Source organism: Halobacillus litoralis (genome assembly GCF_020171725.1).
Lineage (GTDB): Bacteria > Bacillota > Bacilli > Bacillales > Halobacillaceae > Halobacillus > Halobacillus litoralis_F.
The window spans coordinates 114,801-223,783 of the sequence record NZ_JAIVAJ010000004.1; the positions used below are offsets into that span (position 1 = coordinate 114,801).

Consider the following 108,983-nt stretch of genomic DNA (forward strand, 5'->3'; position numbering starts at 1 on the left):
ATCAGCCGTCTCATCGACCTCGCCTTTCAAGTCCAGGAAATCAAGCAGCTGCCGCGTGACGGGGGATGGGTGAAGGTCCGGAACAAGCGGATCGTCTGTAACGGATCCGATACGCTCGAAGCAGGCGGCATCACGTCAGGCGACCGGATCGAAATACTTTAACTAAAGGAGTCGAGACCGATGATGGACACACAACCGACGTACTTCAGACAAATCACAGGAGCAGACATCAGCCGCGATGACGAGACGTATCGTGTCGTCTATCAGAAGGCTCGGCTGAGGATGCAGGATGAGCGCGAGATTCACGTTTTATATGATATCGATCCCACGATGAAAAAGAGCATCGACTCGACCGAAGACGAAGTCGAGTTGACCGTGGAAGCGCCCGATCACTATCTGCCTTACGCATCCGTGAAGCACAAATCGGAATACAGCCGCTGGATGTTCGCCGATCAGCTGATCAAGATGGTCGAGCATCATCGTTTTACACGACTGAACCTTCTCATCTGCCCGGAGAACATCCTTGTCGACCCCGGCATGACGCCGCACTTCATTCACTACGGAGTGAAGGAGAGTCTGCCGCCTTATGAACCTGACTCAGACCGGGTTTTTGAAGAGTTGAAAGCGGCGGTCGCAGAGATGATCGACCTTTCGGAGAGCTTCGTCTACTACTTGAAGTTCCGCGAGACGATGTCAGTGGCAGACGAGGTGAAGGCGATTCTGCTTTCGGAGGATTTGGACACGCTGAAGGCGATTGTCAGGAGAAATATTGCCGATCTTGAGAGACGGGAATCCGAGCTCGTCAAAGAGCCGGAGTCGAAGTGGAGGAAGCGCCGCAACCGACTTCGTGCGAGCATCGCCGTCACGGTTCCGCTGATTGCGGTCATCGTGTACGCCTTCTTTTTCGTACAGCCGAAGCAGGCGGCACTGCTCGACAGCCACGAAGCGTTCCTTCAACAGGACTACGAGCAGGTGATCGCCTCGCTGTCTGACTACAAGGCCGAAAACTTATCGGCAGCCTCGACGTATCAGCTCGCCCGCGCCTACATCCAGGACGAAATGTGGCTGCCGGAGCGGAGCATCACGCTTGAGACAGACGAACAGTATCTGCACTACTGGATCCACATGGGACGTGAAGAATACCAGGAGGCCGTGACGCTTGCGAAGTCGTTCGAGGATCTCGACCTCATCCTCTTCTCCCTGATCGAGCACTTGGATCAGATCAAAGGAGCGAACTTGCCTGCTGAAGAAAAGGAGCAGGAGCTTGAGCGCATCCAGGCGGAAATCGAAGAATATGAGCGTGAGAAGGAAGATCAGCTGGAAGAACAGCGCAAGCAGCAGGAAGAACAACAAGGAGCTTAAGGGGAGATGACCATGACGCGACTTTATGCGTTTTACAACGATACGTATGTATCAAGCGAAACAGATAAAGAGACGGTGACGGCCGGAAACCGTGCGGCGGATGACTTCGTATTCCCGTCGCTTGACGGATCGTTTGAATTCCAACTGGACGGGGCCGGAGAGTGGACGCACGGTCCTGTCACCGTGACCCGCCCGGCTGATCCGTTCGACACACAGCTCTACTATACAGCGGACCGCACCGCTTTGTCGGTCGGCGCAGGCGGTGAGCTTGAGATCGGAGACCATACCCTCGACCTCATCAAGCAGCGAAACCGCTGGATGGTCGACCCGCGGGATGAGACCCTTTACATCAACGGGCGCCGCATCACAGGAAAGACGACGCTCGAGACCGGAGACGTGGTCTTTTTTTCATATACGACCCTCACCTTCGTCGAGGAAGACATGGTGCAGGTGGGCAGTCACAAGCACGTCAAGAGTGCCCTGACCCCATCGAAGCTCCCGTTCTCCGAGATGAAGAAGCAATACCCCGATTACCGCCGCACACCGCGGATGATGTACGACCTCCCCGGGGAAAAAGTTCAGTTTTCCTTCCCAGGTCAGGAGGGCGAGGACCACGGCCGGTCGCTTTGGCTCATTATCCTGCCCCCGCTCGTCATGCTTGTGGTGATGGGAACGGTTGCCCTGCTGATTCCACGCGGGCTGTTCATCATCATCTCGGTCATGATGTTCACGACGACCTTGATCACGTCCACGATGCAGTACTTCCGTGAGAAGAAGAAGCGGAAAGAGCGCGAAGAAAAGCGCCAGCGTGTCTATACGAATTACATGAGACAGAAGCGGGAAGAGCTGCAGGGACTGAAGGAGAAGCAGCAGCACGTCCTCCGCTATCATTATCCGTCATTCGAACAGATGAAGCGCTATACCGAGGAAATCAGCAACCGGATTTGGGAGCGCACGCCTGAGCACGCCGACTTTCTCGATCTGCGCCTCGGAACCGCAACACTTCCGTCCTCTTACGAAGTGTCCGTCGGATCCGCCGACTTCGCGAACCGTGAAATCGATGACCTGATCGAGCAGTCGCAGGAAATCATGAACGTGTACCGTCACGTAGAGGACGTCCCGCTTACGACCGGACTCACCCGAAACCCGGTCGGGCTCGTCGGCAAGAAGCGGATTGTACACAAGCAGATCCACCAGCTGATCGGCCAGCTCGCCTTTTTCCACAGCTATCAGGACTTGCGCATCGTCTTGATCTTCGATGAGAAGGATTACGACGACTGGAAGTGGATGAGGTGGCTACCCCACATACAGCTGCCGAATTCGTTCGCGAAGGGCATGATTTACAATGAACAGACGCGCGATCAGCTGCTGCCGTCGTTGTATTCGATGATCCGTGAGCGGGATATGGAGGAGGATAAGGAGAATGTGTCGTTCCGTCCACATTTCGTCTTCGTCATCGCGAACCCGAATCTGATCTCGGATCACGTCTTTATGGAGTATGTCGAACAGGACACGAGCGAGCTTGACGTCTCGTTCTTATTCGCTGCGGAGACGCGCGAGATGCTGTCGAACCAGGTGCACACGCTTGTTCAGTACATCACCGAGCACGAAGGAGAAGTGTCGATTCAAGAAGGGCAGGCGGTGCATAAAGCCTTCCGCCTCGATTGTCATGAGACGAACACGCATGAGGCATTTGCAAGGACACTTCATTCACTCAACCACGCGACAGGAATCAGCAATTCGATTCCCGAGAAGGTCACCTTCCTCGACTTGATCGGGCACGATGCGGACGATCTGCAGATTGCCGAGTATTGGACGACGAACTCCTCTCAGAAATCACTCGCCGCGCCGATCGGGCTGAAGGGGAGAACCGACGTTGTCGAACTCAACCTGCATGAGAAGGCGCACGGGCCACACGGTCTCTTAGCCGGCACGACCGGGTCAGGGAAGAGTGAGCTGTTGCAGACGTATATCCTGTCGCTTGCCGTCCACTACCACCCGCACGAAGTCGCCTTTCTATTGATCGATTACAAGGGCGGCGGGATGGCCCAGCCGTTTGAAAATGTACCGCACTTGCTCGGAACGATTACGAATATCGAAGAAAGTGCGAACTTCTCATCCCGTGCGCTCGCTTCCATCAAGAGTGAGCTGAAGCGTAGGCAGACGCTGTTCGAGCGCTATAAAGTCAATCATATCAACGCCTACACGGCGCTGTACAAAGAAGGCGAAGCAGAGGAGCCGATGCCGCACTTGTTCATCATTTCCGATGAGTTCGCTGAGTTGAAGAACGAAGAGCCGGAGTTCATCGCTGAGCTCGTCAGTGCCGCTCGGATCGGGCGGAGTCTCGGCGTGCATCTCATTCTCGCGACCCAGAAGCCGGGCGGGGTGATCGATGATCAGATTTGGAGTAACTCCCGTTTCCGGATTGCCCTCCAAGTTCAGGATGCGAACGATAGTAAGGAAATCATCAAGAACAGTGACGCTGCCGACATCCAGACGACAGGCCGCGGCTATTTGCAGGTCGGCAACAACGAAGTGTATGAATTGTTCCAGTCCGCCTGGAGCGGTGCACCGCATCAACAGGATACGTACGACGGGGAAGACCAGGTCCAGCTCGTTACAGATCTCGGCCTGATTGGACTCACAGACGTCGAAACAGAGGACGAACCGACGTATCGCGAGAAGAAAACGGAAATCGATGCGACCGTCGAAGCGATCTACCGCACGCAGAGCGAGATGGGCATCGAGCGCCTGCCGAGTCCGTGGCTGCCGCCGCTTGCGGAACGGATCGAACGCACGCCTGTCGAGCATGGGGAAAAACAAGTCGCGATCGGCCAAAAGGACGAACCCGACCGTCAGCTTCAGGAGCCGTATCGCTATCATATCGGACGCGACGGCAACATCGGCATCTTCGGGTCCTCCGGCTACGGCAAGTCCCATACGTTGATGACGCTGCTGTTAGACATGGCTGAGGCGGAAAGCCCTGAAGCGCGCCATTACTATGTGTTCGACTTCGGTAACGGGGCCCTTCTGCCGCTGAAGAATCTGCCGCATACGGCTGATTACTTCCGCTATGACGATGACCGTAAGATGGAGAAGTTCACTACGATGATGAAGGAGGAGATCGACCGTCGGAAACAGCTGTTTCTTGAGGAGGAGGTCAGTACGATCTCCCTCTACAATGAGCTTGCGCAGGATCCTCTTGCGCACATTACGGTGGTCGTGGACAATTTCGACTTAGTCAAGGAAGAGCGGACCGAGCTTGAGAATCCGTTCATCCAATTGGCGCGTGACGGGCAGACGCTCGGCATCACCGTCATTCTTTCGGCGACCCGGGTCAATGCCGTCCGTCAGCCCCTTTTAAACAATTTGAAAACGAAGGTGATCCATTACTTGATCGACCCGACGGAGAAGTATTCGCTTGTCGGACGCACGCCTTATGAGCTGGAGGCGATTCCGGGCCGGGCGCTTGTGCACAATGAGGCGACGTATTTGACGCAGGTGTATCTGCCGGCGCGCGGGGATGATGACGCCGAGGTGCTGGATGGGGTGAAGCGTCAGGTGCAGGTGCTGAAGGAGCGGTATGAAGAAAGCGTGACGCCGGATCCGATCCCGATGCTGCCGTCGCGTCTCGGGTACGATTTGTTTGTCGAAGAATATGTGACGGGAGCGCTGAATTCGGGAAGCATTGCAATCGGGCTGGATGAGGATTCCGTCGAGCCGGTCCAGGTCGACCTGTCTGAGCATTGTCTTGTCACGGGGCAGGCGCGGAACGGGAAGACGAATGTCCTGAAGGTGATGCTCGAACAGATGCTGGATCAGCGGTACGAACAGATTGCGGTATTCGACGGCATCGACCGTGGGTTGTTTTCTTATAAGCAGAAAGAGGGCGTGGTCGGCCTAGATACGAAGGACCGGATCGCGGAGTGGACGGCCGATGTCGAAGCGAAATTGAAGGAGCGCGAGGGTGCTTTTCTTGAGGATATGGAGCGAGGCGGAGCGGGGAACGGATTCCGTCCGATCTACCTCGTCATCGACAGCCTCTCCCGCTTCAATGAAACGACAGACAGCGTCCTGCAAGGCAAGATCTCAGGACTGATCAAACAATACAGCCATCTCGGATTCCGCGTCATCGTCTCTGGCAATCTGCCGGAATTCACGAAAGGATTCGACACGCTGACGGGTGAGCTGAAGCAGATTCGTCAGGCGGTGCTTTTGATGAAGAAGTCGGACCAAAGCTTGTTCCAGCTTCCGTTCGAGCGGAAGGAGCCGCAGGTACAGCCGGGGTATGGCTACCATGTGTTGAACGGCCGGGAGCGGATGGTTCAGATTCCGCTGTGTGAAGAAAAACGTGACCAGATAGGAGTGTAGAGGATGTCCCGATTATTCGGTTTACGAATGGATCAAAATCAGAAAGAGAGGGAGCTGGCAGAGCTTCAAGCCTGCCAGCGTGAACTTGGACAGCTACAGGACGAGATGATCCAGCAGAGAACGAGCGTTAAACAACCGGAGCTATCGCCGATCACGTGGCACGGAGAGCGGGCGAACACGTTCAACGACGTCCGGGAAGACATGACGGACGCTTACCGCGATATTTCCCATACGCAGATGAACCGGGCGCTCGATCGAATCGAAAGTGAAATCTCGAGGATCCGTTATGAAATACACAGCCTGGACCAGCAGATTGCAGCTGAACGGAGACGGATGGCGAAAGAGGAGGGAGCGTAGATGAGTAAAGAGATTCGGGTCCGCTATCTGGACGTTGAGGAGTCGATCAACGAAATCGAGCAGTCTTCTCAATCGTTCGACACGGAGCTTTTGCAGCAGCTGAACGGTGAAAATGTCCTCGACGTAAGGGACCAGCTCGAACGCATCAATCAAGAGCTTACAGAAATTGGCGAGATGTACAAGGAAGTCCTCAACATGAACAATGAGGCGGTGAAAACGTCTGTACAAGGTCTGGAAGCCCAGGATGTGCAGTTGTCTGGGCAGATGAGAATCAAATAAAGAAGGAAAAGAATGGCCCGTTCCAGGAGCGGAGGACGACCCTGATAAGGGGAAGGAAGCCGTGGGGGCGGGACGGCAGTCTGGAGGTGGGAGTATCGATATCATCTATCTGGTCGAATGTACACGCTATGCGATACTTTTCTTTTTTCTCCCCCAATTGGCAAGTAGTCTATTGAACGCGTTGTTGGGCTGGGGCATCATCGACTATTTCAAGTGGGGCATCTACACTGAACCGGAAAACGTATTTGATAAGATCCAGAATTTCATCATGAAGGGTTTCCACGGGTTCGCCATATACACGTACGACAAGGCGGAGGAGACCTATGACAACTGGTTTGCGAAAAAGCTGTTTCACTTTGTTGGTCTGATCCAGCTTAGTGTCGTAACGCTGATTGTGTACTTTACGGTCTATGAGACGATGAAGTTCGTTTTCTATTGAATGATCATTCTAAAAGGTAAAGGAAGTCAAGTATGGAAAGTGCCGTCATCATCGAATACTTTATCATGGTTGTGATGTATATATTATCGATTCAAGTACTGTATGGGTTTTCTATTCTACTACTGGGTTCCGTCATGACCGATTATTTCGAGTGGGGGATATTCGAACCTCCGGAAACTCTTTTTCAAAGGGTGACGAATATCATCATGATCGGGCTGATTGGAAGTGGGTTTTATATAAATAGAAGGCTGATGAAATATGGGTGGTTCAAAAGGAAGCTACTTATGTTTGTCGCACTTCTGATGCAGACCGTTGCTTCTATTGTTCTTTATCAAATCATAGTATCTGCCTTGGAGTTCGTAGTCAGGTGATGATGTTCTGTTTCTTAAAAAGAAGGAATAGCACATGGCACGGATCCGGTTGTTTATGAGTGGGAGGGTTATCATGAATCGGTATTTAATAGTGGAGGCGATACGATATGTAGTCCTTGCAGCGATCGGCTTTCAGGCAGCCGTCAGTCTTGTGACTGTTATCGTTGGATGGGTCATCATCGAATATAACGAATGGGGCATTTACCCGGAACCTAGTAACTTCTTAGAGAAAGGGCAGAATTTGATCATGTATGGTTTTGCAGGCTTTGCCATCTACACCTACCGGAAGGCTGAGCAGGAGTTTTCGAATGGGTTTGTGAGAAAAGCAGTCCATCTGCTAGCTTTCATCGCCCTGATGATCGTCGGAGGGATCATCTACTATGCTATGTACGGTACATTGAAGTTCGTTTTCTATTGAACTATGAAAGGAGCAGGGGATCATGAAAGAATTTCTCGTTTACACAGGCGTATCCATCCTCGCAACCCAACTCGTCTTCGGCTCGATCATTCTCTTGATCGGCAGCCATATGATGAACTTCTATGAGAAGATCACCTTCCACAAGCCGGATGGCATCGGGAAGAAGCTGTATAACATCATCATCGCCATCCTCTTCGGAGCTGGCTACTTCCTGTACGACAAACTTTATAAGTTCCACTGGATACTGCGTAAATCTCTCTTCGCCGCGGTCATCCTCATCTTCGTCATGATCCACGCCATTCTCGTGCAGTTCTTTGAGGGGATGGGGTATTAGGTCTTGTAATCACAGACGAATAGAAAGGAGCCAAAGTTATGAAAAACGATCAGGAAATCTCAGAGAAGACGCATTTGTATTTACGTTTGCTCGGTCCCCGTTTTAACCGGCAGTTTGTATTCTTGATTGTCGTCTTGCTGCTTGGCCTGATGGGCATCCTTCCACTCCTTGGAGTGCCTTTCTCTAAAGGGTATTTCTATGCAGCGGCTGTGCCTTCTTTCATGGTGCTCGTATGGGGGATTCCTCAGTTCATCGCGCCATATCGATTGGAGAAGTTGCATCATTTGTATCTCGGGTTTTCCGGCTTTGCTTTGACGTACATTTATTTTCTCGTTACGCAGAAATTGATCTATATGCACATAGGTGCCACACATCCCGGCTACTTCATCACGGGGCTCTTATTGTTTTCTTTTTTGTTAATAGTGATGTGGAAAGTCAATAGGGAGTATCTATTTGAAGGCTCGTATTATGACCCAAACCGTAGTCAGATGTCTGAAGCAAGCGCGAAACGTATTGTAAGAGCGTCTGGAATCGGATATGTTATGGGGCAAGTCCTTCTTTCCTTGCTTGTGGGTGACTCGTTTAAAATGGTCCTTTACATTTTCATCATTTCTTTGATGGCCATCTTCACTGCTTTTATGAGTACGTTTGTTCAACGCTACTGGTTCATTCACCAAAACTTAGAAGCCATAAAACGGCTGAATCCGGAGTACGGTTTACCTAAAAAGGAGCGATTGCCCGGACCAAAGTATGGCTATGCAGTCTTTGTTTTAGTTGATGACCAGAACGACCAGGAAGAAGTGGATCAGCTTGCCAGCCAGGTGTTCGATAACATGGAGGAGGCTGATAGCGTCACCGTCTTGTCTCTGGATGACATGGATGAAAAAGAACGAGATCAGCTTGAGGGAGCTTTCCCGAACCAAGTGCTTCAAGCACCAGGCTATGTCTTGTTTGAGTATGACTACGAGGAATTGAAGCGAGAAATCAAAAAGATGGAGAAAAAGCATCATAACGGTTTCTTTAAAGAAATCCCGGAGGAGGAATACGCAAAGACTGGACAACAAGTTGCTTTTCAACCTTTCAATGCGATTCTATACACGAATGACTTGCAGAAGCTCATCTATAAAGAAGAGACGGCCGCATCATCCCGGTAGAACAAATACAGGATGGAAGAAAGGGGGATGATCTTCCCCCTACAAAACTTCCTTCAAGTCCTTTTCCATTTTGCTCGGGTTGGTCGTCGGGGCGTAGCGTTTGATGACGTTCCCTTCGCGGTCGATCAGGAATTTGGTGAAGTTCCATTTAATATCACTCGCAAGAAGACCTTTCTGTTCCGCCTTTAAGTGCGTGAAAAGAGGGTCTTCTTTTGCGCCGTTGACATCGATTTTGGCGAACATCGGGAAGGAGACGCCGTAGTTCAGTTGACAGAATTCGGTGGTTTGTTCAATATCCTCGAATTCCTGGTTGTTGAACTGGCTGCTCGGAAAACCGAGAATCTCTAGACCCTCGTCCTGATACTTTTCATACAAGTCCTGCAGCTCCTGGAATTGACCTTTCAGCCCGCATTTGCTAGCCGTATTGACGATGACGAGCGCTTTGCCCTTGTAGGCGTCTAAGGACAGGTTTTCTCCGTTTGGTTTCTTCACGGTGAAATCATAGATTGTATTCATTGCGACTCTCCTTTATACGGTTTTACACAATTTAATTTTACACAAATCATTCGAAAGATTCAATTTATTCACCGTCGATCTATGATAGGATGGGTTAGGAAAAAAACAGCGAAGGAGATACCAACATGAGAAAAATGATATACATAACGGGAGCGATTGTGATCGCCGGACTTCTACTTGCGTCGGGATTGCTCTATCAGAAATACAGTACGCTGTACGATCAGCAGTACGAAGAGGTGAAATTTTCGAGGCAGGCGTTAGTGGAAAGTGTGGACGGTCACATCGCGTCGCTTGAAGAGGCGCAGGCTGAAGGAGAGTTGAACTATGACATTCTCCACGTAACCTCCGGCGCGGTCCTCGATTCGATCCGCGGCCATTACTATACGACACTGCAGCAGCTCTCTTTTCTGCCCGTCGGAGATATGAATGCATGGAGAGGCGGCTTCAACGAATTGTGGAACGTCCTCACTGACATCCACGACGTCGAATCGTCTGCCGACCTGGAGCGCCACATCCAAGCCTTGCGCTCAGAGATCGAGCAGTTCGAGCAGCAGACCGTCCACCCGAACGTAAAGTAGAAAACGGCTCGCCATCAAGCTCGAATTATGTAAAAATAGGAGAGGATGACTACCTTCCGGGAGGAGATACTTCATGGATACAACACTAGTGCTGACGGCCATCCTCGCCATCATTACATTCCTGATCAGCGAGCTGTACATCAAAAAGCAACTAGGCATCAAACCGAAACGAGTGAGTAAAGAGCGGAAGAAAATCTACACCGTGATCGACAGTGGATTGACGCTGCTTGCCTTCGGGGCCATTCTGTTCGGTTTCCTATACTTCGAAACGAAAACGACACAGATTCTACCCGTCGCCTTCATTCTGCTTGCGAAAACGCTGCTGCGTGGAGTGGAAGAGTTCAATACCGATAAACCATCGAAAGCCTACTACCATCACTTTCTCTGGTCCGTGTTTACGGTGATGTTGATTGTGATTTTGTGGATAGGTTAGAGTTCGAGCTTGAAAACCGTTCTGAGTAAGCTCTCAGAGCGGTTTTTCTTTTTTTATTGCAAAAAGAAGCTTCTCTCGTACAACCCTTTCACGGAGACTCTCCATGCATGAACTTCTATTTTTTGGTATCGTAGAAAGACCAACACTTAAATGAGGAAGATGAAGATGACCTATGAGGAAATGCTTGAAGAAGAGACGATCGATCAAAAATCCATCTATCGCAAAGGGATCAAGAACGGCTTGTATGGGCTGATGGGCGTCAGTGCAGTGGCCATAGGATTCGAATGGATTACGGGGTCGGTTCCGCAATTCATGTATGCCCTGCTTCTCCTCTCTGCCATCTCAACGCTCTGGGATTACGTGAAGAGCAGAGAGAGCAACGAATCCTTGTGGCGGAAGTGGGAGGTACGGTGGAGTCAGCGGAAAACGTTGTATATGGCGAAACGAGTGGTCAATCTCACAGTCAGCATCCTGTTCTTTCAGTATTTGAGCGGGCTTGGCATGGAGTTTGCAATCGGGGGATTGGTCGGATCGGTTGTAGCGGGATGGGGAGATACGATCAAACGCTGGCAGGTGAAAAATGAGTATTTGGAGGAGTTTAAGAGAGAGTGCGCAGGCGATGGATTGCGTGATTATACTTAGTCTTGGGAGCCGTTCAGAGTATTGTGCTGGGCGGTTTTTGATGGATTTTAGTATGCTAAAAAACCGTTTTGACCCTGGTCGAAACGGTTTTTTGGTGTTTTTTCTTCTATTCTATTGAGCTCCTACCAGCCTCAAAATCCCCTGATGACAAGACGTGCGGTACCAACCATGCAAGTCTTCTTCCTGTCTGGTCAACCACTGCAGCAGTGTACCATCGATCATCGCACGAATCATCACCGCGGTCTGTTCCACATCATGGACGTGGAAATCACCATCTCTGACTCCTTGTTCGACAATCATGCGCCCGATGGAGAAACAGTGTTCATAGAACGCGGCGTTGATTTTTTGATAAGCAGGATCCTGCTTGATGCGCGCTAAGAAATCCAGGTACAGCTGGTAAAAGGTGCGGTTCTCTTCGGGACTGATGAACACCTGATCGAGATAGGCCTGTAACTTCTCCGGAGCCGTCTCGACCTGATCGACCGCTGCGCTCTCATTTTCAAAAATCCGCTCTGTCAGCCATTCGAATAGATGCGCAAACACGTCGCCTTTATTCTTGAAATAGTAGTTCGGCACCCCTTTGCTCACCTCGGCATAATCGGCGATGTCCTGCAGGGTCACGTGCTCGTATCCTTTATCGGTCGCTGCTTCAAACGCGGCTTTGATCAATTGTTGTTTCCGTTCTTCTGCTTTTCCTGCCATATCGAATCTCTCCTAACGTATCCATTATACAAAAAATAGGGCTGGATATAAATATTTTGACCGGTCAGTATAATTTTAGTACCATACAAGTAGAATGCATAAGAAAGGGTGTAACGAAATGAAATTACCAGAGCAATTCCAAGCACTTGTCGTAGATGAAAAAGGAGACGGTGTGGAAGCGAGCTTGCAGACACTTACCTTCGATGACCTTCCGGACGGGGATGTGACCATCAAAGTCCATTACTCCAGTGTGAACTATAAAGATGGTCTTGCGTCGATCAAAGGCGGCAACATCGTGAAGGAATACCCATTCGTACCCGGTATCGATCTCGCCGGAGAAGTCGTTCAGTCCGAAGACGACCGCTACAACGAAGGGGATCACGTCATTGTGACCAGCTACGAGTTGGGTGTCAGCCATTATGGGGGATACAGTGAATATGCACGCGTGCCGGGTGAATGGATTGTGCCTCTTCCAGAAGGGCTGACGATGAAAGAAGCGATGACCTTTGGAACCGCCGGATTTACGGCTGCCCTTTCCATCGACAAAATGGAACGGAATGGTCAGGAGCCGTCTCAAGGCAAAGTTCTTGTCTCTGGTGCGACAGGCGGCGTTGGAAGTATGGCCGTCGCCATGTTGGCGCAAAAAGGATATGAAGTGGCAGCCAGTACAGGGAAGCCAGAGGAAAACTACCTCACCCAATTGGGGGCATCGGAAGTGCTTTCTAGAGAAGATGTGACGCCTGAGAAAATTCGGTCCCTTGGTAAGCAGAAATGGGCAGGAGCTGTGGATCCAGTCGGAGGAGAGACACTCGCCGCCATCCTCAGTAACACCCAGTATGACGGAAACGTAGCGGTTAGTGGACTGACCGCAGGCGTAAAAGTCCCGACCACCGTTTTCCCATTCATTCTGCGCAGTGTAAACCTACTCGGTATCGACTCGGTTTACTACCCACAGGAAAAGAGGGTGAAGCTCTGGGAGCGGTTGGCAAGCGATCTTAAGCCTGAAACATTATTGGAAGAGATGACGGAAACGATTACGATGTCCGAACTTCCTGACAAACTCTCTGAAATTTTGAGAAGCCAGACAAGAGGAAGGACGGTCGTGCAGATCGGTTCATAGTAGAAAAAACGGAAAGCGTTGAGGCATCTGCCGTCAACGCTTTCTGTTTTCGCTATTTCCACTTATCCGGTATTTGATGAAGGGTTTCGATCATCGAGGAAAAGTACACTTTCGCATAACTGCTACGTTTCCAGAAGCCACTCGTCAATAACGGTGTCGACTTCTTTCAATCCCACAACCTCATCTACAGTAGGATAAAATTGAATGAACTTACCTGCTTCTGTGTTCAACTTCACTGCTTCCGTATGATCCCCAGGGTATAGACAAATTACCTCGCGAATCCGGCTGAAGTAATCTCGCCTGTACGGACAGTAGTATTTAATTCCGATATACTCATTCATCTGATCTGCTGCTTTCGTATTTCCGTTAGGTGCGTAAATATTACGGAGGGGGCTATATTTCACTTCCATCACGACAGACGAACGGTAATGAAGCTCATTACGAACCTTCTCGTAATGGTCGATCCGGATATCCGGACGTCTCTTCCCGAACTTTGAGAAAAAGTACGTCTCATTCGAGATCGCCTCCTTTGACCTGTATTCGACCTCCTCGTCATACACAAGGTGAATCTCCCTGCCGTCGTTCTCGAGCACGATTGTTGTCCCAGCGTGAAACTCCGCATGAAGATACCCATCCCTAAGCTGGCGTACGAGTGAATCATCCTTCACATGATAGCCCCGACTAACGAATGGCTCGACCATCTTCAACAGCACATAATACTCATACAACTTTGACGTCGGATGAAGTACCGGCCAAGACCTATCAAGACGCCCAGCACCTGATTCCAATTGTGCAGGCCCGTCTTTCCAAATCATCAGAAATGACCGGTAACCACGACCGATGAGCCGCACCGGAACGCGAGGATGACACGCATCCACCTGCCGCCAATACGGTCTCCCGAGCCTCGACTCCAGCCGCTCCTTGTAAGGCTGCACCTGCTCGATCTCATAGATCACACGAGACCGCTTCCCTTCAAGGGAACGCAAACTTTCCTTCTTCCCGAACAGATGATTCCGGAGCAGCGGATTCCCTTCACTACTCCCGATCTCCTCAATATCACGGGCATACCCATGACACAACGAATCCATCCTGTCCTTTTCTTGAAAAAGGTTCAGGATCAGTCGGTCGATGTGGGAGAGCAATTGCTTCAGCTGGTGCTTCACATACTGGTTCTCCGGAGTGTTGACATCGACCTGATGCTTCCTGTTGTAGAATTTGTTCGGGTGTTTCATCCCTTTAGGGGAGTGCTTCCACTCGAGACTGCGCCGGTCGATGCGCTTTGGTGTCTGTTCGATCCGGTAATGACGGCTGAGCGAAGCGTCCTGTTCCTTTTCCATTTCATCGAGTGCGAACGACAGCGGTGAGTAGGCGTTTTCGAGCCACTTGAGAAGGGCGCGGTCGCTCGTATCGAGGACGGGGGTGCCGATTCTCTCCATTTCTTGCTGATGATTTACGGTAAGCCCTGGAAGTTCTGATTCAATCAAATTGGCAATTTGGGCAAACTGTTCTTTACTCAAGCGGTGGGGAAGGACATTCGCGGCACCATAATAGATGCTGCCACTGATCTCTACTTCATAGATGAAATGACCGATCGACCACGGATAAGCTGGCAGATTATCGGATGGGTAGATCCGAGAGTACGGGTCTTTATAAGTAAAGGAATAACAAATGGCCTCACCTGCGGGACTCGGGAAGCGGATTTCTGCTTCCAGGCCCGTAACCTGGACTCTCAAAGGTTGGTACTCATAGATATCGACCATCGTCTCACGCAAGGCCGCTTCGGCTTTCGTCCGACTGAGTGTGGTCAAAGAGATGGACTCACTTCCTGAAGAAACCACGATATGAACTCCGAGATCACAGACCTTTACAATGGATCTATCAGTTTGTAAAGCCATACATCATCAGCTCTTTTGCTTTATTTTCAAGCGTTCTGAGTGATTCTTCGAACGATGAGGCGAACTGGGCTTCAGGCGATTTGAACAGACGGGAGAGGTCGCCGTCTTCGTATTCCAGCTCTATGCCCGTATTCATCATCTCGCCGACGAGCGGACGGACGAACGTATCCATCCCTTTGATTTTTGTTAGGATCCGCTGATTGATTTGCAAGTCGAATAGTCGCTTCCGGTCCATCACGACCTCGCCGTTACGGTCTTTCGGAACATTTTGCAGGTATTCGCTAATCGCAAGCGCCACACGGAAGGACACCCCTTTTTGCGGATCGTTTGCTGAGATGAGGTGGTGCAGTTCGTCCAAGGTGTGGAGTTCAAATTCTGTCAGGGAATCGAGCCCGGTCTCAGCATCCGGCACCTTCCACTCCGAGCGGAAGGATTCTGTTGAGACTTGAGTCTCCCCCGGGGATACGACGTGATGCGCTTTCGTTTCCTGATAGAAGAGAGCAGCTTCCTTGAAGCTCGGCTTCTTCGGGCTGATGATGTTCGTCCGATCGAGAAGCCGGTCTGAGAACGCTTGTGTCGTCTCATCGAAGTTGACGGTCCCGATGAAGATCAAGTTGTCCCCGAGTTTGATTCTCGGACGGTAAGCATCCGACGCCACTTCCTCCTCGCTGTTGAAAACTTTTAAATGGCGCTCATTCGAATTTTTAACCTCGAGAAGCGAAAGGAACGGACTGAACCAATGCTCGACTTGCGCCAAATTCATTTCGTCAAAAATGACCATATGTAACTGTTCAGGGTGGTCTTCGGCGTGCTGAAGTAGGCGGATGAGTCCGGTTTCACTCTCATGGAAGCGATTTGTCACCGGGTTGAAATAACCGAGCAGATCGTTCGGTTCCTGGTAAGCGGGTGAAATCGGAAGGAATAACAAGTTCTCGTCTTCCTTTAGGCCGAGTGTTTTTCCGTATATCCGTGCGAGTCTTGACTTCCCAGTTCCGGACATGCCGCCGAGGATCGTGAGTGGATTCGTCTTTACACTCATATGGAAGGCATATAAATCCTCATCTCTGTACATCATCTTCTCCTGCTGTTTAGCTGTCCATTTCAAACGTTCCAAAAAGCCAAACTCGTCTTCTGTTGAAACAGGGAGCGTAGGGGGTTCAGGTTGTTCGTCCGGTTCACGTTCAAGCATCAGACTAAGCACGGGCTCTTCCTTTTTCTCTGAAATATGTGTCCGTCCTCTTGCGAGCTTATCCTGCATCGTCCGGTAATTCTCCTTCGAGAAGAAGAATAGGTGATGGTCGTAGATGACGTCGACGAGGTCATGGAATTCAGGTTCGAGGTCGACGAAGTCCGGGTCGGTGTCCTCTGCTTGGAAATATGTCGTCGAGTTGCTTTTGCTGCTTAAATCGACTTGATAAAGCCGTTCTCCGAAGATCATCATCGTAGGAGCGTCGAACAGGTTCGGGTATTTCTTCAAGGTGATCGGTCTTCTTTCGGTTGTCAGCTTCGCCTCCAAATCCTCACGCGTCTCTTGAGCTTTAAGGTCTGGGGCAGGGATAATGAAATATTTGTCCGCTGCGTCGCCTGGTTCGACTTTCTGCAAATCAACATAGAGGCGGTCATTTTTGAGGGTGACGGTGAAAAGGATGAGCTTTCCTTCGAAGAACTCTTCCACTTTGTCTTTCACTTCCGGATAAGGGATGCGGTCGAGTCCGAGTTCATCGTTCAACATCCGTCGGTTCTGTGTACTGTTGGTCGTGCCTTCTAAGTAAGGGTGGATTCTGCCTAACGGGCTTGTGATTTCGTCCGGAAGGGGTGAGAGACACTTGATGTAGAAGGTGAGCTTGTCACTTCGCTCGCTCAACCAGACAGGTGCATGGAATGGCGTCTGGCTCCTGATTTCGGCATCAGTAGCGATTCTCCCTAGAAATACACTGTCCTTCAACTGCTTCTTCACTTGATGTGTCCACTTACTGTTCATCGCTTCCATCTCCCTCCAAGTAATAAATCATCGATCGGAACATTTTCTCAGGTGAGCCGCTGACGAACTTGTGGCTCAGTTTTTTTGTGTGCAAGAAGGACCGGATTTTGAGCATCTGTTTCGAGGTCAGCTGGTTCGAGTCAATGATGACGAGCTTCGACTGAGGTAGTGACTTGAACTGTTCAGCGAAGGGACGGTCAGGGTTGAATGACAGCACCTTTCGATCCGGGATGAAGGAGGTGAAAGAATCCGAATTAGACGTTATCAAATGGAATGGATCTTCCTCGTCGATGAAGGTGAGCTTGTCGCTTTTTGCTTGTTTCTCACGATGTTCGAATTGGTCACGTTCTTCTTGTAATGTGTCCCGTTCGCGCTCGAAACGGTTGCGTTCTTCTTCAATCACAGAGTATTTCTTTTCCAGCTCCCTATATGCCTTGTCATGTTCTTCTTTTAAGACCTTCGTTTCTTCGTCTTTTTCCTTCAGCTTCTCTATCAGGATCTCTTTCCGCTTCGCCACCTTTTTCTCCTTCGAAACAGCGGCCGCCTGCTCATCGAGAGCGAGCTTCAATTCAGCGGTTTGGGCGCTTTTCTGTTTTTTAGCGATTGTCAGACTTTCTGTCAAGGCGAGCTTATAAAGGAGGGCCGTTTCTTCTGCTGATAACGTCTCGTCTTCCCAATCGTACTGCTGAATTAGGCGGAGTGCGTGTCCGTTTGTTACGTCGTCATATTGTTCTTCAAAGTAGTCTGCGAAATCGATCGATTCCGGCAGCGTCGCATCCCCTTCTATGAATAGCTCGAGCGATTCCACGAAATCCTCTTCAAATTTTTTGTTGTATACATTTAAGAGATCCTCCAAGGAGAATTCCTGCATCCCGTGAAAAACGTCCTTTCCGTTTTCGATATTCTCTATCGCTTTCCCCCTCGTCTCTTCATATTGTTCTGGGAACCAGACGGCGAGCAGCATCAATTTCTTAACTGGGGAAAGTTCATCGTTCAGCGATGTCTTCAATAGGAACGTCGCATAATCTGCATCTTCCAGCTCATCTTTCATCTCGAGCGAAAATGTCTGGAAGAAGTGTTCCAAGTCTGTAATGGACTCCACCATCTCCGTCACGGCTTTTCTTAATAACGGTTCAGGAGCTTGGGAAACCCGCTTTTTGGAAAATCCGGGCACCTTCCCTGATATCTGTGCAAGTTCTGTAAGCTCTTCTTTTTCGATAAAAGTGAAAAAGTCCTGCTTTACCTGCTGTTGGATCTTCAACCATGCCTCATTCATAGTCCATCATTCTCCCTCCAAAAGTTGTGTTCCTATGTAAAATAATAGGTGAAAAAATAACGGAATACTAGAGTTGACATTATTCGACTGTTTGGAAGGGGAGGGGGAAGGAACTTAAAAGAATAGAAGATCCGGCATATCGATAGACTTTATATCATTTCTCATTCATCACGACATGGCTGAGGTGTGCTCCAAACAGCGTTATTTGCTATTTCTCATAAGAAACCGCAGAGATGAGGTTGATCTCTGCGGTTTTGGCTTCCTATATGGATTTAATGGTAAAGAACTATTCTGATGATCCTGTTAATCTGAACCAAGGGGGAATGCGGATAATGTGTGAGCAGTCTTGGCATTGATAGGTTCGACCGTCGCTCGATGTCTGTTGCATGTCATGCCCCGCACATTTCGGACAGCGAGTCCCTTGGCGGTAGGTCTTATGCTTTTGAGGACCACTTCCACACCCTTGGCAGATATAGTAGCCATCGATGCGCACAGGACTCTCACGGCTATCGATCACCTCATTACAGCCCCAACAGTGATTCAAATATACATTGGTATCATGGGGGCCTTTTTCAGAAGAGGAACAGTTTACGACCGTGCTTCTGTAGCGCGCCAGCTCTTTAGCATACGTAAAGTTGTTCGTCATATATGTCTTGCATCCACTACACTTCAAACGCTCCCGGATTTCACGGATGCGGTTCACCCAGCCGCTAAGCTTATTAACGTATTCGGATGGATCTTGTAAGTCAGGTAACTCAGGCGTGACACTGCTATAGGAGAGCAACTCATGAAGGGACCAGTCTCTGTAGTCCTTCGTCTGATCCGCGCGCAGGATGGCGCCTCTTCTCGTCACCTTCGACCAAGCAGGGCATTCTGACTTTGTTCGCGGGCAAAAGATCTTGGTCACTTTTTCATTCGTTTCATAGTCTGTTGCATCCCAATAAACCCCTTCACAATGCTTCACGACCCTTTCTGAGCAAGAAGGGAGAAGGGGGGAGACGTTCACATCACGTGACATGTCTTGAGCCATATCTAAAATATCCTCTTGGATGTACGCATGGGCGCGCTTGAATAGATTCCGTCCAACAGCCCGAGATTCAGATGCCGCATAAAGGAAAAGGAGCATCGCCTTCAAAATCTTGCTCGACTCCCGCCGGCCGATTTCGTTAATTGAGTCCATTTGCCGGTGTTCTTTTGCGTGACGATAAATCGCAAAAGCTTTTCCCTCGTAAGACAGTTCCTCCCACACATCAAGTGGGTTCAACAATAGACGTTCCCACATGAGCTCCACTTGATGTGGCCCAGGGACGTAAAGGAAAAAGGACGGGTTCTTCTGAAAGGATTGCGGCAGACGGGAGACGAGCATACTCTTGCCGACATCACCGTCTGCTTCCTCCACCCATCCTTCACACTGGCTTATGACTTCGTCTGTCAAATGCTCATCTCGAAGAAGCGGAATCATGAGTTCTTTCGGAGCATGTGGCCAAAAAGGTTCTTCTTTTAACAAATCGGTCGGGAGAAGCTTCCACATATTCAGAGGGTTGTCCGCTTCTCGTATCAGACCTCTGATTATCTTCTTGTACGTGACAGGCTTTCGGCGTTTACGAATCAGCGCAAGTAATCCTTGAATTTGAAGCATCGGGGAGAAATGTCGCCGGATATCTTCGACTTCATATAAAGAAATCGGAATCCGGTCGAAATCCTTCGTCGTGAAAAGCTTCTCCTGAGCGATCGTTGCGAGCTCCTCATGCCAGTCCGTGGATTCATCCCACACAGCGATGATTTCATCAAACACTTCTCCCGGATCTAAATAGCTCCATAACCTCTTATCGTGTACCACCCATTCACTCGGCAAGCGCTTCATCAATCTTTTAACGCCCACTTCATGATGCTTAAGTTGTGTCAATTTCTCATGGGCAAGCTCGGCGCCCTTCTCCTTTGTTAAAAGGGGGGCAAGCTTTGCCAAAGCAGATTCGAAAAAGGTGGGGGCAGGGTCAAAGAACACAGACGTCAACACGTCCTTGTCTTCTTCATCGTCAAGAATATTCAGCCTCTCCGCTTTTTCTTTTCCTCTGTTTTCTCCGATTTCGAATGTTACTATGATTCCTTCACGCAGTGTCTCGGGCGACGTGAGGAGATCGTTTTTATGTATGTAAAGGTCTTCTTGATCCGGTCTCTGAATAAAGCCGAAATGATTTTCAATCCGCTCTCCTCGGTCATTTCGACGAAACCCGCCGAACCATTTGATGCTTCCGTATTGCCTCAAGATAATCCCTCCTAAGATGGTAACAAATGTTCATATTCCTCTACCGATTATACATATCTTTCCTAGCGTTGTGGGTGTATGCAAGAAGAATCTTTGTGTAATTGTTACGTTTGCAGCGGAATAGAGACTTTCCATGGAGGAGAAAGGGGAGTGATAAATATATCCCATTTGACTCACAGAATGTTTAATTCTCTTGACGATAAAAAAGTCAAGGAATCTATCTCAAGGATAATGGGCTGAGCGCTTTTCAAACCTCAACAGTAAAGAGGATCTCGTAAGGGGATGAATTTTGACTCTCAGCACGAGAAACGGTCTAGACACCCTTCGTCTAGACCGTTTCTTCATGAGTTTTTCTCTGAAAATGTTGAGAGAACCACTCTCACGTCGATTTTCCTCCTCACCACAGACCAAAAGCGTCGTGAGACAATTTCTCACGACGCTTTCACACCTAACGCACGATTCATTTCCACTTATCCGGTATTTGATGAAGGGTTTCGATCATCAGATCCAGCTTGCCCTCGATACGGTGCAGCAGGTAGAAGGTGACCGCAATCGGGAAGCCGACATCGGTGACAAAAGCAAACCACATATCCATCGTACACACCTCTCTTTTTTTTATGGTAGAAAAAGCCGCTATGATAGCACCATAGCGGCTTTTCGTTTAGATTTCGATACCGAAGACGTTACGTTCGACGATGCGTGCTTCTTTCTTAGCGACGAGATTTCCGCCTGTCGAGTTGAAGCAGTTCTGAGTGATGATGGCGTCCATCGCCGCATTGATTAAGGCGGGATCGGCAGGTTCGACCGGCTGTTCAAGCGAGATCGTCACCGTCTTGCCATCTTCGTTGAGAAATTTCAATTCAAGCTTTTTCATTCGAGCTCCTCCTTTCTAAATTAAGATTCGTAGATCAAGAATTCGTCATCTCGTTCGATGGAGAACAAGACGCGCTGCTGAAGGGGTTCCAGCGCAGTTGCCACTCCGTGAAGCTGCTCTTCTGTTGCTGTCGTCTTCACGTTGTTGAACGACTTCGTGCGGTAGACTGGGTTTCCGACTTCATCGACTCCGTCCTCGAATGTAAGTACGAGGCGGCTGTCCATTAGTTCTGCGTTTACGGCCATTGCGATCACCTCCTTTCACTTCTATAATCGAAGCGAATCACGAAAAGGTGTCATATCTTCAAAAAAAAGGCTCATTTTTTTACTGAGACTCTGCTGTGGAACAAGAGAACCGTCCCCAGATTTCCTGATTTGAAACATTTCCCAGTCCCTTTTCGTATAAAAAAGGAGGAGGGGTTGCTGTGAAGAAATGGTTGGCTTCATTGGTCTTGTTGTTCATGGTCAGTGCTTGTTCGAATCAGGACATCATCACGTTCCAGGATAGAAGTGAGACGTGGTCGGTGCAGTACAACGTGGAGGTGACCGGGGAAAATGAAGAATCCACAGAGCTGCGCATCGCCTATGTCGGAGATGGAGAGCCGCCTGAGACCATTGATTATTCCTATGATGCAGGGTCCGGGAGTGGAAACGGCACGGCACCGTTGTCAGAAGACGGCGTCATCACTCCATCATCTGGCTGTTCGGGGTGTGACACGACGGAAAGAGAGGATGAGGTGACGGTAACGATTGAGTGGGACGATCAGGAGGAGAACTTCACGCTGGAACCGCGTTCGTAAGGCCTTACACATGTGACGGAAAAGGCAGCATATACTCCGAATATCGGAGGTGTCATCCATTGAAAACAATGATATTCGTTGGAGTGCTTATGCTGTCGTTCCTTTTCTTGTTCGTTCTAGATTCACCCCAATCCAATGTAGAGGCAATAGAAGATACGATACCAAGCCCGCAAGAAGCAGTCGGAATTATAGACTACATACAAAAACATTTCTCAAATGAAGAAAAAGTGAAGTCCGTCCAGTTTGACGAAGAGCGGAAATCCATTGTGGTTCAGACAACTTTTACGAAGCCTGACTCCAAGGAGGCGTTCGGGTTAGAGGAAGAACTAGTGGATGTGCTTCAAGAGTATAACCTGACAGGCGATCGAGTCTCTTATATGGTCGAACTGAACCTCCAGAACGGAACAATGTTTTCGAGCGTTGTCTTCCTTAATGAATGATTACGATCATCATAGGGGGATTTCAATTTCGTACTCCCAAAGTCATAGCTGCTCTCCGTTCCCTGGCCGATGGCGGCCGTTCAAACTCCCTGTATCTTTATAGTAGATCTAAAAAAGGGGAGTAACCAATGAAAAAATATGTATGTACGACGTGCGGGGTGCAATACCCGGCGAGCTCAGAAGAACCGAAAGCGTGTCCGATTTGTGAGGAAGAACGACAATATGTGAATCCGGATGGTCAATCCTGGACGACTCATGATGAATTGATAAGCAGTGGAAGATATCGAAATGTTATTAAGCAAGAAGAGGAAGGGCTATACAGCATCACGACGACACCGGAAATCGGCATCGGTCAAACGGCGTATCTTGTGGTCGAGGATGGCTTCATAACTCTTTGGGACTGCCTAACTTACCTCGATGACGAAACGGTTGAATTTATTCAGTCTTTGGGTGGCATTGATGCCATTGCGCTTTCGCATCCTCACTATTATTCCAGGCAATCTGACTGGGCGGAGGTGTTTGATGCACCGATCTATATTCATGCGGATGATCGGGAATGGGTGATGGAACCGAGTGAGCGCATCCATTTTTGGAAAGGGGAAGAAAAACAGTTGAAGGAAGGTGTGACGCTGCATCGTCTTGGAGGTCATTTCAAAGGTGGGGCTGTGCTCCATTGGAAAAACGGGAATGAGGGGCGCGGTACACTGCTTACGGGGGACATCATCCAAGTGGTTCAGGACCGGAATTGGGTGAGCTTCATGTATAGTTATCCGAACTTGATTCCGTTACCAGCGAGTAAGGTGGAAGAGATGGCGCAGAAGACTGCCGGCTTATCCTTCAATATCCTTTACAATGCTTTTCATAAAGTGGTGCGAAACGATGCTTCAAAAGTCGTTCAGCAGTCCGCGGAACGTTATGTGAAAGCGCTGGAGGGAAAGTGGTTCGCAACGTAAGGGTCAGCATTTTCTTAGTGTCTTCTTTTATGACTGATGAGAGATCAGAATCATAAAGTGGTGGGGTCTTCGAAAAGGAGGCCTCTTTTTTTATGAATTTTTTCATAGCGCTTCCAAACAGCCATCTATCAACTGAATATCCTGCATACAAATCGAAAAATGTCAAATACGCTATTGCATAATTATGATTCTATGCTAATATAAATACTAATCACAAAATTCAGAATATTGGTTCTATTATCGAACCACTTAGAAGGTGGTGGCAGCAAATGAGTTCGAAAACCGTCGACAAAGCCCTCCAAGTATTGGACATGTTCACCTTGAAGCATCCGAAATGGGGGCTTAGAGAGTTGTCGCGTGAACTGGATATGAGTCATACGATCGTTCACAGAATGCTGACGACGCTTGAGGAGAGAGGCTACGTGTACCGTAGTGTGGATACGCAGAAGTACGAGCTTGGAATCAAGTTGCTGGAGCTAAGTAACGTCGTAGAGCAGCACTTCCAAATATCAGAAATCATCCACCCGATTATGCATAAGATTGCATCCGAAACAGGAGAGAGTGTCGTCATGACTCTTTTAGATAACGAAGAAGGAGTATTTTCAAAGATTGTCGAGAGTAGTCAACAGGTGAGATTTGCAGGGTCTGTCGGTCGTAGATCGCCGCTATACATAGGAGCCTCTCATAAGGTCATCCTTTGTCATTTACCGAAAGACGTGCAGAGACGGATTGTTCGTCAGGGAGCGGAGACTCATCCAGATTTAGTTCCCTCCGCGGATGCGTTGCTGCAAAGGCTGGAGGAGATTGATCGGAACAGGTGGGCCTACTCAGCTGGAGAAACAATCAGTGATGTTGCGGCTGTTTCAATTCCGTTGTTTGATTACGGGCATAAGGTGCTTGGGTCATTGTCGATTGCCGGTCCGAGCTATCGTCTAACGGAGGAAGTGGCTCAAGAAATACTGCCAAACCTCGAACGCCATCGCCCGGAGCTCGATTCGATTTTGAGTAAGGTTTGTTTTCCTACCAGACGGAACTTTTTACTAGAGAGTCTTCATTAATAGGAGGTGGATCCATGTTAAAGGTTGATCGTCTCGTGACTGGATACAGGGGAAAGGAAGGGTTTGTACGTGCTGTGGATGGGGTGTCCTTTGATATCGAAAAAGGGGAGACCGTCTGCATCGTGGGAGAATCCGGGAGCGGGAAGAGTGTAACGTCGATGTCGGTAATGCGTCTTGTCGAGTTTGAAAATGGTGAAATCGTCAGTGGATCGATTGAATACATGGGAGAAGAGTTGACGACGAAGTCCAATGAAGAAATGAGGAAGCTCAGAGGGGCTGAGATTTCAATGATCTTCCAAGAACCTCTGACAGCTTTGAATCCCGTCTTCACGGTAGGCCAGCAGATTGTCGAAGCCATCCGCTATCACCAGCCCCTCTCTAAAAAGCAGGCGATGGACAGGGCAGAGGAACTTCTTACGATGGTCGGGTTGTCAGAGCCGAAGACAAGGTTGAAGCAATACCCTCACGAACTTTCCGGGGGCATGCGGCAGCGGGTGATGATTGCCATTGCATTGGCTTCAAAGCCGAAGCTTCTGATTGCTGATGAGCCGACGACGGCGCTTGATGTCACGATTGAAGCTCAGATTCTCGAGCTGCTCCGGAAGTTGAGAGACGAAGAAGAAATGTCGATTATGTTGATTACCCACGACATCGGCGTCGCCGCAGAGCTTTCACACCGGATCATCATCATGTATGCCGGTAAGGTGATGGAAATCGCGAAGACAGAGGACCTATTCGACCAGCCGCATCACCCGTATACGAAGGGGTTGCTGGAGTCGATTCCGAAGATGAGCGGGGCAAGAGGCGAACTGCTTCCTACTATAGAAGGGACGATTCCAGGCTTAAATCAAATGCCGGAAGGGTGTCGGTTCGCTCCACGCTGTCCGCTTGCGACTAAGAAGTGTCACGAGGAAGAGCCGCCTCTCGAAAGAAAATGCAGTCGTCAAGTGGCCTGTTGGCACGTAGAAGAATTTTTGGCATCGCAAAGAGAAGCTTCTGAAAGGAAGGAGGATCCCGTTGAATCCACATGAATCGAATCACGAGCCGTTGCTTGAGATCAAGAATTTGAAGAAATACTTTGAGATTAAAGGAGGTGGGGCCTTAGGGAGGAAGAAGCAGACGCTGAAGGCCGTTGATGATGTATCGTTCGAGATTTACAAAGGGGAAACCTTGGGGCTTGTCGGAGAATCCGGGTGTGGGAAGTCAACGCTCGGCCGGAATATTTTAAGGCTGCAGGATCCGACTTCAGGAGAAGTGGTGTACGACCAGAAGAATATTCTCGACTACACAAAAAAAGAGATGCGTGCCCTCAGAAAGGATATGCAGATCATTTACCAGGATCCATTTGGCTCGTTGAATCCGCGCTTTACAATCGGTCAAATCATAGGTGAAATGTATGAAATCCATGGCATTGCGAGAGGGAAAGAAAAGGAAAAGAAAGTGAAGGAATTGTTGGAGCTTGTAGGGCTCGATCCACAGCGGTATCACAGTTACCCACACGAGTTCTCTGGAGGACAGCGTCAGCGGGTCGGCATTGCGAGAGCTCTTGCTCTTCAGCCGGAATTCATTGTGGCTGATGAACCCGTCTCTGCTCTTGATGTATCCGTCCAGTCCCAAGTCATCAACCTATTGATTGAGTTGAAGAAAGAAATGGGATTGACACTGCTCTTTATCGCTCATGGATTGAATGTCGTCCGTCATATTTCAGATCGTGTCGGTGTGATGTACTTAGGAAAACTGGTTGAACTATCGGATACGGATTCTATTTTCAATGAACCCGCTCATCCATATACAGCGGCCTTGCTCTCTACGGTTCCGGAGGCAGATCCGGAAGCTAGAAAAGAACGCATCGTTTTGAAAGGTGAGGTGCCTTCACCAGCTTCCCCACCTTCTGGTTGCAATTTCAGGACGAGGTGCCCACTTGCCACCGAACGATGTAGTCAGGAAGCTCCTGCATGGCAGGAAACGCGAAACGGCCATTTCACGGCTTGCCATTACCCACTTGAGAAAGGGCAGACGTTGAAAGATGCAATTAAACAACGTAAGGAACAACCTGAAAAAAATACCAATAACCTTATTATGGCATAAGCCATTCGAATTAGAAAGGGGAATCACCTTTGTCTGAGGTAATCAAAAAAGGAAATAAAAAAGTCTATGATGGCTATAAATCATTTCAATATTTAGAAGCAGGTAAAGACTTCAAAGAGTATAAGTTGGCTGAGGAAATCGAACGTGTACCAAGTTTCTCTTACCCAGTTTCGAATGACCAGGAAGCCTATGTTCAATCCATCCTGGAAGAGGACCTGATGATTTCGATGCACGAGCATACCTTCATTGCCCCGGAGGATTTAAATCAGTTTTACGAGTTCCGGCGCCAGGGGCGTGATTTCACGGCATTTGAAGCGTTGAGCCATTCCGGGCTTGATGTCATCTTCGAGAACTTTATGGATGGCACGGCGATGATCACCTCGATGGCAGGTTGGAAGTGGTCAGATGTCATCCATGATTTGGGTATACGCTACAGCGATATCGCCCATCAGGATATGATCATTAAAGCAGAAAGAATCGAAGATCTGACACGTGCGAAGAAGGAAGGGAAGATCGCTTTTGTCGGCGCGCTGGAATCGGCTTCGATGATCGAAAATGAACTGGATCGTCTAGATGTGCTCTATGGATTCGGCATTCGTACGATGGGCGTTTGTTACTCGGAATCCAACATGCTGGGGTCAGGATTACGCGAACCGAATGACGCAGGTTTATCGGTATTTGGAAAGCAGGCGGTCGAGCGGATGAATAAACTCGGCATTACAGTCGATGTATCGCACGCCGGGGACCAAACAGCGCTGGATACGATTGAGACAAGCACGAAGCCTGTTACGATTAACCACGCTGGAGCAAGAGGCGTATGGGATACGAAGCGTATGAAGCCGGACAGCGTCATTCAGGCCTGTGCGGAAAAGGGCGGCGTCATTGGTATCGAAGCTGCACCTCATTCGACGGTATCGGACAACCATCCGCATCATAATATCGATTCCTTTATGGAGCATTTTGAATATACCGCAAACCTTGTAGGCATCGATCACGTCGCCTTTGGACCAGATACATTATTCGGGGATCACGTCGGACTGCACAACACGCTTGCCGGACAGCTGTCGATCAAGAGCGCTCAGAAGTCTTCAATGGAGAGAGTCGAGTACGTGAAAGGTCTTGAGAACCCGGCAGAATGCTTCCCGAATATCATTCGCTGGCTCGTTGCGAAAGGCTACAGCAGAGAAGATATCCAGAAGGTTGCAGGAGGGAACATTTTACGCGTCCTGAAAGAGACATGGGCAAAATAACGAGAGAGGAACGATAAAATATGAGACGAAAATGGTGGCTCTTTGTAACGATAGTTGTTATGACGATGTTCCTTGCAGCATGTGCCTATGGTGGGGATGAAGCTTCAGAGGAAGCGGAAGGGGCAGAACCTGAGTCTTCGGGTGAATCAACAGAAGGCGGCTCCATTTCCATTCCGATTGTAGCTGATCCGACCTTCAATCCTTGGCATCCTAATGCTTATGCAGAATCGAACGTCATCAACCGTGTTATTTTTGACGGATTGACGAAGCCTGGGAAAGACCTTGTACCGGCTCCTGACCTTGCAGAATCGTGGGAAACTTCAGAGGACGGTCTGACATGGACGTTCAATCTGCGTCAGGATGTGAAATGGCATGATGGAGAAGACTTCACGGCGGAAGATGTTGCCTTTACCTTCAATGAAATTACGTTGAATGAAGAACTCGGAGCCAACAGTGCTTCTTACTTCGGTCAAGTGGAGAGCGTTGAAGCGGTAGATGAGTACACCGTTCAGTTCAACTTGAGCAGTCCTGTGGCTGCACTCCCTGCCTATTTGAGCTTCAATACAGAGGTTATTCCGGAGCACATTTTCCAAGGGCAGGATCCATGGAACTTGACGAGCTTCAACAAGGAGAATCCGGTTGGAACAGGACCATTCAAGATCAAGTCTTACACATCTGGTCAAAGTGTTGTGCTTGAACGCAACGATGACTACTTCGGCGATACCGCCAAACTGGATGAAGTCGAGTACAAAATACTTCCGGATGCGAACACGCACGTTGCGCAGCTCTTGAGTGGAGAGCTTTCGATCTTTGCGTTGGATGATACGTCAGCGGTGGAACGGATTGAGAGTGCGGATGGAGTGGACGTCAACGGACGCGATACGAACCGATTCTTCTGGCTGATCGTCAACCAGCAGCAGGAGCGGTTCCAGGATGTGAAAGTGAGACAGGCGATGGAGTATGCGATGGATCGTGAGAACATCATCGATACGGTTCTTCAAGGGTACGGAACGATTGCCAATGCCGGAATCACACCTGCCTTGAGCGAGTATTACACGGATGATGTGAAGCAGTATCCATATGACCCAGAACAGGCGAAACAGCTTTTGGCTGAAGCCGGATGGGAAGACACAGACGGAGATGGATTTGTCGATAAAGACGGCGAGAATTTCGAAATCGTCTTCGATATCGGAATCCAGGGTGACTTGGAAGCCATCGCTCAGCTTGTCCAGCAATACTTGATCGATGTCGGTCTGGACGTCGAGCTGAACACGATGGATTGGAACACGATGATCGATAAAGTCGTCATTCAGCGTGACTATGCGATGACCTTGAACTGGTGGCGTTACCCGCCTGATCCGGATTTGAAGGCGTATATGCACTCTGACTTTGCCGATCAAGGTAACAACATTCCAGCTTACCGAAGCGATGAAATGGATCGTCTTCTAGAAGCAGGAGCGGAAACTAGCAGTGTCGAGGAACGGAAAGAGATTTATACGGAAGCTCAGAAGTTAATGGCAGAAGAACTTCCTTACATGTTCCTCTGGTACCCACAGGAAGTGCAGGTGAAACGCTCGAATATCAGCGGCGTACCTGAACTCGCCTTTGGTGATACACTTCATTACATTCAAGAGTGGTACATGGAGGAATAAAGGTCAGATCTGTGAAGTGCGCGGGGGTTTTCGCGCACTTCCTATCTATTAGAAAAGGAGGAGAATCTGCGTGGTTCGATTTTTACTTAACCGCTTTGGACAAAGCATCATTCTGCTGTTCATCGTGACCGTGATTACATTCTTCCTCATCAATCTCGCACCAGGCGGTCCGAACGGAGTCATGCGGATGGACGCTTCACCTGAAGAACGTCAGGCGATGATTGAACGGCTCGGATTGGATGAGCCGGTCATCATCCGCTATTTCGAATGGGTGGGGAGTGCGCTTCAAGGGGACCTCGGGACTTCGTTTAACTCGAGTGAAGCCGTTGTGCAGCGTATTGCCGATCGACTGCCGTATACGATTGAATTGACGGTTTTCACCATCATTTTCTCAGTTGCTGCCGGCATCATACTCGGCGTGATGTCCGCCTTGAAAAGAGGGAAGGCGACCGATCACGTCATCAACTTCTCTAGTGTCATCGGGCTTTCTGTCCCTTCTTTCTGGCTAGGCCTCATGCTGATTCTACTGTTCTCTGTGGAACTTGGATGGCTTCCTTCATCAGGTGTCGGGCCAAGAGGGGCGGATTTCGAGTTCGGAGGGTGGCTCTCTCACCTCGCAATGCCGGTCTTGATTTTATCTACGACCGTGCTTCCGAACATCGTCCGGTTCACAAGGTCCTCGATGCTTGAGGTCATCTCGCAGAACTATATCCGAACAGCACGTTCAAAAGGGGCGAAGGAATTCGTCGTGCTCTATGTACATTCGTTGAGGAACGCTCTGATTCCAATTATCAGCATCATCGGGGTGTTGATCCCTCGATTGTTGAGCGGGGCCGTCATTACAGAGGCGATCTTCGGCTGGACTGGAATAGGCACGTTGATCATCGAAGCGGCGAACGGACGGGATTATCCGTTGATTATGGGCATTACCGTCGTCATCACACTGGTTGTCATCGTCAGTAATCTGGTCGTGGATGTTGTTTATTCTCAAGTGGATCCACGCGTGAAAAATTTGGCATAGGAGGGGACAGAATGTTAGGAGCTTCTTTGAAAGAAGATGTGAATCAAGCAGAACCGCAAGAAGAGAAGCGCCGGTTTGTTTTACTTACGAGACTGAAGCAGAACAAAGTAGCTTTTTTCTCGCTTTGGTTTTTACTCATCGTTCATTTCGTCGTGTTCGTCGGTCCCGTCCTTTGGCCACTTTCACCGGATGAACTGACGGACGTGGGAGCTTTGGCGCCGTGGACGCTGCAGCACCCATTTGGAACCGATGATTTAGGACGCGATGTCTTCGCGCGCATGCTTCACGGTGGGCGTGTGACGCTGCTCGTCGGACTTTGTGCGATGTTGTTTTCACTGATCATCGGGACGATTATCGGGGCTTGTGCCGGGTTCTTCGGCAAAGTCGTTGAATCGATTCTGATGCGGATCACAGAAGCGATGATGGCGATTCCGAACTTCTTCTTCGTCCTTGTCGCTCTGACTGTTCTTGGAACGACACCGGTGATGGTCGTAGTCGTCATTGCTCTGACCGGCTGGGTGGAAATCGCACGTGTCGTTTACGGGGAGACGTTGAAGTGGAAGGAGTATGAATTTGTGGAAGCCGCGAATGCGGCAGGAGCATCGGCTAGACGGATTCTTCTGAAGTACGTCGTTCCTCAGATTCTCCCGTCCATCATCGTTTCCGGAACGCTTGCTATTGCTTGGGCGATCCTGACGGAGAGTGCGATCAGTTATCTCGGACTAGGCATCCAACCTCCGACACCGACGTGGGGGAACATGTTGCAAAATTCCCAACAGTATATTTGGACAGCGCCGATTTTAGGTGTACTTCCGGGTGTAGCGATTACCATCGTCGTACTCGCTTATAACTTCCTCGGTGATGGATTGAGAGATGCTTTGGATCCTCGATTTGCGAAAAAATAAATAGGAGGAATCATTTTGTACATTGAAATCAATGATAATGAGCTCTATTACGAAGTGCTTGGCAATCCTGACGGTGAGGTGATCTTCTTCATCCACGGGGCCCCGGGACTTGGAGACTGTCGCGGCGACATCAAAGCCTTCATGGAACTCGGTGACCAATATAAGCTGGTCTTCATGGATATGAGGGGATCGGGGAGGTCGGGTGGAAATCCGCCTTTCACCCATGAACAGTGGACGGCAGATATCGAGGCTTTGAGGCAAGAGCTCGTCGGAGCACCGATCAAAATTCTTGGAGGCTCTTATGGCGGATTCCTTACGCTCGAATATGCCATCCGCTATCCAGATAGTGTCACTCACGTCCTCCTCAGGGACACAGCCGCAAGCAGTGAGTTCGATCGTCTGTCGATCGACAAGGCGCTTGACAGTAGCATACCGGGCATTACGGAAGAGAATATGAATCGTCTGTTTGAAGGGAAAGTGCATTCAGATGAAGACTTGAAGGAACTCTTCACTTTGATTCAGCCTCTCTACACCGTCGAGTACGATGAGGAAGCTGTGAAGAAGCGCTTGGATCAAATCTATTACCGCCATGAGACGCATAATTACGCGTTCCGTTACAACAAGCCTGGATTCGACCTTATCGATCAGCTGTCCACAATCAAGGTGCCGACGCTGGTCACAGTCGGGCGGCATGACTGGGTGACGCCTGTCGTCTGCTCGGAGACGATTGCAGAAGAGGTGCCTCACGCTAAACTGGTCATCTTTGAAAATAGCGGACATTCTCCGCAACTGGAAGAGAATGCGGACTACCTTGAGCTTGTCCGGTCGTTTTTGAAGGAACATGCAGTTTCTTCAACTCATACATGAATCAGATTAAACCAGGCTGACTTCAGTCTGGTTTTCTTTTTATGTGAGCGGAGAGGCTTATAGTATACTAGAGAAAATAGAGGAGGAATCAACATGAAATACATAGGAACTTTACTCACCATGTGCGCAGCGCTTCTGCTGTTTGCGCCTGCTGTTTCAGCGGAGGAAGTGGCGGCCGATAAGGAATGGACCGTCACCTTCAATACCGACATGTACGAAAGCTCGTTCAATGAACAGACCGTTTTCGTCTTGAATGAGGACAATGAGCGAATCGATACGGTCGAGCTTGCACTGGTAGAAAGCGACGTGTTGAAAGTTGTAAACACAGAGGCATACGCTCCCGGGAGCTACCGATTGATCATCACCGAAAGTGTCCATGCTGTGAGTGGCAAGCATCTTGTAGACCAAGTGGAAAAAGCGTTCGAAATCCCGGCTGAGCAGGTGGACGAGCCTGAGGAAACGCCGGATGAGACCGGATCATCGGAGCAGATGATCACGGACATTTTTGAGCTGACGAATAAAGAGCGCAAAGCAGAGGGGCTTGAGCCTTTCGTCCGTGACGCGGAGCTTGAGGCGCTGGCGAACAAGAAAGCGAAGGACTTTTACGAGAACGATTATTTCGCCCACAACTCTCCTGTCTACGGATCGCCGTTTGACATGGTGAGAGAAGCGAACCCTGCCTATAGAAGTGTCGGGGAAAATATTGCGGCCGGCTATCAATCGGCTGAAGCGGTCGTCGAAGGCTGGATGAACAGCCCCGGTCACCGTGCGAATATTTTGAGCGACCAGGAGCGGATCGGAATCGGGCATTACCGTTCGAATGAGAATGGAATGGCGTATGATTATTATGTTCAGTTGTTCGGGACTAAATAAGATGTGAGGGAACCGCAAGTGTGCAGCTTTAACGGGCTGTGGGGCTTGTGGTTCTTTTTTTGTGAATTCATTGATTCCTTGAACATCGTCATGGAGGGAATCCTATGGTAAGCTTTGACTAACATAAGCTTGAATGTAATCTTAAGGAGGTGCACGATGCAGAAGGCGATCACCGTTCATTATCAGTCCGATAAAAAGAACAACGTAGATGAGTTGAATCAGCTGCTTCAAGAGGGATGGAAGGTTGTATCTCAAAGTCCAGTTGGGTTGGTGCCGATGGTATCTTCACTTGTTGTGCTTGAGAAGGAATAAGAAGAGGTTCCCTTTTTAAGTTGGAGAGCCAGTCATTTGGAATATGGTATTACAATTCCAAAGGAGGAGGAAGGGTTCATCATGAGTCCATCTCAACCAAACAAAGTCAGTTTCTCGGAATACAAGAAGATCCGGGATGAGAGCGATGAACGACTGGAGTACCTGGACGGTTTCGTTTTCTCCTTGCCTTCTCCTTCGACGAAACACCAGCGCATTTCAGCTAAAATGACAGTTGCTCTCTATCAACACCTTGAAGGGACGGACTGTGAAGTGTTCAATGCTCCGTATGACATCGAACTGAAAGATGGCCATGTAGAAGGGACGCATATCGTGATTCCTGATCTGAGTGTGATTTGTGAGAAAGACATAGGGGAGAACCGCTTCACGGGCGTTCCTTTGTTCATCGTCGAGATTTTGAGTCCATCCAATCAGTCCCATGATTTAGTTACGAAACTGAACCTCTATATGCAATATGGGGTGAAGGAGTATTGGATCATTAATCCGATGCTGAACGTTGTGCAAATCTATACGCTGGATGACGAACGACAGTACCAGCAGGCCAATATAGCGAAAGACGAAGGAATGATTGAGTCTACCGTACTTGAAGGGTTTCGAATATCGCTTGAACGTATTTTTTAATGTTTGCTTGTCCTTTTTAGGGCAGGCATTTTTTGTGAAAATGTTGAGCATGCAAAAGAGAACAGCTAGAATGATAGACGAGGAGATGATGACATGAATGAAGAACAAATTTTTCAACAAATACAATTAGTCCGTACATCGACATTGAAAGAAATCGAAGGTGTCACAGAAGAGCAGGCTGATCTTCAGCCGGAAGGATTCAACAATACGATCCGCTGGAACCTCGGTCATATTTACGTCGTGCAGAATTCGCTGATGACAAGGTTCGGTGGCAAGCCGGTTGAAACGCCGCAGCGCTATCTCGAGCTGTTTGCACCAAGAACGAATCCAGCCGATTGGGAAGGCGAGGTCCCTTCATTGGATGAGTTGAAAAAAGCGCTGGAAGAACAGCCAGGTGTGTTAAAGAATGTGCTTGCGGGGCAGCTGGACGATGAAGCGGCTCAAGCTTTCCTTGGACTTCCGACCGTTGGGGAGATTCTGAATTTCACGTTGTACCATGAAGGTTTACATACGGGAGGCATTAAGGCACTGAAGGCTCAAATAGCTGAATAATAGAGAGAAGCTGACTGTGTGATGTAGTCAGCTTTTTTTATAGTAAGACAGATTCATGAAACGATTTGCGTCTACAATCGTATGTAACCTAAAGCCCCTTTTCGAAAAAGGACAGACGGGAGAAGGAACGATGAACAAATCAAAATACCGTGGAATCGGAATTGCTCTGGGTGCAGCCATCGGCACGAGTCTAGGGATCACTTTAGATCAACTGGCGGTGTTTCTGCCCATCGGTATCATTCTAGGTGTCGTGTTTGGTTCAAAGTTAGGGAGTAGAAGTGAGCGTTAGATTCATAAATAGATGAGGAGGGATGAACGTGGAGAATATTCAGGAACTGACATCGCTGGAAGAATGGCGGGATGTTTGGAAGCGTTCGATGGATTCGCCGGTTTTAGTCTTTAAGCACAGCACCTCCTGTATGATCAGTGCGAGAGCATTCAAGCAGCTGAAGGCTTTTCAAAAGGAAGGGCGAGTGGACTGCTATATGGTGAAGGTGATTGAAAACAGAACGGTATCGGAGAAAATAGCGAAGGACACCGATGTCCAACATAAATCACCACAGATTTTCCTTATCGATCAGCAGCAAATCATTTGGAACACATCGCACTGGATGATTACGAAGAAGCGATTGGAGAAAGTCGTTCCTTCATAAACTTGGTTTTGGCATAACAATAGGAGGTCACAATGTATCTATTATCGAATCAATTCATGGTAGGCGATATGATTGCGCAAGTCATGATGTTCATTATTCTTGCGGTCATCGTAGGCGGAATCGTTGGAGGCATCGCATTAGCGGTCGTGCTGTCGAAGAGGAAATCGAATCGATTAAGCCGGCTGGAAGAAAAGGTCGATCAACTGATGGAGGAACGGAATAAGTAAGGGGCAGGAGGAAAAAGGATGGACTTATCAGCAACAATCGTGATGATCATAGGCATGCTGCTGACTTGGGGGGTTCCCATCGGTGTGGTCATTTCACTGGTCGTTTTGTTTAAAAAGGTGAACCGCTTGGAGAAGAAGATTGAAAAATAGGTTCCGCCGCTATACAGAATAGACAGGTAAGCACTAACACTCCGAACAAAATGCTGTTATAAAAGATTTTGTTCTCCAGTTTGTTCTGTGTTTCCACAGAAGGGTGCACCACAAGTATGATGATGCGGTACGTCTGGTACATGAAAATCATGGATAGAATCGGCACGGCGATGAGTAGAAAAGGCATCATCGTTTTCCTCCTTTAAACGAGGGCTTCGATTATCGTTACACACAAATACATATCATTGCAATAAATGTTTCATAAATCTTTTCTGGAAACTTCAGCTGATTTGAAAAATGTGGTAGTCTCTACATGGAGTAAAAGAAAGGGGCTATTATGAATAAAAAAGTCAGTCTCATGATCAGTGGGATGATTCTAGCGTTTTGTTCATGCATGTTTTATTTCCAGTTATCAACCTACTCCCTGTTACCTCCAGAAGAAGGCGGGGCTGATTTACATGCTTCTTTCAGACAGCTCTGGGCTTCCTCGGTATGGTTTTATGGTGTATTATTTTCACTTTTAGCCATCCTGTACATGGGGTTTAACCATATTAAATTTGCAAATGAAAAATAGCCAACCAATGAGTTGGCTATTCGTCTTGTCCAGTCAATCAATAGGATCCTCAGCCTTCCCGTAACGTAGGACATCATAAACGGCCATCCCATCACTTGGTTTTCCATCATCATTTCTGTAAGGAAACAAAGAAAAGAAGATGAAGTAGATGGAAAAGTAGGCATATTGGTAAAAGAACAATGTGGCAGGCAGGAATTCAGTTGTGATTAGAAAGTTCAACAAGAGGATGACGATCAGATTAAAGCCGCTGCCCGCTAAATAAATGGCAACGTGGGCCCACGTTTTGTTATAGGTTAACGAGTCGTACTGGCACCAGCCTTCCATGAAGTATTTCTTCTTTACTTCGAGTGAGCCGATATTGAAAAGGGTTTTACCCGTCCCTATACAAAACTTGATCTTTCCACCGAACAATCGTGCCGTCAGCACATGCCCGGCTTCATGGATGAGGGTGACCAAAGGTAATATCAAAAAGAAATTCACAAAAAACATCGGGATATCACTGAATGTGAACATGCATGCTTCCTCACTTATTCTATATTTGGAACCCTGCAGGATATAAGGTTCGATTCAGGAACCATTTGGACAACATAACACAATTTCATTTATTATCCTAATATAATGAATGATGTGTCGAATCGTATGAACAGGCGTTACTCTAAGAAAACATAACAAGAAACGAGGAATTCAATGACTGAAATCAAAGAAATAGGATCATTATGCACGCTCGACGACCACGGCTATATCATCAACGAATCCGACTCCGGCAAAATCAACGCAAGATTCCAGGAAGCGATTCAACTTTTGACGGATCGATGTCTGGCTGCTTTACCAAATGACATTCACAGCCTGTACCTCCGAGGTTCGGTGCCGAAAGGGTTGGATATGGAAGGGGTGTCGGACGTCGACTTCATAGCCGTGACCTATAAGGACCCGGAGGAACTTGATTTAGACTGGGTGGAGGAGACTGAACAGTTTATCGATCAAAAATTCTCCTTCATTAATGGAGTCGATTTAGGGTTCAGCCCCATAAGTGAGGTGGAGGAGACGGAGCACTGCTCGATGATTCCGTTCATTCTGAAGACTTACGGCCTGTGCGTGTATGGCGAGAACTTGATTCCGCAGCTCCCCGATTATAAACCAGACGTCTCGCTGGCGAACGAACACCTCATCCACTTTTCTTCATTAATGGATTACGCGAAGGGTGAGGTAACGGACAATGATGACGTGGAAGATATCAAGGATGTCTGTTCATGGATTATGCGGATCATCGTGAGGGCCGGGGGAGTGCTTGTGATTGATCAGGAAAAAGCATACACAAGAGATCTTTTTCCTGCCTACACGCTATTTGCCAAGCATTATCCTGAAAAAGAACAGGAGATGAAAACAGCGTTGTGGTATTCCATTAATCCGCTATCAGACTCAGGAGATATCCTCGAATTTCTGAACGGATTTGGTCAGTGGATGGAGGCGGAAACAGAGAAGTGGCTGGATGTTCACAATCCGAAAAGAGCCATGCATCTTCCGCTTTAATGTCATGGACATAGGGGACGGTTCTCTTGTTCCAGCTATGGAACAAGAGAACCGTCCCCTACATTTCACCCAAACATCCGACCGAAACTTGCCCCCAGCCCTGTCTGCCAGAAAAATAGCGACACGACCATCACGAAGAACCAGGACATTCTCCAAATCTCATTGGAACGGACAAATTGAACGAAGTACAAACCACCCCAGATCACAAACGAAAGTGTGATCGGAAGCCACGCTGAAATGCCCATGCCACCTTCTCCCATACCGAAGGCAAAGAGCACTAGAAGGTTAAAGGCTGACAGGATGAGAAGAGCCGTGATGTTGTAGATATGAAACGCCTTTTTGCTCAATTGGAATCCCCCTTGTAGATATTGGATTGCGCTATATCTATTTTATCAGCAAACCAATTATTTACAAACGGGTCTTTACACTCAACGAATAAAAACAGGCTGTCGTACGGAACGACAGCCTGTGTGAAAGTTTGCTCGTTAAAAAAACTCATTGTTCACTATTCTGATTTCTATTATCCACTTTTCTAATCATCATAATGGCTTCAAATAAAACAATACTTATAATGAGAGTTCGCGCCAGTGGACTAAGTGGTTGGTATTCAAACATGTTTGCAAATAGAACAATGGCCAACAAAATATATAATACAGCTTTTACTAAATAATAAATCATCTCTAATGGTCGCATCATCTAGCCCCTTGTTACAAAAATATAGTTCTCAAAAAAACACTACATCCTCTAAACGTATCATAGGCTTAGGGACTTGGAAATAGCTTCCCTTTTATCCCGGAAAAAATAAAGATGAACCTGAAAACAGGCTCACCTTTTCTGAACAAAAAAATAACCTGGACCTATTCCAGATTTTCATCTTGCAACCTATAAGGCGTCGTGCTATCATCAAGAGACGCCTGTTTAATTATGTATGATAAACGTGTGACCATCTTACACTACAATCATATCACTAAGGCGGGTCCATGTCAAACGGCACCTTCGCAAGTCTTGAAAAAAGGGTCGTTACCGGACCAGGAACCAAGATGAAAAACATAGAAAAAGATACAAATATAGAGGAGTGGTCGAGCTGGACGAACAAATTCGGAACGAGCAGCAGTATTTGAATGAGGTTATGGAGACAATCCAGAAGCAGATCCATGACGTTGAAGCCGATTCGGCCAAGCGAAAGGAAGAAGTCATTCAGATCCGGAAGCACTTCTGGGATGACCTGAAGGTGAATATGGATACGTTCGATGATTATTTGGAGACGATCATCGGGATGCGTCAGCAGGCACAGGATTTGTCTGTCATCCAAGGCACGCACTGGCATGCCTACGACCGGCTGAAGAAGCTGAAGCGGATCGAGGAATCCCCGTATTTCGGACGGATCGATTTCCGGGAAGAGGGGGCGGATGAGGCGGAGCGCATTCATATCGGGGTGGCGACGGTCACCGACGAAGCGAATGAGAACATCCTGATTTACGACTGGCGCGCGCCGATTTCGAGCGTCTACTACGACTATCCTCCCGGCCCGGCCGAATATGAGACCCCGGGTGGAACGATTGAAGGCCATTTAGATAAAAAGTGGCAGTACACGATCCGGAATGGTGTGATCGAGTCGATGTTCGATACGAGCCTGACCATTGGAGACGAAATCCTCCAATCCGTATTGGGGCAGGGGACGAACAAGCATATGCAGAGCATCGTCGCGACCATTCAGCGGGATCAGAACCATATTATAAGGAACGTCGGCGGTAAATTACTGGTCGTGCAGGGTGCTGCGGGAAGCGGCAAGACGTCGGCTGCCCTCCAGCGGATTGCGTATTTCCTCTATAAATACCGCGACACGCTGAAGGCGGACCAGATCATTCTGTTCACTCCGAACAACATGTTCAGCAACTACGTATCCCACGTGCTGCCGGAGCTCGGGGAGGAGAACATGGAGCAGGAAACCTTCCAGGATTATTTGAACTACCGGTTGCGGGACTCGTTCAAAGTGGAGGATCCGTATGACCAGCTGGAATTTTTGCTTGAAGCAGAGCCCGGACGTCGTTATGACACGAGAAAAGCGAGCATCCGATTCAAGTCATCCGCGACCTTTTTTGAAGGGATGAGGCGATACCGCGAAGCCTTGGAGTCCTCCGGTATGATGTTCAGAGGCATCAAGTTCCGTGGAAAGTCAGTAGCGACATCGAAGGAGATCACCGACTTCTTCTATCAGGAGCATACGTCTATGCGGTTCCTTAATCGAATCGAGAAGCTGAAGGAATGGTTATTGAAGAAGATCGATCAGGTGGAAAAGGAAGAGCGGAAGAAGGCGTGGGTGCAGGAGGAAATCGAACTGCTCAGCAAAGACGAACTTCAGAAAGTCTTCAACAATTTAGAGGAAGATTCCTTCGAGTACTATGACAAAGAGAACCGTATGCTCGCCCGTTATATCGTGCGCAGCCGTATGAAGTCGTTACGGAAAAAAATCGAATCGCTCGAATTCATCCACGTGAAGAAGCTATACAACCAGCTGTTCGACGCCTCGATGGACGATGTGTTATGGAATCGTGAGGAGCTGCCACCTGAGTGGGAAGACATTCGTATTTTGACAAAAGAAATGCTGGAGCGGGATGAATTGCATAACGAAGATGCGACGCCGTACCTGCTTTTAAAGGAACTGATCCAAGGCTTCCAGTCCAATACGTCGATTAAGTATGTGCTGATTGACGAGGCGCAGGACTATTCGATTTTTCAGTTCGAGTTTATCAAGCGGCTGTTCCCGGCGGCGAGAATGACGGTGCTCGGCGATTTCAACCAGGCGATCTTCGCCCACTCCCATGATCTATCCGATTTCAACGACCTCTCGAGCTTGTATGGACCGGATGAGACGGAGCTGATCGAACTCGACCGCAGCTATCGATCGACGAAAGAGATCATCGAGTTCACGCGCGAGCTTGTTCCGGAAGGGAAGCAGATCAAGGCGTTCGAACGCGAAGGCGAGCAGCCGACGATGAACGTGGTGGAGGATAAGCGGACCCTTCACAGGTCAATCCGCCAGAGAGTAGAAGAGCTGCAGGCAAGTGGATCCCAAACGGTCGCCATCATCTGCAAGTCCGCGACGGAGAGTGCCGCCGCCTATGAATCGCTCCGCAGCAGCATGGAAGACCTCACACTCGTGAGGAAAAACACAGAAGAGTACCAGCAGGGCGTCGTGGTGATCCCGGCGTATCTCGCAAAAGGAATCGAATTCGATTCGGTCATCATCTACAATGCTTCCGAAGAAGTATATGGAGAAGAGCATCTGCGCAGGCTGTTCTATACAGCGTGCACGAGAGCGATGCACCACCTTCATCTATACAGTGTCGGGGAACCGAGCTTTCTGATGGATGATGTGCAGCAGGGACGGATGCTGGTCGCTCAGCGGTGATCTAAATAATTCGAGCACGGAGGACGAAAAGATGTCCCCCGTGCTTTTTTGCTGTGAAGGAGAAGCATCATCCTTTAGCGAATGTAGAATAAGACAAGAAACGTACGTTGAGGAGGAGATGTATTTTGAAAAAAGTGGACTTACTCATGCATGCTTTAGATTCAACATTCGATCAAGAAAGCTGGTTTGCGCCTTTTAAACCTTCCATGGAAGGAATTACAGCGGAGCAGGCGAAGTGGAAGCCGGAAGGAGAAGCGACGAAATCGATTTGGGAAAATGCCAGTCACCTCATCTATTATAAGGAACGACTCACCGCAAAGCTCGAGGGGCGTGATTGGACGCAAAATTTAGATGGAGACGAAACGTTCCATTATGTTCCACAGTCAGACGAAGATGAGGAATGGCATCAGGTCGTGGAACGTGCCGGGAAGGCGCACAACCAGCTGCGTGAAGCGCTGAGCCAGCTAACGGACGATCAACTGGAGAAGGAGTCGCTGGATGAGAAGCTGTTGGATATTTTCCTCCATGACGCTTACCACACAGGTCAAATCATCCAAATTAGAAAACTGCAGGGTTCGTGGCCGGCGAATCGTTAAGAAAAGGAGGGGTGCCCATTATGGAAAAAGAACATTTCACAGGCTTTCGGAAGGTGGAGGTAAGGGATGATCATTTAGACGTGACATTCCCCATGTTTGTTTTCTACCCCACAGATGAACCTGAAAAAGAAGAGAGAATCGGGCCGTATCCAATGCATGTGGCAACAGGAGCTGATCTGTCAAACGGTACATACCCACTCGTTATCGTTTCTCATGGCACGGGCGGGACGCCGCTTGTTTACAGAGGTCTTGCGAAGGCGTTGGCAGCGAGCGGATTCATCGTCGCCATGCCGGAACATCCATTCAATAATATTCATGACAATCGGTTCAAGGATTCGATGGAACTTCTTGAAAGCCGGCCGAAACACATCACGCAAGCGATCGACTGGTTTATGGAGGACCATTCGTTCCGGGATCATATCAAGCAGGACGACATCTCGATGATCGGACACTCCATGGGCGGATACACGGCTGTGGCAGCAGCGGGAGGAATCCCGACATCTCTTCCGGGGGAAACGGAGGGTGGAAGTCCAGTAGTGGTCGATGTGGAAAAAGAGAAGCGGATTAAGAAATTGATTCTGCTGGCACCCGCGCTCGGTTGGTTCAGGGAAAAGGGGGCACTGGATCACGTCCATCTCCCCATCTTCGTGATGACCGGCGAGAAAGATGAGGTCACGCCTTCTTTTCACGCTGAACTATTACGCCAAGGGGTGAAGCATCCTGAAATGATAGAACACAAGGTGGTCGAAAACGGGGGTCACTTCTCGTTTTTAACGCCTTTTCCTGAAGCAATGAAAAGCGCGTCCTTTCCGCCTTCACAGGACCCTGAGGGATTCGATCGTGAAGGTTTTCATGAGAGGCTGCATGTGGATATCCTTCAGTTTCTATTAAAGTAAAGGTCTTGCAACTGAGTTTTGAAGTAACTCATATAATCTTAATCTCCTTATAATTAAATTTCATAAGGGGATTACAATAGATTACTTACATAATGCACGAAAGGCTGAAGAATATCATGGCAATAAAAGAAGCACCGAACATTCAAACAGAACGATTGGTTTTACGTCCGAGAGCGGATAAAGACATTCCCAACATGCTTAAAATGTTTAACAATGAAGAAGTAAGAGAATTTCTTGGAATCAATCCCCCTCGTGATGAACACTCGATGATAGAAATGGTCAGGAATCGTACTGAAACAAAATGGACGGTCGCATTAAAAGATACGGATGAGTTCATCGGTGATGTAATGATTCCACAAATAGCAGAAGGTTATCTTGGCGAAATTGGTTATCGCTTCATGAGGGAGCACTGGGGAAGCGGTTTTGCGTATGAAGCGGTCTCCGCGGTCATGGAGCATTGTAAAAGCACATTAAACCTTAAACGTTTATCTGCTACTATAGATGATAAAAATATGCCGTCAAAAAAGTTAATTGAAAAACTCGGATTTACTTTGGTAGCGGTGTTGCCTGAATCGCATTTACATGGCAGAGTTGCCGATGTAGCTTACTATTCTCTTAAATTATAAGCGTCCTTTCGCCCTCCTGAAAAAATTACAAACAGGCACTTTCACAACTTTCTCAGGTGCTTTTTTTGATGCACATCTGAACAAATCTTATTTCGAGTGTTCCCATGCTTTCTCCTTAATGTAAGCGCAAACGGAAACCACCTCAAAAAACTCCTTTATTAGCTGAAATGTTTTGTTTAGAACATAAGCGGTAATACATGACTAAACAAACAAAACCATACAACTTTTTACAAAGGAGAATTTCAATATATGCGTACGAACTTGAAACATTACATTAACGGTGAATGGGTTGAATCAACGGGCAATGACACCTACGACGTCATTAACCCTGCAACGGAAGAACCAATGGGTCAAATCAGCTTAGGAACGAAGGAAGACTTGAATAAAGCGGTTCAAGCAGCCCGCGATGCTTTCCCGAGTTTCTCTCAAACTTCTAAAGAAGAGCGGATTGAAATGCTTGAGAACATAGCTGAAGCCTATGCACGACGCAAAGACGAATTTATCGAAGTCATGACGGACGAGTTAGGTGCACCTCTTGAAATTTCGGAGAAGGTTCACTATAGCATGGGGTATAATCATTTTGCCCAAGCGGCTGAATCTCTTAAAAATATTGAATTTATGGAACACCGCGGTGACCATACAGTCGTCAAGGAATCCGTTGGGGTGAGTGGTTTGATCACACCATGGAACTTCCCGACAAATCAATCTTCAACGAAAATTGCCAGCGCTTTTGCAGCCGGTAGCCCGGTTGTTTTGAAACCTTCTGAGATGACGCCATTCGCTGCCATCATGTTAGCGGAGATTTTTGATGAAGTAGGCGTGCCTAAGGGCGCATTCAACCTCGTGAACGGTACAGGCGAAACCATTGGTGATGGCATCAGCTCACACCCTGATATTGACTTTGTGTCATTCACAGGTTCAGCTGGCGTTGGAACGAAAGTCATGAAAAATGCTTCTGAAACGATTAAAAACGTTGCACTCGAACTAGGTGGTAAATCTCCATTGATTGTTCTTGAAGATGCGGATATGAAGGATGCTGCGCGAAATGCAGTAAGTAATATCGCCACGAATACTGGGCAGGTCTGCTCTGCAGCGACCCGAATGATTGTTCCAGCTTCTAAGAAGGAAGAATTTGAACAAGCGGTATTAGAAGTGCTTCCTGAATTCCCGGTAGGTCATCCTCGTGAAGGAAATTACGTTGGACCCCTTGTATCCAAGAAGCAGTGGGACACTGTTCAGTCCTATATTGAAAAAGGGATGGAAGAAGGAGCCGATCTAATTGCCGGTGGTACAGGACTTCCAGAGGGGTTAGATAAAGGGTATTACGCGAAACCGACGATCTTCACGGATGTATCGAATGATATGGTGATCGCACAAGAGGAGATCTTTGGCCCTGTAATGTGTATTATTACGTATGAAACCATCGATCAGGCGATTGAAATAGGAAATGATGTTGTCTATGGATTAGCCGGTTACGTCTATGGTAAAGATCCAGAAACACTTAGAAAAGTTGCAACATCCATCCGTGCTGGACGCATCAAGATAAATGATGCCTCTCATGATTTCAATGCACCGTTTGGCGGATATAAGCAATCGGGTATTGGTCGTGAGTGGGGCGATTATGGAATTGAAGAATATCTTGAGAAAAAAGCGATTCTTGGGTTCCCGTCTTAACTGCTCATGGATTAAGGAAGAGCTATTCTCCTCGTAATTTAAGAGGTTTCTTGATTTGAGAAGTTCTTTTTTTCTATTAACAACAAACTTTTAAAAAGCGCGGTATGCTGCCTATACCGCGCTTTTTTCATGGTTATTACACAACAAAATAAAATTTTTTTTTGAAAAAAAGTGATCCAAATCGATTTCTCCTTCGATAGCTTAGCAAATACATCAACAACGAAGGAGAGATTTTCAAATGAAAATGAACAAGAACGTACGTAATGCATTTCTAGCTGTACCTTTGAGTGTATCTTTACTGATCCCGACGACTTTGAGTGTCAGTGCCGAGGATCATATGAAGCCAACGGTTGAAACCGAGGCTGTCGAGCTCCGATCCACACTGGATAACTTGCTGAGTGAGCACGCTTACCTTGCCGTCGAAACGATGAGAAAAGGAGCAGAAGGAGCGGCTGATTTCGAAGCTTCCGCTGGAGCGCTTTCTGCGAACACAGAAGATCTATCCGCAGCGATCGCTTCTGTTTACGGAGACGAAGCGGGCGAGCAGTTCAAGAAAATGTGGTCTGATCATATCGGATTCTTCGTCAGTTACGTGAATGGAACAGCCAATGACGATGAAGAAATGAAGCAGGCAGCACTTGATGAATTGAACCAATATCGTCAGGACTTCTCCCAGTTCCTTGAAACCGCAACAGGAGAGCGCCTTGAAGCAGACGCACTAGCTGAAGGATTGCAGATGCACGTCAACCAACTGATTGGTGCTTTTGACAGCTATGTAGCGGGAGATTATGAGAAAGCCTACGAATACGAGCGTGAAGCGATCCATCATATGTACGGCGTGAGTAAAGGACTTTCAAGCGCGATCGTCAATCAGTTCCCGGACAAGTTTAACAACACGAAAGCTGTGACACCGGCCGCTGACCTTCGTTCCAACTTGAACCACCTGATGAGTGAACACGCAGGACTTGCTGCAATGGCGATGCAGAACGGAATCGACGGATCCGAAGACTTTGACGCATCGGTCCAAGCCCTTTCCAACAACACAGATGACCTATCCGCAGCGATTGCTTCCATTTATGGTGAAGAAGCAGGAGCGCAGTTCAAAGAAATGTGGTCCGGCCACATCGGCAACTTCGTTTCTTATGTAGAAGGAACAGCCGCTGAAGATGAAGCGATGAAAGAAGAAGCGCTACAAGCTCTGACGCAGTATCGCGCAGACTTCTCCCAGTTCCTTGAAACGGCAACAGAAGGACGCTTGGATGCAGACGTACTGGCAGGTAACCTTCAGGAGCACGTCAATCAGTTGGTCGGCACATTTGACAGCTATGCAGAAGAAGATTACACCGCAACGTATGAGAACCTGCGTATGGCGTACGCGCACATGTTCGGCGCATCAAAAGCCCTGTCTTCAGGCTTCGTAGACCAGTTCCCGGACAAGTTCGCACAAGATATGCCGTCTGAAATGCCGGACACAGGACTTGGTGGAACAGCTGATTCCAACAACATCTGGATTTTCGCATCCATCCTGGCTCTACTGGCAACAACGACTCTATTCATTCGTAAATCAGAACAATAAGAACTAAAGAGAGGGGGTTCCCTCTCTTTTTTCAACATCGGAGGGGATTTCTATGAGATGGACGATGATCCTTCTATTCCTATCCTTGGTTCTTGCCGCATGTAGTTCGAACCCAGAGCCTTCTTCAACAGCAGAAGGCGAGCCATCTGAAGAAACGCAGCAGGAAGAACCGCAAGAAGAACCACAAGGGCTTCAGAAGAAAAAACAAGGCAGCTATGCTGACCCGATCATCAAAGAAGAGGACGTCAGTGTAACACCTGAGCGTGTGCAGATCCCTTCAATCGGAGTCGATGCGTTTGTTGAAAAAGTCGGGACGCTCGCAAACGGACAGATGGGCGTGCCGAAAGAAGCTCAGAATACCGCCTGGTTCGAGCCTGGCGCAAAGCCCGGAGCCAAAGGGAGTGCCGTCATCGCAGGACACGTCGGCCTCTCACAAGGTTCGGCTGTCTTCAACCGCCTTACAGAACTTGAAAAAGGGGATGAGGTGATGGTGACAGGAGAAGACGGAAAGCAGCTCACCTTCGTCGTCACCGACCGCCAAGTGTTCCCGCAGAATGACGCACCCGTCGAGGACATTTTTGGCTACACGGCAAGGAAGACGCTGAATCTGATCACGTGCACAGGGGATTATATACAAAATCAAGGCGGTCACCAAGACCGGCTTGTAGTGTACACGGAATTGAAATGACACAGAGGGACGGTTCTCTTGTTTCATCTTTGAAACAAGAGAACCGTCCCTCATGTTTTACCTCATGTTTTAATCCTCACACTATAGTTCCTCATCGCGTTCGGAACACCTTTTATTTCCAAGTGGCCATTCACAATGAGGTGTCTCACTCGATACTCGAAGAACTGGTCACCGAATACTTGGTGGACCTGCCCCATGACTTCGCCAATGAGCCGGGCGGATTTGATAAACTCATGGTTCTTTTTCTCATGATGGATGTTGCGAAGCGTATCCATAATCAAATCATCATAATAATCTTCCCCAACATGATGAAGCTCCTCCTGTTTCCATATCCGCAGCACTTCTTCACCTGCCGATAACGCTTCCCATTCGTTTTCGAGCAGATGTCGTTCGTCTTTCGTGAGTGCAGAGATCTCTTTGTTTTTCTCGTAGATTATTCTTAATTTGTCAGGAGAAACCTGTCCTGTATGTATGGGATAAGGTTCATCTTCAGGCACAGCGAACAGCTTGTTGTAATCTTCCGTTATATTTTCTATAAAGATGTCATTCGGTTTTTCTTGTAAGGCATGTAAAACAAATCTCAATGCGGTCTGTTCCTGAACATTTTCCCCCGTCCAGATGATGATGGGCGTGTCCTGTGGAATGTCCCTGATTTCGGATACGGTTTGATGGAATGTGTGTGGATACTGATCGATCGTTTCATCGTCCAAATTGATATGTTCCTTCAGCCATTCGTGCCTGTTGCGGAGGCCGTTCGCTTCGTGCAGGTTCCAAACAGGTCCGATAGAAAAGCGATCTGCAACGTTGATGACTTTTTCCTCGTTCTGTAATCCCATCTCTTCTAAGGCTTTTTTCAAACATCCGGCAGCCGAATCACCGAATGCAAGGTGCACGACTTCATATTGAGCTGACTCATCGACTTTTTGTTTGTAATGAAGAAAGTCAGCGTAACTTCGTTTCATGTCTGAAACAAACTGCTCGTCTGAATACGCCTCCACTTCGTCAAGCGTGTGAATGCGGAAGAGCATTTGAAAGAGCAGGGATTTTACTTCTTCTTCTGTGGAGTTCTGGATGGTCCTTTTTAGTTCATCAATCAAGACATTCTCTCCTTCTTTGAATCGAGTTTTTCGTCAAGTCATTGGATGTGTGAAGTTGGAAAATTATGATAACATGAGTGTATCACAATCGTGTGGAAGCGAGGGCACAGATCTACTGCTTCCAGTTCAAAAATCTGAAGAGGAGATATCCATGACCTTAAACAAATACTCAAAGACTAGTATTCTATTCCTCCTAGCCGCCGCACTCATGTATTTCCTTGGATACAATTTATTCACCCCGGAACACCACGGCCTTAATTTCTATATCGCAGGAGCCCTGGCCTTTATCGCCGTTCTTTTCATCTGCGTATCTTATCGCATCCATCATAACGGCTCGTGGGGGAAGACGATCCTGCTGCTGGTCGGGCTGACGGTTCTTCTGTTGGTCATAAACGCATTGATTATTTTTGTCGGATTGATTTTGCTTCCGTCTTTATTTGGATGACGGTAACTGAATGCTCAATCAAAACATTGAGTGTCATGGCTATACTTTATAGCCATGGAGGGAGTTATTCTAGGAAACTATAGGATGGATACCGATAGAAAGGAGGCTTCAGAATGTCGATTATATTCATTACAGGCTTATCCGGGGTAGGGAAATCGAGTGTGCTGAAACGATTAGAACGTGATGGATACGCTGTGGTCGACACGGATTATGGCTACACAACGATTGAAACGGATGGGTCAGCAGAAAGAGTTTTGGATGAAGAAAAGATCAATGAATTGCTAGAGAGGCATCAGGGAACGGATTTATTTTTATCCGGTTGTTATTCGAATCAAGGGAAGTTCTATAAACACTTTGATCACGTCGTGCTGCTGAAGGCTGAGCTGAACATCATGATGGATCGACTGGATAGAAGAACGTCTAATCATTATGGGAAGAGTGCAGATGAGCGGAATGAGGTTATACATAGTTATGAAAATGTCTTGCCGTTATTAGTGAAAGGATCGGATGTGGTTCTTGATACTTCACATATAGGAATAGAGCGTATCACTGAGAAGTTAAAAGGGTTATTGTGAGATTCATTTGTATGCGTTCCATACTTGGCAAAGAGAGAACTTACCCTTTCACGTAAGTTCTCTTTTCGCGCGGAAAAAAGGAGGTGCAACCATGGTTGTATTTTTATTTCTATCCATCTTTGTCATGCCGATTCTAGCTATCATTTTCTGCTTATCGTTTGGAGCATTGCCGTATCGGCTGCATTTAACGGATATTAACCTCATACTGAAACGAAATCCATCCTCAATCGTATGGTACTAGTAGAGATTTAGAGAGGTGGTGTCGCTTGAATGGCGAGTTGCGAATGCTGTAAAACGGAATTTTCCTGGTCGGGCCTTCTCAGAAGGAATTTTCTATACGCTGAGCTCGAATGCAAGAACTGTGGCTGTGTACATAAAATCACCTGGCCCTCGAGATTCGCCGTAACGAGCTTGAGCGTTGTACCCATGCTCATTTTCGGCTTAACCCTGACCCCGTTCGAAAACACGCTGACCACGATGGGAATCGGACTGATTGTATTCACATTAGGCATGCTGATTACACCTGTTGCGGTGAATTACAAATTCGTTCGTAAGTAGATACATAGACAAGGAGATGGATTAATCAGCAGACAGGTCCTTCCATAAAAATAGAAACTTATGGTAGTGTGTGGATGAGGGAGTGGTTGCTTGGAGAAAGTCGTCAAACGATCAGCGCAGATCATGCTATTGTTGAGTCTGTCTTACTTAATCCTCGACAGTGCCTTAGATATAGTAGATGTACCAGACTTTTTGTTGCTTCCAAGTCTTATAGTCTATTGGTTTATCTTAGGGTACGAAGACTACGTCCATAACAGCAAAGTATGGGGAAGAATCATCATGATTGCTTCTACAACTTTACTCATCGGATACTTCATTGTCGTTGTGCTATACATATGAAAAAAAGACCGTTCCGCTTCGAAGTGAAAGTACATACAGGAGGATTACAGAATGTTAAAACGAAAACGCATCTTCATTATTCCGGCGTTAGCCATCGCTTACTTCGCATACTTATGGTTTATCCAGGTTAATGAAGGAGCCTTTATTCAAGGGGAAATCACTGAAATTAATCAACAAAATGCAGAAATGGACATCAATATTAATGTGTGGTCTAGTGTAAATGATGACGATACGCATGGATTTATAAGAAAATATGACTCGCAAACGATTCGAGTGGCCAATCCAAATGATTATGAGGAAGGGCAGCGAGTACAGGTCGAGGTCACCAAAGGTTACGAAGAAGACGTATGGGATTTGGACCGGTTGGAGTTTGATGTAAAAAAGATCGAGGAATAACGATGCGCCTGCCCTAAAGCTTAGGGCGGGCGTTTTTTTCTGGTACGGAGGGACGGTTCTCATGTTCCAGTTTAGGAACAAGAGAACCGTCCCCTCCAAGTGAAACGTTCCTTTTTTGTAAACGTATGTATAGGAAGGGAGGAGATTCGGAAATGAAGTATTTGTTGACTATGGTTTTGTCGGCTGTTTTGCTGTTGTCGGGTTGTATGAGTGAAGGGGAGGCGGACGGTCTGCACTCGTTTGATTCCTCGGCTCTTCAAGAAGAGGTGAGCGATGCCCCGTATCAACCGAAGCTTCCAACTGAGCTACCATATGAAGTGGTGAAGACAGACTTCACTGGAGCTCTTGGAGATCAGACAGAGGATGTTGTGCTTGATTTCAGATTCATTGGGGAAAGTGATCAGCAGGTCCTCGAATTGATGACGTTCAACGGAAATGACATCGAGCAACGATTCGAGACAGAGCCCATTGATCATGCTGACTTCACAGGCGAGTATGGGGAACAGCAGATGGAGAATGGAGAAACCGTGAAATTGATCATGTGGAAGGACGAGGAAGTCGTTTACGAATTAACGACAGCTGGTGAAGTGTCCAAAGATAAATTGATCCGTGTCGCTTCCTCGTTTGAATAACCGAAACGATTTTATGAAAAATGCACGGAAAGGGTGAGGGGATTATTTTCATAAGTCTTCTATTTATAGCTGTAGGTGCATGGGGGATCTTTTCACCCTACACGGTGTGGCTGATCTTTGAGAGTTGGAAATCGGACGATGCGGATGGTCCTTCAACTTTTTTCATATGGACGAATCGCATTGGGAGTTGGGCTTTTGTAATTGCAGGTCTGATTGGAATCATTGTGAGTTTAACTTAAATATAGAATTGTGACATGGAAGGATGAGAAATTTGAGAGTCTTATATAAGCTATTATCATCATTGTTTCTGGGGCTGTCTCTCCTATTCTTCCTCAGCCCTGTCGGTTTGTACTGGTTTATACATGGTGACGATGATCGCTACGTATGGATCATCAAAGGTCCGTACCCGTTCAGTCAATTCGGGAGCGGGCCTTTTCAACTTTGGATGGGTATTGGCTTAGTGTTAACCGGGGTGATCTGTGCGGTGATATCATTAGTGTTTTCATGGCTTCAAAAAAGGCAGGAGACAAGAACGTAACTTAGTCTTTGGGAAAAGCAGCTAGATACATGTCTTCAAATGAAAGGGGTGGCCTTTCATTTGAAGAATAACAGAAAGAGAAAGGCGCAAATGGATAGGATCGAAAAGAAAATGATGTTTGTTAAAACGGAGGCTTCCATGTATCCGCGGGGTTTCTTCCTTTTATCGTGTTCTGAGTTTCGCATTGCGTAATTCTTTTTGGACATCTACGTTCCCTCCCGATTTAAATTCAATCACAATTTTCTCAACCTGAAAATAGGCTCAATAGAAAGGGGATATGATCAATGAAAAAAATCCCCCTCATACTTACCGTGCTGCTATTGGGAGCATCTCTGTTTTATACATAATCAATTATGAGTTTAGAGGTTGAGTACCGCCTATGATGGGTATGTTTTGTGCTTTTAAATGTGTTGTTTATCACACATAATCTTTGTATAATGAGTATAAAGATAAAGGATGCTGACATATAATACAGAAAGGACTGAAAATATGGAGGCTAAAGTGATGTCGGAAAAGCAACATCCGTTGATCAACACGAACATGTTGGATTTCATCCGCAACAATGTTTATAGTGTGACCGAAATGACCCGCCAAAAAAAACTCTCAGAAATATTGGAGCTTTACTCAGGGGAAGTTACCGATGAAGTTTTTATCGTGCAGAATGGAAAGAAGAAAGACGCCCAGGCTGTCATTGCTGATCTTGAATATTTTGAGCATCTGCTTACGTTAAAAGAAGAAGTGGAGCGGGCCTTTGACCAAGTCGCACTTGAGGAAGCCAGTGAACGTGTAAATGATGCAGCGGATTTATCGTTATCTGATGTGTTCGAGGATGACGATATTGATGTAGATGCTCTTTTGAAAGCGCTGGAAGAAGACAAATAAATGAAGACGTTGGAAGATTTGCAGAGGATCATACTCGATAAGTACAATGTCGAAGTTAAATTTACAGAAGAAGTTAAAAAGGATTTAAAGTCCGTTAACAAAGGAAAGCGGCAGTCTATTTTACTTGAGATCCTGCGGCGGGCGAAAAACGGTCCACTCTTCAAACCAGAAGGGGTTGCGGAGTCTCTTCATGGTCAATTAAATGGATTTGCAAAAATAAAATCTAAATCCCTGAATATCCGGATTATCTATCGTCCAGTTGATCACCAGCCGATTCGTATGGAAATCATCGCAATTGGTCCAAGGGATAAAAAGAAAGCATATAAACTAGCGATGGAGCGACTTGATCAGTTTTACGATAAAATGTGATTTGCTTAAGAAGCGGCACCTTGATTTTCACCCAAGGTGCCGCTTTTTTATGGATTCATTTTCCGGCTCTTCTCAAAGCTTGCTCCATCTAAGAAATAGACCTAACGAAAGCCGCAGCCCATGAAACCAACCAAGGACTCACGAACAGCAGGCCGCTTAAATACATGAAATTGCGCTTCCTGACTACCGCTGCTATGACAAGGCAGAAGAAACTGCATATAACCGTTACGATGATCGTTGTCACGATTCCATACTCCTGGAATACAGGCATAGCGAAAGACAGAATACCTATGCCGAAGATGATCCAATACATGATATAAGGTAGTGGTTTTGATTCCATTATGATTCCCCCTCTAACATCCCGCTTTCTAAACTCAGCAACACTTTAACATAAATATCCACATTAGTCCTGAAATCATTGCACCTTTTAGAAATTTGAAGAAAAACATTGAAAATTATGTCATTCAGCGTTATGATGGCGTAATATTTATTTTTAATAAAGGTGAGGTGGGCAGTATGCGTCAGGAACAGGCTGTGAAGAAATTAGTAGATCAATTGAAACAAGACCCTGGAGTGCGAAGTATATTCTTGAAGGGATCGATGGGCAGGAACGAACACGATGAACATTCCGATATCGACTTGTATTGTCTCGTGAAGAAGGAAGAGGAGGAAGCGTTTCTTTCCCGTCGAAGAGGTCACCTTGAGGCCTACAAGGACATCATGTTTTACGATGATATCTTCATTATTGCGCCGCAAATCATCGCCGTTTATGAGGACTGGCTCCACGTGGACCTTTTCACGGTGACGGAAGAGACGTTTCAGAATAAAGATTACTTTACCGTGCTGTATGACCCTGATAACGTGATGGATCGGTATCAGAAAACCGACAAACTCACGCTTTCAGAAGCGGAATTCAAAGACCATGTCATCGATGTCGCGTGGTTTTTGTTCCAATATAAGAAATCGATGGAGCGGGGGAATCCGACTTGGTCACCGGAGATGCTGCGTCATGTGATGCTGCATCTATCGAATGTCATGCTGTACGGGTATGCCAGGGACCGTTCCCGACTCGGGTTGAAGGCTGTACATACGCATCTGCCTGAGGAAAAAAAGCAGAAGATCGGGTCCATTTGTGAGGAGATCACCCCGTCTAATCATAAAAACGCCGTTCAGAACATCGTCTCTTTATTGAAATCCGAGATCAACTGGATCGAAGAAATGGTGGAGGAGGACGGGCAGACGATTCCTTTTCTAAAGAAAATGATGGAGACCATGTCGCCTGAAAAAATAGAATACTAAAGGGTTACGAGAGGAGAAGATTGAATGTTTACTTATACAATCAACCAGGAAACAGAACTTCGTTTACTTGAAGTCAGACACGCAGAGGAGCTGTTCCAGCTGACGGATTCCTCAAGAGAAAGCTTGCGCAAATGGCTGCCTTGGATTGATTATACGAAGACAGCGGAAGATTCAAAAGGATTCATTGAAGGGACGCTGAAGCAGTTCAGCAGCAACGACGGCTTTCAGGCGGGCATCTGGTACAAAGGGGAACTCGCAGGCGTCGTAGGCTTGCATAAAATTGACTGGTCCAATCGTTCCACCTCGATCGGGTACTGGCTGGGCGACGCTTTTCAAGGAAAAGGTCTGATGACACAGGCATGCCAAGCCGTCATCGACTATTGCTTCCACGAACTGAAGCTGAAGCGGATTGAAATAAGGGCGGCAACGGGGAACGATAAAAGCCTAGCGATTCCAACCAGGTTGGGATTCAAGAAGGAAGGGTGTCTGGAGAAATCTGAATTGCTCTATGGAGAGTATGTCGATCATATTGTGTTTGGATTGATTAATGAATCCTGAATCCGATTCCTTTTACAAGGTGAAACGTACACCGTCATCCAACCGTATAAGAGGAAGAAAAGGAGGGAGCCTATGCTTCACACATTCTCAATGACAGGCATACTCATCCTGTTGGGGGCTGTCACCCTCGCAGTATTGCTTTTAAAAAAAATGAAGCATCGATATACGAAAATCGCGCTCGCACTCGTGGCGGTCGCTTTTCTGTTTTTCGGTCTCATAACGATCAACAAGCCACTTGAGAGCTTCGGCCATTCTTTCAATGGAGATCATCCGACGATCATCGTCGCCACCATCGATAACGTTGGCTATACCAACTTGACGCTGCGCGACATCACCGTGAATGAAGGGGATCGACCGAAGGAGGTCCGTCTTCTTACAAGTACGGCCAACGCTTATCCCAATGTTGCGGATTGGGAGAATCGAGCGGAAGGTGTGCAAGATGTCCAGTTTGAAGCGTATCAAGGACAAACGATTCCGCGGACGCCTGAAAAGTACTATTCCATCGGTATCGAACATGACCAGCCGATAGAAAAGGTTAACGTGACTTATACATATCTCGGATTACCGTTTGAACAAGTCATCGAACATGGTGAAGCCTGGGGGAACTCGTAAAGGAGCGGATGAAAGTGAAGATCATAAGAGCCGTGTTTTGGACCAACATCGTCCTCAGTGGAATCGTAATTGTGTTCTTTGCGTACTGGTTTGCGACAGGTTTTATATCAGAAATGCCGGAAGATACAGGGATTGTCGCTCCAGAGTTTTTCGCTTTTATTCCCGGGTGGCTCATAGCGTCCGGATTGTGCGTGTTACTCATGCATAAGGGAGGTCACGAAAAGGATCCAGCCTTTGGAATCCTCTTCTTCTCCATTTTCCTAACCTGGCTTTCCCCATTCTTCGGCATGATTTTTCTCAATATCATAGGACTTTTATAAAACGGAGGGTTACATACAAATGAAGAATGAAAAGAAACGAAGCGCCGGGCTGACCCAGATCAGTGTCATAGGCGGTGGCGCAGCGGGTTGGGGAATCAACCTCGGCCTCGGCTATATCGCCGACATGGATCTGACGCACCTGTACGGAATCTCGATTTTACTTGGGGTTATTGTGGGGTTGTTATGGGATATTGCGGATAAGTTGAATGATTAGCATTTCGGTGGTTATATTTATACATTTATCTCGAAGACAAGTGTTCAAGATTTGGGCAGGTTTGTGGAAGACTCAGTTTCGAGGTAATTTCAAGCATGGATTGTAATTTGGTAAGAGGATTGCTACTCTTTATGTTGAATGTAAAATTTATGTAGTTTCGTTGGGAGGGTGAAAGATGGAAGAAGATTGGACTACATTTTCCCCATTAGGATTAGTGATTAAATATGATTATGTGAAGATTGATGTTCCGAACAACTATGGTGAAGTGAATATAGTAGACCTAAGAAATGAAAAAGTATTATTGCAGCTGTTCATTAATTTAAAAGAGGATGTAGTAGAGAAAAAAGGTTCATTGGAAAATTACGATATGGATGAAGAGGCTACTATTTCAGAGATTAAAGGTAATGTTGAATACTTTATTAGTAAGGGGATAACGAATCCTTTTAATTAAATGTGCTCTTTTCTTATTCAGGATAAGGGGGCAAATATTGAACAAAGAGTTGTCGATACGGCAGCTTTTGAAAAAGGGGACGGTTCTCTTGTTCCAGTTGTGGAACAAGAGAACCGTCCCCTCTGTTTCATTGGAAGAAGGAAAAAGAACCGGACCTACTTTGTTCGGTTCTTTTTAAAATTTTTGTAAGATATCTGGGTGAATCGCGTCTTATAGGTGAGGAGGTGAGAGAGTGACACAGCTTGAGGATATTTATCACACATACTTCAAAGATGTATTTCTGTATGTCTATAGTTTATCGGGCGATAAGAATATCGCTGAAGATATCACGTCGGAAACGTTTATGAAGGCATTATCATCGTTGGATAGTTTCAAAGGGGATAGTGACATCCGTGTTTGGTTATGCCAAATTGCCAAAAACAGTTATTACTCTCATTTGCGCAAGAAAAAAAGCTTTGTAGATCTTGACTCGGTTCAAGAGCCAGCGAGTGGAGACGATGTCGAACAGGAAATCGCCACTTCAGAAGCGTCTGTGAAGATACATGAAGTGATCCAGCATTTAAAAGAGCCATACAAGAAAGTCTTTTCGCTCCGTGTATTTGGAGAACTGTCGTTCAAGCAGATTGGCAAACTGTATGCTAAAAGTGATAACTGGGCTTGTGTTACTTATCACCGCGCTAGAGAAAAGATCAAAGCGCGATTGGGGGATTATCGATGAAAATCAGCTGTCATGTGATCAGGGATTTACTGCCGTTATATGCCGAGGATATGGCAAGTCAAGACACGAGAGATCTAGTTGAAGAACACATCGTTTATTGTGAAAACTGTAAAAAACAACTTGAAGAAATGAGGACGGTTGAAGCACCGCCGGTCGATACCGATATCGCTCCCTTAAGAAACATACAACAGACATTGCGAAGGAAAAAGCTGCAGACGATTCTTTTTTCAGTCATGGTCACCTTGGTTTTGGCAGTGGTCACCATCGCTTATCTGACAACGCCAGCCTACATTCCTTATAATGAAGATGCGGTTTCAATCATTGAAAAGGATGACGGCACTGTCCTTTTGAATTTCAGTGAAGAAGTCGCTGGATACAATGTAACCGAATATCCAAAAGAAGACGATTCAGGTTCTGTCTATGATATCACGACATGGGAAACAATCTGGGACCAGAATATAAGCCAAAGCAACCTGGAAAATACGGTCTTAAACCCGAATGGAGAAACGGTCGATGCCATCTATTATTACAATACCGATGGAAGTGAAGACACCTTAATTTATGGAGATTCAGTAACGGATGGTTCTGTGGTGACGTTACCTAGACTCGTTTTAAGCTACTACCTGTTGTTCGCTATAGCATTTTCACTGATTTGTGGAATCGGATGGATCCTATTCCGTAAGAACGAAAAAATAAGAAGTGGACTGGAAAAAGTGATTTTATTGCCGATCTCCTATGTGTTGGCGCACTTCCTTATAAAAGGCCTTCACCCTTCTACTTACCTGGCTGGTCGAGACGTTTATTTAATATTACTCGTCGCCATTTCATTATATTTTGCATTGTTGGCTGGAAGGAACATTTTGAAAAAATCATTGAAAAGCGCGTAACAAAGGGGACGGTTCTCTTGTTTCGATTATGAAACAAGAGAACCGTCCCTTCTGTTTCATAAATCCCTTGTTTTTTCAGAATAAAAGAAATTTTATGTATTTTTGGAAACGCCTTCATTTGAATCGATAATGATTTATACTAAAAAAACGACAGCAATCGACAATAACGCATGAGCCATGAATATTCATTGCTGTTTTTACTTTTACAACATGTGAGGAGGCAATTGGATTGGTGGAAAAACGTAAAGGAATGTTTCAAAAAGGATTGGATGCCATTGAATATGTAGGGAATAAGCTGCCCCATCCCATTACACTATTTGCGATCTTGGCACTACTTGTTATACTGCTTTCTGCTATCATTTCCAGTTTTGGGCTGAGTGTAGAGCACCCTGGGGAAGAGGGGAAAATCGTTGAAATAAACAACCTGCTCAGTGCAGAAGGTATTGAATATATTTTCGCCAGTATGACGGATAACTTTATTGGATTTGCTCCTTTAGGGGTCGTTCTAGTGACAATGCTTGGGATAGGAGTAGCCGAAAGAACAGGACTGATTAGTGCATGCTTACGTGGTTTTGTGCAGTCCGTTCCAAAACCATTGATCACTTATGGCCTTGTATTTGCAGGGATCATGTCCAGTGTTGCTTCTGACGCTGGTTATGTCGTATTACCTCCACTTGGGGCTGTCATTTTTGCAGCACTTGGGCGTCACCCATTAGCGGGGCTTGCAGCTGCATTTGCGGGTGTTTCTGCAGGTTTCAGCGCAAACTTGTTTTTATCTGCGACAGACCCCTTATTAGGTGAGTTAACAATCGATGCTGCTGCAATCATTGATCCTGCCTATGCGGAGGGTATGAACATAGCGATGAACTACTATTTCATCTTTGTTTCTGTATTCCTGCTGACACTTGTAGGGGGATTGGTCACAGAGAAGATTGTCGAACCCCGTTTGGGACAATACAAAGGTGAATTCCGTGAAGATTTAAAGGGATTGGATGCTACAGAAAAGAAAGGTTTGAAATGGGCGGGGATTTCTCTCGCTGTATCAACCGTGCTTGTGGCTCTATTGATTCTTCCACCTGGAGCGCCTCTAAGGGGAGAAGATGGCGGGATTATCCAATCTCCGTTTATGAGTTCTCTGGTGCCAATCATCACCATTCTCTTCTTTATTCCTGGGTTGTTTTATGGCATCGCCGTCAAAGCGATTAAAAATGACAAAGATGTGGCAAACCAGCTTTCAGAGACAATGGCTTCCATGGGGATGTTTATTGTCCTTGCTTTTACTGCCGGACAGTTTGTAGCTTACTTTTCAGAAACGAATATGGGACTCGTCATCGGTGTGTATGGCGCGGAATTATTAGAATCGGCCAACCTATCAGGGATTCCATTAATCATCAGCTTTATTTTAGTGGCCGCTACCATTAACTTGTTCATAGGCAGTGCGTCTGCAAAATGGGCCATGATGGCTCCGATATTTGTACCGATCATGATGGAGTTGGGTTATTCCCCTGAATTAACACAGATGACCTATCGTGTAGCAGATTCTACGACAAATATCATAACGCCTCTCATGACGTACTTTGCTATCATTATTGCATTCGCTCAAAAGTACGATAAAAAAATGGGAATCGGGACTCTCATCTCAGTTATGTTCCCTTATACGATCTTTTTCCTTGTATCTTGGACACTCATGTTAATTGTCTGGATGATGACGGGCATTGATTTAGGACCAGGCTCTCCCATCCACTATTAAAACAAAAGGGGACGGTTCTCTTGTTTCGGTTATGAAACAAGAGAACCGTCCCCTTCGTTTCACCATAAAAAAAGACGCCCTATAAAGGACGTCTTTGCGTATTGCGGCGAGAGACAGCACTCCACATTAGTGCATTGCCATAAAGGCGCGTCAATCTCGTCTTATGCAATTCAGCTCATCGCTAGACTAGTATAGCATAATGAAACGGTTATAGCTATTAGAAAAATTTCTTTCGTGAAAAGGGGGAAGGCTCTTGCTTCAATTTTGGAACAAGAGAACCGTCCCCACTGTTTCCCCACTGTTTCCCGCCACATCAACACTTTCCACCACCCCGCAAAAAAAATAAAAAAACTTTCCGGTTTTGTGACACCCAAATGGCTGTTTTTAACGATTATAAGAGTAAAGGACTTTTTTTATTGTCCAAATACCCCGAAAGAAGGAATTCACATGAACTATATCAAAGCGATCAACTCCTTTTACGACCACCAGGAATTCAATCCTCTGTCCGCCCACGCCATCAACCTTTGGCACGGACTGATGCACGTCAACAACAAATCCCGCTGGAAGGAAGAATTCTGCGTCTCCATGACCGTCCTCTGTATGAAAACCGGCATCAGTGAATCGAGCGCCCGGAAAGCGCGCAAGGAATTGGTCGAAAAAGGCTACATCACGTTCACCTCACGAGAAGGAAATCAGGCTCCTCTGTATCAGATCATTCCCCTGTACGAAGAAGAGCAGAACGACACCCCAATCGGCAGTTCGAACGACAAACCGAACGGCAACTCGAACGGCAGTTGGAACACATTAAGTAAACAAAACGAAACGAAAGAAAACGAAACAGATGATGACGCGCGACCTTCGAATGCTCATACGTTTTATGAATCCAATATCGGCTCGCTGTCGCCATACATTGCCGAGCAGGTGACCCAGTGGTGTGACGAGTTGTCAGAGGACCTCGTGATCGAGGCACTGAAGCGGTCGGTCCAGAACAACAAACCGTTCTTCCGCTATGCCGAAGCGATACTCAAGCAGTGGCAGCGCGAAGGTGTCCGCTCGATCCACGACACCCGGAAACCAGACAGGAAACCGCCGAAGGAGAACCTGTTCGATAAGCTCAGGAAGGAGGTGCAGGCATGAACAAGAACGAAGCCATCGAAGTGCTCGAGACCATCACCGAGCTCTATCCCCGCAAATTCGAAATCACCGAACGCGTTGCCAAGATGCTCATCCCGAAGCTGCTTGAAATGGACTACAGCGGCGTCATGAACAAGCTCTCAGACTTCGCCGTCAAAAGCCCATTCCCGCCCACCATCGCAGAGATCGCCGTATACGAGCCCGAAGCGAACAAGCACCTCGACCAGATGAAAGCCTGGGAAGCGGAAGCGGCAGACGTCTCGGATGAAGTCCGCTCTATTTTTCTAAAAAAATTGAATGCGCTCGCGAAGGGGAAGACCGATGAATCCTAATGCACAGGCCGAACAGGCGATACTGGGTATTTTCCTCGTCGATGGGGCGCGGATCGACGGGACTACGCTTGCTGCACATCATTTCTCGTCGGCTCATCACAGGCAGATTTTCGCCGTGATGTGGAGGATGCGCGAAGCGGGTACGCCGGTCGACCTCGTCACGGTGACGGCGGCGCTTGGTGAGGGAATCGAGCAGGTCGGCGGGGTGAGTTATCTGCTTGAGCTCAGCCAGTCTGTGCCGACGACGGAGAATCTCCACGTTTATGAGAAGGTGCTTGTCGAGGCGTATGCGGTCGACCGGATCAAGGAGTCGGCGCTCGGTTATGCGCGGAAGCAGGACGAGGGGGCGCTGGAGCAGTTGAAGGCTGCCTTGAACGAGACGGGAGCGGCGGTTGAAACAGACGAGCTGACAATCCAGGAACAGCTTCAGGAAATCGCCTCCGACATGACGTCATCCCCCGGGCAGACGGGCTTTGCGACAGGGTTTACCGACTACGACAAGATGACCGGCGGCAGTCAGCCCGGCGACCTGATCATCGTCGCCGCCCGCCCTTCGATGGGCAAGACCGCCTTCGCGCTCAACCTCGCCATGAACCACTGCAAAACCGGAGGCAGCGCCGATCTTTTTTCACTGGAGATGGGCGGAAAGCACCTCCTGCAGCGGATGATCTCCTCAGAAGCCCGGATCGACGGACAGAAGTGGCGCTCGATGTGTTTTTCCACAGAAGACTACAAGCGCTCCTTCTACGCCATCGGGGAAATCGCCGACTGGCAGCTGCGCATCCACGAACGAGAGCAGGCGATCCACAGCATCACCGCGAAGATCCGCGAGAGCGTCCGGAAGTGCCCGGATGAGAAGCACCTCATCATCATCGACTACCTCCAACTCATCAACGTCAAAGGGCGCTATGAACGCCGCGACCTCGAAGTCGGCGCCATCACCCGAGAACTGAAGCTCCTCGCGCGTGAGCTCCAAGTGCCGATCATCCTGCTCTCCCAGCTCTCTCGAGGCGTCGAACAACGCCAGGACAAACGCCCAATGATGTCCGACCTGCGCGAATCCGGCAACATCGAACAGGACGCCGACGTCATCAGCTTCCTCTACCGCGACGACTACTACACGCAGGAAGGCAGCAACCTCGTCGAAGTCATCCTCCGCAAACAGCGAAACGGTCCGACGGGGACGGTGGTGCTGGGGTTTGAGAAGGAGTTCGGGCGGTTTAGTGGGTAGTTGAAGGGAGGGGCGGTTCTCTTGTTCCATTTCTGGAAACAAGAGAACCGTCCCCTCCGTTTCCCCCTCATAAACTGTGAGGACAACTTGTATTCATTTGCGGTACAATGGTGGAAAAAAGGTGAGATGTATGGAGATCAAATTGCAGGCAATCGTAGACGAAATGGAAATAGCGATGGAGGATTCGATGGCTTTCCTCGACAAAGAAACGTACAAGATCGTTGGAGTCTCATTCGACGCATACCAACAAGCGGAGGATATGGAGCCTTATGATCATCTAAAGGATTGGCAGCAGGAAGAAGCAAAGCGTGCTGAACGTATTGTGCAAGGTGGCGACCGATTTGCGATGTTGCCGGGTGAGTCTGATATTGATGAATATGAGGTCATGGGAAATTTCTGTTATTCCAGGGGCGAGAAGGAAGGTAAGGTCTTGTTGAAAGCGATCCAGGGGCGTGGAGCTTTTGGGCGGTTAAAGAGTAAGATTTCAGATCTTGAGATTGAAGATGAGTGGAATGATTTCAAGAATGAAGCGTATAAGCAGTTGGCGCGGGAATGGTGTGAGGAGCACGCGATTCGGTATAAGGAGTAAGGGGTTGAAGCTCCTTTGAAATAGAAAGCACCTTTTTCTATCGTTTGATAGTCAAAGGTGCTTTTAGCTCGTTTTCAATTTTTGAATCCATTCCTCTTTTTCAGACCATGGCAAAACGTGGATGTTGTAGTTCTCAAGTGACGTCTTGAACTTGTCAGATACGTTCACATTTAAATCATTGGCGAGAACGTAAAACCCATAATCAGACTTCGTGGTTTGCACATCAATGAAAGACAGCAGAGGCTCTTTGTATTGTTCGCTGGTCGGGTTGTTCACAGCTTTAATGAGCTTAGGAGTTTGCTTCTTGAATTTAGGTACGACAAAGTCGAAGTTCACGTGGTTTCCTGAACGCCCCATATAACTGACTTGGTTTTCATATGGAATCTCGGCTTCTTCGAAGAATGCTGAAATATCTTCTGTGAAAAAATTAAGCACTTGGTTTCGTGTGGAAAGAAGCATGTCTGATGCTTTAATGAGACATTGAACCAGCCTTTGCTGCATAGCAGGATATTCACTGAGTTCATCAAAATCAATGTAGAGCTCTTTGGTTTTTGAATGGAATTTGACGCCGAATGTTTTCGTGAGCATGGTGAAATATTCTTTTCTTCTTTGAGATGAGGCTAAATCCACTCCTAAGTCTTCTAACTCATCTACAATATATCCATCATCTGAGATTCTAAAAGAGCCGTTTTCTTTGGAAACAAAAAGGCTGATCACGTCGTGGTGCATATCGACAAACGGTGTAGTAATTTCAATAAAATCTTTTTCTTCAACCCATTCAATGCTTTGGTTTGCCCATTTTACATATTCTTTCTGCATTTCGTTTTTTAGACGGTTAAGATCCGTTGCCATTCGCTCACTCCTTCCTTAGAACAAATCCAAATGGTATTGGTATTCATATTCATCAATATTCCCCACATTGCATCTTTTTAAAAATTGCTTCAAAACGTAGGCTAAATCCTCTAAAGACTCATCTTTTAAATACATCTTAGCATATGAATCATCTAGAGGATATGCGATTTTATCCCCGTAATCTGGGTGTATGATATGTATATGTGGGCAGGGAATGCGTTCATTGGCAAGTGGGTAATCTCCAGGGGGATTCGAGTGAGCTCGTCCGATGAGATCGAGTCTAAGCAATGGAGTGTCACGGTAGTGTTGAGCGCGAAGTTGGAAGGTGCATTTGGGCTTTTTGTGGCCACTTCTATTTAAGTCTACAACAAAGGAATATTTAGTGCTGGTCAATTCAATTTTTTCTTTAGAGCCTTGATTCGGTATTGGAATCGTACTGTTTTGATGTAGGATTCTTTTTAAGCAATTTATAAGATCATGAATTTCGTTTAGATTCATTAGCATCACCTTTTTACATATGTCTTATTACATAATTATATAGATATATGGGTGGAAATGGAAGGTTTTTAGCACTAGTAGTTTATCATTATAAAGACTATAGTAGTAGTGATAAGCAGATTATGGGAGGGTTCATATGGGGTTGTTTTTCTATATTACGATTGTTGTTGGCTTATCTTTGATGTATTATGCTTACGTGAAAAAGTTAGATAATGATGTAAAGAAGAAAGAACTTCAATTGGAAGAAAAGAAGATTGAATTAGAAATGAAAAAATTAGACAAGGATCGGAACGATAGCTTTTAGTATCGATCGGATTTATAGAATGTAGCATGGCGTGGGAGAGAAGTGCCATTTTCATCAATTCCTTTCATCTCCTAAAAAAGAGAACATCTGTTGGGTGGGCAAATTTTTGCCCACCCTTTTTCGTATGATGAAATCACCGAATCATAAAGGAGAGATGGATCATGCAGAAGATGGTACTGAAAAGTTTGATTCCCGTCATCATTGGATTGAGTGTACTGACGGCGTGCGCGGAAGAGTCGACGATGAGCAGTAGTAGCAACGGGGCAGAAGGAGAACAACAAACGGAGGAGCAGGTGGAAGAGCAGGAAGCAGCTGAGGCGGTGGTTGAAATACAGTCGGATGCATTTGGTGCTTGGAAGGACAGTATCGACAACGTCTATGCAAGTTACTCCGCTGTGATCACGAACACGGGCGACAAGCCTGCCATGATTGGTGATATTCAGGTGAACTTTGAAGGTAGCGATGGCACAATCCTCGGTACGATGCCGATGGTCTTGGCCGTACCAGACATTGTGATGCCTGGGGAGACCGCTTATATTGGGGAAAATACGGTCCTCGAAAGTGTCAGTGATCCAGAAGCAGTGACAGGGGCAAGTGCCAATGTAGACTTCAGCCCAACGAACGAACAGCCCATGATGCTCGAGACAGAAGGGGTCAAATTGACGGAAGGAAAAGATGAGTACTCGAACGTCTACACTGTGACGGGCACGGTCATCAACCCGAACGAGGAAATGGCGGATGATATTCGTCTTGCTGCGGGTCTTTATGACGCACAGGGGAATTTTCTTGGTACGCTGAACGGCAGCATTATGGTCAGTCTCAATCAAGATGGAAAAGCGGGATTCGAACTCAATTATCCAGAACTGCCGAAAGAGGTTCGAGGCAAGGCGTCTGAAGTCAAAGTGAAAGCGTACAAACGGACATTTTAATTAAAAATAGAGAGGTGGAATGAGTCATGAGTAGAACAACCGAAATGGTACTTGGGATACTGGGTGGATTATTCGGATTCGGTGGAGCGTTCTTTGCATTGTTCATGGGAGCGGTCGATGAGTCATTCAATGGAACGAGTGAACTGAGCGGACTGGGAACGAGTGCCTTCGTCTTCAGCATCCTCGCCATAACTGGAGGAATCCTCGTCAAATTCAAACCTAAATTGGGTGGCTGGCTCATGCTTATATCAGGTGTGGCAATCCTGATTTCAATCAGCCTCTTTGGCGTTGTTCCTGCATTGTTTCTGATTGCAGCAGGGCTTATGGGTTTGATCAGAAAAGAGAAGAAGCAGACAGAAGCCGCTGCATAGAAAAAGGAGGCGCACCTGCCTCCTTTTTAATTCACATTTTTTTCATATCGACTCATCATTAAACACGATCGATGGTAGAATTTACATTATAAAACAATTGATAAGGAGGAATACAATGGAACTGAACAATAGCACTCGCATCTTGAAGCTCCAGGAGCTCTTGTCGCAGGAGACGGATGAATGGAATCAACTGAGTATGAAAGACATCATCGAAAAGCTCCGCTTCATCTTCGGGCCGGATGTCAACTTCGATAAACGAACAATTAAACGCGATATGGATACGCTCGGTGAAATCGGGTTTGAAGTCATTGAAAACGCCGGTGAACATAACAGGATGATGTACAGCTATCAGGACCGCGTTTTTGAAACGTATCAACTTCGGTTCATGAATGACGCCGTCCTCTCTGCACGATTCATTCCGCAAAAAGACAAGAAAGAACTCATCAAGCGCCTGCGTGAGCTGACGAGCCGGCATATTGCCAAGACACTGCCAGATCCCATCCTATTCCACCAGACATCAAGCGACCCCTATGAACAAATCAAAATCAACATCGATCATGTACATACTGCGATATCAGAGCGGAAAGTCCTGAACTATCAATACGGCACTTACAACATGAATAAAGAGTTCGAGTTACATCGAGACGGTCAAATCTATGAAGTTGAACCCTATGCCCTTATTTGGCAGCAGGACTACTATTATTTGATCGGCTACTTCCGCGGCACGGGAGAGATGCGTCATTACCGTGTCGACCGCATGCGCAACATTTCCGTCTCACGCGAGTCCTTTAAGAAAGACACGTTTGATTTGCAAAACTATGTGGACCAAAGCTTCCACATGTTCTCGGGCGAAGACACCCGTATCAAAATCCGGTTCCACAAATCCCTGCTCAACGTCGTCATCGATCGCTTTGGTATTGATGCGGCCATCAAACAGGCTGATGAGAACCACTTTGACTTATCTACCAACGCTAAGATGAGCACGGGACTCATGGTCTGGATTATGCAATGGGGAAGTAAAGCGAAGGTATTGTCACCGGACCGGCTTGTGGAGTGGGTGCGGGAAGAGGTGGAGCGCATGTATCAACAATACGATTGAACGAGATCCTTCAACTCAGCTAAGAAAAGATAGAATGACAAGGTACAAAAGGGAGGTAGTCTTTTGAAAACAGATGATAGAAAACGAACTACACTAGATCTAATGCAACTCTTTGAAGGATACGTACGTAATTACCGGAAAATCAATCTGAATTCGATGCACAACCGCACCATGTTTACGAAGCGTGAGATCGACTATTTTGCCAGCCTGGGTGAGATGCTCGGATTCGAGTCCTTTGTTGAAGATGCGAAACCCGATCTTGAGAGGGGGCGTTCGCGTCCGATGGATCTGGCTTGGTGGAAGTATGATGCGCGTGTTGATGAAGCGAATTACATAGAATTAGTCCTCCACTTGGAGCGGGAGAATGTCTGGTCCAAGGATGAGGACACGATTGAGAAATTGTTCTCAAAGACGGAGGAGGGCTACCTTCCGCAGCATGTGATCGGGATTCAGAATGTCGGGGATGCAGACCGCATTGATACGTTGAATGATTTAATTTTACAAAAAAATGAAGTGCAGGCATCGGATGTGTTGATGGTTTATCGTTATGTGGGTGATGAGGGTGTGGAGCGTGTGTTGGGCTGTCGATTTGATGGGGATGGGCTGGTGGAGTCGCGTGAGGCGTTGTGTAAGCAGGATGAGATGGGGTATTGGTATATGGGATTTGTGGAGGAGATGAGAAAGTAGAGGAAGCACGGGGAGGAATCTAATGCTTCGAAGTTCAGAAGCACCAGATCCCTCCCCACGCTTCATTGGGTTTGAGAAGGAGTTCGGGCGGTTTAGTGGGTGAGGCGGTGAAACGAGTGTTCTGAACTCAGACTTTCCCCCATAAGCTTATGTAGAGCTTGGTCATACATTACGAAAGGTGGAAAAACATGAGCAGAACAACAGAGATGGTACTGGGCATCGTGGGGGGATTATTCGGCTTCGGTGCGGCTTTTTTCGCGCTCTTCGTCGGAGCCATCGACGAATCGATCAACGGCTCAAGCGAACTGAGCGCCCTCGGAACAACCGCCTTTATCTTCAGCATCCTCGCAGTCGCGGGCGGTATTCTTGTTAAATTCAAGCCCAAACTCGCCGGCTGGCTCATGCTGATTAGCGCTGTCGGTCTCGTCATCGCAATCAGCCTGTTCGGCGTCATTCCAGCGATCTTTTTGATTGCCGCTGGGTTGATGGGAGTGATTCGGAAAGAAGATAGAGTGGGTCAGGCTGCCTGATTCGATAAGGAAACCGCCTTTGTGCGGTTTTTTTATTTGGGTATGGGACGTTTTGGGCACTTTTTTATCTTCTAAATAGTGAATTCATTTGATATATTTGTAGCAATCACTCCAAGTCGGTAGCGCACGATTTTAGATAACATTACAAAGCAGGATGAGCTTGGAATGAGTACGGAGATTTTATGGAGGGATACTATGGGTTTATTTTTTTACATGACGATTGTCGTTGGCTTATCTTTGATGTATTATGCTTACGTGAAAAAGTTAGATAATGATGTAAAGAAGCAGGAACTTCAATTGGAAGAAAAGAAGATTGAATTGGAAATGAAAAAATTAGACAAGGATCGGAACGATAGCTTGTAGTATCGATCGGATTTATAGAATGTAGCATGGCGTGGGAGAGAAGTGCCATTTTCATCAATTCCTTTCATCTCCTAATAAAAGAGAACATCTGTTGGGTGGGCAAATTTTTGCCCACCCTTTTTCGTATGATGAAATCACCGAATCATATTTGAAAACAGATGATAGACAAGGAACTACACTAGATTTAATGCAACTCTGGGAAGGTTATGTACGTTAGGTTGGTGCAATACCCACTAATACAAATAATAGATTCATCATTCATTTACTATTCCAAAATCGTCCTTAAGCGTTCCGTCTCTTCGACATTGAGCTCAATAAACCCTGGTCCGTCCTCTAGAACCGAGGTCCCGTCAGAGTTCATCCAGACCAAGGTTGCGAACGAAAAGGTGTATTGCTTTTGGTTTCGGATGTGGAAGTAAATATCCGGTTCTTCGTTGGTAATGGCTGGTGGCTTATCAGTCGTTTCGTGATTTTCGAATATTACCTTCACTTCCCTGATGATTTTCACATAATATTCCTGCTCGTTTATAGTGGATCCTCTGATGGTAAATCCTTTTTCGTTATCAGCGCTTTCTATCGTGGGTTCGCCGATTTCGAGTACATCCTCAGCAAGTGTGCAGGCGCTGAGTATGGTGATGAGTAACGCACTACCGATTAAGGCGATGATATGTTTGATTTCAATTCCTTCCCTCGTGCAGATAACGGCTATATTTTTATGTAGCATTTGTAAAATTATAACATGAAAAGCTGCTGGTGCATGGTGATACAATCCTCTAGAGGAAGGAGCTTATTACGAACCACCAACTGATGACGAGGACTTACCATTTTGAAAAAACGTGTGAAGAGACATCCAAATCGATGTCCATTCACACGTTTCTTTTCTATTAAATCACGATATACTAGAGATAGAAAGGTAGCGTGATCAAAATGAAAGTCGGAAGAAATGACCCGTGCCCTTGTGGCAGCGGGAAAAAATACAAGAAATGTTGCGGAAAGAAGAATGTAATCGAAATCTCGGATTCGATTGTCCAAGAGGAGCTCAATCAGCTCTATCAACGTTACCATGATTACCTCTTAGACTATTACCCGCATCTGATCCCTTCGGTGCAGTCGTCCGGAAACTATGCGGAGCTGAAGGAACTGATGAACGTCGCGCACAAAACGATTTTTACCACTAACGACGATGGTCGCTCGATCATGCAGGAATTCGTCGATCGTGTGGTGCGTTCTGTTAAGCGCCCGCTTACAAGGGAATCGCTTCTCGAGTGGCCTCATGCGGTTCCGGGGCTTTTCAAGATCACGGCCATTAAAAGCGAATCGGTCGCAGAGCTTGAGGAAGGATGGTCAGGGGAGCGCTATGTTGTGACCTTGGAACTGGACGGGGAGCCGATTGAGAATGAGCCGGGGTATTATTTCGGCATCCTTATGAAGTGGGGGCAGACGCACCAGTTCGTGCCCGTCGCACTGAGCGTCGGGGAAGGGCTCTACCAGGCCTTTACGAATTACGTGAAAGACGAGCATCACAAAGCGGAATCGAGTGAATCCGTCTCCACATTCTTCGGTCAGCACCTCGACCGCTTCATCCGCTCCTTCATTGATTTCGATCAAGACGGGATGGCGGGAATCGGCTACTGGGACGGCACGCCGGAAGAGAAAGAAGTGCTGGACGTCCTCGATGAAACCATCGGCGCAGAAGCCCAGCAGCATGAAGAATATGGCCTCCTGCACACGCTGTGGCGCGAGCACTGCAAGCGTACGAACCCGACCATCCGCAAGCCCGCCGTATTCGCCGCCGCCCTCGAATACTTTTACAGGGAATCACCGATTGTGGACTCGCCTCTCCGACCTCTTTCGCAAAAGGAGATCGCAGCGAAGTACGGGGTCAGTGCAGGTTCATTGTCGAAGCGGTTTACCGAAGTGGAGGATACATTTTTCGAGATGGTCGAGTTGACGCAGGACACTGCCCCTGACGTGAATTATCTAACGTTTCCGAGCTGGAACGTCGTGGCGGAGCGCGGCAGTTATGAGATGCAGGTGACGCTGTTCAGGCATACGTTCGAAACAGAAGCGGAGCTTGAGCACATTCTCAAGGCGAACCAGAATACTGCGTTCCACCCTGAAACGGCGGAGGAGAAGGCTCAACTTTTTGCCTATGATGGTTATGAAGCGGAGACACTCGAAGAGAGGAGACTCCTCGCAGAGCTGGCGCTGACGTACGACCCGTCATGTATCGATGCGCTCGTCTTGAAGGCTTCGCTGCCACAGAATGAGGAAGAGGAGCTCTATATCCTTCATGAAGCGCGTCAAATCGGACTTCGGCAAATAGAAGATGAGGATACCGATGAATTATGGAAGAATGTCTTCGCCCGTCCTTACATGCGGGCACAGGAAGCCTTGGCCCAAGCGTATGTGAAGCGTGAAGAATACCTGCTTGCGATCAAGCTCTATGAAGAACTGCTGGAATGGAATGAAGATGACAATCAAGGCATTCGTGAGCAGTTGTTCCCAGTCTATATCGCAAACGAGAATTGGAATGATGCGACCAAGCTTCTCAATCGCTATCACGGAGAGAACGCCTGGTTCCTCTATTCGACGTTGCTGCTTTTTTCGAAAACATCAGAAGAAATCGATGCCCCGCTTGAAAGAATGGCAGAGGAAGCCAATCCGTATGTAATGGATTATGTGAAAGGGAAGAGAACGTGGGATGAGATTCCAGACCGCTACTCGCCGGGATCAAAGGAAGAGGCGATTGTTTACGCGTATCGGAATGGACATTTATGGAATGAATCTTGAAGTAGTAGGAGAGTCCGCCCAATGCTTGGGGAGGGCTCTCTTTTTTTACATTTGTTAGGAAAAATAACCTTGCATTACAATGTACATAGTTATACAATGTAATTACTAATATTTGGAGGTAACACAATGGACAGAGAGTTAATGAAAGGAAGCATCGAAATTCTGTTGCTTTCCATCCTCGCACAAGCCGACTGCTATGGCTACGAAATGACCAAGAAGCTCAGGACCCTGAGTGAGGATGCCTACCACATGAACGAGGGGACATTGTATCCGGCGTTGAAACGACTGGAGAAAAAGGAATGTGTGACCTCGTATTGGAGTTCGGAATCTGCTGGTGGGCGGAGGAAGTATTACTCCATTACGGATACAGGACGGACGGTGTTGGCAGGCAAGCTGAAGGATTGGAAGCAGATCCATTCGTTAATCCAAAATACAGCGGGGGAATTCTGATGAAGGAGATCGACAAGTATATTGAGAAGATCACCAAGGACCTGCCTGATGAGGAAAGGGAAGAGTTACGAGAAGAGATGGCTGTGCACCTCGAGGAGCATGTGAAAGAGCTTCTCATTCATGGGTATCGAGAAGAAGATGCGGTGCGTTACGCCATAGATTCGTTTGGGGATGGAGGTAAGCTGAACCAGGAGTTCAAGCGGACTTTTTTCCCAACCTATAGGGTGGTTCGTTTCGCATGGGGTGTGATGTGGACGGTTGCAAGCTTCTGTCTGTTTTCTCATCTTGCCATGGAATACTATCGCCCAGAATATGATAGTGGGATTAGCTTGAATGACATTTGGTGGCTTACGTTATATATCGCTCCTCTTGCAGGGGCTGGTGAGTTGATGCACGGTTTCTTCCAAACAGATTTCAAATGGAAGTGGATACTAAACCCATGGGTGTTCTTTCTAGTTCCGGCATTTATGATTAGTGGACTGCAGTCAACGATGCTGTTTATTGAGCCTGAACGGTATCAGGATGGGAGATGGCTGGATTTATTAGCCGTTGCCAAAGGCGGATTGGTGTATGTGGTGGCACGTCAATTATTTGATGGTCTTTTTCTAGGTGGTAACAAAGCGAAAAGGAATGTGGTCAAGTGAGGGACGGTTCTCTTGTTTCATCTTTCATGAAACAAGAGAACCGTCCCCTCGTTCCACTTTTTAATGGGAGGTGTATGTGAAATGAAACGAATGTTAAGGGCATCTATACTTTTTTTCGTCTTTTTGTTGTCGGGGTGTATCGGTGAGAATTATGATTTCACCCCTCCTAGTGTATCGGTTTCGGATACGTACGGGTCAAGAACGCTGGAATTAGAAGAGGCAAATATCAATTGGAATTCAGATAAAACGTACACGAAAGAGACAGAAGACATAATTTCGCTTGCGAAAGACCAAGAACCCGTCTATTTTGAGGCTGGTGAACAAGCCAGCATACTATTTGATAGCCAGGATTTCATGGTTGAAGACCTTAGTGCTTACGTGTGGCAAGACGAATCTGAAACGGATTTGCAGGTAAAGGATAGGGAATTTTCCATGCCTGAGGAAGAAGGGGAGTATGTCATGGTTGTAGACCTTGTTTCAGATAGCGGAACTGCACAATACGTGGGGAATATCGTCATCTTTGAAGAGTAAAAGCAGAGTTCATATAAATCAAAGAAAGAAGCACGGAAATGGTCAAGTGGGGTTAATTTCCATATTTCGGGTTGTATGATAAACTTAGTTGGTAAAATTCTGTAATAAAGGAGCGTTACCCATTCACTTCATAACAAACTTCTACATATACTCCGCGATCTCAGCGATTATCGTTGCCGTCATGGTTTTTTTCGCCATCAAGGATGTGGTTCAAAAGAAGCCGTTCGGCGGCCGGTTTGTCATCTCTTTATGGTTTACTGTTGTCTTTGGATGTTTAGCAATCTTTAAGAGCCTGTCTAGTATCCCTTACGCAAAAGAAGTTCTTGCGATCGATGGTGGGGACGTTCTGTTAAATGTTTTGATCAGAGATGAGGTCGGTGTGTCGATCAGCTATCTGATTATAAGTCTAGTAAGCTTGTTTATTTACATTGCTTTTCGGAAGAAGGAAGCGGATCGAAACCCTGAAGCAGATAACAAATTCGGTGCATAAACAAAAGGAAGTCCGCCTCAATATGAGAGGTGGACTTCATTTTTTTCTGAAACAAGAGAACCGTCCCCTACTTGTCGATTGAGACCAGTGCAAGGGCGGTGGAGCTTCTATGTTTATTCAGGTGAACGACGACTAGGCTGCGTCCTGCGTAATGGGACATCCTGAACCCTTTGCGGTCTGCTGCTTCTTCTAGGAGATGAGATTCTCTCAGCATGGATGAAGATAAATGGCCGTTATGTATGTTCGTGACCATCCAATTGTACAGAGAGAGGGTGTTGTACAAACTTAAATTACTGTAAGGGATCAAACAAAGACTCCTTGTATTTTGTCGTTGAAAAATAGTTTCCGGAAAATTACGACTCTATCGGTCATTGTCTCACACCTGATCCAGGAATTATACAAGGCGGGGTAAATCTGTAATAATGAAGGCGGATACATATAACCGAAAGGAAGGGTCAAATATGAAGTTTCCGAATCGAGAAAAACTGGAGAAATATGCAGAGTTGGCGCTGAAGGTAGGGGTGAACCTGCAGGAGGATCAGAAGCTGGTGTTGAATGCCCCGATTGAAGGAGCGCCATTCGTCCGGATCCTTGCGGAGAAAGCCTATACGATGGGGGCGAAGGATGTTCATATTTTGTGGGCGGACGATGCGTTAACGCGGATGAAATATGAGCACGCCGATCAGGATACGCTCTCGGTCGTTCCGGAGTGGCAGCAGAAGCAGTTTACGGAGTTTGCCGAGGACGGAGCTGCGGTGCTGTCGATCATGTCGAGCAACCCGGATCTGTTGAAGGGAATTGATGCAGGGAAGGTTGCCGGAGCGAATAAAGCGAGGGCGGAAGCGATGATGAGCTTCCGTAAGTATATGATGAGTGACCGTATTCCGTGGTCGATCATCAGCATTCCGACGCCTGCCTGGGCACAGAAGATTTTCCCTGAGGATAGCGAAGAAGAGGCTGTCGAGAAGCTTTGGGAACAGATTTTCAGCATCGTCCGTGTCGATCGCGAGAATCCTGTAAAGGCATGGGATGAGCATAACGAGACGTTGACAATGGCTCGTACGTACTTGAATGAAAAACAGTACAGCAAGTTGATCTACAAAGCGCCGGGGACGGATTTGATTGTGGAGCTGCCGGAGAACCACATTTGGAAGGGTGGCCGCAGACCGATTGCATCCGGAAACGAAGATATTCCGTTCAACCCGAACATGCCGACAGAAGAAGTCTTCACGGCGCCGCATAAGTATGGTGTCAACGGCAGAGTCTCAAGCACGAAGCCGCTCGTGTACAACGGGAACATGATTGATCGGTTCTCGCTGACCTTCAAGGACGGGCAGGTCGTGGACTTTGCGGCGGAAGAAGGGGAAGAGACGCTGAAGCATCTGCTGGAAACGGATGAAGGGTCGAAGCGGCTTGGGGAACTCGCGCTTGTACCGCACGAGTCGCCGATTTCGCAATCCGGATTGATTTTTTACAATACGCTGTTCGATGAGAATGCCTCGTGCCACTTGGCTTTAGGAAAAGCGTATCCGAACAACGTGTCAGGCGGTTCGGACATGGATGAGAAGGAACTCGACCGTCATGGTGTCAATGACAGCTTATCGCACGTCGATTTTATGATGGGATCGGCGGAGCTTGATATTGATGGTGTCCTGGAGGATGGAATGGTAGAACCTGTCATGCGCGAAGGAAGCTGGGCGATCACGTTTTAGGGGGACGGTTCTCTTGTTCCGTGAAGTTGGAACAGGAGAACCGTCCCCTTTAGAATCATCGAAGCTTATCATACAATCTCATAAGGGCTAACACAAATTCTTTTCTAGTAAGAGTTTGATCAGGAAGGAATCTTCCATCAGGGTATCCTTTTAAAATGCCTAAATCTTTGGCTCTCTTGGCAGCTTCAGCATAAGAAGCGTTAGGGGAAACGTCAGTGAATCCTGTTTCACTTTTATTATCGGCAGCTGATACGTAGGAGACATTGAAATATTCACAAATTCCTTTTGCGTGCTCAATTGCAACTTCTAGTTGGAAATTTTCGTCAACCATGAGGAGCGCTTCGTTCTTATTGTCCATATATCCATTCTCTGTAAGGATGGCAGGCATCATACTTTCGCGTAAGACATAGAAATTTGCTTCTTTAATTCCTCTCCAGTTTTGTTTTGTACCTTGTCTAAGGTACTTGCCTACGGCATTAGCGAGTTTACCTGACTCTTTGTTCAAAGTACCTGGATAGACATAAATTTCGATTCCGCTAGGGTTGCTTCCTGAGAAGGAACCGTCAAATGCATTGTAATGAATGGAAACATAGATATCGGCTCTTCGTGTGTTCGCGAGATCTACTCTATTTTTCAAAGACACGTCCTCATCTGTCGAAGCTACCAGCAACGTATCAAATCCAGATCTTTCAAGCTCTTTTTTCAACAATCTTACTACAGCTCGATTGAACTCGTTTTCCCTAATTGATCTTCCTAGTTCAGGGATAATGGGGGTTCGTTTACCAGCAGTATGAATACCATGACCATCGTCAAGAGCGACTAATTTAGGCATAGCCATTTCTCCCTATTATAAATTTGTTTTTTGACCTGTAATAGACGAAAGCAATAAAATCAAATGGTCTACTCTTTATTAGATGCATCTAGATCGTTAAGTGATTGGGTGAAAAACTGTAATGAGGAGACGTTACTTATTCAACTATTCATCTTGTTCCATGAAAGCTGGAACAGGAGAACCGTCCCTGTTGTTTCACACCGAAACAAGAGAACCGTCCCCTTGTTCCACCCTTGTTCCATCTCTTGCCACATCCAATCCAATTCATGTAAAATCGAAAGCGTATACAATATAAAAATTGGAGGAGATTGAATGGCACGACGTAATCAATGGAAGTGGACAACAGCGACAATCGCTCTCGGCATGACACTCACAAGCGTGGCACCCTCGGCAACATTCGCGGCAGAAAACGACAACGACATCGTCAATCTGCAGTTGATGGAAACGACCGATCTACATAGCCATGTGATGAACTACGATTATTTCAGCGACCAGCACGACGAGACAGTCGGGCTCGTCAAAGTGGCGACGCTGATCAACGAGGCGAGGAAGAATGCCGAGAACTCGATGCTTTTCGACAACGGCGACTTGATTCAGGGGAACCCGATGGCGGATTACATCGTGAATGAGAACGTCCTCGATGAAGAAGGTAACGTCCATCCAGTTTTCAAAGCGATGAATCTATTAGACTATGACGCCGGGAACTACGGCAACCACGAATTCAATTATGGCCTGACTTACCTGAAGAAGGCCGTCGAGGGCTCGGAATTCCCTTATGTCAACGCCAACGTCTACAAGGCGGATGAAGATGACGATCCAACTAACAACGAGAACTACTTCGATCCGTACGTCATCCTCGATAAGGCCGTGACCGATGAAGACGGTGACGAGCACACGATCAAGGTCGGCGTCATCGGATTCGTCCCTCCGCAAATTATGACGTGGGACAAGGATAACCTCGAAGGCAAAGTCGAGACCCGTGACCTGAAGGCGACCGCTGAGAAATTCGTGCCGCAGATGAAGGAAGAAGGAGCGGACGTCGTCGTCGGTATCGCGCACTCCGGACTCGGCTCGAAGGAAGAGTATGTCGAAGGCGCCGAGAACGCAACGTATCAGCTTTCGACCGTCGAAGGCTTCGACGCCCTGCTGTTCGGCCACTCGCACCAGACCTTCCCGAGCGAAGACTATGCCGAGCTTGACGGCAAATACAACATCAATCTCGATCAAGGAACCATCAACGGCGTAGCCACAACACAAGCCGGATTCTGGGGCTCGGACCTCGGCATGATCGATCTTCAATTGGAAAAAAGGGACGGAGCATGGACGGTGACAGAGGGGTCCTCCTCCACCACGCCGATCTATGATCATGAAAACGGGGAAGCCCTTGTTGATGCGGATCAGGATATCGTAGATGCGGTCGAGGACGATCACGAGGGGACGAAGGATTACGTTGCGACACCTGTCGGTGAAACGGAAGTGCCGCTTTACAGCTACTTCGCCCAAGTCCAGGACGATCCGACCGTTCAGATCGTAAATGATGCACAAAAGGCATACGTCGAGAAGTACATTCAAGGTACAGAACTGGACGGGCTTCCTGTCTTGTCTGCTGCCGCACCGTTCAAAGCGGGGCGTGACGGAGTAGGAGACTTCACGGACATTCCAGCAGGCGGACTCGCGATCAAAGATACGACATCGCTGTACAAGTATCCAAACACTGTGAAAGCTGTGAGGATCAACGGCGAACAGGTCATCGAATGGCTCGAGTGGAGCGCCGGACAGTTCAACCAAATCGATGCGGACTCCAGTGAAGAGCAGGAGCTCGTCAATCGGGACTTCCGCAGCTACAATTTTGACGTCATCGATGGATTGACGTATGAAATCGACGTGACAGAAGCTCCACGTTACAACAACGATGGCGAGAAAATCAACGACAGCCATCGTATTGAGAACGTTATGTTCGAAGGCGAGCCGATCGATCTTGAGCAGGAGTTCCTCGTTGCGACGAACAACTACCGTGCAACATCGAAGTTCGCGAATCCGGATGGCGACAATGTAGTCATCAACTCTCCGGACGAGAACCGCCAAGTGCTCGTGAACTACATCCAGGACAGCGACTCGATCAACCCGCAGGCGAATGATAACTGGTCGTTCGCACCGGTCGACGGTGAACCGAAATTGACGTTCGTATCATCACCGAAAGCACAGAAGTATGCAGAGGAGAACGAGGCGGTCGAGTATGTCTCGACACGCGATGACGGTTTCGCTGTCTATTCGATCGACTTGGCAAGCGATGATCAGGCAGAGGACCCGGTAGAAGAGGAGATCGTTTTTGACGATGTGCCGGAAGATTATTGGGCAGCTTCCCACATTTACGACCTGGCCGCTGACGGGATCATCAACGGTTACGGAGACGGTGAGTTCGGACCGGAAGATGCCGTGACACGTGGACAGTTCACGGAAATGATCGTCCGTCTGCTCGGTCTCGAAAATGAAGAAGCATCACCATTTACCGACGTATCCGACCGCTCAGACGCAGCCATTGCAGCAGCCTATGAGAACGGCATCATCGACGGATACACGGAAACGTCCTTCAAGCCGGACGAAATGATCACAAGAGAGCAAATGGCCCACATCCTCCTTGAAGCGTATAACGTCAAGCATGATACAGAGTTCGAGGCCACTGCAGAAGTGGAGTATCAGGACAGTAAGAAAATCAGCCGTTCGTTCATCGACGACGTGCAGGCAGTTCATGAACTCGGCTTCATGATCGGAAACCACGACAAGTTCAGCCCGAAAGCGGACGCAAATCGCGCGCAGGCAGCGAAGGTTCTTTCATTGCTGAAGGGTAAGTAAGAGTGATTTTTGGGGACGGTTCTCTTGTTTCACACCGAAACAAGAGAACCGTCCCCTTCGTTTCATTCATAAATAGATGAAAGTCGGCGCATGCCGGCTTTTTTTGTGCAGACAGGGGGCTGATGCTCAATGTGTCGTCATGAATAGTAGTGGATTTGGTAGTGATTTTCCATCATAATGATAATAAGGTTAAGAAAAGGGTTAAGAATTTGAGACTAAACGTGAAAGGGGATGACGGGATGCCTTGGTATGGTCTAGATGCTGTTTTTCTGTTGAGGTTGATGGTGCTGCTGGCGGGTGTCTTGGTGCTGTGGTTTTCGTTTGCGATTCTGATGAGCAGATGGTTGAATGTGAAGCGGCCGAAGTTCTTTTCATATTACTATGTGAATGAAAAACATAAAAAGGTCGAATGGATGATCAGATTGGCTGCCATCGTAAGCATATTGTCAGGGTTTGCTGTGACCATGACTAGAAATCCATTAGAACTATATTGGTTTTTCCAGCCGTGGACCATTTCATTTGTCTATATTCTCGTTTCTTACATAGGAAGAGCTGTGATGGAATGGAAGTATGCACAAAATACGAATGCTTATAAAGTAACGGTTAGTGAAATCTTGTTTATTTTGATTTTAAGCTTTTCATTATTTCAGACGGATTTTGTGGGATGGATCTAATAGAATGAGAAAGGTCGTGTTGTGATGACGAAGCACAGAATTTATACGATGAGTTTTGCGAGCGTTTACCCTCATTACATTAATAAAGCGGAGAAAAAAGGACGCACGAAGGATGAAGTGGATGAGATCATCCGTTGGTTGACGGGATACAGTCAGGATAAGCTCGAAGATCAGATTGAGAACAAGACGGACTTTGAGACGTTCTTTGCGGAAGCTCCGGAGATGAACCCTTCTCGCAGCCTGATTAAAGGCGTCATCTGTGGTGTCCGTGTGGAAGAGATTGAAGAGCCGATGATGCAGGAAATCCGTTATCTGGACAAACTGATTGATGAACTGGCCAGGGGAAAAGCGATGGAAAAGATATTGCGGAGTTGATCAAACACTGTGTTCATGAAATTTATGAGCACACTTTTTTTTGGATTGAATGATGGTTTCTCACGCTAACAGCTTGAAACAGGAGAACCGTCCCCTCGTTCCACCCTCGTTCCGCTGTGCATGAAACAAGAGAACCGTCCCCACTTGCGCCCACTTGCGCGCTACACCGAAACAAGAGAACCGTCCCCTTCGTTCCAGGAGGAAGTAGTGCTGGCGAGGGGAGCACTACTTTTTTGTTTTGGTCCGGCTTTGCGTGTCACTGTAAGAGAGAGATCATTGAATCAATCCCCATCATAAGACCAAATAGGATGACTAGCGATCCGTATATCTTTTCGCCATTCTTTAAAAAGTCGGTGCCTGTAAATATAATCACGTAGGACGCAAGGAGTAATGGAAACGCAGTACCTATGCTGTAGGGGGTGAAGGATAGGATGAGGGTGACAAATGCGACGATGAAGATGGCGCCATTTATGACTTTCGTGTTATCTCTCCCTTTCTGTTGGGTTCGATACTTATTACTCTATAAAGAAGTTTTTTACAAAAAAACCTTTTCGGATTTAAGAGACTTCTCAAAAGGAAGGAATGAAAAACGAGTCTTGGACTCAATAAAAAGGAGAAGACCAACGTTATAAAAGCGCCGATCTTCTCCTTTTTTTACTTCTTCTCCAATGCAAATCCGATATACTCCAAAGCACTTTCCAAGTTCAACGTCGTCGTTACATCCTTGAACAAGGCAGGCGAGTTCGTCGTCTGAATCGCGACCTCCGGGCGGATGCCTGTAATCAAAGGCGTAATGCCGAGCAGGTTCAGCATGTCGGTCAGTTGAGAGAAGGAATGGATGACGAATTCGTTCACCTTTTTGATCCCCGACAAATCGATCACGATATAGTCGAAGGCAAGCTCCTGGCTTCTCAGTAACACCTTTTCCGTAATGCCCTTCATCCGTTCCTCTGTGATGCTGCCGATGATCGGCAGGATTCCGACTCCGTCTGTGATCGGGACGAGCGGGACGGAAAGGTTCGTGATCTCATTTCGGGCAGCGTCCAGTTCGAGGACGTAAGAAAGGAGCGCGCTCGCGGTTTCAAACAGCTCCACATGCTCCTCGGAAAAGTTCAACGCCTGCGTATCCAGCCCGCAGATCGTTCCGTAGTTTTCTCCGTTTTCATAGTTGATCGGAATGCCGATGAAACTACCGGATCCAAGGCCCTTCGTCACATCGAGTTCCTTCGTCAATTCGCTCTCATTAATGTCCTCAATCATTAGAACACGATGGCCGTGATCGACGCTCAAGCTGCAGAACGTATCCTCGAATGGGAGCTTGTCACCTGTATGTAGTAGTTCGTCTTTTTCATTCAACACTTTCACAATCTCGTTGGTGCAGTTATCATTCTTCGCAATGAAAACCGTGTTCACACCTGCAAATTTCGCAATCATATGTAGTAATGTATCCGCGGCTTCGTCGAAGTTGTCCAGTTTTTTCACTGAAGCTTTACTGTGTTTCATCATTTGGGCATTCATACCATCATCCTTTCCTAGTCCTAACGTTATACCATACCTTTTCTGTAGGACTTTTAAACAAAGAATTTGATTCGAAACTTTATCATCGTTTCCTACGTATAAGGTAAAAAAGGAGGCGTTCTCATTTTGACAAAAATAATAGCTCCCATTGCCCTTCTCCTTCTCGGTCTGAGTGCGATTTTGGTCGGATGCACAGCTGCCAACTCAGCACAGGAGAAGGACGTCGAAACGATTGAAGCCATGTTAACCCAACAGTTCACTGGACCTGATCAGAAGATGATGGAGTTGCTTAATGATCCTGATCATGTGACAGTCATCGGACTTGGAGAAACGAAAAGGCCAGAAGAACCAAATGAACTTGAACAATATTTAGAAGCCACCTACCATCCGTATTTTACAGATCAAGAATATGAGGACTTCATCGGGGCATTTGCTATGGCTCCTCATGTGTTCGGGGAGGCTGATGCCTATCAATTCGAAGTGGAACAAGTGATTGTAAAAGACGTGGAAGCGACAGACGGGGCTTATGATTTTACAGTCGAAATCCGTTATGAGAAGGACGGAACGGAAGAAAACACACAAGTCAGCGGCAGAATCAATGTGAATGAGGAAGGGAAGATCTCGAGGTACAGGCCGATAGATGACGGGCTGATGGAGGTTCTGCAGAGGTGAAAAATAATCGTTTTCGAAAAGAGAGGCTAGACGTTACGAGCCTTTTGCATTTTGCGAATGTACATGATCTGACCGATATGATAAGCGTTATGGGTCGTGGCGTTTGATAATATAGCCCACCATTCGGCGTCGACGGGAAATCCCTGGACCTTTAACTCAAGCTGTTCAGGTGTGAGAAGATCCTGCCATTCCAACAGAACGCGCAACAGAGTATCTTTGAGCTCAGAGAAGGACTTCTCGCTGCCTGTGTGAAAGGTTTCATCATTCGGAATCGAATCGACTGCGCTTACCTGCTGTTTTCTGTACCTGACCTGCCAGGCTTCATTCCAGTAAATCAAGTGTTGGACAATTTCCGCGACACTATGACTCGAATTGTCCGGTTTCCAAAAGGCTTCATTCTCAGACAATCCCTCAACGGATTCTGAAAAGGATATGTACCAACTCCGGTCGTTCGCATTTGCTAAGAATTGATCTGAAATCAAGGTCTTTATATCAGCCATCGCATCCATCTCCATTTCTTATCTTTTCAATAGTATATCACTACCAAAAGAAATACCCCTCTTTCGTTTGGAATATCATTCAAATATAAGATACAATCGAGACATAGAAAAATGGAAATGAATGGAGGGTGGTTATGCCGCAATCGATTCAAGGCAAACTGTCAGGATCCATGCTCGTCATCTTTCTTCTTCAAATCGTCTGGTTCGTCTTCATGATGTCAGTCAACGGATTGGGAGCAATCGTCCAGTTTATCACGGTCAGTTCCATCACGAGCGTCCTCGGATTGATCATCGGAGTCATCAGCCTGAAGAAGGAAAGAGAGAATCGAATGGTTCCGATTCTCACATTGATCATCAGTGTTCTGTTCCTAAGTGCGATGCTGTTCTTTTTGTTCGGTTATTCGTTCGGTGGGTAGCTTGGTACATGGGGACGGTTCTCTTGTTTCAGTGTGAAACAAGAGAACCGTCCCTTCGTTTCATTCAGGAGGTGTGAATATGGTTAGAGAAAGAGGCGTGTTGGAGAGTGATGGTTTTCATACATATTACGAGATTCAGCGTCCCGCCGTACAGGATTCTGTCCCGCTTATCTTACTCGCAGGTGGGCCTGGCCTACCTTACAAAGCGTTAGCCCCGTTATTTGATTTAGCTCATGACCGGGAAGTCGTTGGGTATGATCAGATTGGTAGCGGGAGGTCGACACGGTCAGATCAATTTCCGTCGCTCTATATGAATGATTTTATTAAACAGTTTCATGATGTCATAACAGAGCTTGGCATAGAGGAGTTCCACCTTCTCGGTCACTCCTGGGGGACGATTCTCGGACTGAACATTGCTCTCGAGTACCCCGAACAGACGAAGAGTCTGATTATACACAGTGGCGTGGCTGACTGGCAGGCTTGTCTGAAATCCAGAGCAACCTTTCAGGAGGAGCATCTTCCTGATCGATTAACCAAAATGGTCGATAAAGTGAAGGCGGGTTCTGAGCTGTCAGAGGAGGAGCGCAATAAGTATTTGAAAGAATGGAACAACCTCTTTTACTGCCGAGTAGAGTACCCGGAATACCTCAAGCAAGCCCTGGATGATAAAGATGTCACCACGAATCAGCTGATCTGGGACCCGGAGAAAAATAAGGAGATGACCGACTATTCGATGACGGACAGGTTGAGTGGAATCACCTGCCCTACGCTGATCATCAGTGGAGCGTTCGACGGAATTTCGGTTGGTCAGGCCGCTCTTTTTAAAAAAGGAATCCAGGACAGCCGGCATGTTGAATTCCAGCATTCGGCTCATTATGCTCATGTCGAAGAGGAGGAACGATTCCTGCGGGTGGTCGAGGGTTTCTTGAAGGAAGTGGATGGTTATTAGGGGAGCGACCTTCTGGATTCGGGCGCGACCTTCCGGATTCGGGCGCGACTTTCCGGATTTGGGCGCGACTTTCCGGGTTTGGGCGCGACTTTCCGGGTTTGGGCGCGACCTTCCTGGGTTCGGGCGCGATTTTCCGGATTCGGGCGCGACTTTCTGGGTTCGGGCGCGACTTTTCGGATTCGGGCGCGATTTTCCGGATTGGAGCGCGGTTTTCATAACCCGCCCGCGATTTTGTGGATGAACTTGATGGCAGATTTGTTATGGTAGGAGAGAGGAGGGAGAAGGATGGTAGTAGGTCTGATTGCGTTTGTCTTTGCGGTTTTCCTGACGTTCATGCTTATTTCGATCAATAGTAAACTCCAGGCGCTCATGAAGCACCATGGCATACAAGAAGAGAATTCCCAATGGATCGATACGAAGGAAGCTGAGAAAAAATTAGAGGATTCCAATGAGAAGTAGATACATACATCATGATGGGAGGGGACGGCTCATTTGAAACAGTGAGAACCGTCCCCTCGTTTCCATATACCACAATGAGAAGGGGCGATTTTTCTGATTCAGCTGAACCAGAGAAACCGTTCCTCTTTTTTTGAGCGTTTATGTTGCCTTAGAGTGAACTCGAGGATCTATACTGCTTGTAAATCCATGGCATGGATTGTGTAGCACAGGATGTGCAGTAAGTATTCACTCTAAAAGGAGAGGTTCTTTATGATGTTGAAAGAAACGTATCGTTTGGCAAATGGGGTTGAGATTCCGAAGATTGGTCTTGGAACATGGATGATTGAAAATGATGATGCAGCCCAGGCTGTAGCGGATGCTGTGGAAATCGGTTATCGTCATATCGACACGGCTCAGGCTTATCAAAATGAGGATGGTGTCGGTGAGGGTATTCGCAAGTCGGGCGTTGATCGCGAAGAGCTGTTTATTACGACGAAACTGGCGGCGGAGATAAAGTCCTATGATGAAGCCGTGTCCGCGATCAATCAATCTTTGAAGACGATGGGGCTCGATTATATCGATATGATGATCATTCACAGTCCGCAGCCTTGGAAGGATTTCGCTGGGGAAGACCGTTACTTTGAGGGGAACCGTGAGGCATGGAAGGCGCTTGAGGAAGCGTATGAGGCAGGTAAACTACGCGCTATCGGGCTATCGAACTTCCAGAAAGAAGATGTCGAGAACATTCTTGAAGCGAGCACTGTCAAACCGATGGTGAACCAGATTCTCGCGCATATCAGCAATACACCCTTCGATTTGGTTCAATATACGCAGGATCAGGATATTCTTGTGGAAGCTTATTCTCCTATCGCGCACGGAGAATTGTTGAAGAACGATCAAGTCGTGCAACTGGCAGAGAAGTACGGTGTTTCTGTTCCACAGCTAAGCATCCGCTACGTGCTGCAGCTCGGTATGCTTCCCCTTCCGAAGACTGCCAATCCGAAGCATATGAAAAACAATGCCGATGTTGACTTTACGATTTCGGAAGAGGACATGGACTTTCTCAAGAACATCGAAACCATCAAAGACTATGGAGAGGCAAGCGTGATGCCAGTGTTTGGTGGGAAGCTGGACTAAGCGAGGCTGAAAAACATAGATTATGCAGTGTAAAGGGACCGAGGCATCGGTCTCTTTTTTTAAAATCAAAAAGACAGGTGCAAGGAGGGCACCTGTCTGCTGGGTCATTCGCTGGAATCGATGGTTTTCAGTGGCTTCGCTGGAACTCCTCCGGCAACGACGTTTGATTCTACGTCTTTTGTCACGACTGCTCCGGCAGCAATGACCTCTCCGTCCCCGATGGTCACACCTGGCAGGACTGTTGCATTGGCACCAATCCAGACGTTTGTGCCGATGGTAATGCGAGCGGGATGTAATGTGCTCCGTTTCTCAGGGTTCATGTCATGGTTGAGTGTTGCCAGCACGACATTATGTCCGATGAGTGAGCCATCTCCGATTGTGATGCCTCCTTGGTCTTGGAAACGGCAACCTGAATTGATGAAGACGTTTTTTCCGACTTCAATGTTCTTACCGCAATCCGTTGTGAAAGGAGGAAACAGCATAAAGCTGCTGTCGACGGGCTTGCCGATTAGTTTGGAAAAAAGTTCGCGCAGTTCTTCGGGAGGGTGGTACGACCCGTTTAGTTGTGCGGTGATTTGCAAGGCTTTCTGGGACAGTCTGTGCATCACCTGGTGGGCTTCAGAACCTCCCTCGACCGTTTCGCCTTTTCGCAGGCTCGTCAGAAATTCAGATGTATTCATTCTCTTCGCCTCCTTCATTGTCTGCTTTTTTTATTCTACCCCCTATAGTTCACTCTAAGGCAAGCATCACGACCTTGACTTGGAGTAAACTCTAAGTAGTAAAGTATATCTAATAACATACAGGAAGGGTGATCGCCAGTGACATATCGGATCGGCGAACTTTCAAAGGAAATCGGAGTCAGTGAACATACGCTGAGGTATTATGAAAAAGAGGGATTGGTCGTACCGGAGCGGGGAGAGAACAATATCCGTCGCTATACAGAGCACAACAAATTGTGGGTGGAATTCATTATCCACATGAAAGAAACGGGCATGTCTCTCGAGGATTTGAAGAATTACACACAACTATGGGAGTCAGGAGAGGAAGGGACAGCCGAAATGATTGAAATCCTGACCAACCATAGGGAGAAAGTGAAGAAGCAATTGGACACCTTCCGGAAAAACTTGGAATTGCTCAATAAAAAAATTGATTTTTATCAAAACAGCCTGAAGGAAAATAAGTCCGCGAATTTATACAAGACATTTGTCGATAAGAAAAAGAACGATGAAAAGCTCTAACTTTTCTTCAGCCTGACTGTTTCAAGGCGGGGGCTGCTGCTATTTTTTTCACATGGAAGGTGTGCACGATGATTCCGATGATGATGCAGCTCACGCCGGCAACGGCAATGCCTGATGGGAGCGGGCTGGATAATAGATACGCTTCGCCTGCAATGACGAACAGTACCTGCATCGACTGCGTCGCTTCGACAGCGCCGAGCTTGCCTTGGTTATCCTTCACGCGGTTAGTGGCGATGAAGAACAGGGTCGTCGCGATGACGCCTGAACAGACGGCGACAATCAGGGATTGGACGGTCTGGCTCGCGCTCGGGAGACCGTCATCGATGAAGGCGGCTCCGCTGAGGATAACCCAGAAAGGGAGACTTGCCAGCGTCATGCCGAGAATGCGTTGGAACGTATCGAGCTTCCCGCTGCATACTTCCATCATTTTGCGGTTGCCGAGCGGGTAGGCAAAGGCGGCGATGACGACGGGTCCGACTCCGATGATGATCTCCAGCAGAGTGAGCTCGCCTGCTTTCTGCTGTTGGATCAGCAGGACACCTGTGAGTATAATGAGGGAAATGGCGAGTGATTTCTTCTGGATTTTCTTCCGCGTCGTCACGACACCCCGTCCCGTCTGCTGGTTTTCTTTGAACAAGGGAGGGAGAAGGAGTCCGGCGACAATCGTGAACTGCCACGTGCCGGATACGAGCCAGCCGGGTCCGTAAGCCGCCGCATAGGTCAGCGGTGCATAGAACAGCACGAAGCCGACGAAGCTCCACGCGAGCCATGGAAGCGGATCTTTTTTCAACTCGATGAAGACCTGTCGTACGTTCTTACGGAACCATACGATCAGGATTAAGAAGGGTACCATGAACAGAAACCTCAGCGAAGCGCTCCACATCCAGCTTCCCCCGTCCAGTTCCATCGAACGATTCAACACGAACGTAACCGCAAAAAACATCGACGACAGTACACCTAGCGCAATCTCCTTCATTAAAAAATCCCCTTTTTATATATCATAGTTTATATGTTGTATATTATAATATACCTAAGGAGTCGGAGGATGCAATCTTTTTTTCAGGAGGATGAGTGGAGAAATGAACAATCCGGAAAAGTATTCGAAGCGCGTCGGGGCTACCCTGCGTGCCATTAGAAAAGAGAAAGAACTCTCATTGAATGAGCTGGCCGAGTGGACGGATGTTAGTTCGCTCACGCTTGGCAAAATCGAAAGAGGGGAAGCGAACCCTTCCTTATCGATCATCTGGAAAATCGCCAACGGGCTCTCGATTCCGATTTCGTTTTTATTGGCGGAAAAAGAAGAAGTGGCGATTTCAAGGAAGCACGGGGGACAGAAGGTGCTGAGCGCGGACGAGGCATTGGCCCTTGAACCGATGTTCACGATGCGCGGGCACGGATCGATCGAGACGCACCGGGCTTTTCTCGAACCGAAAAGTGAATACCACGCCGGTGCCCACCAGCCGGGGGTTGTGGAGTACGTGACCGTCATGGAAGGTCGTGTTCAAGTGAAAGTGCAGGATGATGTGTATGAGCTTGGTCTCTATGATTCGATCAAGTTCCAAGCAGACCAGGACCATGCCTACATCAATCCGGCTGAGATGGAAGCGGTGCTTCATTTTGTAATGATTTATACGCAGTCTTGAGAGGGACGGTTCTTTTGTTTTGGAACAGGAGAACCGTCCCTTTGTTCCAGAAACAAGAGAACCGTCCCCTCGTTTCCCTTGTTTCAAAGTCACCCATAGCGGTGGCTTTTTTTGTGGAAAAAAAGTAGTTGCATCCATATGGTTATATAGTGTACTATATAACCATATAACAAACGTAAAGGTGTTGATGGAATGGCTCAACATTTCAAATCGGATAAGCCGATCTTTATCCAGATCAGAGAAAAGGTGGAGGATCAGATTGTCCGCGGCTCGCTGAAGGAAGGGGAGCAGGCTCCCTCGACGACTCAACTCGTCAACTTTTACAAAGTAAATCATGTCACGGTGGCCAAGGGGATGAACCAGTTGGTGGAGGAAGAAATCCTTTATAAGAAAAGGGGAATCGGCATGTTTGTCGCAGAGGGTGCTCAAGAGAAGCTGCTTCAGAAAAGAAAAGAGAACTTTGCCGCGGTCTATTTGAAAAATATGATTCTGGAAGCGGAGAAGCTGAATCTTTCAGAGGAAGAATTGTTCGATTTAATCAAGAAAACAAAGGAGGGGCTGCATGATGGAGAATAAAATTGAAATCCAGAACGTCTCATTGAAATACGGGAAGAAACAATCGCTTGAAAACATCTCGACAGTGCTTGAACCGGGGAAAATGTATGGACTGATCGGCAGGAATGGAGCCGGCAAAACCTCCTTATTATCGCTGATTGCTTCTTATAAAACTCCTACATCCGGCACAATCACCTATGACGGGGAGGAGCTGTTCGAGCACCCTCGTTATAGAAAAAGAGTCCACTTCGGTTACGACCGTGTATATAAAGATGAAGTGATTGAAAAGGCGTCGAAGTATTACAAGGCTGTGAATAAGCACCGTCCTTATTTTGACAAAACGTATGCGGAAGAGCTGATCAAGAAGTTCAACATTGACTTGAACCAATCGCTCAGCAAGTATTCGAGTGGGATGGTGTCGGCCTTTCATGTCATGCTCGGCCTTGCGAACCGTACGCCGGTGACGATTTTTGATGAAGTGTATTTAGGGCTGGATGCGCCTTCGAGGGAAATGTTCTATGAGGAGCTGTTGAAGGAGCATGAGAGAAGCGACCGCACGTTTATCCTGTCCACTCATCTGGTCTCAGAAATGGAGCATTTATTCGATCATGTGCTTCTGATCGATCGCGGGAAGCTGATCGTCGACGAAGACTATGAAACGTTTACGAGCCGCGGCATGAAGGTGATCGGGGATCACGAGGCAGTTGACGCATTCACAGCGGATAAAAAGGTTCTGCATGTCGAAACACTCGGAGGCACAAAGGCTGCCACCATCTACGGGGAATTGTCAGAGAAAGAATGGGCGGCGGCTCAGTCGAAGGACCTTGAACTGGATCCCATCTCTCTCCAACAATTGTTCACGTATCTTACGAAGGAGGAAGCATGATGCGCCAACACTTTGATAAAACCGTTGTACAGGAACTCGTGAAAGAATGGTTGAAATGGTCGACCTGGTTATTCATCTCGATGCTGACAATACGTGCGATCTTTTGGATATTTGATGCCGGAGGTGAAAATACCGGCGTCATCGACCACTTCGCTTACTTCATGAATGACGCAGGTGATATCTTCATGCTCATTGTCGGCATACTGACGGTCTATACTTTTCTCCGTTACTACACAGAGCACGGCCTTACAAGAAGGACCTATTTTATCGGAGGGGTAGTTGCCTCATTGCTGACGACTGCAGGGATTGGAATCATTACCTTCCTTCTTACCTTTGTGGAAAAAGGGGTGCTTTCCATGGTGGGGATGAGTTATCCAACTTACGTGGAACCGCAAAGTGCGGGGTATTGGATTGGCTTTATCCTGATGTTTCTTGTCACCTCTTGGTTCTATTACTTGCTTGGCTGGTTCATCGGCCACGCCTTCTACCGGTACAATTGGTTGGTCGGGATGCTTGCCACCGGCATTTCGCTGATCCTGCTCTTCATCGAGGGCATCGTGACAGGGGAAACGGTCATGGTGTTCGGACTTACGCTTGAGGTGCTTTCGCAATCGGTTATCGTTTCCGTTCTCATTCTGACGTTGATCAGCGTTGTTTTGGCAGGTGTGAACTACAGGTTAGTGAAAGATATTCGCGTGAAAATGAAGTAAAGATTGAAAAGAAAGTGGGAGTGAAATGTTAGAGGTGTTATGGCAAGAAGTGGTGAAGGTGGTTGTAGGTTTTGTCATTGATCATCCGATATGGTCCCTGGTCATATTGCTGGCACTGATCTCACTGATGAACAGCATCTTCAAGTACAACCCACATGATCCTAAGAATAGTAATTAGAAAGAGGAGAGTCATTCTGTCATGACTCTCCTCTTTCTCTTCCTTCAATTAATCGTTGTAACTGGATACTGATGAAAAATAATAAAATGATGATAGTTTTTGGACAAGTTTTTTAAGCAGTTGCCGGTTTTCTTGAAGAAACGGCTTCAATTGGATCCCGTTGCCTAAGGAAAGAAGGCTATGAACCTTGAAAACTCAACATTTATTTAACTTTCAATGGGTTGCGGAAGTTTAGTTACTTACTTCATAGTCACATGAATGCTCTTTACATTCTTCTTTAGGCTCTGGAAAGCCTTCCCCCATTCCAATGCTTCCTACTGTAAAATCATCATTCACTCCGATATTAAATGTAGCTTTTTTATTAACGGTGCCTTCAAGAACAAGTCTACCCATCGGTGCAGAAGGAGAATCTTTAAACTCTACGCTTTCGATATTTTGATAATTATTTATAATGTAACTTTCTACGCTGGCTTTCGCCTTTTCAATTGTTTCTTCGCTATAGTTTTCACTGTTAGAGTTCACACTGCAACCACCTGATAGTATAATAATGGAAATGATCAAGATGAGTCGAGAATACAAAAAATCACCTCATTAGATATTTGGAGTGAAGTTAATGAATAAATTAGAGATACTGAAGCGACTGAGATTTCTGAACGAACTTATTTCGACGATGTAAAGAAGATACATACAGAAATAAAAAATTATGGAAAAGATATATGGCGTTCTATTGATACGATAGAGGATGAAAATACAGGTCTCTTTGGTTATGTATTAAAAAGTGAAAAGAGTGGTCAAGTCGTTATCAGTTTTCGCGGTACAGAAATGCCAAAATCAGTCACAACTAAAGTTGAAACTAAGTATGACGGTTCCCCTTGCCAAGACGCGATGTTAGCGACTGGTGAAGCAAGTATCGAAAATGGAAATCTTGTATATGAGAAAAAAACGATCAGTAAAGCAGAACTTGCTGAATCAAATAAAAATATCAAAGAAGGCATCGTTTTAGGCAATTCCAATTATACCAAAAAAGGTATGGGACACAGCCTATTTAGGAACCCCTTCTCAGGATGCAAGTCTGGCAAGTGGTCGAGCTGAACTACATACTTGGGGACGGTACTCGCGTTTGCTCATTAAAGCACAAACAAACCGACCCCCACGTTACTGCTTTTGAAAAGAGGACAGGTATACTGAAGTTTATATCCTTTTCGAAAAGTACTGAATAAATGAGGAGTGGTGGAATTGAAAAAAGGATGGAAACGCTCGACTCAGGTCATCGTCCCGAATGATCAAACATTATCGGACATGCTGCATTCCTTCTTGCGTGACAGAGGGATTACGGGGGTTGAACCGATCGGTGGAGGACTCAGTAACTCGAATATCAAACTCTCTCTTACGGATGGGGATGATGTCGTATTACGAATCTACAATGCGGGCGGCACTAAAGGTCCTATCGAAAAGCGGATTCTGGAACGTGTCCAAAGCAACCTGCCTGTTCCGGAAGTACTATACCACGATTTTACCTTGTCACAGATAGAGTACCCTTTTCTCGTATTGAATTGGGTGGAGGGTTTTCAACTATCCGAGTTGTTCAACGAAGGGGATCACGATAAATTATCGGATGCCGGACAAGAAGTCGGGAAGTGGCTGGCCGAGATGCATTCCATTCAGTTCTCTGCACCAGGGTTCTTTGATGAAGAGCTGAATGTGAAGGAGTTTTTGACTCTAGGAGCGGATTCTTTCAGGAGTGTATTAGGGGATATCATTGGTGAGGGCTATGTAGAGGAAAACATAGGTTCAGAAATGGTCGAGGAAGTCAGACGATTCGCTGATGAGCGGGCTTATTTGTTGAATCGAATCGGGGAGCAGCGTTCTTTGGTACATAGCGATTTCAACCCCTTGAACATTCTCGTCAAAACCGTGGGTGAAGGGGTGGAAGTGACGGGCATCTTAGATTGGGAGTTTTCGTTCTGTCACTCTCCGTTACATGACATCGGAAACTTGCTTCGCTATGAGGATGTGGAAAACTCCCCATTTCTGCGTCCGTTCATTTCAAGTTACCTTAAACACGGAGGGGAACTCCCGGCGGAATGGCTTCAGCAAGCTAAAATGATGGATATGATCGCGTTATGCGATTTGGTGAGTAAAAAGGGCTGTGAAGAAACACGGTTGCGTGATATTCAGAGCCTTTTTCGAAAAACGTTTCGCGAATGGGAGCTCTATGCGGAGCTTCAAGAGAACATAAGGTAGACAGTGGTTTGTGCATCATATACATGGGGACGATTTTATCGTTTGCTCAGAAAAGCACAAACGATAAAACCGTCCCCATTTCATACACAGCCATTTCCGTGTCATCCCGCGATACAACGATGAACCTCTTGCAGGTAAAGGCATTCGCTACTGGTTGAAGCAGCCTGAAAACAAGAGGAAGATGGTAGATGAATAACGTGTTATCCAACCAGCAGCCCTATAAAAAATGGGCGCTTTTAGCGGTTGTATTGTTTCTTATCGCCATCACATTGACGCTGACATCGTACATTCAGGATAAAAGGTTGGAGCGGGCCGTTCACGAAGAGATCACGGAGCGGAAGGAGACGGATTCGTTTACGGTTTTATTTATTGAAAGTCTTGGCAAAACTGAGGCGGGCCAACGGATTACAGTAGCGTATACGGTGGAAGGAAAAGACACGAAATTTTGGGGATGGTATGACTGGAAGAACGGTGAACTGAAGCATGACTTCACTAGAGAAGTTGAGTGAAGCCTGGTGCGGTTCTCTTCGGACTGTAAAAAAATGAGCACCGCACGTGAAAGACTCTATTCAGGGTCTTTTTTAGTTTTCTCCAATTGTTGAACGATCTTGATTAACAGAGCGATGATCACGGAAAGCAGGAATAGGATCACGATTCCGACTGAAAAGGCAGGACCTTCTCCGATCAGAAGCGTGAGCACGACCCCTACTGCGAAGAAAATGAGAGCGTTCATTGCTATTTTTTCCATATCGTTCCCTCCTCGTCATTGATTCTATCAGGAGAAACGAGGGATGGGAACCTTCTACCAGGGTCTTTTTTTGTTTACGTGAAGATGATTCGATTGATAGACGACGACTTTGTTTCTCCCAGATCGTTTCGCTTCGTACAGCGCTTTATCAGCGTCCTCAATCAACCCCTCCCGTGTGAAGGTCGTGTCCCGGTAACACGCGATGCCGACAGAGACGGTAATTTTAATGGTTGCTCCGTTTGTTAATACAAAAGGGTGCTTCTCGACGTTTTTCCGGATTTTCTCACTGACCAGGATGCCGCGTTCCTTTGAACAGTCTACTAGAATCGCGGTAAATTCCTCGCCACCATTTCGACTGATCACATCAATCGATCGGACGGAATTCTTTAGGATATCGCTCAGCTGCTTCAGAATTTGGTCTCCTTCCCGGTGACCATACGTATCGTTGACGTCTTTGAAGTGGTCGATGTCGATGTAAGCCAAAGACAGCTTTTCGTCTCGATGCTCCGCATCCAGACTGATCAGGTTGAAAATCTGATCGAACTGTCTCACATTATTAAGCCCTGTTAAGCCATCTTTGGAAGCTTCATTTTGATAAGTTCGGAACATTCTCTGGCTTCTTCGTACATATTCGATGATGTAAAAGGACAGGAATCCGGCTGTGTAGGAAATGGTCATATAGGAAATCATCAGCGTGGCAAGCGTAAGCGTGCTTACAGAAAGGAAAGAGATCATCACACAATACGTGATGTTCGAGAAGGTCACGGCTAGAAAGACTTTTTGTTTCTGGGGAAGTCTGAACCGTTTGATCAACAAGGTGAACACCGTCGTGGCGACAATGAAAACAAGAGCTAACATGGATTCAGTATTTATACCAAAGAATAAACGGCCGATGATGGTCAGCGTCATAGCTGCGAAGCCCGGGATGGGTCCCCCATAGTAAGCGACAAGAATGACAGGGATATGCCTAAGATCCACGATGACAGATTCAAAATGCATGCTGTACTGCATCAGGATGTTACTGAGTACACCGGCTAAGGCTCCGGTCAAACATTTTTGTTGAACAGAGGATGAGCTGCGTAAAGGAGTAGAGTACGTTGATATTGTGTATAAAAACAATAAAGAAGTGAGGATGGCTAAGTTTGAAATAAGCTCTTTCACAATCATAAACATTCTCCTTCACATTGAAAGTATAGACGGTATTTTATATTTATAGGTATTATATACCATAATCAGTACACGCGAAATCATTTTATAGTAATTTTTTCTCATGTTTAGAAAAACAACCATTCCTACCACGTCGAAAAAAGGAGAGAAAGAGTGTTTGTTGAATGGGTTATAGAGGGGAGTTGTCATCATGAGTGACCAGGATAAACCGTTCAACGATGGGATGGACCACAAACAAACGATTGAAGGGCATCCAAAGTCGGGAGGAGGAAGCCTTCCTTTTCCAGCAAAGGTGTTTCTGTTGTCGTCGTTCGGGGCTTCGTTTCTACTGATCATCAACGCTCTCTTTTTCAACTAAAATCAGACACATCATTTTTACATAACAAGGAGGCCATTCTATGAAAACAGTACGATGGGGAATTATCGGGTGCGGGGATGTCACAGAAGTGAAAAGCGGGCCCGCCTTTCAACAGGCAGAAAACAGCTCGCTCGTTGCTGTGATGAGAAGGAATGGCGAGAAAGCGAAAGATTACGCAGAGCGGCACGGCGTTCCGAAGTGGTACGACAAGGCGGAGGACTTGATTCACGATGACGAAGTGGACGCCGTTTATATCGCGACTCCGCCTTCGTCGCACAAGGAATACACGCTTCTTGCAGCCGAAGCGGGCAAACCGGTCTATGTCGAGAAACCGATGGCGGACCGCTCAGGAGAATGTGAAGAGATGGTCGAGGCGTGCGAAAAGCACGGCGTTCCGTTGTTTGTCGCCTACTACAGAAGGTCTCTGCCGCGTTTCTTGAAGGTGAAGGAACTGATTGAAGACGGAGAGATCGGAGAAGTTCGGTTCGCTTCGATCCAACAGACGCAGCAGTTGATTGCGAAAGAAGAAGACGGCAGCTGGCCATGGAGGGTGTTACCTGAGAAAAGTGGAGCGGGGCTGTTTTACGACGTCGGCTCACACACCTTGGATTTGTTCGAATACCTGCTTGGACCTCTACAGGACGTGAAAGGATCTGCGCACAATCTGGCAGGTTCTTATCCAGCAGAAGATACCGTCAGCGGAACGTGGAGGTTCGGAAGCGGTGCAGTCGGAACCGGCGTGTGGAATTTTTCTTCTTATAAAAATGAAGACTTGAACCGCATTGTCGGAACAGAAGGCGAAATCGTGTTTTCCTCCTTTGATCAAAAGCCGATCACTCTTTTGACCGAATCCGTTGAAAAAACCTTCAACATCGACCATCCGAAGCACATTCAGCATCCGCACATCCAGTCGATCGTCAATGAATTGACTGGAACCGGGACATGCCCGAGCACAGGCAGGACGGCACTTCGCACAAACTGTGTGATGGATGAAATGCTTGAAGGGTATTACAAGTAGAGAAGATTCGATTCCACCGTTCCAACAGTCAATGGGAGCGGTGGTTTTTTTATCGGGCAGGAAATTCTATGATAAAATAAGGAATAAATGGTAGCTGCGAGAGGAAACGATGGGGACGGTTCTCCCGTTTCGAAACAGGAGAACCGTCCCCATTGTTTCACACAGAGAGGAGTATTCATATGGATGAAGGAGGCGTATTCAGCCTCGGACCGATCGTATCTATATTCAATATCATTTTGTACATCCTGCTGGCCGGTGTTGCCGCCTGGCTAGCGTTCAAGCTGGTTCAATCGTTGAAGGAAAAGAATCAGCGGAACGATTAAATCAATGACGGGGTGAAGAGATGTCCAACAAAAAGGTTTGTGAAAATGGCCATACATACTATAAAAGCAGTGATTGCCCGACATGTCCTACATGCGAACAAGAACGGAAACCGAAAAGTGGATTTCTCTCCATCCTGTCGGCACCAGCCAGAAGGGCGATGGAGAACAACGGCATCACCACGCTTGAGGTTTTATCGACGTATAGCGAAAAGGAAGTGCTGGCCTTTCACGGCGTAGGACCATCCTCTATACCAAAGCTACGGTCGGCTTTGGCAGAAGAGGGGCTGTCGTTTAGAGATTGAAACAATGGGGACGGTTCTCTTGTTTCGAAACAAAAGAACCGTCCCCATTGTTCCAGAACTTCGACATATGAAAGGAGAGGGACGATGCTGTGAAGTGGTTTGTCTTGTTGTGTTCGTTGTTTCTCCTCGTCAGTTGCAGCGTGGCTGAGGAGCAAACAAACGTCGGAGAAGTTGAAGCGCCAGAAGAAGAGGAACCAGATTATGATGATGTTCTGATTCAGGACATCGATGAAAACCTTCTTACCGTTGTTCCACCTGTCACAGACCCCGACGCCTCCTATCCTGTCTATGAAATCGTGGTAGACGAAGAGACGAAGGTTGATGGGGCAAAAGAGTCACTCGATGAATTGCGGATAAAAGATGATGTGGAAATCTGGTTGAAATCCACGGGTTCCGACGAAGAAACCGCCGAGAGGATCACAGTGAAATGAAGGGACGGTTCTCTTGTTTCATATCAAAGTGAAACAGGAGAACCGTCCCCAATAGGAGGAAAACATGAATAAACATGTTCAATGGTCGAACCTGGAGAAGCCTGGCTCTGAATCTTTGAAAATCAAAAATGTTGATTCCAGTCTAGTTGCAGAAGGCGTCGTCCTTCTTGCAACAGACGGAGATGTCCGGAAGTTTTCATATCAAGTGGTCACCGATGAGGAGTGGACGACCAAGACCGTAGAAGTCACCAATCACGAACAACATGCACAGCTGTTTCTCTATTGTAAGGAAGGAAAATGGTATCGACGAGACAAGGAGCTACGTGAAATGTCGGGAGCGGTTGATGTTGACCTTTCCATCACTCCCTTTTCCAACTCCCTTCACATCAACCGGTTTACATGGGAGAATGGGCAGGAAAGAAAATTGGATGTCTTGTATATCGATGCTTCGAATTTCGAGCTGTTGAACTTGGCGCAGCACTACACCTATGAAGGAAATGCGGATGATGGCAACAGACTTTTTCAATACAGGTGCCGGGATTATCGAACGATAATTACAGTCGATGAGGATGGGTTCGTTGTGGATTATCCGGGTGTTTTTCTTCGGCGATAAAAAGAAGAACTGGATTCGTCAGCTCTTCTACTCTTGTTTCAGTAATTCCTGTTCGATGAGATAAACCGAGATTTCAAACGCTTCGATTCTTCTCTTCGCTAAGGTGATCTGCGATTTGTAACGGTCGGGATTGTCTTTTGCCTCAAAGGTTTTGACTGTTTCTCTTAATTTGTGGACGGTCGAGTCGATCTGCCGTTTCGCTTCATGCAGGTCCGTGCTGGTCAATTCCATGTCGATTCATCACCTTTCTATTATAGAGCTTAGATTGAAAGATTATATAAGATACAATACCTACTGTCAAAAGGTGGTGGCAAGATGCACACTCTATTGAAAAAACTAGCGGCTGTTCTTGCAGGATGGTCGATTTACAACGTTTCTATTCCCATTTTCAGCTTCCTGGATCAGTTTGGAGGTCAAGTCGGTAACATCGTGTTCGGACTACTTGATTTTGCGATGAAAACGGGTTCGATTTTTGTAATTGTCTTCTTTTCGTTCATGATTGTGAAGGAAGCATGGGAGGAGCGGAAAGATGAGAAAAAAAAAGAGCCGGTCGGCTGAGGAAAGGGTGATGTTATGAAATTACAATCGAAAGAACCAGAAAAGCCAATGCAGATCTTGCTGCTGATTGATATCGGGTTAACGGTACTTCTGATGATTGATGTGGTCCTGCTGAACTTCATTGAACCAGGGGATGGATTCGCGACCTATGAGAATATTGTAGGGCTGGTGTTAACGCTCACTGTATTGGCCTATACCATTCTATTTTTAGGGTGGATCTACAGGGTACATAAGGATCTCCAATCATTGGACAGGTCTTACCCTACTTCCCCGGGTGGCGCATTGGCCCGGGTGTTGATTCCGATTTTCAACTTGTACGGACTATGGAATGTTTATTCAGCGATGGCGAATTTCTTTAAAAAAGAGCCTTTCACGTCTGAAGCGGGTAAAAACCTTGGGAAAGTCATTCCTTTTTATTATGCGCTTTTCCTCATTACGACCTTTGTGAACGATTATATTATAAGGAACTTTGTGAATAGTATTGTATTATTCCTGTCTTACATAGGCGATATCGCGCTTGTGGTTACGTACATCCTCATCATCAAGTTTGTTTCAAGAGGGTTATCAAATTTGGTCGAGCATCAAGCAGAAGTTCAAGGGGACGAAAATGAAGCACAGTAGTAAAGAGAAAATCCAGAAGCATTATCCGAATCTCGAAATCAACCAAGTTGAAGCAAATGATATCGGGCAGAACAATGACGTGTTCATCGTCAATGATGCCCTCGTTTTCAGATTTCCCAAGTACGAGGCAGGGGTGAGGAAGCTGAGGAAAGAGGCGAAGGTGCTCGACCATTTAAAACGGCGCGTCTACCTGCCCATCCCAGAACCACTCTACAAACATTTGAACGATGAGGCAGGCGAAGTATTCACAGGTTATCCACTTATTCCCGGGACGCCATTATGGTCTGGCGACTTGAAGCGGATGAATGGGGATAAGCAGCAGGAGCTTGCTTCTGAACTAGTCGGGTTTTTGAAAGAGATGCACGACCAGCCTGTGGACGAACTCGATATCCCGAAGCAGACGACAGAAGAGATCAAACGGTCGACCCGGCAACTGTACGTTGATTTTCAACAGAAGCTTTTCCCCCACATGAATGAAAAGTCAAAGCAGGATGTCTCGAAAAAGTTTGAGAATTTCCTAGCGGATGAAGAACTCTTGAATTTCCGTACCACCCTGATCCATGGAGACTTCGGGCCTTCTAATATCTTGTGGAATCCCTCTTGTCAGAGCGTTTCTGGGGTCATTGATTTTGGTGAAACGGAGATCGGTGACCCGGCGTACGACTTCGCTGGATTACTGTCGGGGTACGGGGAAGACTTTGTGAAAAGGTGCCTGCGTGATTATCCACAAGGGGAGCATGTGCTGGAGCGGGTGCGGTTTTATAAAAGTACCTTCGCTCTGCAGGAAGCGTTGCACGGGGTGAATCATGGTGATGCGAAGGCGTTTGAGAACGGGATAAAGGAGTATCGATGAAGGGACGGCATCCATTCTGGTTGTAAAGGAAGCATAGGAAAGAACAAAAAGTGAGGAAAGGATGATGTTATGAAATTACAATCGAAACCTTTGGAAAATCCATTGAAATACTTGCTGTGGTCGGATATCGGATTCACCTGCCTTCTGATGATCAACGTCATTATTTTGAGTATAATCGTCGCACCGGGAGAGGCTTTCGTCACGTATGAAGGTGTGATAGGGCTCGTGATCACACTCGTTATCTTGACTTATTCCATTCTATTCTTAGTGTGGATCTATCGCGTACATAAAGATCTTCAGTCATTGGACTCGTCTTATCGTATTTCTCCCGGGCGCGCATTAGCACAGATCTTGATTCCCATCTACAACCTTTATGGACTATGGAACGTCTACTCAACGATGGCGGATTACTTTAAAGAAGATGAACCCACCTATGAAGAAGGCCGAAAGGTCGGGAAAGTGATTCCTTATTATTACAGCCTTTTCTTTATTACAACCATCGTGAACAACTCTCTTCTAGTCGGAGATAGTGAGCTTGTGGTATGGTTTTTATCTTACATAGGAGATATCGCATTGCTTGTGACCTACATCCTCATCATCAAATCTGTTTCAAAAGGGTTATCAAACTTGGTCGAACACCAGGCAGAGGTTCAAGGGGACGAACATGAGGCACAGAATTAATAAGAAGGGTGGTTTCGGTAGAATCGAAACCACTCTTCTTTTAGTTAAGACTGATCACGCAGCCCGTAGAAAATGGAAAAAAGCACGAACGATACCAGCCCTGTCATGGTGAAGACCATGAAGATGTTGCTGTAAATCAAGCTTTCTCCGACGCCTGTAAAGGGATTCATGGAAAAGGAAACAGAATCCCTTTCAAGCAGCTTGCCAAACAACGCGCTGCTGAAAGCCCCTGCCAGGAAGTTTAGTAGATTGAACAGCCCCATCCCCACTCCGTTTTGTTTTTCGGACAAGTTTGTGCTGATTAAATCGGCTGTACCACTTTGGAGTAAAGGGAAGCCGAGGTAGGCAATGAAAAGGCCGATGGTAATGAGGAGCGTGTTCTCTCCAGCAAACGTGGATAGGAAAAGTGCTCCAGCCGAAATGAATAAGAGCCCATACCTGACAATGGAATGCCCTCCTCGTAAAGCGATGACTTTTCCTGTCCACTGTCCCATCAGCCCTGAAACAAGGGCGCCAGGAAAAAGGATGAATCCGATCTCTAAGATGGATAAATCATAAAGATCCCGCAACATAATAGGGAGTAAAAAAATCAGTCCGAACACGATGGATGTGCCTAAAAAGCTTGTCGTCATGGTCACCGTGTACTTCTTCATTCTTAACATCGTGGGATCAATGAATGGGTCACGGGTAGATTTGAGCCGCCATATCAACAGGGCCATACATCCAACGAAGCACAGGAATGATATCCCGCTCACGGTTGTGATGATAAATAATAAACTCGTTACGGACAAAGCCACAAGAGCAGCGCCGACCAAATCGATTCTGCCAGGTTGTTTGGCTTCATGAGGAAACCATTTTCTGAAAAGGGGAATTGAGAAAGCGCTCAAGACAGAGAGTAGAAAAATATACCGCCAATGCAGCGTTCCCCCGATTACGCCCCCGACAATCGGACCGATTCCTGAAGCGAATGCAATCGTTGAAGCGAGGTAGCCATACATTTTCCCTCTCCCATTTTGTAAAATGCGTGCAGGCACGATGAATGATAGAGGAGGGACCGAGGCAGCCCCCAGCGCTTGGAAAATCCTCGCCACAATCAGCGTTTCGAAATTCGGAGCCATAAACCCAATCAAAGCCCCTAATGAAAACAGACTCAAACCGATCGTATAAAGCCTTCGAATCGGATAAAGGTCCGCAAGCTTCCCATAAATCAACGTCCCAATGGCAAAAACGGTCGTAAAACTCGTGACGACCCAGCTGACCTGTGCCGGGGTTAATTGAAACGATTCCGATATATCGGGAATAGCCACATTAAACATGGTCCCGTTCATCACCGCAAAGGCGAGGATGGTACAAGTGAGAAACATGATTCTCTTTTGATGGATATGCGATTCATTTTTTTGTTGTAATCCCATAAAAGACCGTCTCCTTCTGACTGTCAGCTTGGTGTTGTTCCTTCTTCCTGCTACTATAAAGATAAAGTATCCACCTACTGGACACTCAAGGAGGAACTATGGAAAAACGTACATTTACTACAGGAGAAATCGCCAACATCTGCAACATCAATAAAAAAACCTTGTTTTACTATGACCAGATTGATCTGCTCAAACCTATGATTGTAAAAGAGAACGGCTATCGCTGCTACAGCTATGATCAGATCGATCAATTAAGTAAGATCAAAGCGCTGCAGAGTGTAGGGTTCACCTTGCAGGAAATCAAGCGGCAACTTTCTGCGGACAACGTTCCGAAAGGGATTGATACGCTTCATAAGCAGAAACGTAAGATCGGAGAAAAGATCCAGGAGTTAGTGAAGGTGGAGGAGAGTTTGAACGAAAAGATTCTTGAGCTGGAGCACTACCAAGAAGTCGGTCACCATCATGTTTTTCTAAAAGACTGCGAGGAAGAACTCTTATTTGTGGACCGCTCACCATCGCCGGAAGGAATCGTGACGAACTTCTTATTAGACGGCTATCATTTTGGAATCATGATGAACGTGGATGGGGAAGCAAGTGGGAGGATGGAAATGAATAAGTTCCAGAGCGTCCGTAGTCGCGAGGAGGCGAATGACAGCAAAGTCGCGGGGACATATGCGGGAGTCTATTTCGTTACAGACGAGCAGAACATCGTCCGGAATGCTCGGAAGGCATGGTCTGTTTTGGAGGAAAGTGAGTACCGCACTAGTGGTCCTCTGTATTTAAAGGATATCGCTACAGATTTTGCGATTTTTGAAGATGGGCGTATTCCTTTTCAGATTACGAGGAAGGTGGAAAAAACTGCCCCATCGCAACCCACAGTCGGATTTAACAACATATGGTAAACTGAGGTTGGAAAGGGGGAGTGTATCTTGAAGAGGATAATTGGCCCGGCAAGTGTGGTACTGGCAATCTTATTGACAGCCTGCACCCCGGAATCCGCGATCGATTGGCAGAGCACAAAAGAAGAAGCCATCAAAGCAGGATTGACCCATGAAGGAGAAGGGAAGCTTTTGGCAGTAGAGGAGTTCAAGGGAGAAACTTTTGCTTTCTATGAACACATGGGAGGAGTCGGGACAGCGCGAATTGTCGAGCATAATGAACGATACGGCTGGTATCGAAGCCACCCGTACTCCGATTTTCAAAAAGAAGGGGACTTATCCTATACGGCGTCTGGTTTCAATATCGAAACAGATGGTGAAGAGGTTGCCGTGTTGATCGGGCAGGCTTTTGATTCGTCGATTGAGGAAATGAGAATGACCGGGACCGACAGGGAGAGAACATTGAAGGTGGACGAGGAGACGGGTTATTTTGCTGCGGTTTATGAAGGAGATGGTAATTCCCTGGAGGTTGTCCCCGTGGAATGAATCGCACGAACGACTGTAACTTCTGTTAAAGTTGAGCGTCCAATGACAGAAGGGAGGATGAGGGAATGAGATACACTTTTATAGGTGCTGCCATTTTGTCGGCCTGTCTGATAAGCGGATGCTCAACAGAACAACAGAGCACTACATACCAAGAATCCATAGACACCGCCTGGCTGTTCATTGAAAGCAAAGGATGGGATCAGACAGCGAAAGGAAACGGTGACCATGCCGAAGTGACTGAAGTGGTGGTGGATGAAGACTACGTGCTTATGGATGAATCTTTTCATGGGGAAGAAGTTCTCTCTATCAGGTTCGAGGATAAGGAAAATGTGGTCGTCAGTACTCCGGTGGTTCTAGTAGAGCCGAAAGCAAATGAGGTGGTGGGATATGTTCCAGGTGAATAAGAAAAAACATCGTTTAGTAGGGCTCCTCGTTCTATGTATAGCGGCGTTTATCGGCTGCAGCGATAGAGAGGAACTCGAAGAACAGCAGGCCGAACAAATCGTCATCGAACACCATCAAAAGGACATCGGTCATGTCGAGATCACATCCATCACTCACAAAGGGAACCGTTTTGTTGTCGAGTGGGTGAATGATGCCAATTGTGAGCAGGGAACGACTTCAGTCCGCGATGATACAGGGGCCGTCACCATCCTCGGTGCTTCCATCTGTTGATTAAAACAGCATACGCCACAAAGCTTTGACGCCGTCCCAGAGCATCAATCCGAAGAACGCAGCTACAAAGCCGATAAGAAGAATTTTTTTCTCAGGTTTCATAGATTCAACTCCTTCCTGTAAACACGCATCTATGCTCCTTATTTTACCACTCGCGTAAACATTTCGACACGAAGGGCATAAGATGGAGCGGAACAAAAATCGGGGAGGTTTTCTTTTTGTATTATTATCACCCTCATTACTTTTCGAGCGTTTATCCATATGTTCAGCAGCGCAATGGTGGCACTTCACAGAAGCTACTTAATGAAATTGTGAAAAGCATTGAAGCGGAAGCCACGGCCATTGAGTTTTATACAAGGCTTGCTAAAGAGGCTCCGACAAAAGCAGCCGAAGAAGATGTGGTCCATGCGTTAGAAGATGAAAAGGTCCACCTTCAAGAGTTTACGAATTTGTACACACGAATCACCGGCGCGCCGCCTGAATACACCATTCAACCCGTTCCGTTCAAGAACTTCAAGGAAGGCCTTCAAACCGCCTACCGTGATGAGTTGGAAGCGTATGAATCATACCGGAACCTCTACCTCATGACTCAAGACCAAACCATACGAGACGTATACTTGCGGGGCTTCACGGACGAAATCGAACACGCCATGAGGTTCGGCTTTTTATTGATGAACGTCTAACGGTCTTCACTCTTTTTTCCTCTCGACAAAAAACACTTCCAGCGCAATCGTCGTCACGACCAGAAATCCAAGTCCTAGGCCCATCGCATTCAGAGTTATGCTGTACGTGTTTTCCATTTGGATACTCAGCCCATAAGCCATCAAAATGAAACCAATGACCCGCACCGCCTGCAGAAGATAATACGTCATCAACATTCCTCCTTCTATCCATTATATACCACACATTCTGGTCCACGACTCGAACGCTATGATAGGGTGGAGGAGAGGAGGGCTGTTTTATGGAAGATTACCAATTTATATGTTATTAACGTTAGGCCTCAGTGCGGTGCTTGGCTGGTTGTTTTACAGTGCCTTGGGACCAGGTGTATTCCTCGGAATGATTTTGGCGGTGCTGATCATGATCTCCATTCAATTGAACCGACAGGAACAAAAAAATAAACAAGATGCAGAGGAAGAAGATTCGAGCGGCTTTTGAGGATTAAGAATCATTTAATAGTGGTATATGATACCTGCGTTGGTATAATAAAATGGACCGATGCATAATTCTCAAGAGGTGGTCCATGTGATAATCAAAGAACTCATTTCAAATGTAGCCATTCTAATAACAAGCTTATTCCTTTATACCCAATTGACACGATCATCCCCACTCCTGTCATCCTCTTCCCTTCAGAAAAAAGTGACGGCAGGGATCCTGGCAGGTGTGCTCAGCAATATTTTGATGCAGTACAGCATGCAGTTCGGAGAATCAATCGTGGATCTCAGGCACATCCCGCTGATCCTCGTCGCCTATTACGGCGGCAGTATTCCGGCCCTTATCACGATGGGGCTGATCGGACTCGGCCGTTTTCTGATCGGGGTAAATACGTCCTCGATGCTTGCCTTACTCATGATCGTATTTATTACGGTAGCGACGCTGCTTTCAAGACGGGTGAATGTGAGAAGGAGCCTGAAGGTGTTCATCGCCCTGACGGCATCAAACGTCATTTTCACCATCATCATCTGTTATTTGATCAGCGCTTCTGACCTTCTATGGGTACTGATCCCGTCGTACTGGGGCATGTCCTACATAGCAGGCTTCACGTCATTCTATGTCGTGGAATACGTACGAGAGAGTCAGAGAGTGTTGGAAAAATATAAATCAGAAGCGGTGACCGATGCCCTGACCGGCCTCAACAACGTCAGAAAGTTCGACATGGTCTTCAACGACGTCAGCCGACAAGCCCAGGAAAAGAAAGAGAACCTGTCGCTTTTGTTTATCGACATCGATCACTTCAAACGCGTCAACGATACGTACGGACATAAAGAAGGCGATCGAGTGCTGATCGAGCTCGGCAACATTTTGAAAAATACCGTGCGCTCCTTCGATGTCGTCAGTCGGAACGGGGGAGAGGAATTCACTGTGATCTTGCTCGATTGCCCGACTGACCGCGGCAGACAGATCAGTGAACGAATCCGAAAAAACGTGGAGCAGCACCTATTTCTGCTGACGACAGGTGAAATCATCAACATCACCGTCTCCATCGGACTCGCCTGCTTTAACGAAACAACGAAGAGTCCGCCGATGCTGTTGAAAGATGCCGACGATGCCCTATATGAAGCGAAAAAGACCGGCCGCAACAAAGTATGTGTATCAAGCAGCTAGATTTTCCCTGTTTAGTGTTCCTTTCGATAGGATATAAACTAAATGGAACACCTCAGGGAGGAAAAGAATGTCTAAAGAATACTTAGAACGGGAAATCGACTTTCTCCGGAAGAAATTATACGAAGCCTACCGTCAATCCTTCGATTACGAACGCGTCGTAGAAATATCTCAGGAACTCGATGATTTGTTGAATCAATTGGAAGAACTGAAGAAGCACGAGAACAAAGCTCAAGAGCAGCTGAGCCGTTCTCGTGCTTCCTTTAGGGAGCGCTGAAACAAGGGGACGGTTCTCGCTGTTTCATCCCGTGAAACAGTAGGGACGGTTCTTGCTGTTTCACGGGATGGAATGAATCGAGAGATAGTCTTTCACAACCGTTTTGACTCTTTAAGATGCTGAGAATGGTCTTGATAAGACCTTCTCGCAACCATTTCATGTGTCCGCAGAGTGAAAAAAGGTCGTGACAGTTACGTCTCACTACCATTCCATAAAAAATAGACTTGAGCCTGATGTGCTCAAGTCTATTTTTTTATGAAACAAGAGAACCGTCCCCAATGTTTCCACACAAAATCACTTTATAGAGCATGAATCATTGCATGTGCCTTGATTTGTTTGGATCTTCCTCTTGCTTGCTATAAAACGGTACACATGATCACCCAATCTTAGCTTTTCAGCCATTAACAATAGAGGTACTGTCCAATGAAGAAGGGGGATATTTTTATGAACTTGAATGAATGTTTGTAAGCCCCAGTAATAGGATTGGCTCAATGAGCTGTAGGAACACATTTCTTGTTCTAATACCTCAACCTTAAAAGGAAGAGCTTTATTTATATGTGGGTCTCTGAAAGATACAAAATCAATCCTTCGTCGCTTATCCAACTTCCTCCATTTCATAACTGTATTTTTACAAAGAGGGCAATTACCATCATAATAGACCGTTAAATGTTGCAAATCATGACCTCCTTTTAGATCGAACCATTAGATTAAAATGCATTGACTAACAAAAAAAGAAGGGAAGCCCCTTCTTTTTTTAGTCTTGGAAATTATGAAGAGTGAACAATAGGAACTTGCGTTTTTGTTGTTAGGTTGCTTGAGATCGTTCTATCTTGATTAATTTCCTTTCCGTCAGAAGAAAAACGGGGAGGAATGAAAGAACACTCCAGCCTAACTCATAAAACAAATAGTATTCTTTGCTATAAGTGACGAACATCAGTGCAAAACCCAACACAATATTAAAGGTTGCCACTGCACATAAGACCTTTGCAGAATATTTTTGGGCAAAGTCCCATAACTTCTTATTCTTCTTAGACCTTTTCGTTCGATATCCGTAGACACTGTTGATGTTGTCTGGACTAGCTTTCCATAAAACGATGCTTGCTGCTAAACACCCTAAACCCGTAAGGAATATTAACATGATGATCTCCCTCTACTAAGATAGTTTATCTAATGTGTACGCAACAGCTCTCTCAGGTTCTTCGACTGAATCAATTCCAGGACCCCATGTTCCGCCTGCCAAATAGACTACTGCTCCGCCTACTGCAGCATATGTCACACCTACGTACTGGTGAGCGATGAGGACAACAGCAGCTCCGCAAACAGCTACAACACCACACTGAGCATTTACTTCACCAGTAGTGGCTAGTTCATCGCCTCGATCTTCAACGAATTGATTTAAATGTTCTGAAACCACTTTTAAACTCTCCATTGTTGCATTAGGGTCTTTTGCAAGAATCGAGTTCTTCAAATCCTCTACGGAATCAGAATGCTCGGACTCGATATAACTGGAAAACTCCTGAATGATTTCGAGCTCTTCTTCAGTTGGTTCTCTTGAGTCTTCTTCAGCGAATAAGACATCTCCAACAGGGCCATAACCAAAAACAATTCCCTGCATGTATTCAATTCCAGAGAAATCTGAATCTGCCTGAACGGGAGACATGCTGTTGGAAAAAATCGTGGATGCCAAAATGAACGGGATTACCAAAATACTAGCTAGCCATTTTTTGTTGTTTTTCATACTTTAATTTCCTCCTTATTAATGGTATGTCTTCTTGGACAGGGTATAAGTAGAGTAGCAGAGCTGCCCACATAGTAATTGAGAAG

147 protein-coding genes and 1 pseudogene (2 of these 148 cut by a window edge) are annotated in these 108,983 nt (G+C 46.8%); 115 read left to right on the forward strand and 33 right to left on the reverse strand.

Going from position 1 to position 108,983, the window contains the following annotated elements; genetic code table 11:
• The 10 genes from LCM20_RS09140 to LCM20_RS09185 form a co-directional block, all read left to right on the forward strand.
• Positions 1-162, forward strand: the 3' portion of a protein-coding gene (locus tag LCM20_RS09140) for an EsaB/YukD family protein (RefSeq protein ID WP_225195146.1). It extends 78 nt beyond the left edge of the window; the window shows 162 of its 240 coding nt (coding positions 79-240); its start codon lies beyond the left edge, outside the window; its stop codon occupies positions 160-162.
• 18 nt (positions 163-180) lie between these two features.
• Complete coding sequence (essB, locus tag LCM20_RS09145) at positions 181-1,362, forward strand: type VII secretion protein EssB (protein ID WP_225195147.1); 1,182 nt, start codon at positions 181-183, stop codon at positions 1,360-1,362.
• Positions 1,363-1,374: 12 nt separating this feature from the next.
• A complete protein-coding gene (gene essC, locus LCM20_RS09150; RefSeq protein WP_225195148.1) occupies positions 1,375-5,733 on the forward strand; it encodes a type VII secretion protein EssC in 4,359 nt (1,452 codons plus the stop codon).
• Positions 5,734-5,736: 3 nt separating this feature from the next.
• Complete coding sequence (locus LCM20_RS09155; protein ID WP_225195149.1) at positions 5,737-6,090, forward strand: DUF5082 family protein; 354 nt, start codon at positions 5,737-5,739, stop codon at positions 6,088-6,090.
• Positions 6,091-6,369, forward strand: coding sequence for a DUF5344 family protein (locus LCM20_RS09160; RefSeq protein ID WP_225195150.1), 279 nt, complete (start codon positions 6,091-6,093; stop codon positions 6,367-6,369).
• A 61-nt stretch (positions 6,370-6,430) separates the two neighbouring features.
• Entirely contained in the window at positions 6,431-6,808 is a 378-nt protein-coding gene (locus tag LCM20_RS09165; RefSeq protein ID WP_225195151.1) for a hypothetical protein, read from the forward strand.
• Positions 6,809-6,840: 32 nt separating this feature from the next.
• Positions 6,841-7,179, forward strand: a complete 339-nt coding sequence (locus LCM20_RS09170) for a hypothetical protein (RefSeq protein ID WP_225195152.1) — start codon at positions 6,841-6,843, stop codon at positions 7,177-7,179.
• A 73-nt stretch (positions 7,180-7,252) separates the two neighbouring features.
• Complete coding sequence (locus tag LCM20_RS09175) at positions 7,253-7,597, forward strand: hypothetical protein (RefSeq protein WP_225195153.1); 345 nt, start codon at positions 7,253-7,255, stop codon at positions 7,595-7,597.
• Between the two features lie 22 nt (positions 7,598-7,619).
• Positions 7,620-7,931, forward strand: coding sequence for a hypothetical protein (locus tag LCM20_RS09180; RefSeq protein ID WP_225195154.1), 312 nt, complete (start codon positions 7,620-7,622; stop codon positions 7,929-7,931).
• Between the two features lie 38 nt (positions 7,932-7,969).
• Entirely contained in the window at positions 7,970-9,085 is a 1,116-nt protein-coding gene (locus tag LCM20_RS09185; protein ID WP_225195155.1) for a hypothetical protein, read from the forward strand.
• A 39-nt stretch (positions 9,086-9,124) separates the two neighbouring features.
• Here the strand turns inward: LCM20_RS09185 and LCM20_RS09190 are convergent, their stop codons facing one another.
• Complete coding sequence (locus tag LCM20_RS09190; RefSeq protein ID WP_225195156.1) at positions 9,125-9,601, reverse strand: glutathione peroxidase; 477 nt, start codon at positions 9,599-9,601, stop codon at positions 9,125-9,127.
• A gap of 125 nt (positions 9,602-9,726) precedes the next feature.
• On the opposite strand from LCM20_RS09190, the gene LCM20_RS09195 reads away from it, so the two are divergent.
• The 3 genes from LCM20_RS09195 to LCM20_RS09205 all read left to right on the forward strand — a co-directional run bounded on the left by LCM20_RS09195 (position 9,727) and on the right by LCM20_RS09205 (position 11,254).
• Complete coding sequence (locus tag LCM20_RS09195; RefSeq protein WP_225195157.1) at positions 9,727-10,179, forward strand: hypothetical protein; 453 nt, start codon at positions 9,727-9,729, stop codon at positions 10,177-10,179.
• A gap of 73 nt (positions 10,180-10,252) precedes the next feature.
• Positions 10,253-10,612, forward strand: coding sequence for a DUF4181 domain-containing protein (locus LCM20_RS09200; RefSeq protein WP_225195158.1), 360 nt, complete (start codon positions 10,253-10,255; stop codon positions 10,610-10,612).
• A 165-nt stretch (positions 10,613-10,777) separates the two neighbouring features.
• A complete protein-coding gene (locus LCM20_RS09205) occupies positions 10,778-11,254 on the forward strand; it encodes a hypothetical protein (protein ID WP_225195159.1) in 477 nt (158 codons plus the stop codon).
• Between the two features lie 111 nt (positions 11,255-11,365).
• Here LCM20_RS09205 and LCM20_RS09210 read toward each other — a convergent pair whose 3' ends face one another.
• Positions 11,366-11,956 (reverse strand): TetR/AcrR family transcriptional regulator, encoded by a 591-nt coding sequence (locus tag LCM20_RS09210; protein WP_225195160.1) that lies wholly within the window; start codon positions 11,954-11,956, stop codon positions 11,366-11,368.
• Positions 11,957-12,074: 118 nt separating this feature from the next.
• Between LCM20_RS09210 and LCM20_RS09215 the strand changes: the two genes are divergently transcribed.
• A complete protein-coding gene (locus LCM20_RS09215) occupies positions 12,075-13,076 on the forward strand; it encodes an acryloyl-CoA reductase (RefSeq protein WP_225195161.1) in 1,002 nt (333 codons plus the stop codon).
• 122 nt (positions 13,077-13,198) lie between these two features.
• On the opposite strand, the gene LCM20_RS09220 is transcribed toward LCM20_RS09215, so the two are convergent.
• The 7 genes from LCM20_RS09220 to LCM20_RS09250 form a co-directional block, all read right to left on the reverse strand.
• Positions 13,199-14,914, reverse strand: a complete 1,716-nt coding sequence (locus LCM20_RS09220) for a DUF2357 domain-containing protein (RefSeq protein ID WP_225195162.1) — start codon at positions 14,912-14,914, stop codon at positions 13,199-13,201.
• A gap of 40 nt (positions 14,915-14,954) precedes the next feature.
• Positions 14,955-16,952: an McrB family protein gene (locus LCM20_RS09225; protein WP_225195163.1), complete on the reverse strand. Its 1,998-nt coding sequence runs from the start codon at positions 16,950-16,952 to the stop codon at positions 14,955-14,957.
• Positions 16,942-18,228, reverse strand: a complete 1,287-nt coding sequence (locus LCM20_RS09230; RefSeq protein WP_225195164.1) for a hypothetical protein — start codon at positions 18,226-18,228, stop codon at positions 16,942-16,944. The genes LCM20_RS09225 and LCM20_RS09230 overlap by 11 nt, the downstream gene beginning before the upstream one ends.
• 286 nt (positions 18,229-18,514) lie before the next feature.
• Complete coding sequence (locus LCM20_RS09235; protein ID WP_225195165.1) at positions 18,515-20,494, reverse strand: cold-shock protein; 1,980 nt, start codon at positions 20,492-20,494, stop codon at positions 18,515-18,517.
• 460 nt (positions 20,495-20,954) lie between these two features.
• Positions 20,955-21,089 (reverse strand): YvrJ family protein, encoded by a 135-nt coding sequence (locus LCM20_RS09240; protein ID WP_225195166.1) that lies wholly within the window; start codon positions 21,087-21,089, stop codon positions 20,955-20,957.
• A gap of 66 nt (positions 21,090-21,155) precedes the next feature.
• Positions 21,156-21,368 (reverse strand): DUF2922 domain-containing protein, encoded by a 213-nt coding sequence (locus LCM20_RS09245; RefSeq protein ID WP_225195167.1) that lies wholly within the window; start codon positions 21,366-21,368, stop codon positions 21,156-21,158.
• Positions 21,369-21,388: 20 nt separating this feature from the next.
• Positions 21,389-21,613 carry a DUF1659 domain-containing protein gene (locus LCM20_RS09250; protein WP_225195168.1) on the reverse strand — a complete coding sequence of 75 codons (225 nt, stop codon included), beginning with the start codon at positions 21,611-21,613 and terminating at the stop codon, positions 21,389-21,391.
• Between the two features lie 179 nt (positions 21,614-21,792).
• Here LCM20_RS09250 and LCM20_RS09255 point away from each other — a divergent pair, with 179 nt between their 5' ends.
• From LCM20_RS09255 to LCM20_RS20070, 19 genes are all read left to right on the forward strand, one after another.
• Positions 21,793-22,167: a hypothetical protein gene (locus LCM20_RS09255; RefSeq protein WP_225195169.1), complete on the forward strand. Its 375-nt coding sequence runs from the start codon at positions 21,793-21,795 to the stop codon at positions 22,165-22,167.
• A 59-nt stretch (positions 22,168-22,226) separates the two neighbouring features.
• Positions 22,227-22,607, forward strand: a complete 381-nt coding sequence (locus tag LCM20_RS09260) for a hypothetical protein (RefSeq protein WP_225195170.1) — start codon at positions 22,227-22,229, stop codon at positions 22,605-22,607.
• 128 nt (positions 22,608-22,735) lie between these two features.
• A complete protein-coding gene (locus LCM20_RS09265; RefSeq protein WP_225195171.1) occupies positions 22,736-23,560 on the forward strand; it encodes a hypothetical protein in 825 nt (274 codons plus the stop codon).
• Between the two features lie 269 nt (positions 23,561-23,829).
• Positions 23,830-24,618, forward strand: a complete 789-nt coding sequence (locus tag LCM20_RS09270) for an IclR family transcriptional regulator (RefSeq protein WP_225195172.1) — start codon at positions 23,830-23,832, stop codon at positions 24,616-24,618.
• Between the two features lie 14 nt (positions 24,619-24,632).
• Positions 24,633-25,649 carry an ABC transporter ATP-binding protein gene (locus LCM20_RS09275; protein ID WP_225195173.1) on the forward strand — a complete coding sequence of 339 codons (1,017 nt, stop codon included), beginning with the start codon at positions 24,633-24,635 and terminating at the stop codon, positions 25,647-25,649.
• The gene (locus LCM20_RS09280) at positions 25,636-26,706 is read left to right on the forward strand and encodes an ABC transporter ATP-binding protein (protein ID WP_225195174.1); all 1,071 of its coding nucleotides are present in this window, start codon (positions 25,636-25,638) and stop codon (positions 26,704-26,706) included. Before LCM20_RS09275 ends, LCM20_RS09280 begins: the two co-directional genes overlap by 14 nt.
• 29 nt (positions 26,707-26,735) lie before the next feature.
• Positions 26,736-27,956, forward strand: a complete 1,221-nt coding sequence (locus tag LCM20_RS09285; RefSeq protein WP_225195175.1) for a dipeptidase — start codon at positions 26,736-26,738, stop codon at positions 27,954-27,956.
• 20 nt (positions 27,957-27,976) lie between these two features.
• Positions 27,977-29,608 (forward strand): ABC transporter substrate-binding protein, encoded by a 1,632-nt coding sequence (locus LCM20_RS09290; RefSeq protein ID WP_225195176.1) that lies wholly within the window; start codon positions 27,977-27,979, stop codon positions 29,606-29,608.
• Positions 29,609-29,678: 70 nt separating this feature from the next.
• The gene (locus tag LCM20_RS09295) at positions 29,679-30,629 is read left to right on the forward strand and encodes an ABC transporter permease (RefSeq protein WP_225195177.1); all 951 of its coding nucleotides are present in this window, start codon (positions 29,679-29,681) and stop codon (positions 30,627-30,629) included.
• Between the two features lie 11 nt (positions 30,630-30,640).
• The gene (locus tag LCM20_RS09300; protein WP_225195178.1) at positions 30,641-31,534 is read left to right on the forward strand and encodes an ABC transporter permease; all 894 of its coding nucleotides are present in this window, start codon (positions 30,641-30,643) and stop codon (positions 31,532-31,534) included.
• Between the two features lie 15 nt (positions 31,535-31,549).
• Entirely contained in the window at positions 31,550-32,401 is an 852-nt protein-coding gene (locus LCM20_RS09305) for an alpha/beta fold hydrolase (protein WP_225195179.1), read from the forward strand.
• Positions 32,402-32,494: 93 nt separating this feature from the next.
• Complete coding sequence (locus LCM20_RS09310; protein ID WP_225195180.1) at positions 32,495-33,274, forward strand: CAP domain-containing protein; 780 nt, start codon at positions 32,495-32,497, stop codon at positions 33,272-33,274.
• A 156-nt stretch (positions 33,275-33,430) separates the two neighbouring features.
• Positions 33,431-33,586 (forward strand): hypothetical protein, encoded by a 156-nt coding sequence (locus LCM20_RS09315; RefSeq protein WP_225195181.1) that lies wholly within the window; start codon positions 33,431-33,433, stop codon positions 33,584-33,586.
• Positions 33,587-33,667: 81 nt separating this feature from the next.
• Positions 33,668-34,225: a Uma2 family endonuclease gene (locus tag LCM20_RS09320; RefSeq protein ID WP_225195182.1), complete on the forward strand. Its 558-nt coding sequence runs from the start codon at positions 33,668-33,670 to the stop codon at positions 34,223-34,225.
• Between the two features lie 93 nt (positions 34,226-34,318).
• A complete protein-coding gene (locus LCM20_RS09325; RefSeq protein WP_225195183.1) occupies positions 34,319-34,777 on the forward strand; it encodes a DinB family protein in 459 nt (152 codons plus the stop codon).
• Positions 34,778-34,907: 130 nt separating this feature from the next.
• Entirely contained in the window at positions 34,908-35,066 is a 159-nt protein-coding gene (locus LCM20_RS09330; RefSeq protein ID WP_225195184.1) for a hypothetical protein, read from the forward strand.
• Positions 35,067-35,088: 22 nt separating this feature from the next.
• Positions 35,089-35,430, forward strand: coding sequence for a bacillithiol system redox-active protein YtxJ (gene ytxJ / locus LCM20_RS09335; RefSeq protein ID WP_225195185.1), 342 nt, complete (start codon positions 35,089-35,091; stop codon positions 35,428-35,430).
• Positions 35,431-35,462: 32 nt separating this feature from the next.
• Complete coding sequence (locus LCM20_RS09340; RefSeq protein ID WP_225195186.1) at positions 35,463-35,657, forward strand: hypothetical protein; 195 nt, start codon at positions 35,463-35,465, stop codon at positions 35,655-35,657.
• 18 nt (positions 35,658-35,675) lie between these two features.
• The gene (locus LCM20_RS20070; protein WP_263622034.1) at positions 35,676-35,807 is read left to right on the forward strand and encodes a hypothetical protein; all 132 of its coding nucleotides are present in this window, start codon (positions 35,676-35,678) and stop codon (positions 35,805-35,807) included.
• Here the strand turns inward: LCM20_RS20070 and LCM20_RS09345 are convergent.
• The gene (locus tag LCM20_RS09345) at positions 35,767-35,997 is read right to left on the reverse strand and encodes a hypothetical protein (protein WP_225195187.1); all 231 of its coding nucleotides are present in this window, start codon (positions 35,995-35,997) and stop codon (positions 35,767-35,769) included. The two genes, LCM20_RS20070 and LCM20_RS09345, sit on opposite strands and share 41 nt — an antisense overlap.
• A gap of 147 nt (positions 35,998-36,144) precedes the next feature.
• Here LCM20_RS09345 and LCM20_RS09350 point away from each other — a divergent pair, with 147 nt between their 5' ends.
• Positions 36,145-36,381 (forward strand): hypothetical protein, encoded by a 237-nt coding sequence (locus tag LCM20_RS09350; RefSeq protein WP_225195188.1) that lies wholly within the window; start codon positions 36,145-36,147, stop codon positions 36,379-36,381.
• A gap of 33 nt (positions 36,382-36,414) precedes the next feature.
• Here the strand turns inward: LCM20_RS09350 and LCM20_RS09355 are convergent, their stop codons facing one another.
• The gene (locus LCM20_RS09355; RefSeq protein ID WP_225195189.1) at positions 36,415-36,870 is read right to left on the reverse strand and encodes a site-2 protease family protein; all 456 of its coding nucleotides are present in this window, start codon (positions 36,868-36,870) and stop codon (positions 36,415-36,417) included.
• A 198-nt stretch (positions 36,871-37,068) separates the two neighbouring features.
• Here LCM20_RS09355 and LCM20_RS09360 point away from each other — a divergent pair, with 198 nt between their 5' ends.
• Positions 37,069-37,911 carry a nucleotidyltransferase gene (locus tag LCM20_RS09360; protein ID WP_225195190.1) on the forward strand — a complete coding sequence of 281 codons (843 nt, stop codon included), beginning with the start codon at positions 37,069-37,071 and terminating at the stop codon, positions 37,909-37,911.
• A gap of 65 nt (positions 37,912-37,976) precedes the next feature.
• Here the strand turns inward: LCM20_RS09360 and LCM20_RS09365 are convergent, their stop codons facing one another.
• The gene (locus LCM20_RS09365; RefSeq protein ID WP_225195191.1) at positions 37,977-38,258 is read right to left on the reverse strand and encodes a hypothetical protein; all 282 of its coding nucleotides are present in this window, start codon (positions 38,256-38,258) and stop codon (positions 37,977-37,979) included.
• 737 nt (positions 38,259-38,995) lie between these two features.
• Here LCM20_RS09365 and helD point away from each other — a divergent pair.
• The 7 genes from helD to LCM20_RS09400 all read left to right on the forward strand — a co-directional run bounded on the left by helD (position 38,996) and on the right by LCM20_RS09400 (position 47,379).
• A complete protein-coding gene (gene helD, locus LCM20_RS09370; RefSeq protein ID WP_225195321.1) occupies positions 38,996-41,323 on the forward strand; it encodes an RNA polymerase recycling motor HelD in 2,328 nt (775 codons plus the stop codon).
• Between the two features lie 125 nt (positions 41,324-41,448).
• Positions 41,449-41,919 carry a DinB family protein gene (locus tag LCM20_RS09375; RefSeq protein ID WP_225195192.1) on the forward strand — a complete coding sequence of 157 codons (471 nt, stop codon included), beginning with the start codon at positions 41,449-41,451 and terminating at the stop codon, positions 41,917-41,919.
• Between the two features lie 20 nt (positions 41,920-41,939).
• Entirely contained in the window at positions 41,940-42,815 is an 876-nt protein-coding gene (locus LCM20_RS09380) for an alpha/beta hydrolase family protein (RefSeq protein WP_225195193.1), read from the forward strand.
• A gap of 116 nt (positions 42,816-42,931) precedes the next feature.
• On the forward strand, positions 42,932-43,441 hold the full coding sequence (locus LCM20_RS09385) for a GNAT family N-acetyltransferase (RefSeq protein ID WP_225195194.1): 510 nt from the start codon (positions 42,932-42,934) through the stop codon (positions 43,439-43,441).
• A gap of 249 nt (positions 43,442-43,690) precedes the next feature.
• Complete coding sequence (locus LCM20_RS09390) at positions 43,691-45,115, forward strand: aldehyde dehydrogenase family protein (RefSeq protein ID WP_225195195.1); 1,425 nt, start codon at positions 43,691-43,693, stop codon at positions 45,113-45,115.
• Between the two features lie 238 nt (positions 45,116-45,353).
• The gene (locus LCM20_RS09395; RefSeq protein WP_225195196.1) at positions 45,354-46,691 is read left to right on the forward strand and encodes a copper amine oxidase; all 1,338 of its coding nucleotides are present in this window, start codon (positions 45,354-45,356) and stop codon (positions 46,689-46,691) included.
• Positions 46,692-46,743: 52 nt separating this feature from the next.
• Positions 46,744-47,379 (forward strand): class F sortase, encoded by a 636-nt coding sequence (locus tag LCM20_RS09400; RefSeq protein WP_225195197.1) that lies wholly within the window; start codon positions 46,744-46,746, stop codon positions 47,377-47,379.
• Between the two features lie 62 nt (positions 47,380-47,441).
• On the opposite strand, the gene LCM20_RS09405 is transcribed toward LCM20_RS09400, so the two are convergent.
• Positions 47,442-48,476: a DUF1835 domain-containing protein gene (locus tag LCM20_RS09405; protein ID WP_225195198.1), complete on the reverse strand. Its 1,035-nt coding sequence runs from the start codon at positions 48,474-48,476 to the stop codon at positions 47,442-47,444.
• A 151-nt stretch (positions 48,477-48,627) separates the two neighbouring features.
• Here LCM20_RS09405 and LCM20_RS09410 point away from each other — a divergent pair, with 151 nt between their 5' ends.
• The 11 genes from LCM20_RS09410 (at position 48,628) to LCM20_RS09455 (ending at position 53,210) form a co-directional block, all read left to right on the forward strand.
• A complete protein-coding gene (locus LCM20_RS09410; protein ID WP_225195199.1) occupies positions 48,628-48,921 on the forward strand; it encodes a hypothetical protein in 294 nt (97 codons plus the stop codon).
• Positions 48,922-49,034: 113 nt separating this feature from the next.
• Positions 49,035-49,496, forward strand: coding sequence for an AAA family ATPase (locus LCM20_RS09415; RefSeq protein WP_225195200.1), 462 nt, complete (start codon positions 49,035-49,037; stop codon positions 49,494-49,496).
• Between the two features lie 91 nt (positions 49,497-49,587).
• The gene (locus LCM20_RS09420) at positions 49,588-49,737 is read left to right on the forward strand and encodes a hypothetical protein (RefSeq protein WP_225195201.1); all 150 of its coding nucleotides are present in this window, start codon (positions 49,588-49,590) and stop codon (positions 49,735-49,737) included.
• A gap of 29 nt (positions 49,738-49,766) precedes the next feature.
• On the forward strand, positions 49,767-50,054 hold the full coding sequence (locus LCM20_RS09425) for a TIGR04104 family putative zinc finger protein (RefSeq protein ID WP_225195202.1): 288 nt from the start codon (positions 49,767-49,769) through the stop codon (positions 50,052-50,054).
• Positions 50,055-50,144: 90 nt separating this feature from the next.
• On the forward strand, positions 50,145-50,393 hold the full coding sequence (locus LCM20_RS09430) for a hypothetical protein (protein WP_225195203.1): 249 nt from the start codon (positions 50,145-50,147) through the stop codon (positions 50,391-50,393).
• A 51-nt stretch (positions 50,394-50,444) separates the two neighbouring features.
• Positions 50,445-50,789 carry a hypothetical protein gene (locus LCM20_RS09435; RefSeq protein ID WP_225195204.1) on the forward strand — a complete coding sequence of 115 codons (345 nt, stop codon included), beginning with the start codon at positions 50,445-50,447 and terminating at the stop codon, positions 50,787-50,789.
• Between the two features lie 152 nt (positions 50,790-50,941).
• On the forward strand, positions 50,942-51,421 hold the full coding sequence (locus LCM20_RS09440; protein WP_225195205.1) for a DUF4367 domain-containing protein: 480 nt from the start codon (positions 50,942-50,944) through the stop codon (positions 51,419-51,421).
• Between the two features lie 20 nt (positions 51,422-51,441).
• Positions 51,442-51,660 (forward strand): DUF6199 family natural product biosynthesis protein, encoded by a 219-nt coding sequence (locus LCM20_RS20250; protein ID WP_412097995.1) that lies wholly within the window; start codon positions 51,442-51,444, stop codon positions 51,658-51,660.
• Positions 51,661-51,692: 32 nt separating this feature from the next.
• Positions 51,693-51,959, forward strand: coding sequence for a hypothetical protein (locus tag LCM20_RS09445; protein ID WP_225195206.1), 267 nt, complete (start codon positions 51,693-51,695; stop codon positions 51,957-51,959).
• A gap of 504 nt (positions 51,960-52,463) precedes the next feature.
• Positions 52,464-52,841, forward strand: a complete 378-nt coding sequence (locus tag LCM20_RS09450; protein ID WP_225195207.1) for a hypothetical protein — start codon at positions 52,464-52,466, stop codon at positions 52,839-52,841.
• Positions 52,842-53,210 (forward strand): type II toxin-antitoxin system RelE family toxin, encoded by a 369-nt coding sequence (locus LCM20_RS09455; protein WP_225195208.1) that lies wholly within the window; start codon positions 52,842-52,844, stop codon positions 53,208-53,210.
• An 88-nt stretch (positions 53,211-53,298) separates the two neighbouring features.
• Here LCM20_RS09455 and LCM20_RS09460 read toward each other — a convergent pair whose 3' ends face one another.
• Positions 53,299-53,550 (reverse strand): hypothetical protein, encoded by a 252-nt coding sequence (locus tag LCM20_RS09460; protein ID WP_225195209.1) that lies wholly within the window; start codon positions 53,548-53,550, stop codon positions 53,299-53,301.
• A gap of 194 nt (positions 53,551-53,744) precedes the next feature.
• Between LCM20_RS09460 and LCM20_RS09465 the strand changes: the two genes are divergently transcribed.
• The 14 genes from LCM20_RS09465 (at position 53,745) to LCM20_RS09530 (ending at position 63,305) form a co-directional block, all read left to right on the forward strand.
• Positions 53,745-54,509, forward strand: coding sequence for a nucleotidyltransferase domain-containing protein (locus LCM20_RS09465; protein WP_412097996.1), 765 nt, complete (start codon positions 53,745-53,747; stop codon positions 54,507-54,509).
• 24 nt (positions 54,510-54,533) lie between these two features.
• Positions 54,534-55,067: a GNAT family N-acetyltransferase gene (locus LCM20_RS09470; protein ID WP_225195211.1), complete on the forward strand. Its 534-nt coding sequence runs from the start codon at positions 54,534-54,536 to the stop codon at positions 55,065-55,067.
• A 72-nt stretch (positions 55,068-55,139) separates the two neighbouring features.
• Positions 55,140-55,679 (forward strand): hypothetical protein, encoded by a 540-nt coding sequence (locus tag LCM20_RS09475; protein WP_225195212.1) that lies wholly within the window; start codon positions 55,140-55,142, stop codon positions 55,677-55,679.
• A 14-nt stretch (positions 55,680-55,693) separates the two neighbouring features.
• Positions 55,694-55,999 carry a hypothetical protein gene (locus LCM20_RS09480; RefSeq protein ID WP_225195213.1) on the forward strand — a complete coding sequence of 102 codons (306 nt, stop codon included), beginning with the start codon at positions 55,694-55,696 and terminating at the stop codon, positions 55,997-55,999.
• Positions 56,000-56,018: 19 nt separating this feature from the next.
• A complete protein-coding gene (locus LCM20_RS09485) occupies positions 56,019-56,213 on the forward strand; it encodes a hypothetical protein (protein ID WP_225195214.1) in 195 nt (64 codons plus the stop codon).
• Between the two features lie 175 nt (positions 56,214-56,388).
• Positions 56,389-56,664 (forward strand): hypothetical protein, encoded by a 276-nt coding sequence (locus tag LCM20_RS09490; RefSeq protein WP_225195215.1) that lies wholly within the window; start codon positions 56,389-56,391, stop codon positions 56,662-56,664.
• A gap of 37 nt (positions 56,665-56,701) precedes the next feature.
• The gene (locus tag LCM20_RS09495; protein ID WP_225195216.1) at positions 56,702-56,842 is read left to right on the forward strand and encodes a hypothetical protein; all 141 of its coding nucleotides are present in this window, start codon (positions 56,702-56,704) and stop codon (positions 56,840-56,842) included.
• 54 nt (positions 56,843-56,896) lie between these two features.
• Positions 56,897-57,382: an RNA polymerase sigma factor gene (locus LCM20_RS09500; protein ID WP_225195217.1), complete on the forward strand. Its 486-nt coding sequence runs from the start codon at positions 56,897-56,899 to the stop codon at positions 57,380-57,382.
• On the forward strand, positions 57,379-58,269 hold the full coding sequence (locus LCM20_RS09505; RefSeq protein WP_225195218.1) for a zf-HC2 domain-containing protein: 891 nt from the start codon (positions 57,379-57,381) through the stop codon (positions 58,267-58,269). The genes LCM20_RS09500 and LCM20_RS09505 overlap by 4 nt, the downstream gene beginning before the upstream one ends.
• Before the next feature lie 229 nt (positions 58,270-58,498).
• Positions 58,499-60,019, forward strand: a complete 1,521-nt coding sequence (locus tag LCM20_RS09510) for an AbgT family transporter (RefSeq protein WP_225195219.1) — start codon at positions 58,499-58,501, stop codon at positions 60,017-60,019.
• A gap of 447 nt (positions 60,020-60,466) precedes the next feature.
• Positions 60,467-61,156, forward strand: coding sequence for a DnaD domain protein (locus tag LCM20_RS09515; RefSeq protein ID WP_225195220.1), 690 nt, complete (start codon positions 60,467-60,469; stop codon positions 61,154-61,156).
• Positions 61,153-61,485, forward strand: a complete 333-nt coding sequence (locus LCM20_RS09520) for a hypothetical protein (RefSeq protein ID WP_225195221.1) — start codon at positions 61,153-61,155, stop codon at positions 61,483-61,485. Before LCM20_RS09515 ends, LCM20_RS09520 begins: the two co-directional genes overlap by 4 nt.
• Positions 61,475-62,716 (forward strand): replicative DNA helicase, encoded by a 1,242-nt coding sequence (dnaB, locus tag LCM20_RS09525; protein ID WP_225195222.1) that lies wholly within the window; start codon positions 61,475-61,477, stop codon positions 62,714-62,716. The genes LCM20_RS09520 and dnaB overlap by 11 nt, the downstream gene beginning before the upstream one ends.
• A 130-nt stretch (positions 62,717-62,846) precedes the next feature.
• Positions 62,847-63,305 (forward strand): UPF0158 family protein, encoded by a 459-nt coding sequence (locus LCM20_RS09530; RefSeq protein ID WP_225195223.1) that lies wholly within the window; start codon positions 62,847-62,849, stop codon positions 63,303-63,305.
• Positions 63,306-63,368: 63 nt separating this feature from the next.
• Here LCM20_RS09530 and LCM20_RS09535 read toward each other — a convergent pair whose 3' ends face one another.
• Positions 63,369-64,157: a DUF1829 domain-containing protein gene (locus LCM20_RS09535; RefSeq protein WP_225195224.1), complete on the reverse strand. Its 789-nt coding sequence runs from the start codon at positions 64,155-64,157 to the stop codon at positions 63,369-63,371.
• Between the two features lie 15 nt (positions 64,158-64,172).
• Entirely contained in the window at positions 64,173-64,655 is a 483-nt protein-coding gene (locus LCM20_RS09540) for a DUF6978 family protein (protein ID WP_225195225.1), read from the reverse strand.
• 136 nt (positions 64,656-64,791) lie between these two features.
• On the opposite strand from LCM20_RS09540, the gene LCM20_RS09545 reads away from it, so the two are divergent.
• The 7 genes from LCM20_RS09545 (at position 64,792) to LCM20_RS09575 (ending at position 68,938) form a co-directional block, all read left to right on the forward strand.
• Positions 64,792-64,959 carry a hypothetical protein gene (locus tag LCM20_RS09545; protein ID WP_225195226.1) on the forward strand — a complete coding sequence of 56 codons (168 nt, stop codon included), beginning with the start codon at positions 64,792-64,794 and terminating at the stop codon, positions 64,957-64,959.
• Positions 64,960-65,120: 161 nt separating this feature from the next.
• A complete protein-coding gene (locus tag LCM20_RS09550) occupies positions 65,121-65,888 on the forward strand; it encodes an FxLYD domain-containing protein (protein ID WP_225195227.1) in 768 nt (255 codons plus the stop codon).
• 26 nt (positions 65,889-65,914) lie between these two features.
• On the forward strand, positions 65,915-66,259 hold the full coding sequence (locus LCM20_RS09555) for a DUF4064 domain-containing protein (protein ID WP_225195228.1): 345 nt from the start codon (positions 65,915-65,917) through the stop codon (positions 66,257-66,259).
• A 115-nt stretch (positions 66,260-66,374) separates the two neighbouring features.
• Positions 66,375-67,358 carry a helix-turn-helix transcriptional regulator gene (locus LCM20_RS09560; protein ID WP_225195229.1) on the forward strand — a complete coding sequence of 328 codons (984 nt, stop codon included), beginning with the start codon at positions 66,375-66,377 and terminating at the stop codon, positions 67,356-67,358.
• A gap of 63 nt (positions 67,359-67,421) precedes the next feature.
• Entirely contained in the window at positions 67,422-68,045 is a 624-nt protein-coding gene (locus LCM20_RS09565) for a hypothetical protein (protein WP_225195230.1), read from the forward strand.
• A gap of 158 nt (positions 68,046-68,203) precedes the next feature.
• On the forward strand, positions 68,204-68,575 hold the full coding sequence (locus tag LCM20_RS09570) for a DUF4064 domain-containing protein (protein WP_318247306.1): 372 nt from the start codon (positions 68,204-68,206) through the stop codon (positions 68,573-68,575).
• Between the two features lie 195 nt (positions 68,576-68,770).
• Positions 68,771-68,938 (forward strand): hypothetical protein, encoded by a 168-nt coding sequence (locus tag LCM20_RS09575; RefSeq protein WP_225195231.1) that lies wholly within the window; start codon positions 68,771-68,773, stop codon positions 68,936-68,938.
• Positions 68,939-69,203: 265 nt separating this feature from the next.
• Here LCM20_RS09575 and LCM20_RS09580 read toward each other — a convergent pair whose 3' ends face one another.
• Positions 69,204-69,662, reverse strand: a complete 459-nt coding sequence (locus LCM20_RS09580; RefSeq protein WP_225195232.1) for a hypothetical protein — start codon at positions 69,660-69,662, stop codon at positions 69,204-69,206.
• Between the two features lie 203 nt (positions 69,663-69,865).
• On the opposite strand from LCM20_RS09580, the gene LCM20_RS09585 reads away from it, so the two are divergent.
• The 5 genes from LCM20_RS09585 (at position 69,866) to LCM20_RS09605 (ending at position 73,846) form a co-directional block, all read left to right on the forward strand.
• On the forward strand, positions 69,866-71,731 hold the full coding sequence (locus tag LCM20_RS09585; protein WP_225195233.1) for an SEC-C metal-binding domain-containing protein: 1,866 nt from the start codon (positions 69,866-69,868) through the stop codon (positions 71,729-71,731).
• A 126-nt stretch (positions 71,732-71,857) separates the two neighbouring features.
• Entirely contained in the window at positions 71,858-72,181 is a 324-nt protein-coding gene (locus LCM20_RS09590) for a PadR family transcriptional regulator (protein WP_225195234.1), read from the forward strand.
• Entirely contained in the window at positions 72,181-72,825 is a 645-nt protein-coding gene (locus tag LCM20_RS09595) for a permease prefix domain 1-containing protein (RefSeq protein WP_225195235.1), read from the forward strand. The genes LCM20_RS09590 and LCM20_RS09595 overlap by 1 nt, the downstream gene beginning before the upstream one ends.
• Positions 72,826-72,906: 81 nt before the next feature.
• A complete protein-coding gene (locus LCM20_RS09600) occupies positions 72,907-73,356 on the forward strand; it encodes a hypothetical protein (protein ID WP_225195236.1) in 450 nt (149 codons plus the stop codon).
• An 88-nt stretch (positions 73,357-73,444) separates the two neighbouring features.
• Complete coding sequence (locus tag LCM20_RS09605; protein WP_225195237.1) at positions 73,445-73,846, forward strand: hypothetical protein; 402 nt, start codon at positions 73,445-73,447, stop codon at positions 73,844-73,846.
• A 67-nt stretch (positions 73,847-73,913) separates the two neighbouring features.
• Here LCM20_RS09605 and LCM20_RS09610 read toward each other — a convergent pair whose 3' ends face one another.
• Positions 73,914-74,153, reverse strand: coding sequence for a hypothetical protein (locus LCM20_RS09610; RefSeq protein WP_225195238.1), 240 nt, complete (start codon positions 74,151-74,153; stop codon positions 73,914-73,916).
• 154 nt (positions 74,154-74,307) lie between these two features.
• Between LCM20_RS09610 and LCM20_RS09615 the strand changes: the two genes are divergently transcribed.
• Positions 74,308-75,558, forward strand: a complete 1,251-nt coding sequence (locus tag LCM20_RS09615) for an aminopeptidase (RefSeq protein WP_225195239.1) — start codon at positions 74,308-74,310, stop codon at positions 75,556-75,558.
• A gap of 55 nt (positions 75,559-75,613) precedes the next feature.
• Here LCM20_RS09615 and LCM20_RS09620 read toward each other — a convergent pair whose 3' ends face one another.
• Entirely contained in the window at positions 75,614-76,390 is a 777-nt protein-coding gene (locus LCM20_RS09620) for an N-acetylmuramoyl-L-alanine amidase (protein ID WP_225195240.1), read from the reverse strand.
• Between the two features lie 312 nt (positions 76,391-76,702).
• On the opposite strand from LCM20_RS09620, the gene LCM20_RS09625 reads away from it, so the two are divergent.
• From LCM20_RS09625 to LCM20_RS09635, 3 genes are all read left to right on the forward strand, one after another.
• Positions 76,703-79,243, forward strand: coding sequence for a bifunctional 2',3'-cyclic-nucleotide 2'-phosphodiesterase/3'-nucleotidase (locus LCM20_RS09625; RefSeq protein ID WP_225195241.1), 2,541 nt, complete (start codon positions 76,703-76,705; stop codon positions 79,241-79,243).
• 239 nt (positions 79,244-79,482) lie between these two features.
• On the forward strand, positions 79,483-79,917 hold the full coding sequence (locus tag LCM20_RS09630; RefSeq protein ID WP_225195242.1) for a DUF4181 domain-containing protein: 435 nt from the start codon (positions 79,483-79,485) through the stop codon (positions 79,915-79,917).
• A 24-nt stretch (positions 79,918-79,941) separates the two neighbouring features.
• On the forward strand, positions 79,942-80,292 hold the full coding sequence (locus LCM20_RS09635) for a DUF2200 domain-containing protein (protein WP_225195243.1): 351 nt from the start codon (positions 79,942-79,944) through the stop codon (positions 80,290-80,292).
• A 654-nt stretch (positions 80,293-80,946) separates the two neighbouring features.
• Here the strand turns inward: LCM20_RS09635 and LCM20_RS09640 are convergent.
• On the reverse strand, positions 80,947-81,795 hold the full coding sequence (locus LCM20_RS09640) for an STAS domain-containing protein (protein WP_225195244.1): 849 nt from the start codon (positions 81,793-81,795) through the stop codon (positions 80,947-80,949).
• Positions 81,796-81,936: 141 nt separating this feature from the next.
• On the opposite strand from LCM20_RS09640, the gene LCM20_RS09645 reads away from it, so the two are divergent.
• A complete protein-coding gene (locus LCM20_RS09645) occupies positions 81,937-82,482 on the forward strand; it encodes a hypothetical protein (protein ID WP_225195245.1) in 546 nt (181 codons plus the stop codon).
• Between the two features lie 26 nt (positions 82,483-82,508).
• Here the strand turns inward: LCM20_RS09645 and LCM20_RS09650 are convergent, their stop codons facing one another.
• Positions 82,509-82,982, reverse strand: a complete 474-nt coding sequence (locus LCM20_RS09650; protein WP_225195246.1) for a DinB family protein — start codon at positions 82,980-82,982, stop codon at positions 82,509-82,511.
• A gap of 134 nt (positions 82,983-83,116) precedes the next feature.
• Between LCM20_RS09650 and LCM20_RS09655 the strand changes: the two genes are divergently transcribed.
• From LCM20_RS09655 to LCM20_RS09670, 4 genes are all read left to right on the forward strand, one after another.
• Positions 83,117-83,398, forward strand: coding sequence for a hypothetical protein (locus LCM20_RS09655; RefSeq protein ID WP_225195247.1), 282 nt, complete (start codon positions 83,117-83,119; stop codon positions 83,396-83,398).
• 79 nt (positions 83,399-83,477) lie between these two features.
• Positions 83,478-84,347: an alpha/beta fold hydrolase gene (locus LCM20_RS09660; protein WP_225195248.1), complete on the forward strand. Its 870-nt coding sequence runs from the start codon at positions 83,478-83,480 to the stop codon at positions 84,345-84,347.
• Positions 84,348-84,632: 285 nt separating this feature from the next.
• A complete protein-coding gene (locus LCM20_RS09665; RefSeq protein WP_225195249.1) occupies positions 84,633-84,806 on the forward strand; it encodes a hypothetical protein in 174 nt (57 codons plus the stop codon).
• A gap of 249 nt (positions 84,807-85,055) precedes the next feature.
• Positions 85,056-85,922: an aldo/keto reductase gene (locus LCM20_RS09670; protein WP_225195250.1), complete on the forward strand. Its 867-nt coding sequence runs from the start codon at positions 85,056-85,058 to the stop codon at positions 85,920-85,922.
• Between the two features lie 104 nt (positions 85,923-86,026).
• Here LCM20_RS09670 and LCM20_RS09675 read toward each other — a convergent pair whose 3' ends face one another.
• Positions 86,027-86,602 (reverse strand): sugar O-acetyltransferase, encoded by a 576-nt coding sequence (locus LCM20_RS09675; protein ID WP_225195251.1) that lies wholly within the window; start codon positions 86,600-86,602, stop codon positions 86,027-86,029.
• Between the two features lie 138 nt (positions 86,603-86,740).
• Here LCM20_RS09675 and LCM20_RS09680 point away from each other — a divergent pair, with 138 nt between their 5' ends.
• Entirely contained in the window at positions 86,741-87,160 is a 420-nt protein-coding gene (locus LCM20_RS09680; RefSeq protein ID WP_225195252.1) for a MerR family transcriptional regulator, read from the forward strand.
• A 7-nt stretch (positions 87,161-87,167) separates the two neighbouring features.
• Here LCM20_RS09680 and LCM20_RS09685 read toward each other — a convergent pair whose 3' ends face one another.
• Entirely contained in the window at positions 87,168-88,136 is a 969-nt protein-coding gene (locus tag LCM20_RS09685; protein WP_225195253.1) for a multidrug resistance efflux transporter family protein, read from the reverse strand.
• A 91-nt stretch (positions 88,137-88,227) separates the two neighbouring features.
• On the opposite strand from LCM20_RS09685, the gene LCM20_RS09690 reads away from it, so the two are divergent.
• The 4 genes from LCM20_RS09690 (at position 88,228) to LCM20_RS09705 (ending at position 90,954) form a co-directional block, all read left to right on the forward strand.
• Positions 88,228-88,803, forward strand: coding sequence for a helix-turn-helix domain-containing protein (locus tag LCM20_RS09690; RefSeq protein ID WP_225195254.1), 576 nt, complete (start codon positions 88,228-88,230; stop codon positions 88,801-88,803).
• 192 nt (positions 88,804-88,995) lie between these two features.
• A complete protein-coding gene (locus LCM20_RS09695) occupies positions 88,996-89,379 on the forward strand; it encodes a GntR family transcriptional regulator (protein ID WP_225195255.1) in 384 nt (127 codons plus the stop codon).
• Positions 89,369-90,244: an ATP-binding cassette domain-containing protein gene (locus LCM20_RS09700; protein ID WP_225195256.1), complete on the forward strand. Its 876-nt coding sequence runs from the start codon at positions 89,369-89,371 to the stop codon at positions 90,242-90,244. The genes LCM20_RS09695 and LCM20_RS09700 overlap by 11 nt, the downstream gene beginning before the upstream one ends.
• Entirely contained in the window at positions 90,244-90,954 is a 711-nt protein-coding gene (locus tag LCM20_RS09705) for a hypothetical protein (protein ID WP_225195257.1), read from the forward strand. Before LCM20_RS09700 ends, LCM20_RS09705 begins: the two co-directional genes overlap by 1 nt.
• 409 nt (positions 90,955-91,363) lie before the next feature.
• Here the strand turns inward: LCM20_RS09705 and LCM20_RS09710 are convergent, their stop codons facing one another.
• Positions 91,364-91,654: a hypothetical protein gene (locus tag LCM20_RS09710; protein WP_225195258.1), complete on the reverse strand. Its 291-nt coding sequence runs from the start codon at positions 91,652-91,654 to the stop codon at positions 91,364-91,366.
• A gap of 300 nt (positions 91,655-91,954) precedes the next feature.
• Here LCM20_RS09710 and LCM20_RS09715 point away from each other — a divergent pair, with 300 nt between their 5' ends.
• From LCM20_RS09715 to LCM20_RS09730, 4 genes and pseudogenes are all read left to right on the forward strand, one after another.
• The gene (locus LCM20_RS09715) at positions 91,955-92,224 is read left to right on the forward strand and encodes a hypothetical protein (protein ID WP_225195259.1); all 270 of its coding nucleotides are present in this window, start codon (positions 91,955-91,957) and stop codon (positions 92,222-92,224) included.
• Between the two features lie 144 nt (positions 92,225-92,368).
• A complete protein-coding gene (locus tag LCM20_RS09720; RefSeq protein WP_225195260.1) occupies positions 92,369-93,376 on the forward strand; it encodes a phosphotransferase family protein in 1,008 nt (335 codons plus the stop codon).
• An 85-nt stretch (positions 93,377-93,461) separates the two neighbouring features.
• Positions 93,462-93,572, forward strand: a pseudogene (locus tag LCM20_RS09725) (HIT family protein); the annotation flags it as partial.
• The gene (locus tag LCM20_RS09730) at positions 93,565-93,885 is read left to right on the forward strand and encodes a hypothetical protein (RefSeq protein WP_225195261.1); all 321 of its coding nucleotides are present in this window, start codon (positions 93,565-93,567) and stop codon (positions 93,883-93,885) included. The pseudogene LCM20_RS09725 and the gene LCM20_RS09730, both read left to right, overlap by 8 nt.
• A 56-nt stretch (positions 93,886-93,941) precedes the next feature.
• Here LCM20_RS09730 and LCM20_RS09735 read toward each other — a convergent pair whose 3' ends face one another.
• A complete protein-coding gene (locus LCM20_RS09735; protein WP_225195262.1) occupies positions 93,942-94,124 on the reverse strand; it encodes a hypothetical protein in 183 nt (60 codons plus the stop codon).
• 54 nt (positions 94,125-94,178) lie between these two features.
• Positions 94,179-95,291, reverse strand: a complete 1,113-nt coding sequence (locus LCM20_RS09740) for a GGDEF domain-containing protein (RefSeq protein WP_225195263.1) — start codon at positions 95,289-95,291, stop codon at positions 94,179-94,181.
• A 190-nt stretch (positions 95,292-95,481) separates the two neighbouring features.
• Here LCM20_RS09740 and LCM20_RS09745 point away from each other — a divergent pair, with 190 nt between their 5' ends.
• The 6 genes from LCM20_RS09745 (at position 95,482) to LCM20_RS09770 (ending at position 98,336) form a co-directional block, all read left to right on the forward strand.
• Complete coding sequence (locus LCM20_RS09745; RefSeq protein WP_225195264.1) at positions 95,482-95,649, forward strand: hypothetical protein; 168 nt, start codon at positions 95,482-95,484, stop codon at positions 95,647-95,649.
• A 40-nt stretch (positions 95,650-95,689) separates the two neighbouring features.
• On the forward strand, positions 95,690-96,667 hold the full coding sequence (locus tag LCM20_RS09750; protein WP_225195265.1) for a Gfo/Idh/MocA family protein: 978 nt from the start codon (positions 95,690-95,692) through the stop codon (positions 96,665-96,667).
• Positions 96,668-96,846: 179 nt separating this feature from the next.
• A complete protein-coding gene (locus LCM20_RS09755) occupies positions 96,847-96,990 on the forward strand; it encodes a hypothetical protein (protein ID WP_225195266.1) in 144 nt (47 codons plus the stop codon).
• A 20-nt stretch (positions 96,991-97,010) separates the two neighbouring features.
• Positions 97,011-97,292 (forward strand): RNA polymerase alpha subunit C-terminal domain-containing protein, encoded by a 282-nt coding sequence (locus LCM20_RS09760; protein WP_225195267.1) that lies wholly within the window; start codon positions 97,011-97,013, stop codon positions 97,290-97,292.
• 89 nt (positions 97,293-97,381) lie between these two features.
• Positions 97,382-97,723 carry a hypothetical protein gene (locus LCM20_RS09765; RefSeq protein ID WP_225195268.1) on the forward strand — a complete coding sequence of 114 codons (342 nt, stop codon included), beginning with the start codon at positions 97,382-97,384 and terminating at the stop codon, positions 97,721-97,723.
• Between the two features lie 64 nt (positions 97,724-97,787).
• Positions 97,788-98,336: a putative glycolipid-binding domain-containing protein gene (locus LCM20_RS09770; protein ID WP_225195269.1), complete on the forward strand. Its 549-nt coding sequence runs from the start codon at positions 97,788-97,790 to the stop codon at positions 98,334-98,336.
• A gap of 27 nt (positions 98,337-98,363) precedes the next feature.
• On the opposite strand, the gene LCM20_RS09775 is transcribed toward LCM20_RS09770, so the two are convergent.
• Complete coding sequence (locus LCM20_RS09775) at positions 98,364-98,567, reverse strand: hypothetical protein (protein WP_225195270.1); 204 nt, start codon at positions 98,565-98,567, stop codon at positions 98,364-98,366.
• Positions 98,568-98,651: 84 nt separating this feature from the next.
• On the opposite strand from LCM20_RS09775, the gene LCM20_RS09780 reads away from it, so the two are divergent.
• From LCM20_RS09780 to LCM20_RS09795, 4 genes are all read left to right on the forward strand, one after another.
• Positions 98,652-98,894, forward strand: coding sequence for a hypothetical protein (locus tag LCM20_RS09780; RefSeq protein WP_225195271.1), 243 nt, complete (start codon positions 98,652-98,654; stop codon positions 98,892-98,894).
• Between the two features lie 15 nt (positions 98,895-98,909).
• On the forward strand, positions 98,910-99,515 hold the full coding sequence (locus LCM20_RS09785; protein ID WP_225195272.1) for a DUF4328 domain-containing protein: 606 nt from the start codon (positions 98,910-98,912) through the stop codon (positions 99,513-99,515).
• Entirely contained in the window at positions 99,502-100,368 is an 867-nt protein-coding gene (locus LCM20_RS09790) for a phosphotransferase family protein (RefSeq protein WP_225195273.1), read from the forward strand. Before LCM20_RS09785 ends, LCM20_RS09790 begins: the two co-directional genes overlap by 14 nt.
• A 90-nt stretch (positions 100,369-100,458) precedes the next feature.
• Positions 100,459-101,049, forward strand: a complete 591-nt coding sequence (locus LCM20_RS09795) for a DUF4328 domain-containing protein (RefSeq protein ID WP_225195274.1) — start codon at positions 100,459-100,461, stop codon at positions 101,047-101,049.
• Between the two features lie 44 nt (positions 101,050-101,093).
• Here the strand turns inward: LCM20_RS09795 and LCM20_RS09800 are convergent, their stop codons facing one another.
• Entirely contained in the window at positions 101,094-102,461 is a 1,368-nt protein-coding gene (locus tag LCM20_RS09800) for an MFS transporter (RefSeq protein WP_225195275.1), read from the reverse strand.
• Positions 102,462-102,559: 98 nt separating this feature from the next.
• On the opposite strand from LCM20_RS09800, the gene LCM20_RS09805 reads away from it, so the two are divergent.
• From LCM20_RS09805 to LCM20_RS09825, 5 genes are all read left to right on the forward strand, one after another.
• Entirely contained in the window at positions 102,560-103,363 is an 804-nt protein-coding gene (locus LCM20_RS09805; RefSeq protein ID WP_225195276.1) for a MerR family transcriptional regulator, read from the forward strand.
• Positions 103,364-103,390: 27 nt separating this feature from the next.
• Positions 103,391-103,885 (forward strand): hypothetical protein, encoded by a 495-nt coding sequence (locus LCM20_RS09810; protein WP_225195277.1) that lies wholly within the window; start codon positions 103,391-103,393, stop codon positions 103,883-103,885.
• Positions 103,886-103,950: 65 nt separating this feature from the next.
• A complete protein-coding gene (locus tag LCM20_RS09815; RefSeq protein WP_225195278.1) occupies positions 103,951-104,289 on the forward strand; it encodes a hypothetical protein in 339 nt (112 codons plus the stop codon).
• On the forward strand, positions 104,282-104,560 hold the full coding sequence (locus LCM20_RS09820; protein WP_225195279.1) for a hypothetical protein: 279 nt from the start codon (positions 104,282-104,284) through the stop codon (positions 104,558-104,560). Before LCM20_RS09815 ends, LCM20_RS09820 begins: the two co-directional genes overlap by 8 nt.
• A gap of 218 nt (positions 104,561-104,778) precedes the next feature.
• Complete coding sequence (locus LCM20_RS09825; protein ID WP_225195280.1) at positions 104,779-105,243, forward strand: ferritin-like domain-containing protein; 465 nt, start codon at positions 104,779-104,781, stop codon at positions 105,241-105,243.
• A 6-nt stretch (positions 105,244-105,249) separates the two neighbouring features.
• On the opposite strand, the gene LCM20_RS09830 is transcribed toward LCM20_RS09825, so the two are convergent.
• Complete coding sequence (locus tag LCM20_RS09830) at positions 105,250-105,432, reverse strand: hypothetical protein (RefSeq protein WP_225195281.1); 183 nt, start codon at positions 105,430-105,432, stop codon at positions 105,250-105,252.
• Positions 105,433-105,541: 109 nt separating this feature from the next.
• Between LCM20_RS09830 and LCM20_RS09835 the strand changes: the two genes are divergently transcribed.
• From LCM20_RS09835 to LCM20_RS09845, 3 genes are all read left to right on the forward strand, one after another.
• Complete coding sequence (locus LCM20_RS09835) at positions 105,542-105,718, forward strand: hypothetical protein (RefSeq protein ID WP_225195282.1); 177 nt, start codon at positions 105,542-105,544, stop codon at positions 105,716-105,718.
• 87 nt (positions 105,719-105,805) lie between these two features.
• Positions 105,806-106,885 (forward strand): GGDEF domain-containing protein, encoded by a 1,080-nt coding sequence (locus tag LCM20_RS09840; protein ID WP_225195283.1) that lies wholly within the window; start codon positions 105,806-105,808, stop codon positions 106,883-106,885.
• Positions 106,886-106,952: 67 nt separating this feature from the next.
• Entirely contained in the window at positions 106,953-107,159 is a 207-nt protein-coding gene (locus LCM20_RS09845; protein WP_225195284.1) for an aspartyl-phosphate phosphatase Spo0E family protein, read from the forward strand.
• 294 nt (positions 107,160-107,453) lie between these two features.
• Here the strand turns inward: LCM20_RS09845 and LCM20_RS09850 are convergent, their stop codons facing one another.
• From LCM20_RS09850 to LCM20_RS09865, 4 genes are all read right to left on the reverse strand, one after another.
• A complete protein-coding gene (locus LCM20_RS09850; protein WP_225195285.1) occupies positions 107,454-107,834 on the reverse strand; it encodes a DCC1-like thiol-disulfide oxidoreductase family protein in 381 nt (126 codons plus the stop codon).
• Between the two features lie 130 nt (positions 107,835-107,964).
• Complete coding sequence (locus tag LCM20_RS20255; protein WP_225195286.1) at positions 107,965-108,297, reverse strand: SdpI family protein; 333 nt, start codon at positions 108,295-108,297, stop codon at positions 107,965-107,967.
• A gap of 15 nt (positions 108,298-108,312) precedes the next feature.
• A complete protein-coding gene (locus tag LCM20_RS09860) occupies positions 108,313-108,897 on the reverse strand; it encodes a hypothetical protein (protein WP_225195287.1) in 585 nt (194 codons plus the stop codon).
• Positions 108,869-108,983, reverse strand: the end of a protein-coding gene (locus tag LCM20_RS09865) for a sporulation-delaying protein SdpB family protein (protein WP_225195288.1). Its footprint extends 776 nt past the window's final position; 115 of the gene's 891 nt are visible here — the last part of the coding sequence; the start codon falls outside the window, past its right edge; its stop codon occupies positions 108,869-108,871. The genes LCM20_RS09860 and LCM20_RS09865 overlap by 29 nt, the downstream gene beginning before the upstream one ends.

Excerpts from the sequence above, each read along its gene's own strand:
- essB (WP_225195147.1), top strand. The coding sequence starts at position 181 with ATGATGGACACACAACCGACGTACTTCAGACAAATCACAGGAGCAGAC.
- essC (WP_225195148.1), top strand. The coding sequence starts at position 1,375 with ATGACGCGACTTTATGCGTTTTACAACGATACGTATGTATCAAGCGAA.
- LCM20_RS09155 (WP_225195149.1), top strand. The coding sequence starts at position 5,737 with ATGTCCCGATTATTCGGTTTACGAATGGATCAAAATCAGAAAGAGAGG.
- LCM20_RS09160 (WP_225195150.1), top strand. The coding sequence starts at position 6,091 with ATGAGTAAAGAGATTCGGGTCCGCTATCTGGACGTTGAGGAGTCGATC.
- LCM20_RS09170 (WP_225195152.1), top strand. The coding sequence starts at position 6,841 with ATGGAAAGTGCCGTCATCATCGAATACTTTATCATGGTTGTGATGTAT.
- LCM20_RS09175 (WP_225195153.1), top strand. The coding sequence starts at position 7,253 with ATGAATCGGTATTTAATAGTGGAGGCGATACGATATGTAGTCCTTGCA.
- LCM20_RS09180 (WP_225195154.1), top strand. The coding sequence starts at position 7,620 with ATGAAAGAATTTCTCGTTTACACAGGCGTATCCATCCTCGCAACCCAA.
- LCM20_RS09185 (WP_225195155.1), top strand. The coding sequence starts at position 7,970 with ATGAAAAACGATCAGGAAATCTCAGAGAAGACGCATTTGTATTTACGT.
- LCM20_RS09190 (WP_225195156.1), bottom strand. The coding sequence starts at position 9,601 with ATGAATACAATCTATGATTTCACCGTGAAGAAACCAAACGGAGAAAAC.
- LCM20_RS09195 (WP_225195157.1), top strand. The coding sequence starts at position 9,727 with ATGAGAAAAATGATATACATAACGGGAGCGATTGTGATCGCCGGACTT.
- LCM20_RS09200 (WP_225195158.1), top strand. The coding sequence starts at position 10,253 with ATGGATACAACACTAGTGCTGACGGCCATCCTCGCCATCATTACATTC.
- LCM20_RS09205 (WP_225195159.1), top strand. The coding sequence starts at position 10,778 with ATGACCTATGAGGAAATGCTTGAAGAAGAGACGATCGATCAAAAATCC.
- LCM20_RS09210 (WP_225195160.1), bottom strand. The coding sequence starts at position 11,956 with ATGGCAGGAAAAGCAGAAGAACGGAAACAACAATTGATCAAAGCCGCG.
- LCM20_RS09215 (WP_225195161.1), top strand. The coding sequence starts at position 12,075 with ATGAAATTACCAGAGCAATTCCAAGCACTTGTCGTAGATGAAAAAGGA.
- LCM20_RS09225 (WP_225195163.1), bottom strand. The coding sequence starts at position 16,952 with ATGAACAGTAAGTGGACACATCAAGTGAAGAAGCAGTTGAAGGACAGT.
- LCM20_RS09230 (WP_225195164.1), bottom strand. The coding sequence starts at position 18,228 with ATGAATGAGGCATGGTTGAAGATCCAACAGCAGGTAAAGCAGGACTTT.
- LCM20_RS09240 (WP_225195166.1), bottom strand. The coding sequence starts at position 21,089 with ATGGATATGTGGTTTGCTTTTGTCACCGATGTCGGCTTCCCGATTGCG.
- LCM20_RS09245 (WP_225195167.1), bottom strand. The coding sequence starts at position 21,368 with ATGAAAAAGCTTGAATTGAAATTTCTCAACGAAGATGGCAAGACGGTG.
- LCM20_RS09250 (WP_225195168.1), bottom strand. The coding sequence starts at position 21,613 with ATGGCCGTAAACGCAGAACTAATGGACAGCCGCCTCGTACTTACATTC.
- LCM20_RS09265 (WP_225195171.1), top strand. The coding sequence starts at position 22,736 with ATGAAAAAATATGTATGTACGACGTGCGGGGTGCAATACCCGGCGAGC.
- LCM20_RS09270 (WP_225195172.1), top strand. The coding sequence starts at position 23,830 with ATGAGTTCGAAAACCGTCGACAAAGCCCTCCAAGTATTGGACATGTTC.
- LCM20_RS09275 (WP_225195173.1), top strand. The coding sequence starts at position 24,633 with ATGTTAAAGGTTGATCGTCTCGTGACTGGATACAGGGGAAAGGAAGGG.
- LCM20_RS09290 (WP_225195176.1), top strand. The coding sequence starts at position 27,977 with ATGAGACGAAAATGGTGGCTCTTTGTAACGATAGTTGTTATGACGATG.
- LCM20_RS09300 (WP_225195178.1), top strand. The coding sequence starts at position 30,641 with ATGTTAGGAGCTTCTTTGAAAGAAGATGTGAATCAAGCAGAACCGCAA.
- LCM20_RS09310 (WP_225195180.1), top strand. The coding sequence starts at position 32,495 with ATGAAATACATAGGAACTTTACTCACCATGTGCGCAGCGCTTCTGCTG.
- LCM20_RS09315 (WP_225195181.1), top strand. The coding sequence starts at position 33,431 with ATGCAGAAGGCGATCACCGTTCATTATCAGTCCGATAAAAAGAACAAC.
- LCM20_RS09320 (WP_225195182.1), top strand. The coding sequence starts at position 33,668 with ATGAGTCCATCTCAACCAAACAAAGTCAGTTTCTCGGAATACAAGAAG.
- LCM20_RS09325 (WP_225195183.1), top strand. The coding sequence starts at position 34,319 with ATGAATGAAGAACAAATTTTTCAACAAATACAATTAGTCCGTACATCG.
- LCM20_RS09330 (WP_225195184.1), top strand. The coding sequence starts at position 34,908 with ATGAACAAATCAAAATACCGTGGAATCGGAATTGCTCTGGGTGCAGCC.
- ytxJ (WP_225195185.1), top strand. The coding sequence starts at position 35,089 with ATGAACGTGGAGAATATTCAGGAACTGACATCGCTGGAAGAATGGCGG.
- LCM20_RS09340 (WP_225195186.1), top strand. The coding sequence starts at position 35,463 with ATGTATCTATTATCGAATCAATTCATGGTAGGCGATATGATTGCGCAA.
- LCM20_RS20070 (WP_263622034.1), top strand. The coding sequence starts at position 35,676 with ATGGACTTATCAGCAACAATCGTGATGATCATAGGCATGCTGCTGACT.
- LCM20_RS09345 (WP_225195187.1), bottom strand. The coding sequence starts at position 35,997 with ATGATGCCTTTTCTACTCATCGCCGTGCCGATTCTATCCATGATTTTC.
- LCM20_RS09350 (WP_225195188.1), top strand. The coding sequence starts at position 36,145 with ATGAATAAAAAAGTCAGTCTCATGATCAGTGGGATGATTCTAGCGTTT.
- LCM20_RS09355 (WP_225195189.1), bottom strand. The coding sequence starts at position 36,870 with ATGTTTTTTGTGAATTTCTTTTTGATATTACCTTTGGTCACCCTCATC.
- LCM20_RS09360 (WP_225195190.1), top strand. The coding sequence starts at position 37,069 with ATGACTGAAATCAAAGAAATAGGATCATTATGCACGCTCGACGACCAC.
- LCM20_RS09380 (WP_225195193.1), top strand. The coding sequence starts at position 41,940 with ATGGAAAAAGAACATTTCACAGGCTTTCGGAAGGTGGAGGTAAGGGAT.
- LCM20_RS09385 (WP_225195194.1), top strand. The coding sequence starts at position 42,932 with ATGGCAATAAAAGAAGCACCGAACATTCAAACAGAACGATTGGTTTTA.
- LCM20_RS09390 (WP_225195195.1), top strand. The coding sequence starts at position 43,691 with ATGCGTACGAACTTGAAACATTACATTAACGGTGAATGGGTTGAATCA.
- LCM20_RS09395 (WP_225195196.1), top strand. The coding sequence starts at position 45,354 with ATGAAAATGAACAAGAACGTACGTAATGCATTTCTAGCTGTACCTTTG.
- LCM20_RS09400 (WP_225195197.1), top strand. The coding sequence starts at position 46,744 with ATGAGATGGACGATGATCCTTCTATTCCTATCCTTGGTTCTTGCCGCA.
- LCM20_RS09410 (WP_225195199.1), top strand. The coding sequence starts at position 48,628 with ATGACCTTAAACAAATACTCAAAGACTAGTATTCTATTCCTCCTAGCC.
- LCM20_RS09415 (WP_225195200.1), top strand. The coding sequence starts at position 49,035 with ATGTCGATTATATTCATTACAGGCTTATCCGGGGTAGGGAAATCGAGT.
- LCM20_RS09420 (WP_225195201.1), top strand. The coding sequence starts at position 49,588 with ATGGTTGTATTTTTATTTCTATCCATCTTTGTCATGCCGATTCTAGCT.
- LCM20_RS09425 (WP_225195202.1), top strand. The coding sequence starts at position 49,767 with ATGGCGAGTTGCGAATGCTGTAAAACGGAATTTTCCTGGTCGGGCCTT.
- LCM20_RS09435 (WP_225195204.1), top strand. The coding sequence starts at position 50,445 with ATGTTAAAACGAAAACGCATCTTCATTATTCCGGCGTTAGCCATCGCT.
- LCM20_RS09440 (WP_225195205.1), top strand. The coding sequence starts at position 50,942 with ATGAAGTATTTGTTGACTATGGTTTTGTCGGCTGTTTTGCTGTTGTCG.
- LCM20_RS20250 (WP_412097995.1), top strand. The coding sequence starts at position 51,442 with ATGCACGGAAAGGGTGAGGGGATTATTTTCATAAGTCTTCTATTTATA.
- LCM20_RS09450 (WP_225195207.1), top strand. The coding sequence starts at position 52,464 with ATGTCGGAAAAGCAACATCCGTTGATCAACACGAACATGTTGGATTTC.
- LCM20_RS09455 (WP_225195208.1), top strand. The coding sequence starts at position 52,842 with ATGAAGACGTTGGAAGATTTGCAGAGGATCATACTCGATAAGTACAAT.
- LCM20_RS09460 (WP_225195209.1), bottom strand. The coding sequence starts at position 53,550 with ATGGAATCAAAACCACTACCTTATATCATGTATTGGATCATCTTCGGC.
- LCM20_RS09470 (WP_225195211.1), top strand. The coding sequence starts at position 54,534 with ATGTTTACTTATACAATCAACCAGGAAACAGAACTTCGTTTACTTGAA.
- LCM20_RS09475 (WP_225195212.1), top strand. The coding sequence starts at position 55,140 with ATGCTTCACACATTCTCAATGACAGGCATACTCATCCTGTTGGGGGCT.
- LCM20_RS09485 (WP_225195214.1), top strand. The coding sequence starts at position 56,019 with ATGAAGAATGAAAAGAAACGAAGCGCCGGGCTGACCCAGATCAGTGTC.
- LCM20_RS09490 (WP_225195215.1), top strand. The coding sequence starts at position 56,389 with ATGGAAGAAGATTGGACTACATTTTCCCCATTAGGATTAGTGATTAAA.
- LCM20_RS09505 (WP_225195218.1), top strand. The coding sequence starts at position 57,379 with ATGAAAATCAGCTGTCATGTGATCAGGGATTTACTGCCGTTATATGCC.
- LCM20_RS09515 (WP_225195220.1), top strand. The coding sequence starts at position 60,467 with ATGAACTATATCAAAGCGATCAACTCCTTTTACGACCACCAGGAATTC.
- LCM20_RS09520 (WP_225195221.1), top strand. The coding sequence starts at position 61,153 with ATGAACAAGAACGAAGCCATCGAAGTGCTCGAGACCATCACCGAGCTC.
- dnaB (WP_225195222.1), top strand. The coding sequence starts at position 61,475 with ATGAATCCTAATGCACAGGCCGAACAGGCGATACTGGGTATTTTCCTC.
- LCM20_RS09530 (WP_225195223.1), top strand. The coding sequence starts at position 62,847 with ATGGAGATCAAATTGCAGGCAATCGTAGACGAAATGGAAATAGCGATG.
- LCM20_RS09535 (WP_225195224.1), bottom strand. The coding sequence starts at position 64,157 with ATGGCAACGGATCTTAACCGTCTAAAAAACGAAATGCAGAAAGAATAT.
- LCM20_RS09540 (WP_225195225.1), bottom strand. The coding sequence starts at position 64,655 with ATGAATCTAAACGAAATTCATGATCTTATAAATTGCTTAAAAAGAATC.
- LCM20_RS09545 (WP_225195226.1), top strand. The coding sequence starts at position 64,792 with ATGGGGTTGTTTTTCTATATTACGATTGTTGTTGGCTTATCTTTGATG.
- LCM20_RS09550 (WP_225195227.1), top strand. The coding sequence starts at position 65,121 with ATGCAGAAGATGGTACTGAAAAGTTTGATTCCCGTCATCATTGGATTG.
- LCM20_RS09555 (WP_225195228.1), top strand. The coding sequence starts at position 65,915 with ATGAGTAGAACAACCGAAATGGTACTTGGGATACTGGGTGGATTATTC.
- LCM20_RS09560 (WP_225195229.1), top strand. The coding sequence starts at position 66,375 with ATGGAACTGAACAATAGCACTCGCATCTTGAAGCTCCAGGAGCTCTTG.
- LCM20_RS09575 (WP_225195231.1), top strand. The coding sequence starts at position 68,771 with ATGGGTTTATTTTTTTACATGACGATTGTCGTTGGCTTATCTTTGATG.
- LCM20_RS09580 (WP_225195232.1), bottom strand. The coding sequence starts at position 69,662 with ATGCTACATAAAAATATAGCCGTTATCTGCACGAGGGAAGGAATTGAA.
- LCM20_RS09585 (WP_225195233.1), top strand. The coding sequence starts at position 69,866 with ATGAAAGTCGGAAGAAATGACCCGTGCCCTTGTGGCAGCGGGAAAAAA.
- LCM20_RS09590 (WP_225195234.1), top strand. The coding sequence starts at position 71,858 with ATGGACAGAGAGTTAATGAAAGGAAGCATCGAAATTCTGTTGCTTTCC.
- LCM20_RS09595 (WP_225195235.1), top strand. The coding sequence starts at position 72,181 with ATGAAGGAGATCGACAAGTATATTGAGAAGATCACCAAGGACCTGCCT.
- LCM20_RS09600 (WP_225195236.1), top strand. The coding sequence starts at position 72,907 with ATGAAACGAATGTTAAGGGCATCTATACTTTTTTTCGTCTTTTTGTTG.
- LCM20_RS09615 (WP_225195239.1), top strand. The coding sequence starts at position 74,308 with ATGAAGTTTCCGAATCGAGAAAAACTGGAGAAATATGCAGAGTTGGCG.
- LCM20_RS09620 (WP_225195240.1), bottom strand. The coding sequence starts at position 76,390 with ATGCCTAAATTAGTCGCTCTTGACGATGGTCATGGTATTCATACTGCT.
- LCM20_RS09625 (WP_225195241.1), top strand. The coding sequence starts at position 76,703 with ATGGCACGACGTAATCAATGGAAGTGGACAACAGCGACAATCGCTCTC.
- LCM20_RS09630 (WP_225195242.1), top strand. The coding sequence starts at position 79,483 with ATGCCTTGGTATGGTCTAGATGCTGTTTTTCTGTTGAGGTTGATGGTG.
- LCM20_RS09635 (WP_225195243.1), top strand. The coding sequence starts at position 79,942 with ATGACGAAGCACAGAATTTATACGATGAGTTTTGCGAGCGTTTACCCT.
- LCM20_RS09640 (WP_225195244.1), bottom strand. The coding sequence starts at position 81,795 with ATGAAACACAGTAAAGCTTCAGTGAAAAAACTGGACAACTTCGACGAA.
- LCM20_RS09650 (WP_225195246.1), bottom strand. The coding sequence starts at position 82,982 with ATGGCTGATATAAAGACCTTGATTTCAGATCAATTCTTAGCAAATGCG.
- LCM20_RS09655 (WP_225195247.1), top strand. The coding sequence starts at position 83,117 with ATGCCGCAATCGATTCAAGGCAAACTGTCAGGATCCATGCTCGTCATC.
- LCM20_RS09660 (WP_225195248.1), top strand. The coding sequence starts at position 83,478 with ATGGTTAGAGAAAGAGGCGTGTTGGAGAGTGATGGTTTTCATACATAT.
- LCM20_RS09665 (WP_225195249.1), top strand. The coding sequence starts at position 84,633 with ATGGTAGTAGGTCTGATTGCGTTTGTCTTTGCGGTTTTCCTGACGTTC.
- LCM20_RS09670 (WP_225195250.1), top strand. The coding sequence starts at position 85,056 with ATGATGTTGAAAGAAACGTATCGTTTGGCAAATGGGGTTGAGATTCCG.
- LCM20_RS09675 (WP_225195251.1), bottom strand. The coding sequence starts at position 86,602 with ATGAATACATCTGAATTTCTGACGAGCCTGCGAAAAGGCGAAACGGTC.
- LCM20_RS09685 (WP_225195253.1), bottom strand. The coding sequence starts at position 88,136 with ATGAAGGAGATTGCGCTAGGTGTACTGTCGTCGATGTTTTTTGCGGTT.
- LCM20_RS09690 (WP_225195254.1), top strand. The coding sequence starts at position 88,228 with ATGAGTGGAGAAATGAACAATCCGGAAAAGTATTCGAAGCGCGTCGGG.
- LCM20_RS09695 (WP_225195255.1), top strand. The coding sequence starts at position 88,996 with ATGGCTCAACATTTCAAATCGGATAAGCCGATCTTTATCCAGATCAGA.
- LCM20_RS09700 (WP_225195256.1), top strand. The coding sequence starts at position 89,369 with ATGGAGAATAAAATTGAAATCCAGAACGTCTCATTGAAATACGGGAAG.
- LCM20_RS09705 (WP_225195257.1), top strand. The coding sequence starts at position 90,244 with ATGCGCCAACACTTTGATAAAACCGTTGTACAGGAACTCGTGAAAGAA.
- LCM20_RS09715 (WP_225195259.1), top strand. The coding sequence starts at position 91,955 with ATGCCAAAATCAGTCACAACTAAAGTTGAAACTAAGTATGACGGTTCC.
- LCM20_RS09730 (WP_225195261.1), top strand. The coding sequence starts at position 93,565 with ATGAATAACGTGTTATCCAACCAGCAGCCCTATAAAAAATGGGCGCTT.
- LCM20_RS09735 (WP_225195262.1), bottom strand. The coding sequence starts at position 94,124 with ATGGAAAAAATAGCAATGAACGCTCTCATTTTCTTCGCAGTAGGGGTC.
- LCM20_RS09740 (WP_225195263.1), bottom strand. The coding sequence starts at position 95,291 with ATGATTGTGAAAGAGCTTATTTCAAACTTAGCCATCCTCACTTCTTTA.
- LCM20_RS09745 (WP_225195264.1), top strand. The coding sequence starts at position 95,482 with ATGAGTGACCAGGATAAACCGTTCAACGATGGGATGGACCACAAACAA.
- LCM20_RS09750 (WP_225195265.1), top strand. The coding sequence starts at position 95,690 with ATGAAAACAGTACGATGGGGAATTATCGGGTGCGGGGATGTCACAGAA.
- LCM20_RS09755 (WP_225195266.1), top strand. The coding sequence starts at position 96,847 with ATGGATGAAGGAGGCGTATTCAGCCTCGGACCGATCGTATCTATATTC.
- LCM20_RS09760 (WP_225195267.1), top strand. The coding sequence starts at position 97,011 with ATGTCCAACAAAAAGGTTTGTGAAAATGGCCATACATACTATAAAAGC.
- LCM20_RS09770 (WP_225195269.1), top strand. The coding sequence starts at position 97,788 with ATGAATAAACATGTTCAATGGTCGAACCTGGAGAAGCCTGGCTCTGAA.
- LCM20_RS09775 (WP_225195270.1), bottom strand. The coding sequence starts at position 98,567 with ATGGAATTGACCAGCACGGACCTGCATGAAGCGAAACGGCAGATCGAC.
- LCM20_RS09780 (WP_225195271.1), top strand. The coding sequence starts at position 98,652 with ATGCACACTCTATTGAAAAAACTAGCGGCTGTTCTTGCAGGATGGTCG.
- LCM20_RS09785 (WP_225195272.1), top strand. The coding sequence starts at position 98,910 with ATGAAATTACAATCGAAAGAACCAGAAAAGCCAATGCAGATCTTGCTG.
- LCM20_RS09790 (WP_225195273.1), top strand. The coding sequence starts at position 99,502 with ATGAAGCACAGTAGTAAAGAGAAAATCCAGAAGCATTATCCGAATCTC.
- LCM20_RS09800 (WP_225195275.1), bottom strand. The coding sequence starts at position 102,461 with ATGGGATTACAACAAAAAAATGAATCGCATATCCATCAAAAGAGAATC.
- LCM20_RS09805 (WP_225195276.1), top strand. The coding sequence starts at position 102,560 with ATGGAAAAACGTACATTTACTACAGGAGAAATCGCCAACATCTGCAAC.
- LCM20_RS09815 (WP_225195278.1), top strand. The coding sequence starts at position 103,951 with ATGAGATACACTTTTATAGGTGCTGCCATTTTGTCGGCCTGTCTGATA.
- LCM20_RS09830 (WP_225195281.1), bottom strand. The coding sequence starts at position 105,432 with ATGACGTATTATCTTCTGCAGGCGGTGCGGGTCATTGGTTTCATTTTG.
- LCM20_RS09835 (WP_225195282.1), top strand. The coding sequence starts at position 105,542 with ATGTTATTAACGTTAGGCCTCAGTGCGGTGCTTGGCTGGTTGTTTTAC.
- LCM20_RS09845 (WP_225195284.1), top strand. The coding sequence starts at position 106,953 with ATGTCTAAAGAATACTTAGAACGGGAAATCGACTTTCTCCGGAAGAAA.
- LCM20_RS20255 (WP_225195286.1), bottom strand. The coding sequence starts at position 108,297 with ATGTTAATATTCCTTACGGGTTTAGGGTGTTTAGCAGCAAGCATCGTT.
- LCM20_RS09860 (WP_225195287.1), bottom strand. The coding sequence starts at position 108,897 with ATGAAAAACAACAAAAAATGGCTAGCTAGTATTTTGGTAATCCCGTTC.